The sequence below is a fragment of the Thalassotalea sp. Y01 genome (genome assembly GCF_012932945.1).
Lineage (GTDB): Bacteria > Pseudomonadota > Gammaproteobacteria > Enterobacterales > Alteromonadaceae > Thalassotalea_A.
This window is the reverse complement of the sequence record NZ_JABBXG010000001.1, coordinates 115,343-230,685: the sequence shown is the minus strand read 5'-3', so window position 1 is coordinate 230,685 and position 115,343 is coordinate 115,343. Positions and strand designations below refer to the sequence as shown.

The window sequence follows — 115,343 nt, the reverse complement described above, 5'->3', positions numbered from 1 at the left end:
AAGACACGATATCGCGCGGTTCAACGCCCCATGGAATTGTAGGATCCCATTCACGACCTGCCACACCATCAAGGAAGCTGTTTAAGCCTTCATCCATCCAGGTCCACTGACGTTCATCTGAGTTGACGATCATTGGGAAGTAGTTGTGACCGATTTCGTGGATAACAACACCGATCAAAAAACGTTTTTCGGCAAGAGTATAGGTGCGGCTGCCATCTTCATGCCATTTTGTGCGAGGGCCATTGAAGGTGATCATTGGGTATTCCATGCCACCAACTGGACCATTGACACTGATTGCCGTTGGATAAGGGTAATCAAAGGTGTAGCGTGAGTATACGTCCATAGTGTGGATTACAGATTCAGTCGAATACTTTTTCCATAAATCGCCACCTTCTTTTGGAAAGTAAGACATCGCCATAACCAGTTCTTGATCGTCACCACCTTGATGATAACCTTTGGCATCCCACATAAACTTACGCGATGATGCCCAAGCAAAGTCACGCACATTTTCGGCACTAAAATGCCACGTCTTGGTTTTATCTGTGCCAGCTTTTTCGTTTTCCAGTGCTTCTTCAGCGGTAACGACAAATACTGGACGCTTAGCATTTTCAGCTTGCTTTAAACGGTTTTGTTGTTGCTTAGTAAGCACGCGTGAGGCGTTTTCAAGTTCACCGGTAGAGGCAACAATGTGATCCGCAGGTACGGTCATTTTTACATTGTAGTCACCAAATTCTAAGGTGAACTCGCCACGACCTAAGAATTCTTTGTTATGCCACGCTTCGTAATCTGAGAACGCAGCAACACGAGGGAACCATTGTGCAAGAAGGAAGATATCATTGCCGCCCTTGTTAGCATCATCTGGAAAATGCTCGTAACCAGCGCGTGCTGATACCGCATTTTCTTCGAGAATGTTAAACGCAAATTCAATGTTGAAACTGACGTCATCACCAGCGTTTAATGCTTTTGGTAGGTCAATACGTGCTTGTGCGCCAACAATAGTCACTTTTAATGGCTTACCGCGGCTATCAGTGACCTTAAACGTATCAAAACCATAGGTGTTGTCTGAATACGCATGTTGTTTACGTAGCTCAGCAAAGCTGATCTTCCCTGGTTTGTCATGACTAGGCTTTTCGGTTGCTGGACCACGACGACCTAAACCGCCAAAATCAGCACTTAGCTCAGAGATAGAATCACGTTTAAAACGGTTTTGCTCTAACTGCATCCAAATATATTTTAAGCGATATGGCGAGTTATTGTGATAGGTGACCGTTTGTGTCGCACTTAGGCGACGAGACTTTTCATTTAGAGTGACGTTGATATCGTAATCAACTTTTTGTTGCCAGTATTCTTTACCTGGCTCACCTGCGGCATTTCGGTAATCATTTGGCGTTGGTAAGATTTCTTCCATCTGCCTAAATTTATCTTCGAAATCACCTTTGGTTTGCTTTACGGCCATGCTTGATGCATGACTTGCGAATACTGCACATACATAAATGGCAGCGAGGATATATTTGAACTTCATTAGAGCCCCTGAAATGTAGTTATTTTATTAGCGCTAGGCGCGATATCATATCCATACTATTTACGAGGGCAAGCACTATTCGACAAAATGCAACATTTTGCGATGAATTGTAACTCAGAAATGTTTAACTAACCGTTTGAATACCTACTGTTCTCGTAAACCTTCAAACTTTTTCAGACCGTGATTGATCAACATGAAAACGATTGCTGCAACACCGACCAAATTTATAGCCAAGGCGGCAAATAAATCAGGGGCTTTCATGGCAGTACTCATCAAAGACTCTTGATAATAAAAAAACCATTGATGTTCATCTGGGAATACCACCGTATGCAGATAGTAAAAAATGTCTCGAAAGCCGATAATCGCAAATAATAAAACGATGCCAAGAAGAAAACTGCTACTGGTGATTAAGCGCAACTTAGCGCTAGGTTTTTGGTAAGGTTTGGCGATACAAAGATATTGCAATACCACAAAAAATAATAAAGCAACAAGGCAAATAAGGGTTAATTTATCGACAAGGTTACTAACATCTTGTAAATGCACAACTTCACTGTCGGTATACAGTGCATTGCTTTGTTCATTCACTTGATACTGTATGGCATCAAGTCCTTCGCCACTGTTATTTATCGACTCAACTACTCTGGCAAAAAGCTCTACATGTTGCGCTTTTTCGGTGTTAGCAAAGCCTTGTTTACCAAATTTGTTCTGTGGCGCGTAAGTTGCGATATGTTTGTCAATATTAAGCACGTCATACCATACAGAGTAGGTAAAGTTCAGTTTGCTATTAATAACCCAGCTAAATCCAAGGCAAACAATGATTAGACTGATGCTTTTAGATAACCAAAGCGATGAATAGTAAAGTGAATTTCTTGAGTGTTTAGTCATTGTGGTTTTACATGAATATCTGTGTATATATAGCTAGAATAACAAACAATGAGCATGGTTTTCATTGTAAATGACAACAATAGTTACATATTTATTTTATAAAAGTGTCAGGAAATTTGACAAACTTGAGAAGCAGGCCTAGCTTTTTTAATAGGGCACGGAGTTGGTGGCGTCTGGGAATGTTACCAGTGCAGGGATGGAAAGGGACTGAAAGAAGTGAATAATTATAATGCAAGCGGACTGTTGCTGATTGGGTTTGATCTGGTTTTAACATCAAAGTGTAGCCAAGTCCTGTCACAAATATGTGACATAAATGTTGTGAGTTCTATGGAACGATTAGAAGCTTTAGCAAACGAGCTGGAGCCGCAGGCTATTGTGTATGTGATGGACTACACAACCACAATTCACCTGCACAATATCCAATTTATTAAAACCAGTTTTCCTCGGTCTCTGCTTTATATCGCGACTACTTCGGTATCCATACCATTATTACATCAGGCCATTAATATTGGTGTTACTAATGTCTACATGTTTCCGTTTTCACCCAATGATGAACTAGATTTTGCTGACAATTTAGATTCTAAAACGTCGATTCGATGTTGTACGCAAAGCAAAAAAGAAGATATCAGTAGTATTCGCTTTAGTCGAGACGATCCAGTGTCTTCATTGTTAGATATTGTCGAAAGAGATTTTGTCAAAGGTCCGTCGCTGCAAGATTTATCCGATGATATTCATTTGAGTCCAAGTCGTTTGTGCCACATGTTTAAAGATTACTGCGGGTTAACTTACAGTCATTATTTATTGTGCAGACGCCTTGAAGAAGGAGAGCGATTGCTGAACGACAATAAACAGTCGATAACAACGATTGCGTACAGTTTAGGCTTTGCTAACCCTTCGCATTTTAGCCGTAATTTTAAAGAACATTTTAATCTGACACCAAATGCCTTCGCCCAGGGAGACAGATCGGTAACGTTGAGCAATACTTATATAAGATATCAGCGCCTTCGCGCAGAATTATTGCCAGCGGACAGTTATGCTATACCAGAGAGAAAGCCAGTTAAGAAGCATGCCTCATTTTAAAAATATCAGACGTATTAGTCTTGGCGCACTGTTGTCTTTGTGCGCCATTTTTACGTCAAACGCACAATCCATTGATATAATCATTTCAAACAGCGGTGCCGCATACAATCGTTCTAGCGATGTTAATTGGCTGCCGGAAATTCAGCACCAACAATTTTTAAATACCTTACAGCATGATTACGCTTGGTTTAAAGATGGGCAGGCAACGTTAACGGGCATTGAGTTGCAAAAATTGTTGCTAGATTTAGGTTGGTTGAATGCGAGTGTTACCACTGATGTTGCGTCTAAAAACATCTTGAATGCCGATGCGAATTTAACCTTGGGGATGTTAAAGCTAATCGATTTATCGGCGCATTTGTATGGTACAGAAGTAGATTCTGAGGATCTGTTATTGCAAGCGTTGCAACAAAAGCGTGAAGGGGAGCTATTGTGGTCGATAATCCCTAATTACGATCAAGTGAGCTTACTACGAAACTACATTAGCAAATTTAGACATTTACAACGAAAAAAATGGCCCGCAGTTGATGCAAGCTTTTACCCAAAATTGGGGCAGAGCCACCCTAAAGTTAAAGCAATACGACAGGCTTTAGTTTATTTAGGCGATTTGTCTAAAAAAGCACAAACCAGACAGCGCCAAGATGTGTTTGATTCGGTCGTTATTGCTGCGCTAAAACGATTCCAACAACGCCATTCGTTAGTGGCTGATGGTCGATTAGGCCCGAAGACATTTGAGCAGCTATCTATTACCCCAGAGCAACGCATTAAACAGTTACAAATGAATTTATGGCGCTGGTTCGCTTACCCTAAATCAGAGCCGAATCGCTATATATTAGTTAACATTCCCGGCTATAAGTTATTTATGAAGGACTCTGGCTCTAATGCTTTTGAAATGAAGGTGATCGTGGGTAAAAGTGATAATCCAACCCCAACAATGGTCACTGAAATCAATCGTTTAACGGTTAATCCAACATGGACACCAACTTGGAATATCATCCGCAACGACTTATTGCCTGAATATAAGAAAGATTATTTGTCTTTGAAACGACAGAACTTTCAATTATTAAAAGGAACAGGGAGTTCACCTCAAGCAAAGCAAATTGATAAACCAAATATCGATATTCCTTCAATGCTAAAGGAATATCGCTTGGTTCAATCACCAGGTGACAACAATGCGCTAGGGTATTACCGTTTTAATATTCCTAATGAACACTCGGTGTATTTACATGATACCCCGGCAAAATCGGCGTTTAATTTAAAACATAGAGCACTAAGTCATGGTTGCATACGCTTAGAAAATGCGGCGTTTTTAGCGAACACATTAAGCCAATATGATGAAAACATATCGTCCAAACGAACGCAAATGGCGTTACATTCTGGCAAAACAGCACACTTTAGACTTGAACAGCCCATTCCGGTACTTATTACCTATCAAACGGCGTGGATTAATGAGCAAGGTGAGCTGCAGTTACTGCCAGATATATACAATAAAGACGAGCATCATGTGATCAATATTCCAAGGCTAGTGTTTGCTAATGATAGCGTACCTTCGCTATTGAAAAGCCGATTGAATAGTCCAGAAGGCTCTTAACACGAATAAGAGGCTAATTTAATTCTCACAGCTTAGAATAGGGCTTTAGAGGTGATCATCCCTTTTTTAACAGACCTCAAAAATGGAATAGTTAAGCAACCTTTAATGGCGGAAAACCATTATTAGCTTTGTGTGGCCGTTCATAGTTGTAACGCCACAGCCATTTTCTAGCATAGTCAGATATTTCTTCCAAGCTATCAAATAGTTTTTTACTCAGCCAACCATAACGAACGGTTTTAGTAAATCGCTCAACATAACTGTTTTGCTGAGGATTACCTGGCTGAAGATATTCAATCCGAATATCATTTTTATTAGCCCACCTTACAAACTCATGAGAGATAAACTCTGGGTCATTGTCGCATCGAATGGCAATTGGCTTGCCTCGCCATTCAATAAGTCGATTTAAGCTTCTCAGCACTCTCGCTGTTGGCAATGAATATCCAGGTTCAATCACCAAACCTTCACGCTTATAATCGTCAATAACATTGAACAAGCGAATTGAGCGACCATTACTCAATTGGTCATGCATAAAGTCCATTGACCAAACCTGGTTGGGCTTAATCGGCTCTTTGAGGGGGGCTGGCTTGTGACGATTTAATCGTCGTCTTGGCTTTATTCTGAGATTCAGTGAAAGCTCAGTGTAGATGCGGTATACACGCTTGTGATTCCACTTTTTACCTTTCACATTGCGCATATAGTCAAAACAAAGACCGCAACCCCAATCATTTTCATCATTGGTTAAATCAATGAGCATTTGAGCTATTTCCTAATTTTAATCAGATAACTTAGCTTCGTACCGATAACACGTTTCGCTGATTTGAAACGCCTGACAAGCAAGCTTTATGGTGACGCCTTTGGAGGCAGCAAAGTGTTGCGCCATCTCTTTGCGTTTAGATGGCTTTACCACTTTTTTTGCAAAGCTTCCTGAACAATTTCAGCTTTTAATTTTTCCTCAACGTACATTTTTTTTAAGCGACGATTTTCTTCTTCAAGCTCTTACATTCGAGCCATTAAAGAGGTATCCATACCACCGTATTTGGATCGCCATTTATAGAATGTTGAATTGCTAATATTGTGCTCACGACAAATATCAGGAACAGGTATGGCTTCATCGGCTTGTTTTAAAATAGCCATAATTTGGCTATCGGTAAATCTTGATTTTTTCATTCAGAATCTCCTTCGCGTATTTTACGAGAAAATTCCACTTTTAACGTCAATTATTTTTCGGGGGGATTACCAACTACATAAAACCACCAAATGTAGCAGAGGAGATTGCAGCAATTGACGTCTTAAGCTATGCATTTTCGTAGACCCAATATTTTAAAACGATATAGCTAATCCAAGGCATCGTCGCAGCTATTAAAATTATACTAATTTCATCTGGGATAAGGAATTTTTGGCAGGCTGCAGTAATAACATAAATTATCAAGCAGTTTAACAAAGCATACATAGCGTATTTTTTTAAGGTGACTAAAGAAGGTTTTTTAGAGAAGCTCCATGTTGTGTTTAGTGAATAAGCTATTAAAAAGGAAAGTAAAAATGCGAAAGTGTTTGCGACGAATATGTCTAATAAGAGTAACTTTACGCAAATATAGGCGATGAATACATGTGTGAGTGTATTAGCTACCCCTACACAACAAAATTTAATAAACTCCTTCTTAATCGTTATCATCTCTTTAACTACTATCTTTCGTTGTTGCACATTTTTCAGCTATTAAACTTATGGATAAACCCAAAGGAGGAGCTATAAATTTTAATAGCCAAGTTTCAAATCGAAATATATGAAATAAAAAACTATTCACTAATTTATTGGGGAGAGAAGAGCCTGTAGGGGTGACTCTCCTGAGAACTTTGTCGAATAAACGAGTCAGAACAGCTAAAGGTAACAATAAAAAGTTGAAATACTGTTTGTGAACAACTTTAAATCCAGAGCCTTCAACTTTTTTAACTAAATCATCTATTTTATAACGACGAAAATGATGTAGTTTAATATCGTGTGGACCAAACAATTGCGGAATAGCTGGCACAGTAATAATTAGCTTTCCATTATTCTTTAAGCTGCCATATAAAACTTTTAATGCCTCAGCGTCTTCTTCGATATGTTCTAAAACATCAAAAAGGCAGATTACATCAAATGTATCATTTGAAAACGGATATTCGTAGGGCAAAGATCCTTGTATTATTTTTATATCTGTTATCGTTCTTGCAAGTTTAACCGCCTCTTCATTCATTTCGACCGCAGTAACAGTGCCATATTCTTTTAAAAGTTCTAAATTACCGCCGACACCACAGCCAACTTCAATAATTTGAGAAGGGAACTTCGAAGAGCTTTTGTTTAATAAACTCTGAATAACTAAACGTCTCCCTTTAAACCACCAATGGCTTTGTTGTTGTTTAAACATTTCTCCATAGCAAGATAGTTCCATAGTTAAATCACAACTCCCTTTCTATAATGAAAAGCGGTCTTTTTTTAGCTTCCATATATATTCGACCAATATACTCACCTAAAATCCCAATACCTATTAATTGAACACCACCTAAAAATAAAATAATCACTATCAATGATGAATAACCAGGAACATCTATTCCTGACAATAAGGCCAAAGTGATAATGAATACTCCATAACAAAATGATAATAATGCGATACAAACGCCAATATATGTCCATATTTTTAACGGTAAAGTAGAAAAACTGGTTATTCCCTCTAGAGCTAAATTCCACAGTTTCCAAAATGTAAATTTACTTTCTCCGTTTTCTCGACAGGGGCGAGTGTAATGAATTGTTGAGGATTTAAAGCCTACCCAGGAAAATAATCCTTTCATGAATCGCTGGGTTTCTGGTAGGGAATTAATATGGTCTACAACTACTCGTCCCATTAGACGAAAATCACCTACATTCTCAGGAATCTTATGAGCGGAAAGTTTATTATGCATATAGTAAAAAGCTTTAGCCGTACACCTCTTTAGTAGCGTGTCACTGCTTCGATCTACTCGTTTTGCTAATACTATTTGAGCTCCTCTTTTCCATTCATTTATTAAGTCTATTATCAGCTCTGGAGGATCTTGCATGTCTACATCTATTGGGATGACGGCTTCTCCTTTCGCAAACTTTAACCCCGCAGTTAATGCAGCCTCTTTGCCAAAGTTTCGTGAAAAAGATACTGCACGAATGTTAGGTGTGTGCGCTTTCTCTGCTTCAATAATGTCTAATGTTTTATCTTCAGAACCATCGTCGATAAACAACAATTCATAGTCTACTTTATTCAATAACATAAGGTCTTTAATACATATGATAAACTGTCTAATGCTATGTTGTTCGTTATAAACCGGACATATTATTGATATCATTTATTGATTTCCTTTAGGCAAATATATGTCATAAGTTTTTCCATACATGAAAGATACCTGTTTATTCGTTTTTTCATAATGTTGAAAAATTTCGCGTAGCTTGGGATTGCGCTGTATGAAGTCTTTGTAATCGAATTCATTTGTAAAATAAGATGGCGATTTGGATGATTCTATGAATATTGCTTTGGGTTGGTTGTCATTAATTTCTTCAAAAATTTTAACCATCACCTGCTCACTAATAGCTTCTATTTTTGCCTTCTTTTCATTGGTTAATTTTTCCGGAGTTCTCTGAAGCATATCTATTGCAGGTAGAGGCCAAAGTGCCGGAAACCCAGATGTCCAGATTGCTTTGGTATAATGACTTATAAATGTCGCAGGCCATACATTACTCGAAAAAACATAAACTTCTTGATCTGCAAAATGTTCATCAATGTATTCAACCGTTGTTTGATATTCATGCAAACCTATAGCTTGAAATGATGGAGGTTTACCATCTAATAACTGCATAGCCATGTCTTTCTTGATAACAATTTGATAGCTAGATAGAAAGATTAAAATCAGCGATGCAAACAGAACTAATGTTTTAGAATTCAACACAGACGTTATCTGATTTAAATAGATAATGGTCAATAAACAAAAACTCATTGTTAAAATAACTTTATGAGGAATTAATTGATATGAGTAATGAGATTGTATTAAAAAAACTATTAGACCTATAAGGCTAAGAAAAATAAAAAAACGAATTAATTTTCTATCCTCTTTATTCTCCAGCTTAAACGTCAGAGTAAAAATTATTCCCGTTATTAAAAGGCTTGTTTCTATATCGAAGCGATCTAAAGGGGTTCCATAAGTCCAGTATGTTGCGATAGCAAGAGGCACCATGTTAGTTAGATAGCTTGTTTCGATTAATATTAAATACACATAAAATATCCCTGTAAAAATGGATATGAAACAAGGTATTGGCCAAAATAAATTTTTAATACTTGGATTCTTCAAAAAGCGCCATATTTCAGCACCAAGGAAGAACGCTATAAAATATGGTTTTAGGCATATTGCCACTGTGGCAAATACTATGATTAATCCTTGTTGAGTGCGTGAAGGGGGGGGATTTCCGACAGAATGATTAAAAGAAGATATAAAATAAGGTAGTAGAAAGATGATAGCAAGGTGATCTCTTTGTCCGAAATCATACCCCGCTACACTAAAACAACTCATTATTAACCCAATCAGCAAATAAAATCTTGTATTTTTCGGAAGTTTGGGGTTATCGATAAGATTAAAAGATAACACAATAGCAGGAAGTGTGATAACAAATGTGTATGTTTTCAAAGCAATTATGCTTGGTATGTCAAACGTTTGCTTAAAGAGAACTACAGGCGCAAAAAGATAGAAAATAAAAGGCGGGTTAACTTCAACTATATCGCTGTAAAGCGACTTCTCTTCTAACCAAAATTCGGTGGCTGTGTATAACCATCCAATGTCGTGATTTAAAGGAAATCGGTAACCATAAAATATATAAAAAGTTATGAAGCAAAAAACACTAAAATTTGAGAATAAGTTAATCCTATTTTGCGAGGTATTTAGTATTTCATTCATAGTCATTTTCATTGATTATTTATTGCAATGAGCTGGAAAGTAAACTTCAATGTCTTCTTCGTAGTGTTCGCAGAATTTTTCTTTCATGCCAAGGATGACCTCATTATCTGCGTGGTCATCTATTGAAGACACATGCTTTTGCTCTAAATCAACGACGACAAACTCATCGAACTCTGGTAAGTGCGCCAATTGCCATTTCTGATGATAAATAGATCGGTGAATTTTGGTTAGAAAGTCTGTATATGACTCATTCCTAAGAACCAGGTTACCTTCATCGTTTACAGTGTAATGGTCAATCGATTTGCTTATCACGCTTTTAGCGTCAATTTCACTGGTATTAAGTGTTTTCATTGGTAATGATGATTCGACAAAGACAAAATTACTATCATATGAAGAAGGGTTATTCGAAGGCAGGACAACACCTTGTGTGCCTTCAATCTGTAAATCGAGTTGTGAGCCAATGGTCGGCACAATGTCGAGATTAGAGAATAATCCTTTATACACTTGTGGTTTTGTGACGTTTCGACCATTTTTATACTCCGCATAGGCTAGAAGTATTTCTGATTGAGCCTGATCGAGTACATTAGTGCCGTGGCCATATGATGTCGGACGTACGTGAGCTAGTGCCGTTGTCATTCGGTCTTCTTTTAAATTGAAGCTATCGCCATGATCAGACATCACATACAAAATGGCATTATCCAAATAGCCACTGTGTTTCAATTTTTTCATTAAATCTGAAAATTGAGCATCAACTTGCGGAAGTAATGACTTATACATGAAATGGGCATGGTTGCCATCCCATAACTCTTCCTTGACATTAATGAAGTTTTTAGAAGTATATGGCCAATGCAGCATACAAAAATGGATAGCAAGAAAGTTTGATTGAGTTGGCGATAATTGCTCTAGTGCAGCATCGTTAAATGATTCTGGTGAAAATGTTCTGCCTACCGCTCTATTCATGTGTATATAAGGTAAAAAATAGTAGCCAAGTCTGGTGTTTATAAGGACGTTAACAAGAGGTAAATCAGAGGCGGTATTTATTAAAGTGTCGGCAATACCCATTTTAGGACCAACGACATTATCAAAACCATAACTCTCATCTATTATATTAAATCGTCTCTCATCGAGCGCCCAAATCGTGTTGTAGTCTTCATCTTTCAAGGTATCAAGAAATGGTATGTCTTTACTGACTAATGGGTCTGGAGTTAGGTTAAACCGACCGCCATGAGATATCGGGTATTGACTCTTTAATAGGCTCAACCAAGAAACATAGGTACGCGGGAATACCGTATAGGTTTTATCGTAAATGACTGAGTTATCGAGAAAGTTGTTAAGATTGGGCATCAAGTCATGTTGAAAGTTTCTGTAGGTCAAATGATCGGGTCGCAAGCCGTCGACACCAATGATAATGACATTCGGTTTTTGTTCAACGATATGTTGATTTTCATTAGTAATAAATAAAGGCGGAGAACAGGCTAAAACAACGGCTGTTGTCCATATTAACACGGCTCTTTTAGAGTGATATTTATACAGGTTATAGAGAAATAAAGCGCTAACAGTAGAGATCAAAAAGATATTAAATGCGCTAGAGGATAACCAGGATGTTCTTAGAATTCCCAATAGAGACGTAGGGCTAACGTATGAATTAAACGCAATAACACAAAGGAAGTGAAGCGAACATATATTTAACCACGCTAGGGTTTTATACGAATCATTTTCGATGCGTTTAAAAAATACCTTACATGAAACGGTAATGATATAAGCCCAGACTAGATGCACCACAAGTAACACTAATGTGAAAATACCGACTTCTTGAATTAAGGCCGGATTCAATAGTTTTCTTACTTTTTCATTGGAAAGTAAGGTGAGAATAGAAAATTCAGAAATAGGCTGCAGTGTACTTCTAAAGGCCAAGCAAAAAACCGTAAATAGCAATATAAGGGCTAATGTTCTGAAGTAAGTTCTTTTAATCGTAATCATTTTTATTCTTTTATTTTATTGTCTTGTTCAGGCTCTTTACTCGAATCCGCTTTTAAAATATTGAATTTTTCGAAATCGGAAATGAGTTTGCTTTCTTTGCGGGCAGAAGGCCATTGTCCTGAATTGATATACTTTTGAGCGGCGACGTTAAGGTCCTTGTCTTCTGCAAAAATGCTCTCTTTAAAAGAATAATTTTGATGGCCAAAATAGACGATGGGTGCCCAGAGCATAGCCAATGTAGATGTCAATAGAATCCCTGACCATATGTTTTTTTGTCTCACCGGTTGTCTCCTTCTGTTACATCTATACCACGTTTCGAGTTCGGCATTTCTCAAAATGCCTTGAGAAAATTCGACGTGAGCTATTAGTCATTTAGATTAGTAATCAGGATAAGTTTTTGGCAACGAAGGTAGGTTGATTTGTGCTAACTTCGCAATTTGATGTCAAACAATGCAATCCTGTGTTAAGCGAAAGCTAAAAATGCCTCTAGTCTTAGTCATTGTCACTGTGCATAAAACAGTTACATTTAAACCGCAAGGATTGAGAGGTTGACGTCCTTGCTGAATTAATTTCAGGAGATGAAAAGATGATTAAGTTTAAAGAGTTAATGAAAAACTTCATAGAGGACGAAAGTGGTTTAACAACTGTTGAGTACGCAATTGCAGGTGCACTTGTAGCTGGCTCACTAGTCGTAGCATTTTCACAACTAGGTACCGCCGTAAGTGGCACGATTAACTGTCTAACCAGTGCGGTTGGTGGTGCGTCAGGCGACTGTACTAGTTAAGATCTGAAGTTAAAGGTCTAGAGGGATGCTCGATTACGTAAAGTTAGCCATGATGATAACGATATTTGTTGTCTTTGCTATTTCATTTTATACGGATTTACGTTTTCGACGCATTCCTAATTTATTGTGCCTGGTCGCTCTTATTCTCGGATTGGTCTTGCAACTGTTACATAAAGGCAGTGCTGGATTATTTGAGGGTCTTCTTTGTGTAGGACTCGCATTTGTCATTTTATTTCCCTTCTTCGCGCTTCGAGCATTAGGTGCCGGTGACGTAAAAATGATGATGGCCGTGGCTAGTATGATGAATATCGAATTTTTTTTACTAACCCTAGGTTATGGCATGGTTATTGGTTTTTTTACCAGCATTGCCTTCGCCTTATATAAGCTAGGTTTTAAACGATTAACGGCAATTGTTAGACATTACATACGTTGCCTTTATTTACGACAATTTATTGCAAGTAATGATAATGGATTTATGAAGCTTAAAGTACCTTACGCGCCCGCTTTAGCGGTTGGTTGGGTTATTGCTTGCAGTCAAAATGCTGAAGTCATGATGGTTGTTTCAGCGCTTCGGTATCAAGTAGGGATTTAGGTATGGGATTATTTAATTTTGGCAGGAAGAAAGAGACCAAAGCCGAGGAATCAAAACCTGTGGCAAAACTCGCACCTGCTCAAGCTGAATCTCATAAAAAACAGGGAGATGGGACAAATAGTCAATCATCACCCGATGTATCGCTTATTAATAAAGCGATGAGCATCAATGAACAAACAAATGATGCAATAACAATTCAAAGCAGTACAGAACAGCAAGCAAACCATAGCGATTTAAACAGCCAAGAGCAAAAACTTGCAGCTCTCGCGCCTCGGCCTAAAGATGTTACCGATACCGGCTTATCTGAAAAAGTATTATTAGAGATATTGATAAAAGCTCTATATAACAATGGCGTGTGTACTATTAGACAACTTGCTGATATCACTTGCTTATCGGGTGGCATATTACAAACACTGGTTGAAGTCGCTAAACATAAAAAGCTTGTTGAGAACCATCAAATTCAAAACAACCAGATGCGCTATGGGTTAAGCCACATAGGTGAGATGGTAGCAGAAAAAACTCTCGCCAAAGCAGGCTATCAAGGTCCTGCACCGGTGCCTCTGAAACAATACTCTGAGATAGCCTACAAACAATCGAGCCGACAACAACTGATCACTAAAGAATTGTTGCTAAATGTCTTTTCTCAACTGACATTTTCAGATGATTTATTAGAAAAAGTAGGCCCCTCATTAAACTCTTTTAAACCGGTGCTTATTTATGGCGCACCAGGAACAGGTAAGAGTTATTTTTGTCGTCATTTAAATATGGTCTTTGGTGATGAGGTACTTATTCCGTACGCGATAGAAGTAAACGGCGAGATTATACGAGTTTACGATCCAGAGATTCACAAAAAAGTCGACATGAGCCCAGCTGAGCCAAAGAATGGCGTGTTAAGTCTAAAACAAGGTTTCGACCCAAGATGGGTATTATGTCAAAGACCACTCGTTGTCACAGGTGGTGAATTAGATGCTGAAATGCTTGAAGTAAGATTTGATCAGCAAAACAAAACCTATAAAGCGCCTCTGCAGCTAACAGCTAATAACGGTATTTTGCTATTAGATGATCTTGGTCGCCAACGAATTTCCGCAAAACAATTATTTAACCGTTGGATTGTGCCTTTAGAAGAGCGAAGAGACTTTTTATCGTTGCAGTCTGGCGCGCATTTCGAGATCCCGTTCGAATTGATTATGTTGTTCTCTACTAACTTATCGCCAACCGACTTGGTGGATGACGCTTTTTTACGCCGGTTAGGCTACAAAATAGAATTCGAAGAGTTATCCCTCACTCACTATAAAGTGATATGGGATGAAGAATGCATCAAATTTGACTTGATAAGTGATGAGTCGTCATTTGAATATCTTGTTAACCAACTACACAAAACGCACGGCAAACCGTATTTGCCATGTTACCCAAGAGACTTACTCTCCATCATCAGTGACCAGGTCAAATATCGAGGGCTCAATAACAACGTAAATAACGAGCTTTTAAACTTTGCCTGGACAAGCTATTTCGTTAGCGAATAACGAAAACAAATGGGAGCAAAAATATGAACAAAAATGTACTGATATTTATTCTATTATCACTGGCCTTTGGTGTTGCAGCGGTATTTATTGCGCAAGATTGGCTGGATGCTAACAAACTCGGAAATATAGAAGCCGGTAAGAAAGCGACAGTGGTTGTTACTACACCAATTCCTGTCGGAACGATTATTGAAGCTAAACATATCAAAGTCATGCAGGTATCAGAAAGTTTGGTTCCTGAAAACGCTTTTGCCAAAACCGATGAAGTCATTGGTTTAGTTGTTAAAAGTCAGTTATTTCCTAATGAAGTGGTACGTCAAGAACGTGTTGCTAAGAAGGGGGCCGGTAGTGCTTTAGCAAGCTTGATTGCGCCGAATATGCGTGCCATAACCATTCGAGTTAATGATGTTGTTGGTGTTGCTGGTTTTATTCTACCGGGTAATCGGGTCGATGTATTAATGACATCAACTCGAACAGGTGCTGTGCAAACATCGGTTATTTTAGAAAACATTAAGATTTTGGCGATAGATCAACGCGCTTCATCTGATGAAAACAAACCGAAAATTGTGCGTGCAGTGACCGTTGAAGTGGATTTGATGCAAGCTGAAGTTCTGCTTAGCTCTCGTAATCAGGGTAGCCTGCAATTAGCGTTGCGCAACCCGAATGACGAGTCTAAAAACGTGATACCTGAAGAGGCTCAACCGCAGATAGCAGAAGTTAACGCTGAACCAGAGCCTGAAACAGAAAAGCCAAAAGTAATAGCCTCAGTAGATTCTCGCAGGAAAGTAGAGGTTATTAAGGGAGTTAAGCGAGAAACGGTGCAAACCACCAACTAAACAATTAGGACTATAACAATGAATATAAAACTAATCGTAGTACCGTTTATTATGCTGATCTTAAGCAGTATCGCAGTAGACGACGCATATGCAGGCGGTCCATTTAAAAAAGACGATGACGTGGTCACTGTGCCTATTTTTAAGTCTGATAGCTTAAAAGTGAAAGGTGATATTCAACGGATCTCAATCGGTAATCCACAAATTGCCGATATCCTGATCTTACGAAGTGATGAATTATACGTGCTGGGTAAAGCATTGGGTACCACCAATGTGATGCTCTGGGATGAAAATGATGAATTAATAGATGTCATTAATTTGCAAGTAACCCATGATCTAAACAGTTTAAGAAAAAAATTCCACGATTATTTGCCGAAAGAAGATATTGGTGTCGAAAGCTCACAAGGTCAGCTTGTATTAAGCGGCCAATCATCATCATTAGCAAAAATGGATCAAGCGTATGAACTTGCTAGAGCCTATGCGGAGTCTGCAAAAAGCATAGGTGGCAGAAAAAGTGAAGTTCTCAACATGCTTAGTGTCGGTGGTGGCCATCAGGTGATGTTGGAAGTGACCGTTGCAGAAGTGCAAAGTGAAATCGCGAGAAAGCTTGATTCTAAAATGTTGCTAGCATTCGATGGTTCAGATGGCACTGGCGGTGTTATTTCTGGTGGCGATTTTTGGGACGCATTAGATGTTGGTCCGGCGCTAACTCAAGGTTTTTTTGGGAGCTACCTTGATGGCGATATGTTGTTTCAATTTGCTTTCGATGTCGCTAAACAACACGGTTTAGCGAAAATACTGGCTGAGCCTAATATTACCGCGCTAAGTGGCCAAAAAGCTGAGTTTTTATCCGGTGGAGAATTTCCTATTCCTGTACCAGGCGGCAACAATAATGGCACGACCATTCAATACCGAGATTTTGGTGTTGGCGTAAGTTTTGTACCAACGGTATTAGATTCCGGAAAAATAAATCTTAATTTGAATGTATTGGTCAGTGAGCTGAGCACCGCAGCAGCGGTTTCACTTGCACCTGAAGGCACCAATTCACGCTTTACTATTCCATCTATTGTTAAGCGCTCAACGTCAACAACGGTTGAGTTAGGCGACGGTCAAACCATCGCTATTGGGGGGTTAATCAGTGACACCTTGCGTGAGACGGTAGATAAGATTCCTGGCTTAGGTGATATACCAATTTTGGGGCAATTATTCAAAAGTCAGGAATTTCAAAAATCCCAAACAGAGCTTGTGATTATGGTTACGCCTCGACTGGTTCGTCCATTCAATAAAAAAGGTGTTGTACTACCTACTGAAGGATTTGTACCGGCGAATGATTTAGAATTTTATTTGCTTGGCAAAATGACGCAAAAAGAAGAGCCGGAAAGCTTAGATGTTGCACCAAATGAAATGGACGATAGTAGTGATGACATGCTGCCAGACAATGGTGGCACCCAATCATCTTATGGTCATGAACTACAAACAGAGGGCGGAGAATAATGAAAAAGTTCCTTATATTGTTGTCAACCACGGCCGTTTTTTCGGGCTGTAGCACAATACCTGAGTATCCTATTTCAGGTACTTACGCAAAGATTAATGAAATGCAAATCCTTGATCCAATGGCTCCGGAGAATAACAACGGAATCGTTAATGAGTTAGACGGAAATTATGGCAAAAAAGCGATGGAAAGCTATAAAGAAGCGACATATGTCTCGAAAGAAGGTCGCACCAACACGTCAGCCAAAGGATTAGGTAATAGCAAAAGCAATTAATTGATAATTTAACTATCGCAAAATGGAGGTGAATAATGTTAGGTCGAAGTAAATCGGTTTATAAGCAAAAGGGTAATATCCTAGTGTTGTTCACGTTAGGCATTGTAGCGATTTTGGGTATGGCTGCCTTAGCCCTTGATGGCGGTCATATCATGCTCAATAAAAACAGGCTACAAAATTACGTCGATGCAGCGGCATTGAACGCTGCCAAAACATTGGATACAGGTGGTAGTCATGCCGATGCGCGTGCTGCTGTTGTGCAAATATTGAATGCTAATCTAGCGCATGGCGATGCGTTTGAAATAGATGATGGTATTTCTGCTTTACCGTCGACCACTTCGCCATTAACCAGTAATACCATTAATGCTCAGGTTAGCGTTGATTTTTCAATGCGACCTCAACCATTTACCAGCAGCACAAGTGCTGATGCACGTTATGTATTAGTTCGTGTTAATGATGTTGGATTAAACAGTTATTTTGCAGGCTTGTTTGGCCTCGATAAACAAATTTCGGCATCAGCTATAGCTGGACCCAGTACAGCGATTACATTTTGCTCCAATGACTTGGTTCCTATGATGATTTGCGGTGATGCAACGCAAACCGCGGCAACAAACTTCGGTTTAGGCGTTGCCGAACTGATGGCATTAAAAATCGACTCAGATCCTAATTCACCTGTTGGCCCCGGTAATTTTCAACTAATAGAGCTTGATGGTTTAAGTGGTGCTAATGATTTGCGTTATGCTATGGCAGGAGCCGATTCTAGCGAATATTCCTGTTTTTCCCCCGGCGTTGATAATGAAAGTGTACCCACCCAACCAGGGAATGTTGTAGGTCCGGTAGCTGATGGCTTAAACACGCGTTTTGGCAGTTATCACGGCACGATGAAGGGGGACGAAGGTTCTTATCCACGCGATCAGAATAATTGCGAAGGTAAATTGATAGATTTTGATGATGATGGCAACGTTGTTATGCCAACGGTTACAGACCCTGGTACCGGTGTAACAACGAACGATTATTACACATATCAAAATTACCTGGATGACATAGCGGCGGGAGCGTGTGATACGTCATCTGCAACGATTAGACAAGGCGATTTTATCGATGCCGATAGCAGTGATGTGGTCAAACCGCATCGTCGAGAAATTAGAGTGGTGATTGGCGATTGTGGTGATGGCTCAATCAATGGTGCAAATAATGTCGATTTTTTAGGGTTTGGCTGTTTTTTTCTAACCCAACAAGTCGCCCATACGGGTAATGAATCTTATGTCGTTGGTGAGTTTAATTCGGTGTGCTCCGGAACAGGCATTCCATCTGGCATTGCTCAAGATAATCCTGGCCCGTATACCATCGTCCTTTACCATGTTCCTGGGAGTACCACATCGTGATGCAGTTTTCTGGTTCTCGCATTATTAACAGAAAAAAACAAAGAGGCCTTGCCGCTATCGAATTTACTTTGATTTTGCCATTGCTGTTGTTTTTTACATTTGTTGTCGCCGAATTTTCACGTTTGTTGTATCAATACAACGCGTTAAATCATATCACTCGTGATGCGTTACGGTTTGCTATAAATGATGCAAGGGATGGTTCCACCGGTACTGTTACAACAACTGATATTGCCGCCGAATCAAGAACTATCGCCATGTATGGCGGGGTTAGTTCAGGTGGCGTATTATTACCAAGTTTGGCTGCTGATGACTTTGTCTTTACCGATGCTGTTGGTATCGATGGAGAATACATTACGCTCACGGTTACCTATGAGTGGCAACCACTGATTTTCACGCAACTGCCTTTGTTTGTGTCTGGCAATAGTATTGATATGACCTTTCCTTTGGTTGTGCGCTATACCATGAGGGCGTTATAACATGCGTTTTAGTAAACGACAAAGCGGAATTTATACGGTCGAATTTGCTATTGTCGGCAGTGTTTTCTTGCTGTTGTTTTTCGCGGCAATGGAAATATCTCGATTGATGTTTACTTGGAACGTATTAACGGAGGTGTCGAGACGGGCAGCTAGGGTGGCTACAGTCTGTAACCTATTAACTGATACGACGGATATTAGCACCATACCCGCGTCTACTGCTCCGCCATCAGGTGTAACAAGTTCAGCGGTTGCCGGTATGGAGAGCTTAATTCCAAACCTATCAGCAGCTAATATTCAAATCTTCTATTTAACCGGTGCTGGTACCAATGCGACAACATTGTCTACATTGCAATTGGTTAGAGTTGAAATCGTCAACTATCAACATGACTTATTGATACCTGGACTATTTATCACTTTAAACTCGCCAACTTTCAGTACCACCTTACCGGCTGAAAGTATGGGGGCAACGCGTTGGGGTTATACATCATGCTAAACAAAATAGCACTATTACTAGCTTGCAGGCTTGTCAACTAAGAATTTGAATACTGAGGATGCTATGGAACATAAAGTACGTAAATTATTTGATTGGCAAGAAAACAAAACGGACTCAAGCCAACCAGAAGTGATGAAGGAAAAATCGAAAATGTCTTTACCTGTATTAATCGAATCACTATTTGTTTGTGCTGATCCTAATTTACAAGCGACAACAGAAAGCTTTTTGCAGCAGATAAAAAACTTAAGAGTGACATTTGAAAGCAAATTGAACTTTATTAAAAAAGATTATCAATTAGTTTTTATTACTCATACCGGCGATGATATCGAAACCAAAAGCAATCTTGAACGTGCTGGAAAAGCGGGCTTTCCAATTGTTTTAATCGCCGAAAACCTGTCACAAGATATTATGAAACAAGCGATTTCTCTTAAAGTTCATGATGTTTTATCAATGACTGAATTTGAACGAGAAGCATTCAATACCATTAAAAAAGTCAGCGATGAACTATTTAGTAAAGCTGAGCTCGCACCTATTATTTCTGTCATTAATGGTAAAGCGGGCAGTGGCGCCAGTTTTATCACTAATTGCATGGCGCAAATAATTGCAGAAGATGCTGCGGTTGCGGTAGTCGATGGTGATCTTCAGTTTGGTACATTGGCTGACAGTATGGGCTTTACCCCTGAATATTACTTAGATCAAGCCTTACAAGATGTCGATGAGCTTGACTCTACGGCGATTAAGTCAATGATGTGCCATCGCGATAACTTGAGTTTATTGCCGGTAAAGTCTTTCTCGCAAATTAATGAATTAAGCGACATTAATCATGGGCAATTATCACAACTGATATACAAAATACGTTGCGACTATTCTTATTTGATTACCGACTTATCTAGAGGTTTAGAAGCATTTTCATTCAATATACTCGACGTGTCAGACGCGATTTTCATTGTTGTACAACAAAATATTGTGAGCATTCGAGAAGCCAAAGCACTCGTTAAACAACTAACCGAAAGGCTAGGGATACCAAAGGCAAAAATATCTATTTTACTAAATCGGTACTCAAGCAAGTACAGCAGTATAAGTGATAAAGATGTCGCTGAGGCTACTGGAATTGACGCAGTATATGCGATTGAGAATGATCATCAATTTGCTAATGCATGCACTGATCTCGCGAAAACCGTGAGAGAAGTGTCAAGTTCAAAAGTTATCGAACAAAACTTACGTAATGCTATTGCGCAAGCAACACCAGTTGAATTTATGGAAAAAGACTCATCTGGAAGCTTTTGGTCATTTTTAAAGAGGGATAAATAAATGGAAATGGTCGCAGAAAACTATTTCGAGAGTTTAAGTGCTCAAGATTTAGATATAAAACAAGAACTATACACACAGTTGATCAAAATGATGGACTTGTCGGTGTTAGAAACCATGGATTCAGCTAATGCTGAGGAGCAAATAACCGAAGCGTGTAATCATTTACTCAATGAAACCTCTAGACCATTAAATTTGTCGGTTCGTCAAAAAATCATTAAGTTAATTATTGATGAGATTTTAGGGTTAGGGCCATTAGAGACGTTATTTGCTGATCCAACAATTTCAGATATTTTGGTGAATCGCTTTGATAATATTTATGTCGAAAGGCACGGTAAATTAGAACGTGTTCCGGTGCAATTTTATGATAACTCTCATTTGCTCAATATTATTGATCGTATTGTATCAGGTGTTGGCCGTCGCATAGATGAGTCATCACCAATGGTCGATGCAAGACTTAAAGACGGTTCTCGAGTAAACGCTATCATACCTCCTCTTGCTTTAGATGGTCCATCGCTGTCCATTCGTCGATTTACCGTAGAAAAACTTAGAGCGCACCAGTTGATTGAATACCGTTCAATGAGCGAAGAAATAGGCAAGCTGATTCAGGCTGCAGTGCATGGCAAATTAAACATATTAATTTCCGGTGGTACAGGTAGCGGTAAAACTACGTTGCTTAATATCTTATCTGGCTATATTCCGTCAGACGAACGCATTATTACCATCGAAGACTCAGCTGAATTACAGCTACAACAGCCCCACGTTGTTAGACTAGAAACTCGCGTTGCTAATATTGAAGGTGTAGGTGAAGTGATGCAGCGTGATTTGGTGAAAAACTGTTTACGTATGCGTCCAGACCGTATTGTTATCGGTGAGGTACGTGGTGCAGAAGCTATTGATATGCTCGCTGCAATGAATACCGGTCATGAAGGGTCGCTAACTACATTGCATGCAAACAGTCCTCGGGATGCATTAAGTCGTTTGGAGAATATGGTTTGTATGGGCGGTATTGATATGCCGGTTCACAATATTAGAGCGCAAATTGCTTCCGCCATAGATTTAGTGGTGCAGTTGCAACGACAGGAAGATGGTAAACGGCGTATAACCAGCGTGTCTGAGATTAATGGTATGGAAGGTGATGTCATTACCATGTCTGAAATATTTACCTTCCAACGTCGAGGAAAGACTGAATCAGGCGACATTATTGGTGAGTTTAAAGCGACCGGCGTTGTACCTAACTTCCATAAACAGATATTGCTGAAAGGCATAGATTTACCGCATTCTGTTTTTGGTGTTGATATCGAAACTATTAATTTTTAGGAGGCAGGTATGAGTACTGAATTAACATTCCTGTTGCTGATATTTGGTGCTGTGATTTTTATGTCGCAGACGTTATTAGTATCCGTTTACAGCCCGCAACGGGCAAAAACAAAAATTCTGAAAACGAAACTGAAAGATCTTTCAGATTCAGCGGATGCGCAACTTGATTTAATCAAAGCCAAGCGCCTAGAAAAATTATCACCGATGTTACGCTATGTCGAAAGCGAGACGTTTGTTGGCGATATAACCTCTAAATTAGAAATGGGCGGCTCAAAGTTATTTGGCCATCAGTATATCTTAATTGTAATAACGATCATCGCCTTGGTCTCACCTTTAGTATGGTTGTTTACTCGGGACTGGATCTTTTTATTGGTGGTTGCTGCAATCATCAGTTTTGCGTCTATGGTCAAGCTCAATCGCGATATTACCAAGCGTTTTGAAAAAATCGAAGAGCAATTCCCTGAAGCTTTAGATGTGTTAAAGCGTGGATTGCAAGCTGGTTACGCATTTTCGGAAGCTTTAAAGCTCGTTTGTGAAGAATCACGCGGTGAACTCGCTTATGAATTTAACTTGATGTTCCATCAAATTAATTTTGGTAATGATGTTAAAACGGCATTATACAATTTCGTTGGCCGAGTACCTATTACATCTGCTATGGCGTTTGCTAGCGCCGTAAGTATTCAAAAAGAAACCGGTGGTAACCTTGCTGAAAAAATAGAAACCTTATCTCGTGTTATCAGACAACGATTTGGTTTTAAACGTAAGGTTAAAACTATGTCAGCGGAAGGGCGATTATCAGCTTGGATACTTGTTCTGACGCCGTTTTTACTTTTTGCTATGTTGCATATAGTCTCGCCTGGCTATTTAACACAGTTAGTCGCTTCAGAAGAAGGCATCGATTTACTTAAATTTGGTCTTGTCAGCATGATGATAGGCATTTGGTGGATCAGCAAACTAATACAGATAGAGCTTTAATATGGATTATTTACTGTCTTTAATTCGCGAATATACCGATGACCCGACTACGGTTCAAGCTATCTTCTATGCCGTAACAGGATTAGCCGGTGTGACTCTCGCTGCGGCTATAAGCCTGTTTGTTTCTGGTGTTTATTCACCAATTAAAATTCAACTTGAAAGGCTAAAAACCGGAGATAAACAAAACTTCAATAAGCAGGAAGGATTTTCTAAGTCTTTAGAACAGGGGTTGGACAAATCATCTTGGTTACCTTCAAGAATGGGCGGCGATAGCGAAAGTAAAAAATTGCTAATCCACGCCGGTTACCATAACGAAAGCGCACTAAAAATTTATAATGCGATTAAGTTATTTTTACTGCTAATTGCCGGCGCAGCAGCACTCGCGGCATTGCAATATTTACCCAATATGTCTTCAACTATGTCGTTTTATGTGGTGGCGATGATTGTTGGTTTTGGTTATATCGCACCAGGTTTAGTGCTCACTCACTTAGCCAATAAACGTATGAATGGGTTGCGCAAGTTTTTTCCTGATGCATTGGATTTGCTTGTCGTTTGTTGTGAATCAGGCCTAGGCTTACTTGAAGCCTTTCAAAGGGTCAGTAAAGAGATGGAGTTCTCACACTTCGAATTATCGCATGAGCTCGCCTTAGTGTGCCGTAAAGTGCGCGTAGGTTATTCGATGCAAGATGCGTTACATGAGTTCTCTGAACGTACGGGTTTAGAAGATATTCGCGGTCTTAATTCAGTTATCGTTCAAAGTTTGCGTTTGGGTACCGGAATTGCCGATACATTGCGTGTTTATGCCGATGAATACCGTGATAAGCGTTTGCAGGCTGCAGAAGAAAAAGCGGCCAAGCTTGGTACTAAGATGCTGTTCCCTATGTTATTTTGTATTTGGCCATCGTTTTTCATTGTTGCCGTAGGACCTGCTATATTGAAAGTAATGAGCGTTTGGGATAAAGCGTTTTAAACCGCATAACTGGAGTGCGTATGCATATAAAAATACTAAGAATAATGCTGGTTTCAATGGTGGCCTTGTTTCTTTCGGCGTGTCAAACCACGAAAGAGCAGCCGACATCAATGCAGCAATATGCGAGACAAGATTTATTTGGTGAAGGGAAAACGAATACCCATTTAACCACTGAAACCTTTGAGAAAGCATTTGAATTTGCTCTAAACTCTGAACGCTCAGGGGATACAGACCAAGCATTATATTACTATATTCAGTGCTTAGAATATCAGCCTGATAATGCAGACGTTCTCTATCGCATTGCTCGTATCCACGACAAACAAGGTAATCATAAGATCGCGGTTAGAGCGTATCGAGAAGCATTACTTAATGACAACAGTATGGTTTATGCTCATCAAGCGTTGGGTATTATTGAAGTAGAAAATGGTAATTTTGACTTAGGCAAAACACACCTTTTACAAGCGATTTTTCAAGATCAGAAACGCTTAGAAGGCTTAGGTGCGATTAAGGAAATGAACTATTTTGTGCCAGATACTGAATCCCCAGTCGATGCATACAATGTATCCGGAGTGATAGAGGATATGGATCGAAACTTCGAACTCGCACGTACCTATTATCATCTGGCTCTTAAAATTAACGCTAAATCAGCGAATATTTTGTCCAATATTGGTTACTCCTATTACCTTACGGGAGATTTAGCTTTGGCTGAAAAGTATTTTAAAAAAGCAATAAACAGTAATAATCAGTTTAAGCGAGGTTGGACAAATTTGGGGCTAGTATATGCTCGCAAAGGACAATATAATCGAGCCATTAAAACCTTCAAACAAGTCATGCCGGAGCACGATGCTTACAATGATTTAGGCTATTTTGTCCTTCTAGAGGGGCGTATAGATGAAGCGGAATATTTCTTTAAAAAAGCAATAGATTTATCACCACGTTATTTCGAAAAAGCCAATATAAATTTAGAAAAGGTTGAGATGAAAAAACGTGACATGCAATTACAGCAAGAACAGTCGTTGTCGTTAACTCAAGATAAGGTATCCGAATCTGTTTCATTGAGTACAGAAATAGACAATCAAGTTGCAGCAAGCGTTGATACGACTGTTATAGAAACGAGTCAATAAATGACTCTATAGAGAAAACCTTGATAGCAGAGAAGCAAAGTAATCCATCAATTCGCGAGTTAGATAGCAATAATTATGGCTCGATAAATGCCCGAGTGTTATCTGACAGCATCACGTTAATCGACGTTAGCCACGATAGATTTGAGGCATCATTGTCGTTGCATGGTGGTCAAATTTTAAGTTGGCAGCCTAACGGCCAGAAAGAGGTTTTTTGGCTGAGCAAAAAAGCGAAATATGACCAGGAAGAGGCAATAAGAGGTGGGGTTCCACTGTGTTGGCCTTGGTTTGGCGCGTTAGAAGGTGGCGGTAATCATGGCTTTGCCAGAACATCACAGTGGTCGTTAGCAGAATATCAAATCAATCAAGATGACGTTGTGCTTACATTAGTGCTAGAGGGCGAGCAAAGCCAGAATATTTGGCCATTTAAATATCAACTAACTCAACGTATTGTGATCTCAAATTCATTGCAGCAAACGTTAAATGTCACCAATACCAGTGATAAAGCATTTCGTTTTAATGGTGCTTTGCACAGTTATTTTCGTGTCAGTGACCCTAAATACGTTGCGGTGCCTGTTTTAAATAATCATTACTATGATGACAAAATAAGTTCTCACTTAAAATGCACACCAAGCGATGTGTTTAACTGTGTTGGCCCAATTGATAGAATTTATCATTGCAATTCTTCTGCGACAATTTTTGATAAACACTGGAAACGTGCTATCGAAATTAAAAAATCCAATTGCCCACAATGGGTCTTATGGAACCCAGGCAAAGCCACGGCATCAGCCATGGCGGATGTGCACCAAGGTGGAGAGAATGAGTTTGTTTGTCTAGAAGCGTCAAACACCAATTGGCTTACCGTCGAAGCTGGAAAGTCTATTGAACTTAGCCAAGAGATTCAGGTTTATAATGTTTAAATAACACTAGATATTAGTGCTATCCCACTCGTAAATTATCGAGCAGTATTTGCTGGGTAAATGAGGTTTTTAAATAAAAACCTCTAGGCAGAGTCATAAATGGTTTCCCGTGCTTATCAAATGCTTGAGTTTTTGCTTTGGAATTTGCCGCTTTGGGTCTAAGTTGCATAACTTGCCCATAGCTGCCATTTATTTTCTCTACTTCTCCCATAGCAATCATATCGGTTAGTTCTTGCCAATCGTCTTTTAATAATTGTTCTTGTTCTTGGCTCGCTTGCCATAAAAAAGGCGTGCAAACGATGCGCTCAGCAATAGGGATATGGCGCTCGGAAATAATCGGTACCCATAATACTTTGTTGAGCTTGTTGCGAATATGACTGGTTTCCCAAATTTCACCTGTGATACCTGTAAGTGGGGCGACACAAACGAAGGTTGTTTCTAAAGGTTTTCCTTGGTCATTAATAGGCAAGGTTTTTAATTCGATACCTAATTCTGGGAAGTCAGGTAATGGTCTTGAGCCGGCATGTGCGCCTAAAACTTTTTCGAGCAGTAAGCCAATCCAACCTTTTTCTCTATTGAGACTTTCAGGGACGGCAACCTTATGCTGCTCGGCTAAATCACCTAATGAAAACCCAGCGATGCTTTGCGCAGTTTTCATAAGTTGATGTTCGCTACTTGGGATCCTAGTCATGACTCATTTTGATTAAACTATTTTCGCTTATTATGTCGTGAATTAGTTAAAATAGAAATTATTTCTCCGTTTATTTGCTCCAAGCTGAAGTTTGTGGAACAATCAATTTAACAACGTAGAATTGAACGGGAGTTCACGTGATTGATGCCGAAGGCTTTAGAGCCAACGTCGGCATAGTAATTACAAATGGTAAAGGCCAGGTGTTTTGGGCCAGACGCTATAATCAGCATTCATGGCAGTTTCCGCAAGGTGGTGTCGATGAAGGTGAATCAGCTGAACAAACCATGTTTCGTGAATTATATGAAGAAGTTGGCTTAAAGCCACACCAAGTAGAAGTCATAGCAACGTCTAAGCATTGGTTAAAATATCGATTACCGAAACGCTTGATCAGACACGACAGCAACCCTGTATGTATTGGTCAAAAGCAAAAATGGTTTTTATTAAAGCTCACATGCGCTGATGAAGATGTTGACTTGTTGCATTCCTCTCATCCCGAATTTGATGACTGGCGATGGGTAAGTTACTGGTATCCAGTGCGACAAGTTGTATCATTTAAGCGCGATGTCTATCGTCGAGTGATGAAAGAGTTTTCGCCAATAGCGTTACCGAAAGGGCAGTACGAAAATAGTGATTTTAGATCGAGTAAGCCAAGAAAAGGCCATAATCAACGAAGAAACCACCGCCGTCGTAAAGCAAAAAGTTAGTCTAAAGTAGTTACTTTGCCGCAATAAAGAAAAACCACGCCTGTCGTGGTTTTTTTGTATCTGTAGGATGACTTTACTAGCACTCGTTGGTAAGTCTATGATTTTAAATAACAAGCAAATTAGTTTATACTTACGGTCTAACTATTATAATCCCCTGTCGTTGGGGCGCTGTTGTATCAGCGTCAATCATTTCTTTAAGAGAGAATATGTTAACCACACTGCGTCGCATTGTTTTGGCTTTTACCCAGGAACCCGAGTTAAATAAAGCTCTGGGCAATATGGTAGCCGATGTCAAGCAGGCGCTAAAAACCGACTGTTGTTCCATCTATCTTGCCGATTATCAGCAACAACATTTCCTGTTAATGGCATCCGATGGTTTGGCGCAAGCGTCACTGGGACACACAACTATAGGGTTTTCTGAGGGCCTTGTTGGTTTAGTCGGGCAACGTGAGGAACCTATTAATATTGCGAACGCGCAATTTCATCCTCGTTTTAAGCATGCACCTGAAGTTAAAGAAGAAGATTTAAATGCGTTTATGGGTACGCCGATTATTCACCAACGCAAAGTGTTAGGTATTATTTCTGTTCAGCAACGTCAATCACGACAATTTAACGAAAATGAAGAAGCGTTTTTAGTGACGCTCGCTGCACAACTTGCCGTTGTTATCGCCAACATCGAAAGCAAAGAAATACTCAGCCGAAGTAAACATCAGCAAAATCGCCAATTTATTCAAGGTGTGCCAGCGTCACCCGGCTTAGCCATTGGTAATCTATATGTTAGCTACCCCAAAGCTCAGTTAAGTGGCATCAGTTTGCGCAAAAGCGACAACAAGGAACAGCAATTATCTTTGTTTAATGTTGCTGTACGACAAACTCATGACGATTTAATGAATATGAGTGAGCGTATGCAAGGGGCGATCCCCGAAGATACTTTAGATATCTTTGAGATGTATCGTCACATGCTAGAAAGCGCAAGTTTAGGCGAAGAAATAACTGATAAAATTGCTCAAGGTTGGTCTGCAGAAAGTGCCTTAAAACTGGTCATAGAACAATACGTGGTGAAATTTGAAGCGGTGGACGACGCCTATATTCGAGAAAGAGCCACCGATATTAAAGACTTGGGCAACCGAGTGTTGTATCACTTGCAGCAGGAAACCTCATCAAGGGTACATTTTCCCGAGCAGATGATCTTAGTGGCAGAAGAAGTCACTGTCTCCTTGTTAGCTGAGTATCAAGATAAAAGCTTGAAAGCCATCGTTTCCTTACAAGGTTCAACCAGCTCGCACGCAGTTATATTGGCAAGAGCTCTAGGCTTTCCTGCTATTGTTGCTGTGGGTAATATTCCGTTGAGTTTGTTTTCTGACAAACAGGCGGTTATTGATGGCTACTCGGGAGAGATCTATTTATCCCCGGATGAGGCAATATTAAATGAATATCGCCATTTAGTTAAAGAAGAGCAGGAACTGCAGCAAATCGTTGCGCAAGTGGTTAATTTACCGGCGGTAACCCAAGACGGTCGTTCAATCGAGTTATTACTGAACGCGGGCTTAAGCACTGAGTTTAATGAGTCGATGAAAAATGGTGCGGTTGGTATTGGTCTATATCGTACTGAAATTCCATTTATGGAACGTAACTGTTTTCCATCCGAACAAGAACAAATTTGTTGGTACAAAACAGTATTAGAGTCGTTTCAACGTCAACCTGTGGTGATGCGAACCTTGGATATTGGCGGTGACAAAGCTTTGTCATACTTTCCAATTGAAGAAGATAATCCGTTTTTGGGATGGCGTGGGATTCGCATAACCCTAGATCACCCTGAGATATTTTTGGTGCAAGTTCGTGCCATGCTAGCAGCCAATATTGGTCAGGGCAATTTGGAAATTATGTTGCCAATGGTGTCCAGTTTAAATGAAGTGGATGATGCTATGCGATTGATTAATCAAGCTTATTATGAGATTTCCAATGAAACAACACAGACGGTAGCAAAACCGAAAATTGGTATCATGATTGAAGTTCCGTCGGTGATTTTTCAGCTCAAGGAGCTCGCAGAGAAAGTCGATTTTTTTAGTGTAGGCAGTAATGATTTAACCCAGTATTTACTGGCGGTTGATCGAAACAATGCTCGGGTCTCTGTGTTATACGATACCTATCATCCAGCCGTGCTAAGAGCCCTAAACCATATTGCCGAACAAGCTCAACTGAGTTTGATAGAGCTTAGTTTATGTGGCGAGCTGGCAAGTGACCCTGGCGGTGCTTTGTTATTAATGGCCATGGGATATGATAAACTGAGCATGAGCTCTCATAATATCCCTAAAATAAAGTGGGCCATTCGTAACGTCAGTTACGAGCAATCACAACAAATATTAACTCAATGCCTCATGTACAATACGCCCGATGAGGTTCATAACTACCTAAATGATCAGTTGGAATTACTGGGCTTAGGTGGTTTCGTTCGCGCTGGTAAATAGACTTATACGGTGCTATTACGTATCAGCCAAGAAAGCCAATAATATAGACCGGATTTTGGCTTTACTGTCGATTTAGGTCTTCACAAAAATTAAAAGACAAAATGTTTCTTTCGGTATTTTTAGTATGCATGTTAATAGGCACGCTAGTAGGGTTTCTTGCTGGCTTGCTTGGCATTGGTGGTGGCTTGGTTATTGTACCGGCATTAGTCATGCTGTTACCGAAATTTGGTGTTGCCAAAGAAATTGTCATGCCAATTGCATTAGCCAGCTCTTTGGCGTCGATTGTCGTTACCTCATCGATGGCCGCATTCAATCATCATAAACTCGGTAATATTCCATGGCGACTCACTAAGAAGCTAATGATTTTTGTCGCAATTGGTGCGGTGATTGGTGCAAACCTGGCGGACTTGTTACCGGCAAAAACCTTAACTTGGTTATTTGCTAGTTTTGTCATCGTGCTGGCGACGTATATGTTGTTATCGATAAGGCAAACAGTGCAACGTGACCTGCCTTCTAAAAGAGTGTTAAAAGCGGTTTCAGCATTCACAGGTGTGATTTCAAGCTTAATGGGCATCAGTGGTGGCGCCGTTTTAATCCCTTTTTTGACCTATTGCGGCATGAATTTATTGCATGCGATAGGTATTTCCACTGCATGTGGCATGATAGTGTCGCTTTTTGGCACAATGGCGTTTATGATAGCAGGTCTTGGAAATCCTAATTTACCTGACTGGAGCTTAGGATATATCTATTGGCCTGCGGTACTTGGGATTGCGTCAACGTCGACAATACTTGCTCGATATGGAGTGAAACTTGCCAACCGCTTGCCAGTGAAAACAATAAAAAAAGTTTTTGCCGCGTTCTTGATATTAGTGGCAATAAAAATGATGTTTTAAAACGGACTGTCTATGACATTTGCAGCTATTCAATTTCCACAAATAGATCCCATTATTTTTTCCGTCGGTCCTGTTGCTTTGCGCTGGTATGGATTGATGTACCTGATTGGTTTTATTTTTGCCATGGTTTACGCCAATAAAGCAGCCGATAAATCCAATGGTGTGTGGAGCCGAGACCAGGTCAGTGACCTATTATTTTATGGCTTTCTTGGCGTCATTGTCGGCGGTCGAGTTGGCTATGTATTGTTTTATAATTTTGACTATTTCTTAAGTGACCCGCTGTATTTATTCAAAATATGGACCGGCGGCATGTCATTCCATGGCGGCTTACTAGGCGTATTAACGGCTATATTATTGTTCGCCCGTAAAGAAAAAAAATCCTTCTTACAAGTTGGTGATTTTGTCGCGCCATTGGTGCCATTCGGCCTAGGGGCAGGGCGTGTCGGTAACTTTATTAACGCCGAGCTTTGGGGCCGAGAAACTGACGTCAGTTGGGCAATGGTTTTCCCAAGCGATCCATTAGGGCTTGCTCGCCACCCATCGCAATTGTATGAATTTTTTCTCGAAGGCGTGGTATTGTTCTTTATGGTTTACTTTGTCAATAAACATACAAAAGCGACCGGTGTTGCAGGCGGTACATTTCTAGCCGGTTATGGCGCATTTCGATTTATCGTTGAATTCTTTAGAGAGCCAGATGCTCATTTAGGCTTTATTTTTAGCTTTATTTCTATGGGACAGATATTGTCCTTACCTATGGTGATTGGTGGTTTGGCATTGATCATCTGGGGCTTAAATCAACACTCAAACGAGACTAGTAACAAGCAAACCAAGGGAGCGCACTAATGAGACAGTATTTAGATCTTTGTCAACGCATTATCGACGAAGGTGTTTGGGTAGATAACAAGCGTACCGGCAAGCGCTGTCTTACGGTTATCAATGCTGACTTGCAATACGATGTGGCCAATAATCATTTTCCATTGATCACAACACGTAAAAGCTTTTACAAAGCAGCCATTGCGGAATTGCTTGGTTATATCAAAGGTTATGATAATGCCGCTGATTTTCGTGCTCTTGGCGCTCGTACTTGGGACGCCAATGCCAATGAAAACAGCGTATGGCTGAACAACCCATACCGTAAAGGAGAGGATGATATGGGGCGCGTCTACGGCGTACAAGGTCGCTCTTGGCAAAAGCCAGACGGCGGCACCGTAGATCAGTTAAAGAAAGTTGTCGATAATTTGAAAAATGGTAACGATGACCGTGGCGAAATTATCTCTTTCTATAACCCTGGCGAATTTCATATGGGCTGTTTACGCCCTTGTATGCACACCCATAATTTCTCCTTATTAGGTGATACATTGCATTTGACGAGCTTTCAGCGTTCATGTGATGTACCACTTGGGCTTAACTTTAACCAAATTCAAGTGTTTACTTTTTTAGCCTTGATGGCGCAAATTACCGGTCATAAAGCGGGTACCGCTTTTCATAAAATTGTCAATGCGCATATTTATGAAGATCAGCTAGATTTAATGGAAAATGTTCAGCTAAAACGTGAACCATTAGCCGCACCTAAATTAGAGATTAATCCAGATATTAAAACCCTAGAAGATGTCGAAAAGTGGGTCACAGCGGATGACTTTAAAGTTGTTGGTTATGAGCATCATGATCCAATTCAATATCCCTTTTCGGTATAGCGTTTAGATATAGCTTTCTGTTCGCTTAAATCACTTAATAAAAACTTAAAAAAAAGGAGAACAGGTAAACTGTTCTCCTTTTTTATCTATTAACTAGTTGGTCAGGGCTAGTTGAAGATGTGTTGAGTTCGCTGTTGTCGCTCAGCGAACTATGACTGATTAACTAAGCTTAAGCTCTGCGTCTTGCAAATCGTAACCCTAATAGACCGCTTGCTAGTATAAGCAGTGAAGTTGGCTCAGGCACTTCTGATGGAGGATTTGTTCCATCACAATTACTTGGTAGGCCTTTAGTCGCGCTTACTTCATCTTCGTCACACATGCGAGCGTAGAATGATATATGTGATACGTCCATCATTTGTTGGCCGTCTCCATCTTTTGAGAATGGAGTATCCCAAGTGAAAATGTAATCACCAGACTCTTCATCAAACGCGGCGCCAAAATCAAGCCAGTAGCCAACGTAAACATCAGGCGTTGCACCGCCACCACCTTTTAATACAACCATGATGTCGTAGCCATCCATAGGATCAAAGGTAAATGTACCTGATTGACCTTTACCTGAGCTGCTCTCATCTTTATATAAAAACTCCCAGTCAGTATAGCCAAACATTTCATCAATATTGACTTGCAGTGGATTTAGCTTGTCATTGTTGGTTGAACCCATGTCACAGGCGTGGTTTTGATCAACACCTACATACAATTCATCACACGGAGACATGTATTCTGCATTCGCTCCAAACGAGGAGACTGCAAGAATTAACACGGCACCTATTAGACTTTTTCCTTTCCACATAACCTTGCCTCTTTGGTTTTATTGTTAACTGAATAATTGAGTTGAATCTAGCAATATGCATACCGACATTTTTTTTACTATGTATTTCAATGCTTTATTGTGGTTTTTTGGTTGCTGGATCGGTGGGAGCTTGATTCGAGTGTAAAAAAGCCTGTCAGTATTAGAACTCCAGCTAAAGCCATCTTATTGAAAGGTAACAACTTTACCTTAAAGTCATGGTTTTAAGCCTGAATTTATCAATATTCTGACGGTTCTGTTGATGTTACAGGCTATGTTTATAAAGGCATGGAGGGGATGATAGAACAATACCTAGTATAGAAACCTGCAAACCAAAAAGAGAACAGTTTTGCTGTTCTCTTTTTAATTCGCCGTTCAGGTTTAGACCTGAACGGCTTTAGCGTTTAATTTAAAGTTTTTAAACTCTTTTTCTCGCGAAACGTAAACCCAGTAATCCGCTAGCTAAAATCAGTAACGAGGTAGGCTCTGGTACTTCTGACGGCGGGTTGGTACCGTCACAGTTGCTTGGCAGGCCATCGGTGGTCGATGCTTCGTCACACAAGCGAGCGTAAAAACTAACGTGTGAAACATCTTGAATTGGTCCATTAGGGCCAACAAATGGTGAATCCCAAGTGAAAATGTAGCTGTCAGATTCTGCATCATACGCTGATTCAAAATCTAACCAGTAGCCAACATAGACATCTGGGTTGGCTGCTGCCCCACCTTTCAATACAACCATGATGTCGTAGCCATCCATAGGGTCAAAGGTAAACGTACCTGATTGCCCTTGACCAGTGCTACTTTCATCTTTAGAGAGGAATTCCCAATCATCATAACCGAACATCATGTCTACATTGACTTGAATCGGATTGAGTTTGTCATTGTTGATGGTTCCCATGTCACAGGCATAACTTTGCTCAACACCGATATACATTTCATCACAAGGCTCCATGTAACTGGCCTTGGTGGCGAATGAGGAGAGCATGAGCAGCAATATAGCACCAATCAGATTCTTTCCTTTATACATAAGATTTCCTCTTGAATTTTGTCTTAAGCCGTTAATTTATAGAACTCGCTCTAAAGGCTGCAATATCCATTCCGAAATAATTTTTACTCACCTTATTAGTGACTTGACGTCGACACAGGTACGAAAACAAAAGACAAAGTAGTGATTTGTAAAAAATACTGACACCAGTTTAGGCCAGATGGAAACAGGGATGGCGGACTTTTTTACAGCTTTTAAGGCGCTTTTGGGAAGCTTTTAAGGAGGCATTTTTAAGGCAAAAAAATACCGCCTAAAGGCGGTATTTCTAAAAAAACTTTAGCAAAAACTCAATTAAAGAGCTTTGATTTTTGCATTTAAACGACTCTTAACACGAGACGCTTTGTTTTTGTGGATTAAACCTTTACTTGCGTAACGGTCTAAAATTGGTGTAGCAGCTACCATTTCTTGTGTAGCAACTTCTTTGTTACCAGCTTCAATTGCAGCGATAACTTTCTTCACGTAAGTACGCATCATTGAGCGACGTGAAGCATTGTGTTGGCGACGCTTCTCTGATTGGACAGCGCGCTTCTTAGCAGACTTAGAGTTAGCCAAGGTGAACTCCTAAAATTTAAATAATATAGCCATAATTTAAGGCTGCGAAATATGCCTGTTTTTTCCGCCAATGTCAAACGTTTTAACTAAATAAAATCGATTAACTGATGATTAGGATGAAATAGCGGTTTTAACCCAGCCCGTCAAAGGATATGATACTAACATAATTGGCCCTTGAACCGAAACTTTACCGGTCTTGGTAACCAAATTAGTAATAAAAATAACAAAGGAGCAGCAATTTTGGCTAAGCGTTTGCTTAAATCTGGCCTAGTAGTCAGTTTTATGACCCTCATATCAAGAGTGCTGGGTTTGGTCAGAGATATCGTTATTGCTGACAAAATCGGTACCAGTGCAGGTGCCGACGTATTCTTTTTTGCAAACAAAATTCCAAACTTCTTACGTCGATTATTTGCTGAAGGCGCATTTGCACAAGCTTTTGTGCCGGTATTGTCTGAATATCAGCACCAAGATCAAGTCAATGGCACACACGAAAGCAGAGAGCTGATAGCCAAAGTCAGCGGTACATTAGGCATCATTGTCTCGGTTGTCACCTTGTTTGGCATGATAGCCTCGCCTGTGGTGGTTGGCTTATTTGGTTTTGGCTGGTTTCTCGATTGGCTTAATGATGGCCCTAACGCCGCCAAGTTTGACTTAGCATCAAGTTTGTTAACCATTACCTTTCCTTATTTATGGTTTATTGCCTTAACCGCGCTGGCAGGTTCCGTGCTTAATACCTTGGGTAAATTCGCCGCAGCGGCGTTTACGCCTGTGCTACTCAATGTGTGCATTATATTGGCGGCGATATTTCTCTCCAGTCAATTTGAAGAGCCCGCTTATGCCTTAGCCTGGGGAGTATTTCTTGGTGGTTTTAGTCAATTTTTGTTTCAGCTGCCGTTTTTGTATCGCGCAGGTGTGTTAGTTAAACCGTCATGGGGGTGGCGCCATCCTGGTGTTCGCAAAATTCGCAAGCTTATTGTCCCTGCTTTGTTTGGCGTATCAGTCACACAAATTAATTTATTACTTGATACCTTGATTGCCAGTTTCCTTATTACCGGTTCGATCAGTTGGCTTTACTATGCAGACCGTTTATTAGAGTTTCCGCTTGGTCTGTTCGGTATTGCCATTGCTACCATCATTTTACCGAGTTTATCGAGATTACATGCCAGCAAAGATTCTGGCCAATTTGCCGATACCATTGGCTGGGCATTAAAGGTGGTGAGTTTATTAGGCTGGCCAGCGATGGCGGGTTTGGTTGTATTAGCGCAACCAGTGATTATGGTGCTATTTATGCGCGGTGAGTTCTCGCAGCAAGACGTGTTGCATGTATCTTATGCGTTATTCGCCTACATGAGCGGTTTGATAAGCTTTATGTTCATCAAAATCCTCGCTCCAGGGTATTACGCGCGCCAAGATACCAAGACTCCTGTGATAATAGGTGTTAAAGCGATGGCGGCTAATATGGCGTTCAATTTAATGCTGGCACCGGTATTTGGCTATGTCGGGCTAGCGATTGCGACGGCTTTATCCGCAACATTGAATGCAACCTTGTTATATAGAGGCTTAGCGGCGAAAGGTATTTATCATATCGACCGAGCAACGATAACCATCATCGTCAAATTAGTCATCAGTGCAGCCATTATGGCGTTGGCGCTTATGTGGTTATCGCCGGAACTTGCCCTATGGATTGATATGGCATTGTGGCAAAAGGTCAGCAACTTAATTGGCCTTATCCTGTGCGGCGCAGTTATCTATTTTGCAGCCGCGGCCATGCTGGGTCTTAGGCCGCGCCATTTTATTGGTAAATAATATGGCAATGATTCGAATTACTGCGAAGTAACAAGCATATAGACAATAATTTGTTGTCAAATTAGCCCAAAGAGCCACTTTACTGATGCCGCTTTTTCGTTAAACGAAAAAAAAACTCTAAAAATTTTGCAAACTTGCGTTTAGGTGCTGATTATTGCGCCACACTGATATATAATTCGCCGGTTATTACTGGCGTATTTATATTGTCTTTTAAAAGGCAGTATCTTCGCTATCACTGAGGTACAGGTTTTTACGTTAATGCAACTGGTTAGAGGCATCCACAATATTCGAGACGCGCACAATGGCTGCGTGCTAACTATTGGTAACTTTGATGGTGTGCATTTAGGACATCAGCGAGTTGTTGAAGCGCTGGTTGAAAAAGCCCAACAGTCGAATTTGATCCCCGCCGTAATGGTGTTTGAACCACAACCTCAAGAATTATTTAACCCGCAAATGGCACCGGCAAGGTTAAGCCGTTTGCGCGATAAATATTCGTTGTTGGCGGAACTTGGCGTGAAGCGCTTAATTTGTGTTAATTTCAATCACAAGTTTGCAGCACAGTCAGCAGAACAGTTCGTCGAAGATTTATTGGTACGCAAACTTGGTGTAAAACACCTAATCATCGGTGATGATTTTCGGTTTGGTAAGAACCGCTTAGGTGATTTTGCCATGTTGCAACGAGAAGGTACTAAATACGGTTTTGACGTAACCGATACCGCCAGTTTTAAAGTACATCAATGTCGTATTTCCAGCACCGAAATACGCAAAGCGTTACAACAAAACGACTTAGCAGAAGCACAAGTGATGCTAGGGCGAAAGTACAGTATCCGTGGCCGCGTGGTTCACGGTGATAAACAAGGCCGAAATTTAGGGTTTCCAACCGCAAATGTCTTGTTAAAGCGCTGCGTATCACCGGTCAGTGGTGTTTATGTGGTGCAGACCAATATAGCTGGTCAGTCGTATAATGGTGTCGCTAATATAGGTTCGAGACCAACAGTAAGAGGCATCCGACAACAGTTGGAAGTCCATATTTTTGATTTTAAAGGTAATTTGTACGGTAAACAGATAGAAGTTGTGTTACTGAAAAAGTTACGAGAAGAGCAACGATTTGCCTCTCTAACGGATTTGACCGCACAAATTGCCATAGATGCAGAACAAGCACGCCAATTTTGCCAACAGCAAGGTTAATCTTGGCATTACATGCAAGCGAATAGTTAATAGCTACGGATAATTATTTCAATGAGTGATTACAAACATACCTTAAATTTACCCGATACCGAGTTTCCGATGCGCGGTAATTTACCGCAACGTGAACCAAAAATGCTGCAAGCATGGGCGGAACAAGATCTATACGGTCAAATTCGAGCCGCCAAAAAAGGTAAAAAGTCATTTATTCTTCATGACGGCCCTCCGTATGCTAACGGTAATATTCACTTAGGGCATGCCGTAAACAAAATTCTTAAAGACGTTATTGTTAAAGCGAAAACCTTGTCTGATTTTGACTCACCATACGTTCCTGGCTGGGATTGTCATGGTCTACCAATTGAATTGGTTGTTGAGAAAAAGTGGGGCAAGCCAGGTAAAAAACTTAATTCGGCGGAGTTTCGTCAAAAATGTCGCGACTATGCGATGACCCAAGTAAATGGTCAACGTGAAGACTTTAAACGTCTAGGTATATTTGGTGATTGGGATAACCCATACCTGACCATGGACTTTAAAACTGAAGCCAATATCATTCGCGCATTGGGTAAAATTACTGAAAACGGTCATTTGCATCAAGGTTTTAAACCGGTGCACTGGTGTACAGATTGTGGTTCAGCACTAGCCGAAGCGGAAGTTGAATACAAAGACAAAGTATCACCGGCTATTGACGTTAAATTCAACGCCGACGACAGCGTGGCGGACTTATTTGATCACCCAGAAGATCATCGTGGTGAAGGCCAAATTGGTATTGTAATTTGGACAACGACGCCGTGGACGCTACCAGCAAATCGCGCGGTGTCTGTACACCCTGAATTGCAATACACCTTGGTACAAGTAGAAACAGAGCAAGGCCCATTGCGTCTCATTTTGGCCACAGATCTTGTTAAAGACTGCATGGACCGTTTTGGCGTAGAAAAATATCACGCATTAGGTTTTTGTAAAGGTAGTGCGCTTGAAAACGTTCGAGTTCAACACCCATTTTATGATTTCACTGTACCAGTGATTTTAGGCGACCACGTTACCACTGATTCCGGTACAGGTTGTGTACATACCGCACCGGGTCATGGTGTAGATGATTTTAACGTTGGTCGTAAATATGACCTAGAAGTGGCTAACCCTGTTGGTGCTAATGGTGTGTATTTACCGGATACCGAGTTATTTGGTGGTCAGCACGTATTCAAAGCTAATAATAATGTCGTTGAAACCCTAAAAGAAAAGGGCGCTTTGCTGCATCATCATGCTTATGAGCATTCTTACCCACATTGCTGGCGCCATAAAACGCCAATTATCTTCCGTGCGACACCACAATGGTTTATCAGCATGGATCAAAATAATTTGCGTAGTGATTCATTAAAAGAAATTAGCAAAACCAAATGGATCCCAGACTGGGGCGAAAGCCGAATCGAAAAAATGGTTGAAGGTCGACCAGATTGGTGTATTTCACGCCAACGTACTTGGGGGGTGCCAATTGCTTTGTTCGTTCATAAAGACACCGGTGCATTGCACCCTGATTCAATCGCCTTGATTGAAGAAGTCGCGAAAAAAGTTGAACAAGGCGGCATTCAAGCGTGGTTTGATATGGAACCAGCCGAATTACTCGGCGAAGGTTCGGATGAGTATGTAAAAGTACCTGATACCTTGGATGTTTGGTTCGATTCAGGTGTTTCGCACTACTCAGTTGTTTCGGCTCGTGAAGAGTTCGACAAGCGTGCTGATCTGTATCTAGAAGGTAGCGATCAACACCGTGGTTGGTTTATGTCATCAATGATGTCATCGGTGGCAATGACTGGTCAGGCACCATACAGTGAAGTGCTAACTCACGGTTTTACCGTCGATGTTAACGGTCATAAGATGTCTAAATCGCTTGGTAATGTTGTCACGCCAAGTGAAATTACCAATAAAATGGGAGCAGATATTTTACGTCTTTGGGTCGCGTCAGTGAACTATACCCAAGAAATCACCGTGTCGAATGAAATTTTTAAGCGTCAAGCTGACGCGTATCGCCGTATTCGTAACACGTCGCGTTTCTTATTAGCCAATATGAATGGTTTTGAGCCAAATCAGCATATGGTTGCCGTTGAAGATATGGTTGCCTTGGATCGTTGGGTTGTCGCTAAAGCAGCAAGCTTGCAACAAGAGATTGTTGACGCTTATGACAACTATGAGTTCCATGCGGTTGTGCAAAAGTTAATGAATTTTTGTACCACAGAGCTGGGTGGTTTTTATCTGGACATTATCAAAGATAGACAATATACCGCTAAAGAAGACTCGCATGCGCGTCGTTCGTGTCAATCGGCATTATTCTTAATTGCAGAAGCAATGGTTCGTTGGATGGCACCAATCACCTCGTTCACTGCACAAGAGATTTGGTCGGCATTGCCAGGTGAGCGTGATGAGTATGTATTTACCGGTGTTTGGTTCGATGGTTTACAAGAGCAAGCACAAGACGCTGAACTAAACGATGCATTCTGGACACAAGTATTGGCTGTTCGTACCGAGGTCAACAAAGCGTTAGAGCAAGCGCGTCGCGACGAAGTTGTTGGGGCGACCTTACAAGCGGACGTAACCTTATACGCATCGCAAGAGTTGGCGGCTAAATTACAAAAACTTGAGACAGAGTTACGTTTTGTGTTGATTACCTCTGCCGCAAACGTGGTTGTTGGTGAAGCGCCAGAAGGTGCCTTTGTGAGCGAAGTTGCTGGTTTGTCAGTTGTTGTCAAAGCATCAAGTGGCAGCAAATGTGAGCGTTGTTGGCACTATACCGACGATGTTGGTAGCAATGAACAACACGCTGATTTGTGTGGTCGTTGTATCACCAACATTGAAGGTGAAGGCGAAACACGTCAATTTGCCTAAGACATGGCAATAGAGAAGTAGGCTTATGTCAAACGTATTTAAAGAAACAGGATTGCGCTGGCTTTGGTTGGCGCTGATAATGCTGATTGTTGATCAAGCATCGAAGCAATTGGTTGTCGCAACCATGGATTACCGTCAAAGTATCGCGGTAATGCCATTGTTCAACTTAACCTATGTACACAACCCAGGCGCTGCATTTAGCTTTTTGGCTGATCAAGGCGGCTGGCAGCGTTGGTTTTTTACGGCGATAGCCGCCGTGATGAGCATATTGCTGATTTTCTGGATGAGTAAAACACCCAAACACCAAAAGATGATCGCCATTGCGTTTGCGTTGATCTTAAGTGGTGCGCTAGGTAACCTTATCGATCGCGTTATGTACGGTTACGTTATCGACTTTCTCGATTTCTATATCGGCAATAGGCATTGGCCGGCATTTAATATTGCCGATTCGGCGATTTTTGTCGGTGCCGCATTGATGATCATTGATGCTTTTAAAAATGACGATAAGTCAAAATCCGAGTCCAAGACTCAATCTCAAGAGTAGTAATAATGAGTGATAAAATCGTTGCTGAAAATTCAAGTTTATTGATGCACATTACCATGAAGTTATCAGATGGTTCTGCAGCCGATAGCACCAAGGTTAATAATAAACCTGCCCGAGTAAATTTGGGAGACAGCAGTATCTCTCCAGCGTTCGAACAACAATTGTTGGGGCTTCAAGCTGGTGATTCTAAAGAATTCACCTTGGCGGCAATAGATGCTTTTGGTGAAGTGAACCCTGAGAATATTCATTACGTTGATAGACAAAAGTTTACCGCTGAGACACTGCCTGAAGTTGGTGCTATTATGACCTTTACCGCTCCTGGTGGTGAAATTCCAGGTGTGATTCGCGAAGTCAATGATTTAGCGGTAACCGTCGACTTTAATCATCCGTTGGCTGGGCAAGAAATAACCTTTGCTGTTGATGTAGTCGAAGTATTATAAGAAAAGGACAAGTTATGGAAATCATTCTGGCAAATCCTCGTGGCTTTTGCGCCGGTGTGGATAGAGCAATCAGTATTGTTGATCGTGCGCTGGATATATTCGGTGCGCCAATTTATGTAAGACATGAAGTGGTTCACAATAAATTTGTGGTTAATGGCCTTAAAGATCGTGGTGCCATTTTCGTTGATGAATTGCACGAAGTCCCAGATGATAATACCGTTATCTTTTCCGCTCATGGCGTGTCTAAAAAAGTACGCCAAGAAGCCAAAGACCGTGGCTTGAAAGTGTTTGATGCAACTTGTCCTTTGGTGACTAAAGTGCATATGGAAGTGACCCGCGCGTCGCGTAAAAATCACGAATGTGTGCTTATAGGTCATGCGGGTCACCCAGAAGTGGAAGGCACTATGGGGCAATATGAGTCGCAATCCGGTGGTATCTACCTAGTCGAATCGGTTGCCGATGTCGACAGCCTACAAGTGAAAAATGCTGATGTACTGTTTTACTGCTCGCAAACCACGCTGTCTGTCGATGACACAGCTGAAGTTGTTGATGCGCTAAGAGCAAAATTCCCTCACATCGAAGGCCCAAGAAAAGACGATATTTGTTATGCAACACAAAACCGTCAAGATGCGGTTCGCTCGATTGCCGCTAAAGTAGAATTACTATTGGTTGTTGGTGCGAAAAACAGCTCTAATTCAAACCGATTGCGAGAACTAGCAGAGAAAATGGGTACCACCGCTTACTTGATTGATGGAGCATCGGATATCAACGAAGAATGGCTAACCCAAGCTGATTCAATTGGTGTTACCGCAGGTGCCTCGGCGCCTGAAATTTTGGTTGCGCAAGTTGTGCAACAACTAAAAGCAATGGGCGGTAAAGTGGTTACGGAAAACCCTGGTCGTGAAGAAACCACAGTATTTGCGGTACCAGCCGAGCTAAGATAATGAGCTTTGTAAATAAGTCTCGAAAGCCCGCGATTGCGGGCTTTTTTGTATCTAAGAGATTGCCAATATCAGTTAAGTTAAGATTTTGGTTTGAGTTTAAATTGGCACTTTTTCTGGCGTGCTAAGAGTGCCATTTTTTATCTATAATGTGTGTTACTGATAATCTTATTGCTTAAAATATTGTCGCAACGGCGCGACATAAGCGCTTTGTTATGTGCTTTACTTTACGCTGTACTTGGCGCTTTATTTTACGCTGTACTTTATGCTCTACCTTACACGTCTAATAGACGTTCTATCTTAAAGCTAAAACGATTATCTTGTTTTAAATTAGGCAGGAAGCCTATCCACACTAAATGAAAAGGATTTTCATATGATACCTAGCAACAGGATATCAACACGCTTGCCATCTTATGCGATAAACGGCGTTACCTTAATCGAGTTGATTGTGGCAATCAGTATCATTGCCATTTTATCGACTGTCGCCTTACCAAGTATTAAGCCGCTTATTTTACAAAAGCGTATGATGATTGAAGTTAATAAATGGCAGCAAGGGTTTGCCTTTGCGCGTCAAGCAGCGATTCGCTCGGCAAACGTTGTCACGTTATGCCCATCTAGCGATGGATTGCGCTGCACTGATAACTGGCAGCAAGGGGCTATGGTATTTGCTGACCTTGATGGTGATAAGAGCAAATCAACTGATGAGACCGTGCTTTACCGAATTGGTGCTAGCAAGAAGGGCTTCATAGCAACTTGGCGATCTTTTCAAAATCGCAACTACATACAATTTCAACATAACGGTTTTACCTGGTATCAAAATGGCACACTCAGATTATGTATCGAGGGTGAAAATCAACGCTATAATCGAGCGCTTATCGTCACCAGAGCAGGGCGAGTTCGAGCATCGCAAGATAACGATGGTGATGGCTTACATGATGATGCATCTGGCGAGTCGATACAGTGTCATTAATTCTCATTAACTTTGATTTGGATAATCTAAACGTCACTAGCGTTGCTTAACACGTTATAGGCAGGCATTGTTATGCTCGCCTGACTGAGTAAAGGCTTGCAGAAATTGCTGATGGTCGATACGGAACGTAAAGCACTCGCTATCTTTTTGCTGTGTGTCATGCGCGGTTGCGGTGATCATAAAGCGTTCTGTTATGCCTGTATGATGTGATGTGGTGGCAATCGTTAAACGATAGTTTTGTTGCTGTGACAGTGTTGTATCTGGCCACTGTTGATGAGCTAAAGACACGAGGTTGTCGCTGTATGTTAAATACTTAGTGAAGTGCTGTTGTTGAGCGATGGCCAAAGCTAATAAGCTGGCTTTCGCATCTTCGCGGTTAACCTTCAATAACCATTGCTGATAATTAGTTATCGCAACGGTTGATAGAATGACGATAATTACTAAAGTCATCATCAGTTCAATCAAGGTAACCCCTCTAGGTTTCATACTTTTTGTCATAAGTGTTTTTCATAGATATTTTCATAGGTTTTTCCATTCGCTTTGTTCATGCACTTTTATTTATAGCTTTCATTGCTGCCGGTTAGCGCTCTGTGAACTGTTAACGTCAATACGAACAAGATGCTGTTGTCGGTACGGTGCAGAGTCTTGGGAACTCGTTCGCGTAAACAGGTGAAAGACATGATAATTAGCCGACAAAGTTAACGAGGCATTAGCGGGCATTTGCCCTAAATAAGCAATTTTATACATACTGTGGTTGCCTAATTGTTTTGCGTCTTGCCAGTTAATGTCACTAAGTTTCAAACGGGTGTCGTATCCATGGTAGTAGTCATGGCTGAGAGTTAAATCATCACCTCGAGTTATTTTGTCGCGCAGTTCTTTTTTCGCTAGTGATATCGTCTGATGGCGATAATTTTTGCTTAACTGATGCATCTGAAAAAGAGTTATCTGTGATGACTGATTTAATACTTGCTTAAAAATCGCATTGGCGATGAGCATAATGATGATCAATATTATCAGCACGCTAAACAGCAGAGCTCCGTTTTGCTTATGTTTTAAGTTCATTGCTTGCCTTTGCCTTATCTATAACAGTCTGCATTGTGTCTTGTCTTATTATTTATTGCCTTAATGATTCCATTATTGGCTAATGAAAAAGCTTTGCCGAAACTGACGGCGGTGATAGTTATCGCTTACTTGATAATTAATATCACCAAGGCGATAGATATTATTGTCAATATGTTGGCTATCCGGGCACTTGCTTCGTACCAATAAATCGACCGTAACATGCATCACATTACGCCAGTTCGCGACGTTATTTGGCGACACGATTTGGTCGACAATATTATCGTCATTGTTATCTAAGCCAAGGGTGATTTGCATGTGCTCAACACCGGTAAGTAATTCTTCTTTTATTGGAAAACCGCGATGAGATGTTTGCCAATATAGGGCGGGTACAGGTTGCTCGTTACATTGAATTTGACTGTTGCCGATATAAAAACTGTGACTAAAAGTTTGATGTTGACTGGCATTACTTAGCTGATTGGTTGTATCTGAACGATCTCGACCAAAGTAAAGCCTTGACTGAGCAATATTGGTTTTAAGGTAAAGTTGATTCGGGTCAAATGCCGTGGCTAGCTCATGCTTTATGCCACGTAACGTCAATATGTCACCTCTGAGGTAGTCATCTTCAGCTACACATAAATAGTCACTGGGCGCGTCATTGGTGGCAAACACACTTTGTTGGATAGCTCTAGCCCAATCTTGTGAATCAGCATGGCAGCTATTGGTAACTGTCGAGATAAAGGCGCTACCTGAGAGTTGGCTCATCTCAACTAGTGATTGCCAATAGCTAACTTCTTTTAAATCTTGCTCAAGTAAGGTGAAGCTAAAACGTGCAGTGTCATTTATGACACCAAGGGTTGACTGATAGTTAAATTGTTTGTTGACTGATGCCAATGTTGCCATGGTTATCGACAATATAAATATACCAAGCGCCATAGATATCATTAACTCGACTAAGCTAAAGCCCTTAATATTCATAATCTAGGCTCAGGCAGTAGTAATTGTTGGTTTTACTAGGGCACTCTGCATATTTTTCGATTTGGCCGAGTTCAGACCAGTATAGGCTAGCTGTGGCTTTATTCGAGGTCACGTTAAGCTTGCTTGCGCCATTTGGCAATTGATGCAATTGTTGCTGCCAGTTGGCAAGTTGATACTTAGCGACTATGTCAGGCTCACAGTGACTAATGTTGCAATCTACTAACGAGCCGGCAGCGGCCACTGAAGAGCTGAGAGAAGCTGCAGATGTTAACTGATGAGCGTAGTTATTTATCGCATCGTCATTGCTGCTGAGAAGGCTAATTAGGTCGTTTAATAGATATTGTGCCTGTATTTGCCGGGTATTATTGTGGCTTGCGCTGGTCGCATGCAAGACAACATTTGCTAAATAGAGCATAACGAATGTCAGCAGTAGCATGGCCACTAACACCTCAAGCAAAGTACTGCCTTGGTTTTTGTTTCTGTTCTCGTATTTGCTGAAATTTCGTCTCTTAAAAAACGTAGTCTGGCTTGTTGGTTGCATTTATTAACATCCATGTTGATAACATACGTTATAAGCATAGCGTTATTTTTACAGCGTATCGCTAGGATTAACGTGCCATAGCAGCTAGAGTAAAGTGTTTTCTGGACAAATATTAATCACTTAGCAAGACTAAAATGTTGTTATTATCTAGTAGTAATTTAAATTTAATGTTAGATTAGTGAATAGGAAGTAAAAGGCTTTGTCGATCAGGATGCGTCACAAAGCGACACACTAATTTTAACAAAAAAGCTGTTTTATAGGATATTCAAGCGATACAAGGGAAGCGCTTCTGCAGGATGTTAGCTGCAGTTGGGGTATTGGATAATGAAAAGAATAAAAGGCATAACTCTATTAGAAATCTTAATCACTATACTCATCCTGAGTATATTGGTGAGTGCGGCCGGCCCTAGTTTTGTAGACTCCTTTAAAAAAGGTAAGTTGGTTAGCGCCGCTGAACAGATGTATTCTTTCCTGCAACAAGCTCGTTCTGAGTCTATCGCGCGCTCCGAAGAAGTTCACTTTACCGTTGGCAATATGACCTCCGCATCATGGTCTTATGGTATGAAAGTAGGAGCATCTTGTGATCCTAGTAAAACATCGAACACCGATCCACTTGCCTGTGTATTAACCATAGATGATGGTGACGGCTCCTATAGCGCCGCTAATGATGATGTGCTGTTTCGAGTTGACGGCAGTGAGCATGATGAACTTAGCATTAGAATGTACTACCAAAGTGGTACCGTCACCACGAGTCTGGTCTTTGATCCCACTAGAGGCACTGTTGACGCAGGCCGAAATTTTATGTTTTTTGATGCTTCAAATAACTCAATCGTGGTGCGTGTTAACAGGTTGGGTGTTGTCAAAATTTGTTCTGATGATTATGCGGAGTACAGTGCATGCGACCTTTAATGAAGCATAACGGCTTTACCTTAGTTGAGTTATTGCTTTCCATGGTATTTGGCTTAATTGTCCTTGCTGGTGTTACGACCATATATGTTTCAGTAGTTGGCAGTAGTGGAAGTACCTTGAAAGAGTCGAAGCTCAGCACACAATTGATGACTATCATGAGTGTGATGACCAATGATATACGCCGCGCGGGTTATTGGGGCACATTTACAGAAACACCTTCATCTAATCCATTTAGTGTCCCTAATGATAGCGCTTTAGCTGTGTTTAATTCAATTTCAGCCAATACCGTAATTGCTGAAAATAGCAATGTTGATGGTGAGTGTATCGTATTTGCTTATGATGCTGATAATGACGGTGAGCTTGATTCAGACAGCGAATTTTTTGGTTACCGCCTCAATGGCAGCGTCATCGAAATGCGCACACCTGGTACAGTAGCAAACGCTGATAGCTGTAGTGAAAGTGATGGTGATTGGCAAGAAATAAGTGATGCAGAGTTATACCGTGTTACCCGTCTTAGTTTTAACCCGCAAAATTCAGAGTGTGTAAATACACGTGAACCTGATGAAATAGATAACGATGGTGCCAATGGCATCGACGATACTGCGGAAATAGATTGCTACGCGCAAATACCAACGGTTGGCAGCGGCGATACCACGGTTGAGACTAGAGAAATCATCATCACCCTCGCAGCAATACTAAATTCAGACAGTGAAGTGACATATACGATTCAACAATCAGTTAAAGTTCGCAATGACATGGTGAGGATTCGATAATGAAACAATTAACGCTTCGCCGTAAACAGCAAGGTTTGGCCGTACTTGCTATTTCCATCATTTTATTGATTCTAATCACTTTAATCAGTTTGTATTTAGCTCGCAGTGTTATCTTTGAACAACAGCTGGTTAATAATGATATGCGCTCGAAACGAGCATTTGAAGCCGCAGAAGGCGGTCTGGCTTTAGCACTTGAATATTATGCTGATGGCTTAGATCAAGATGACGATGGCAATATTGATCCGGTATTCGATTCTGACGGAGATGGCATCGGTGACTCTGCTACTGGTACCATTGGTACATCGCCTGTACAAATTAGTGTCAATGAAATTAGTGCCTCAGATGTGATATCAATCGAAGTGATCTCACAAGGTTGGAGTGAAGATGAGTCTGCCTCCAGAACCATCACTGTCACCTTGCAAGCATTAGACCCTATTCCAAATATGCCAGACAACCCACTCAGTACCCGTGGTAATTTAGATATAAACGGTTCTGCATCAGTACATAATCCAGAAGGACATAGTTCGATTTGGAGTGGTGGTGATATTGATATTGGTTCGAATAACGCCACCGCAACGTTTATTGCCGACCCAAGTGATGTGAATTATCCCGCTTGTATGGATGTGCCTCGCGCCTGTAGCGAAATTCAAACATCAAATAAAGAAACCGTTGGTTTGGATATTCTTGAGCATGACTCTGATTTGGCCAACTTGACGCCTGAAGAAATGTTTGAAAACTTTTTCGGCATGTCACCCCTTCAATATAAAGAACGTGTCGCGACCGTGGTTATTGATCCGGCCTCACCAGGGGATGCAAAAGGCTGTGATGCCAATACTTATGCTGATTGCGTTGAAGGTGCTCGAAATGAAGTGATTTGGTATGAAGGCGATCTCAATATCAATGGCGGTACCGTAGGCTGTAAATCTGTTGTTTCAGGGGGCAATGTGTGCCCAAGTTCTGATGAAGCGCCAAGCATTCTTATCGTTAATGGTGATGTCTCTATGTCCGGTACTCCGCACTTTTACGGTGTGGTTTTTATCATGGATACTACTGAAGTGTCGGCAAATGCGACGTTTCATGGTGCCGTTGTCACCGGCGGTGGCTTTAATACCACCAGTGGTAGTTTAGATATTCATTACAATACGGACCTATTAAAAAACACTAGGTTGAATACAATTCCGACTGTTGCAGCAGGAAGTTGGAGAGATTTTTAGGGAGTTATTATGAATAAATATCGTAATTTCGGATTTGGTCTTATCGAAGTTCTTGTTGCGTTAGCAATTATGGCTGTTGGCCTTTTGGCGGTAGCGTCATTTCAAACCTCACTTATTGGTGGTAGTGCTGAAAACAAAGCTAAAGCGGAAGCCATGGCGATTGCCCAACAACGCCTCGAACAAATGCGTAATATCAGTAATGATGCATTTACTGCGGCTGAATTTGAAACCTTATATACGGCAACTGATGGTTACAGTAATGACACAAAAGTAGTAGGTTCAAACACCTCGTTTTTACGTCAAGAAAACATCACTGATAATGCTAAAGCCAAAGAAATTTCGGTTATGGTCAGCTGGGAAACCAGTGACGGTGTATCGGAATCTGTCGAATTAGTCACAAGTCTCGGTTTTGAGTCACCGGTTATCAGTGGCGAAATAGATAACAGTGACGATGATGAATTTTATGTGCGTTCAGCAACCGGTAGAGCCGAGCTAGGCGAAGGTCAGGTTACCGATGACGATAGAAGTCGAATGGTCATGAATGATGATTTAACTGGCTTGGTTAACCGAGAAGACGGTGATCTACGTTTAACATCCGGTGACGACATAGTATTAACGCTAAAAGATGCCTGTCAGATTGATGATGAAGTCATCGATTACGATGTTGGCGAGTGTACTGGTTTTGTTGAAATTTCTGGGCATGTTTATATTGATACGGCAACACAAAATCAATTATCCATCGGTGAGGTATACGTCAAAGCTTCTGATGCTGCGTTTTGTCAACGTTACTACGTTGATGATACTGGTCAAACTGTGCAAGTAACGGCGGACAGCACAGAAGCATTAACTACTGCTAATGGTGATTACAGTTACTATCAATATACTTGTTATCTTGGCGGTGGTTGGCATGGCAATATTGGTATTATTCTTGGTAGCGGTATTAGCCAATCTGACAAGGTTTGTGTTGGTGATCCTACATCAGCAGATGCATTCGATAGACCGCAAATCGCTACCCGTCGTGTATATCGAGGTATGGCGTTTGAGATTGACGACACTAAAACCACTCAAGATGATGACGGTGATGACGTATATTCTCCTATTGTCGATGATAATGGTGATACCATTTATTATTCAGTGGGCGTAAAAGATGCCTTGATATTGCCAAACCCAGATGCAGAGCCGGCCGAGGCGCCACATGATTTCGTTGTTAATAAAATGCAACCAGGTGATAGTGATGGTGAGTTGTGCGTCAATGACGGTATTATGGTGCGTACGGATGCTAACGTCGATGGTATTACTGGCGGCTTATTTGTTGGCAATCCAGACGATTTTTACTGTTTAAATAATATGGGCTCGGCTTATATTGATGATACCAAACTCGAAGCGTTTGGTTATTCAGTAAATAGTAATTGCCCGTTTGATCCAAGTGACCCACCATCACAGAAACATCAGATTACTGGTAGCATTAAAATTGGTGTAGTTGGTGATGATGTCCCGCCATTTACGGTAAATACCTCTGATGGACCATTAAATTGTACTGCTGATGCACCGGTATTTGCTGGCTTAATTGAAAGTATATTTAACATCTATACCATTGATTATCGTTGTGATGTTTACGATTGGGCTGAAGCAAGCGATTTAGAAAATGGTTGGTCGGGTTATATTCAGGTAAACCCTGATTTATCGCAGATGACCTGTTCCGATTTAAGGCAATATCATGATGTGATCAAAGCCGATCACACAGCGACAGAGCAATTTGTTTGTAAAATGGGCCAAGTATTTAACGTTGTTGGTGACATTACACAAGGCTCTGGCGGTAAGTCTTTAGCAGGTGTGACGATTAGCGACGCTAATGGCGTTTGTTTAATTAATGCCGAGAAAACAGAGTTTGAATGTTCGTCTGATACTATAGATGACGGTGATACATGGACAGGTAGCATTTATTTTCAAAGTGACAGTAACTTGGATGTCTGTTTGTCAGTAAATGATATTGAACTGGTCGGTAAATATACCAAAGTCGACGGTGTTCCGTTAAGCCACATAGAATTTACCGCGGTGTCACCAGGTACGTTCAGCGTAAGCGCAACATTGCAAAATATTAGAAATGGCGACAGCTGTCCTTAGGAGTAAATAATGAGAGCTAAAGGTTTTACATTAATTGAATTAATGATTGTTGTTGCCATTGTCGGCATTATTGCCGGCATTGCTTACCCGTCTTTTGCTGATTCGATGATGAAGTCAAGACGTACTGATGCGAAGACCGCTATGTATGAAATAGCGATTCAACAAAAGAAACTTCGCGGTAATTGCGCAACTTACGGTTCGAGTTTTGGCTCTGTGAATAACTGTACAGCTAAAACGGTAAGAGGCAGTGCGACAACCGACAATGGCTATTATCAATTATCATTGGGCAGTGTAACTGGCAACGCATATGTTATTACTGCAACAGCTCAAGGGGTACAAACCAAAGACACGGGTTGTACTTCAATGACGTTAACATTTAGCGCCTCTAATCCTAAAGGGTTAAAAGCACCAAGCGCTTGTTGGTAAAGCATAGTCAATCGATACCTAGATGTATCTAAAAGTAAAAGGCCAGAAATGAATTCTGGCCTTTTTTGTTGCTGATTAAAACAGTAGGTTATTTGTGCTTGAACCACTTTCAACGCTGTGCTGATAAGTCTATAGGTGAATTCATGTATCGTCTTGAGATACGCTTAACTGCCAGCATAGGGTAAAGTCAATATGTTAGAGTCATTCACGTTAAAAGTGTACTATGCTGCTGTCTGAGAGCTCTTGCGAAACTGAATGCAAAACTAGTGGTTAATCTTTATCTATGGGCCAAGTAAAGCTGACTTTAGCACCATTTAAGCTATTTGATTGGGTGAATTGGATATCGCCTTGATACCAAGCGGCAATCATCTTAACAATCGAAAGCCCTAGGCCATAGCCATCGACTTTTGGATTGCCTTGATAAAACGGTTTATCAAGCTGTTGGGTTTGTTCAAAGCCGCCACCATCGTCGCTGACACTGATGGTAAATTGATCGTTGACCTGGCTAAAGCGTATCTCAACTTGTTCATTGGCGTGTTTTAAGGCGTTGGTGATCAGGTTTTGCATTAAGCGTTTAAAAGTTTTGGTTTCGACCGGAGCGGTGACATTATTGTCCATGTCGACAACGATATTAATGCGTGACGCTTTTTGTAATTTATTGACTAAATCTTCGATTGGAGCGTAGACATTTTGCTTAACTAAAACAATGTCTTTCGAGTCGAATTCCAGCTTGGTAATTTGCAAAAACTCTTCAGTGAGATCTTCAATTTCTTGCAAGTCTTCTTCAATAGATAGCAATTCATCAAGGCTAGGCTCGTGCTTTAAGCTGGCTATCGAAAACCCAGTACGAGCCAGAGGTGTACGTATTTCATGACCAACCATACGTGATAGATTTTTTTGTAAATCGATTAATTGCTCAATGCGTTCAGCCATTTGATTGATGGTATTGGCAGCAGGGTAGGCAATTGAAGTAGGCTTTAAATGCAAGTGTTGCCATTTGGCATTTTTGGAGAACGCCATAACTGAGGTCGATAATTTACGTAAATCGACAAAAGCAGGTCGAAACCAAAATAAGATGATTAAACCACAGCCAGCATAAAATAATGTTGTCACTAACTGGTGACTGCCTTGGCCCTGATCGTCGTCAACAATCGGCCCTAAAATTAATACCGCATTATTGTGTAGTTTGTAGTAATAGGCATTATCTTGTTCATCATCAACACGAATGATTTCACCGCTTTTTAACGGCTCAAGCATATCCGTTGGCAATGAAATGGTGTTTAACGGCACCATGGTAAAGATATCGCCTTTACGTTCAATAGACGAGTGATAAAAATCATCGACGGATATCACCGTCTCACTTGGTTCAACGGACTCCCATACTAATTGGAGACTTAGCGCCAAAATAATCAGCGACGCCACCAAAAATAGCGTGAGACGCAGAAACTGCTTGTTCATTTAATTGTTAATCTTCCTGATTAGTAAGCACGTAACCTTTACCCCATAAGGTATTAATTTGGTAAGGGTTACCATTTATGGTGTTAAACTTTTTACGCAGTTTACTTACATAGACATCAACACTTCGATCAAAGCCATCATATTCACGATTCATGACGATCTTGCTGATCACATCCCTGGTCACTTTATAATTAAAATTGCGTGCAAATAGGTAGAGTATTTTAAACTCTTGTTGGGTTAGGTTGAGTAGTGTATCAGCCACTTTAACTTGCTGTGTTGCTGGAGTTAAGTGCAGCTCAGGTAGGGTGATAGGTGTCTCATCGTCACTTTGCGTTGAAGAAGGCGATTCATCTTTTGCTTTAAACAGTTTTAATTTGCGAATGGCGGTTCGAACACGGGCTAGCAATACATCTGGCACAAAAGGTTTGACGATAAAATCATCTGCGCCCATTTCTAAGCCCTCAATTTGACAATCTGAGTCAGTAAAAGCAGTGATAAAGATAAATGCACCATCGAACTTATCGCGCCATTGGTTGCATATATCAAAACCAGACATGTCCGGCAGGTCGATATCACACAATATCACATCAAAAGCATTAACTTTTGCATCAACACCCAACAAAGAGCCACCGTTAAGCCATTCAACTTCATAATCATGTTGCTCTAAAAATCGCTTTATCTTTAGACCAAGTTTGTGATCATCTTCTATCAGAAGTATTTTTTGTAATTCATATTCTTGCATTATAACAATCGCCAAGGAAGTTTGCGGCGTTTCGCCGATGTTTTACCTAAGTATAATAGACTGAATTTGAAGGTCGAAAGCTCCGTTAAGGTGGCCATTTCTACCAATTTAAAATTCAATGTTTCTGCCGTCTCTACCGGGTAAACAAATGAGCCTTGTTTACTATTTTGCTGACAGTGGACGATGTTATTATTTTTAAGAATGCAGATGTTTTGTGCGTCGGGTAATTGCCATTGTAGGGTGAGTTCGGTGTTACAACTCTCTCCTTTATTTTTAACAATGCATTTGTTTGGCATAACGCTAAACACAGTCTTATCTGCCTGAGCAAGGCTCGGCATAGACATTAACAAAGCTAATAAGGCAAGTACTTTGACGCTGTATTTCATAGTATTACAGGGTTTACCAATTCGTTAACCAACTTATTCCAATGAAACCGCTCTGTAATTCCTTTTTATCGGTCGCTTGCGAGCTAATGATTTTGCTCGACAAACGTTCATACTTGAAATTCGCCACCAAATATAAACCATCCGATAGCTCATAGGCGGCATCAATTCGAGAATAATAATTGATATTGTCACCATCTAATGGCGAACCGTAGTAATACTCTAATACTTGATCCGATTTGTAGAGTGCGCCAACTTCTGCGGATAATTTAAAATCTGTACCTTTGTTAAACAGCACTCGCTGCCAAGACACTTCCGCTTCTTCGCCATGGTGAACATTGGAAATATCGGAGAACACACCAAAGGTGATGATGTTTTTATCGTAATAATGCTTAACTTCAACGCCACCTAAATAACTTAAATGGGCATTGGTCGAAGGGTGGTTAAATGGCGGTAGCATCGGGTCAACAAAACCAACAATGTCGTTATCCATGTGATAATACAAGCCATCAAAGTTATGTCTTGTCACCAGATCAACGATGGTGGTGGAAGTCTCATCGGCGTCGATGTAAAGGTTTAAACCCATCTTGGTATTTTCTATAAAAAACAAATCTTTATAGTAAAAAGTCCAAGTTGGAAGAAAATAAAACTCTACATCTTCTTTGAAATTTAATGGCGATTCAAAGTGATATTTACCAGCGGAAAATTTGATCGCGAAAAATGTGTCATCAGCGCCTTGTGATGACTGTTCGGTTGCTTGCGGTTTTTGTTGCTCTGCAAATGCTGAAAATGCCATAACAGAGCAAAAAGCACTAACTAGTGCTGCTTTTATGATACGGGCTGTCATATGATTGTTTAATTGTCTTCATCCCAAATGGAAATCATCAATATGCATATCAAGTAAGCAAAACTTGCTCACCAGGGCATATTGATATCGAACTATTTCACTTTAATAGTTTGCTATTAACATCGCTGTAAAAAAGTGTTAACAATCATCGTTTTTACGCGCTGTAAACTGCCCGCATGCTAGCAAAGGTGGATAACAAATGCGACACAAAGTTACATATCGGTTACAGTCTAGCGCTTACTAGTTATTTGTTTTCAAGGGATAAATCGGCTGGTTGATCCCAAAGTTTGACCTTGTATTCACCTTTCTCTAGCCATTGCTCTAAATCTTCGCTAGAAAGCGGTCGACTGATGTAATACCCCTGCACCGTTTCACACTTTTTGTCTCGTAGCCAGTCTAGTGTTAGTTTATCTTCAACGCCTTCTGCAACAACTTTTAAACCAAGCTGATGTGATAATTGAATGGTTGATTCGACAATCAATTGATCTTGTGGTTGATGTATTAGATGTTCAATAAAGGCGCGATCAATTTTCAGCTCTTGAACGGGTAAGTTTTTCAACTGTGCTAAAGACGAGTAACCGGTGCCGTAATCATCGATTGACAAATTAATGCCATGGGTGCGCAGCATGATGATGTTATCAACCGCTTTTGAGCTGTGATCAACAAAGGCATCTTCGGTGATTTCAAAACTCAACGCATCGGTCAACGAGCCGTCATTCGCTAAGGTATCGATTAAGTATTGACAGAACTCATCGTCGAGCAAGTTCTCTGGGGAAATGTTTATGGCAATATTTAATGCTAGGCCTTTGCTGCGCCAGTAAATGTATTGCTCAATCGCTTCGTTAAGGACCCACTTACTTAACGCCGTCATTTGCCCGGTCTGATCGGCAATATGAATAAAGCTATCTGGTGTAATAAGACCATTAACTGGGTGGTTCCAGCGTAATAAAGCTTCGACTTCTTCGATATTATTGGTCGCCAGATTTAATTTCGGCTGAAAGAATAATAAAAATTCATCATTCTCTATGGCACCGCGTAAGCGATTGACTAGCTGCAATCTATCAAGTGTATTTAGGTCTATTTGACGGTCATAGATTTGATATTTTAAGTTCTTACGTTTGGCGATTTGCATCGCTGAGTCGGCTTCTTTTAATACCTGATTTGCCTGTGACCAACCATCACTGATGGTAATACCGATATTAACCTGCAAATGAATAGAGATATTTTGATAAATAAAGCTTGGCTCGATAACACGGTTGATATGACTTACCGTGGTTTTGATGTCTTTTTCGGTTTGATGATCAAAACGAATTAAAAAGCCATTACCTGATACGTGGAACAAAGGTTTTTCCAGTTTGCCAAGGCGATAGGCAATTTCAAGAATAACTTCATCGCCGACATCGTGACCTAAGGTATCGTTGATTTCTGATATGCGGCGTACGTTTATTTGGCATAGCAGGTAAGGTTCTTTTATATCATGCATTTCACGATAAAATTGACTACGATTTGGTAGCCCTGACAGTAAGTCACTAAATGCTTGGCGAGTAATCTCGTTTTCACGCTCTTCAATTGCTTGTTGCATCACGCTAAATTGCGCAGCCAATTGATTTAATTCATCGGTACTGCCAATACGCGCAGTAGAGTTATAGTTACCTTGGGCAATTTGTTTTGCCAAATCGACAAACGAGCGCACAGGGCGTGATACGCCATTAGCGATAAAATACGCACCAAATAAAGAGGCTGCTAACGTTAACGCGATAAGCAGGAAGATATTAAAGCTGTCTTGTTTTATTGCCGCGATTAGATTCGAACGGGATTGAAAGAAGGTCGCATTAACGGCGACGTTATTAATCTCACCCAAGCGCAAATGTTTACCGATCAGAGAGCCTTCATGCATCGCCTGCAACGGTGAGTCACCTTCAATAATAAATTTGTCCTGACGCATCGCATCATTTTGCGCGATCCATTGCCAGTTTTCTTGTTCTTGCAGCGCAAAGCCCACATAAAAACTGCTTAAACCTGCCAGCTCGTTCGCCAATGCTTTGTTGATTTCGTACCCCAATGCAATGTGACCGACGATTTCAAATTTTTCTAAGACTGGAGTAATCACCATTTGGTAAATTTGCTTATTGTTGGCGTAATACACTTCTACCGGGTGATCTTTGAGCCAATCGGTTTGGACAAATGGTTCATTTATCTTATTACCATTTTCAACACGCTTTATTTCTTTATTACTGTCTTTTACCTGCAAATGTCCAATGATCACCGCGTCGACATCGATAGCCAGAGCAATATCGGCATCAATGCGCTTTCGGTGATTATTTAATGGCAACGACAGATTTCGATGTGCGCTAGAAAATTGCTCAACCAAGACTCTGTCGGTTGCTGATATTTCAGTAAAGGCAGATAAGTAATAGCTTCGACTTTGTAGTTTTTCTTTTAATAAATGTTCTGCGTTAGACAACACGCTCGCTAGCTGATGCTCGGCACGCTGTTTATTGGAGTAATAAGACGTAACAAAGGAAACAGTTTGTACTGCAATAAGCAGAAGAATGAAAAGTCCAAAGATGCGACTGCGCAAACTGGAAAACAAAGGAGCCATAGATTTTTTCCTATTACTGTGATGATCCATTTTATGTCACAGTATTTATTGTTGTTATATAGGTGTTGCTATCTTGTTAAGATGACAAAAATTACTTTGAAAAGCAAGCAAATAACCAGTCCTTGGAGGCCTTTGTTTAGCTGCAAATCGATAAATACCACTACGTACATGTCAGATAAATGCTACTGCTCTATTTATATACAAATGTGCAATCTGTTGCGCTTGTTTATATAAGCCAGTAATTAAGGCACAAAAGCAAATTTTTTATTAGAAAATCGCAAAGCAAAACGTTAATTGCCTCGTTTTAAAGCAAAAAAAGTGGAGTTTTTAATAAAACCAACTAGGATTTTTATTATTGACACAACAACTTACCAACAAAGGTCGTGACCAAGCCATACACGACTTTTAATGATTACCGATACCTAGAGCCCCTCTAGATATCACAAACCCTGTGTAGTAATTGACGTCAAATTAACGCTAAGGAACAATGATGAAAAATACAATTGCAACGCTGCTAATCGCTTTATTGATAAGCGGTTGTGCCGCAACCTGGGATAACATGTCTGAAGAGACTATTGGCGAATGGAAAGCAAATGGTGTCGATGTAGAAACTGCAAATTATTTAACTGAAAACCGTGTAACACCTGAACAATATGCTGAATGGAAAGCGGTAAAAATTACCGACCCAGAAATGATTGTTGAGTGGTCTGAAGCCAAGTTTAGTGCATCAGAAGCACGAGCATGGATGGATGGCGGTTTTGAACTTGATGACGCTATTGATAATCGCTCTGAAGGTTTAAGTCCTACGGCTGAAAAGCAATAACGGTTGTTATCTCGCTCTATAGTCATTGAGCGTATAGGCACAAAAAAAGACGCCCTTAGGCGTCTTTTTTTATTTGGTATTTAATCGCTTGAGAATGCCAGTTTTTAGCCATGTTTATTATGACAATAGCTCTGACTGGAACAATGTGCGTTTTCATACTAAATTGATAGTTAAGTAATTAAAAACGCTAGTTAAATGTTTATTCACAATATAACAATAATAGGAATTTTATTTGGAACAGGTTAATTCAAAAGGAATTGTTGTATTTGGCCACCCAAGGTCAGGTACCACGCTTACCAGGAGATTATTAAATAGACATTCTAACATAGCGAGTCCTCCTGAAACGCATTTATTCAGAGCATGCGGTAAATTCCTTGATTATGAACAGACATCAACAGGGCTAGATATAGGGGTATTGTCGGGTCTTAAATTTGCTGGTCTAGAGGAACATATTGTTCTTAATCGACTACGTGATTTAGCATTTTCTTGTTTGGATGATTTCGCACAGAGTCAAGGAAAGCAACGTTGGTTAGAGAAGACCGCATTCGATGCTTTTCATATGAAAAACATCGTAAAACTATTGGAAAATAAAGTACTTTTTATTGGAATAGTGAGGCATCCTCTTGATGTCGCAATGAGCTGTAACGAATTCTGTCAATCTCTTGGTTATTTCCCTAAAGAGCTACACAAATACATCATTGAAAACCCTAATCACATAGCAGCATTTACAAAATCATGGGCAGATGTAAATGCTGATTTATTGTGGCTGCAAAGTGAATTCGCTGATAACTGTAAAATATTTCGTTATGAAGACTTAGTTTCGGCTCCCAAAGATACACTTTCAGATATGCTTGCCTTTGTTGGTGAGTCTTATGAAAGCCATATTCTTGATTCAGAATTAGACTCTGAAAAAATAATTGGTTTTAGTGACCATAAAAGTTATCAATCTAAACACATTCAAAATAATCGTACGGAAAAATGGCGAAACCTTCCAAAACATCAAGTATATCAAGTTGCATCTGTCGTTAACCCTTTACTCAATCATTTTGGCTATCCTCTTCTTAGTGAAAATAAAAAAGTAACATTAGAGCAAGCGAGAATGGATTATTCTCAAGGGTTGCAGATTGTCAGTAATATTCAACAAGCAGGGGAAGAGGATTCCTATCATGCAGATAATTTAGTTATCGAGAATAAAGGTGCACCTTTTGATTGCCCTAAAATTTCGATTTACGGTGATATAACTAACAAACGGGTCAATGACTACTATGAAAAGCAATCTCAAGTTAATGAAAAGTTAGCTACACAACTTTTAAATCGTCAACGATTACCTGATCTAAGTTTGCTAATTGCACTGCAAGTTTTATTAAAGAGAATAGGTGATGATAATAAAGTTGAACTTGATGTATGCAGCTTAGAGCAAGGGAAAACCCATCATTATAACATTCCAGATATACATGATGATGAAGTGACGTTAGCTGAAATAGAAAAGGAGTACTTATCTATTGCAACTAATAATAAGGTAGCCGTTAACGACACTTTCAATTTTAAAAATGATGTTGTGACTTGCTTTTTTGAACATTCGACTTTATTTAACGAAGCCATTGATGATTATAGAGCTTTTTATCAACGCAATCTTGGTACCCCGAATTTTATAAAAGCTATTTGCTTATTTGTTTTGGTTGATAAGAAAAGCGAGACAATTGATTTATATTGGCTATTTAATAAGGCTGCTTGGCTCAATAGTGATAAATGTATTCGCGCCATAGAGCATTTTAACATTATTTTGAATCAATTCCTGACCGAACCAAATCAAACTATCGCAAAGCTACCAATATTAACAACCACTGAAAAGAACCTAATCGATTCATTTTATGATTTTAAAGATGAGCCTGAACCGGTTATATCAAAGGTTTGGAGTCAAGTGGTCAATAACCCTTTTGACACTGCCATTGTTTTTGAAGAGTCTGAATTAACTTATTTGGAACTGGGGCTGCAGGTATCTATTTTATCCAAACAATTACAGCTTGAGGGGGTTACTCATGGATCCGTGGTAGCTGTTTGCATAGAGCGCTCAACCAATATGATTATTGCGTTATTAGCAATTATGCACGCTGGAGGAACCTATGTTCCACTCGATCCAGAACACCCTAAGTCAAGAATCCTTCAGATTATTGAGGATGCTAATATTGATTTAGTCGTTTCAGATAATCATTTTATAAGTGAACTAACCAACAAAGTAAAAATAAAAAATTTCCTAGTACAGGATGCTATGTGGGAGCAACAAGAGGATATTAGAGAGCCTTCAGGTGTTGCAGAATTGGCGTACATTATTTTTACATCAGGCTCCACTGGTCGCCCGAAAGGTGTCGAAGTATATCAAAAAGGACTTACTTGTTTTCTTACTGCCATGTCTCAAAAACCAGGAATGGATCAAAGCGATCGCATGCTTTCTGTTACAACGGTTGCCTTTGATATTGCCGCATTAGAAATATTTCTTCCTCTCACGTTAGGGGCTACGCTATACATGGCTAGTCGCGATGATACAAAAAACGGTTTAGCATTAGAACACCTTTTAACGCAGAACAAGATCACCGTTTTTCAAGCGACACCTGCGACGTATCAGCTTTTATTAGCAAACAATTGGCAAGGGAATAAATCACTAAAACTGTTATGCGGTGGTGAAGCAATGCCTTCTGACTTAGCTGAAAAGCTGATAACAAGGTGCGACTCACTTTGGAATATGTATGGTCCAACAGAAACAACGATCTGGTCCACCGTAAAACAAGTCTCAAAAGTTGAAAGCCCAGTTCCTATAGGTACGCCTATTCGAGGCACTAAAACTTACGTATTGAATAATGCATTATCTAAAGTACCTATTGGAGTTATAGGTGAGTTATATATAGCTGGGGACGGCGTAGCAGCCGGTTATCATAACAAGCCAGATTTGACAGGTGAAAAATTTGTCGATGACCCATACGCTAAATCTAAAGCAGCGAAAATGTACCGTACAGGGGATTTCGCCAAGTATACAGAAAATGGCGAATTAGTTTTTCTGGGAAGGCAAGACAGTCAAGTTAAAATTCGTGGATTTCGAATAGAACTAGAGGATATTGAAAACGCTATAAGGGCTCTAGATGGTGTAAGTAATTGTGTTGTAGATGTTTATACTCGCAGTAATAGTTCAAAACAATTAGTGGCTTATATAATATCAGACGGAAACCATAAGCATTATGAAGAAGGCGAGTTGACTGAATTATTGAATCCAGTACTACCAAACTACATGATACCAAGTTACATAGTTTATTTAGGTGAGCTCCCTTTAACACCAAACAAAAAAGTAGACAGAAAGTCGCTACCACACCCAGAGGTGAAGAAAAAACAAAGTCCTAGCGATTCAAGTTTTGGTGATACAGAAAGTCAAAACAAGGTAGAAACAACATCAAAGGTTGTGGATGTCGAGTTAAGATCGCAAATATTAAAAGTTTATCAAAAAACTTTAAATATAAAGGATATACAAGCTAGTGATAGTTTTGCCAGCTTAGGCGGAGACTCATTATCATATGTGCAAACCAGTATTGAATTAGAGAGTGCTCTAGGTAAGATTCCCGAAGGGTGGGAAAAACTGACCATTAATGCGTTAGCATCAAAAAAAGAGCTGATAACTTCAAAACTTGCAGAAATCGACACTACTGTTTTTATGAGAGCTCTAGCGATGCTCTCTGTTATTTTTGTACATTCATTTAGTGATATCGGGCTGCGTAATAATACTGCGGGCTTATTTATGATCTCAGGTCTATTATTTGCAAAGTTTCAATTTGATTTAGTTCAAAAGAGGAAATCCGTAAAACCAATTCTTATGTCCGCTTGGAAAATATTTTTACCTGCAACAGTCATTACTTTATTACTGTTCGTCAAAGTAGGTGAATTTAGGTTAGATATAATTCTTTTGTATAGTAACTATACGGAACCAGTGAATGGTTTTTTCGTATATTATTGGTTCATACAAGTGTTGATTCATATACTTCTTTTGTATGCTTTTTTATTTTCAATTAATCCCATATTTAAATTTGCGTCAGCTGAACCATATAAGTTTGGTGTTGCAATGCTTGCTGTTTCGGCATTGCTCATTCCTATAACGGCGTTAACGCCCGAATTATTTCATTTACATCGCTCAACACACGTTAACCTTTGGTTCTTCGCCGCAGGATGGCTTATTTATTTCTCTAAATCAGAAGATAAACGCGTGTATTTAGTTTATACAATATTATTTTTAGCAATCATTCACTATGTACTATTAGAGTCTAAGCCACGGGAAACTATTGCATCGCCATTACTTGTATTCTTATTCGCGGCTATTCTACTGTTTGTCGAGAAAATAAAAGTCACTCATTCAATTAAAAAAATAGTCTATGTAGTCGCTTCATCATCACTTTTCATTTATTTAACACATATGATCGTGTTAGTAACTGTTCCTCAAATGCTGCCGTTTAATCTCGCCACAAATAAAATCATTTCTATATTTATTTGTTTAGTTTGGGGCGCGATAGTGTGGAAATGTTGGGAGCATATAACTGAATCAATCAATAAAGTTATGAATGAGCGAAGAATAAGAAAAGTACTAAAGTAATTGTCAGCTTAAAATTTTCAACTGTTTTTCCAAACAAAAAAAGACGCCCTTAGGCGTCTTTTTTTGTTTGGAGTTGGTGGAGCGGGGGAGATTTGAACTCCCGTCCGAAAAACCTACATCCTCGGTACTACATGCTTAGTCGCTCATTTATTTAACCAGTCAGACGCCAAGCGACAAGCTTCGTTCTGGTGAGTCTGATACTGTTTCGCGGTTCACCGTCAGACGCAGTTCCCTCGCTAGCCAATTTTTCATGACCATCGCATCTCAAGCCAATAGGCGAAGCTTCGAGAGGATGGCTAGCATTATGCTGCTAGTGCGAACGTTTCGTCGTTTGCAACTATAGTTTTGCGGCTTTTTACCAGGCCAACCGCCCCTGGGCATGCACCTTGGGTTTCGTGAATCCCGTCGAATCCTAGATCCGCCCCAAAGTGAAACGCTAAACGCGCTTTACATTGTATATTGTACTGTTAATTATGGCTGAAAACAACGCGGTTAAATAGCGAACAGTAATTGTTGATAAACTAGGCTTGATTATCATAAAGCGGTAAAGCACTTTAAATATTACGTTAATTCGTTATACTGGTTGTACCAGTGATGAGTGATAATAACAAATAGAGGCGATAATGGCTCTTCCTAAAATATTGAGTGTATATGAAAAGTGGACCAAATTTTCATTTGGTAACCGACTTTTTTCATGGTTTTTTGCGCGTTGGGCACCTTACTTTAAAACCATAAAACCTTTGGTTAAAGAGTTAAGAAAAGGTTACTGTGAGGTGCTTATACCTAAGCGTAAAGCAGTAGAAAACCACATTGGTACTGTGCATGCGATTGCAATTTGTAACGGCATGGAAATGGCTATGGGAGCGGTCAGTGAAGCGAGTATTCCTGATAACCTTCGTTGGATCCCTAAATCAATGACGGTCGATTATACCGCCAAGGCCGGTACTGACATTCGTTGTATTGCCAATATTGAAAACAAAGAGTGGCAAGTGGGGGATTTTGGTATCCCGGTTGAAGCATTTGATGACAACGATGTGATGGTGGCGAAAGCGGTAATAACGGTATGGGTTAGTGAGAAAAAGCCTAAAAAAGCCTAAAATATACCAACGAGCGTAAGCAAGTCTGATGTTCGATTAATAAAAAAGCCTGCATGCGCAGGCTTTTTTATGTGTTATTGATTTTTGTGCTTCATGATTCGGCCTTGATCAACCTTCCATTCCCGGTCTTTGATGTCAGCTCGTTTGTCATGTGATTTTTTACCTTTACCTAAGCAAAATTCCAGCTTAACCCAATTGCGCTTCCAGTACATCGCAGTCGCAATGAGAGAGAAACCTTGACGATCTACTGCGCCTATTAAGCGATCAAGTTCTCGACGATTTAACAATAGCTTTCGATCACGTCTTGGATCACATACCACGTGGCTAGATGCCGACAATAAAGGTTGGATTTCAGCACCAAGCAAATACGCTTCGCGATTTTTAATGAAAACGTAACAGTCTGATATATTTACTTTTCCATCCCGAATAGATTTGATTTCCCAGCCTTGAAGTTCCATGCCAGCTTCAAATTTATCGGATAGATTGTATTCATGCCTCGCCTTTTTATTCAAAGCGATGGTATTACTTGCTTGTTTGTTTGATTTTTTCTTTGCCATAACGGCGACTATTATACGGATAAAGGCGATTAATGGTACTGATTAAAACATTTTTTGCGAAATTTTCCAGATGTGATTTCGCTAATCCTTTGATATCATGTCGAATGTAACATAGGAGAAGAAATGCCAGCGATTAATCGTAGTGCACTGGTTATGCGTAGTGCCGCTGATATGTATAAGTTAATAAATGATGTTTGTAAGTATCCAGAGTTTTTACCTGGTTGTACTGATGCCAAAATTGTCAGCCATAATGAGGACTCAATGACCGCCTCATTGAAGGTCTCCAAAGGTGGTGTGCAAAAATGGTTCACGACCGAAAACACCTTGCAAGAAAATCAAAAAGTCAGCATGCATTTAAAAGATGGCCCCTTTAAATATTTAACAGGGCATTGGTTGCTAACACCATTAAGTGACGATGCTTGTAAAATCGAATTGAAACTTGACTATGAATTTTCCAGTAAGCTCATCGAGATGGCATTTGGCCGAATATTCGATAGCTTAACCAATTCTATGGTGAGTGCATTTACTCAAAGAGCGAAACAGGTTTACTGATGATCGAACAAATTTCAATAGAGCTGGTTTATGCTCTGCCTACCGAACAAACCTTGATCTCACTATTGATTGATGAAAACTCAACCGTAGAGCAGGCGATTATGGAATCGGGTATATGTCAGCAATTTCCAGAGATTGATTTGAACGTCAATAAAGTTGGCATATGGAACAAAGCGGTTAAGCTTCAGCAAACCGTGCATGATGGTGATCGTATTGAGATATATAGACCGCTTATCGCCGATCCAAAAGAAGTGCGTAAACGACGAGCGGAAAAGGCCAAACAAGAAGGTCGCGCCGACAAAGTAACGGGTGGACGAGTCAACCCGTTACGTGGCGCTGCGAGTAAAGAATAGATTACCCGAGTTAGATTACCAAAGTTAGACTACCAGAGAATGAACCGTGCCATGCGTGATGCTCGGCATTCTTCATCGCTATAACCTGGTTCGTCATTATCAAAAACGTTTTCAATCATCGCAAAATAATACTGCATTTTGTCTTGCATTTGCATCGCTAGAGCAAACACGTTATTTGCAGATTTTGCTTTGGATTTATGTAGTAGTACTGGTTCATTGCTATGTGCTTGTACTAATTGAACCAATGGCTTGTTTATCAAGGATGCATAGGCACCGAGATCATCGCGTGAAATTGAAATAGGCGTGATTGTGGCACGCATTTCCTTGTTAAACAGAAATTTATCCCCGGACACAGCATATGACTTCAAGCTTAGTAAGCTGAAAAAAGTGATTAACGACCACAGTAGAGTTAGCTTTACTGATTTCACTGTTCTTCCTCCCTCTTTACGTACCATATCAAATTTGCGTCTTTATTAACCTATGTTAACTGATTGTTAAATGCCAGTGCAAGGCGGTAAACAACCGGTTTTACAAGATAAGTGACCATAAAATACTCATTTCGCTTTCAGTTGCCTGTCAAAAAACGATAAACCAGTCTATTTGACCATGTTTTTAGTGTGACTACTCGGTAGGGCTTGTAAATAGTGATTTTGACCATTTGAAGTGATTTTCAAAAAGATAAGAATCATAGGTAAATGAATAACTAATCAACAATAACCTTACTTTTATAGTGGTAAAGATATGAATTGCGTCAGCTTATTTTACGTAACGGCTTATAAAATGTAGTTTTCTATACTGACCGCTTCTTAAGTTGCTGAATAATTTAGGTAAATTAATCTTGGCAAGGTGTTTGCAGATATCTGTTCGTTACTATAATAACGATTGCAATATTGAGGTGAATAATATGAAAAAGTTTCTGTATGCTACTTTGGCTAGTCTAGGATTGATGATTTCTTCAACCGCATCTGCCGACGTAATCAATTTTATGGATCTTGCCGATAACGAGCCTGGTGAAGGCTCTGTCGGTGAATCTTGGGTGTATGAAGGTGACGGTTTTACGCTAACAATCACAGCGATGCTAGGCGATCAAATGGCATTTCCATACCTTGATGAATCGAACAATAGAGGCCCCGGCGGATTAGGCGTGTGCCCAGAAGATTTGGATGAATGTGGTTCTGATGACAACATTACCATTGACGAATCATTGATGTTGACCTTCGAAGTAGACGAAGGTGTAACCGTTAGTCTGACTCAGTTGTGGTTCAATAATAACCATGATGAAGGTTTAGATGCCGATGACATGATTAGTGTCGACTTTTCTAGTATCGGTGGTATGGTTGGTGAATTTAGCCCTGTCGCAGACGGCGAAGCTATTGACGGTGTTAAAGGCACTTACGCGTGGGTAGCAGATGCTGGCGAGTATGTATTTGGTAGTGGCGATTATGTCTCACTTGCTTACTTTAATCAGGAATTTTACTTGTCCGCGATGGAAATTGATGTGACACGTCCTCCTGCTGAAGTTCCAGAGCCTGCAAACTTAGTGCTAATGTCACTTGGTCTAATCGGTCTGATCGCGACGCGCCGACGTCGTATTTAGAAAAATATATCTATTGTAGTAACAGAAAGCGTCGCATTAGCGGCGCTTTTTTACATCTGTTCATTGATGAATAAAGCCTGCAAGCCTATTGCTAAAAGTGTTGCCAAAAATAGCGTCAGTTTTTTTTACGATTTTTCTATGACGAATAAAAAAATATCGATGGAAATATATCAACCTCATGATTTGTATTGGTTTATACATATTGGTGAGCAATTTGCATAAGTTAAAGCGGTGATTCTTTTGTGTCTTTACAGAGGTTAAATATGAAAAAATTAATTTACGCGTTTCTAGCATGCTTAGGCTTGACGATCTCTTCGACTGCGTCAGCGGGTTTTCTTAATTTTATGGAGTTAGGTGAAACTGAGGGTGGTTCTTTGGAGTTAGTTTATGTAATGGATGGATACACTCTGACCATTACAGGTTTTGATGATCTTGATGATGACGATGACGTTTATGCGTACCTTGATGCGCCAAACAATACTGGACCTGGTGGTTTAGGTGTTTGTGCTGACGTTGACGCCGCTATGCAATGTGATCCATCGAGCAATGATAATGTCACTGAAGGTGAGTACTTAGTATTTACTTTTAGTGGTCTTGCAGAAGGTACTAAAGTTGGTTTGCAACAACTTTGGTTTAATAACTATCATGATGGTAATTTGGGTGAAGGCGACTTAATTAATGTAGACTTTTCAGGTATAGGTGGTCCGTCTGTTGACTTTGAACCTGTAATGGATGGTACGGAACTGGATCCAGGTAATTGGGCATGGGTTAACGAAGACCCAAGTATGTTTTTATTTGGTGAAGGTGATAGCTTTACAATTTCTTATGTTAATCAAACATTCTATGTTTCAGGTTTCGCTGCATCTAGTTTAGATGTTCCTGCTGAAGTGCCTGAGCCTTCGAACTTAGTGTTATTAGCACTTGGTCTAGTAGGATTAGCAGCAACTCGCAGACGCCGCAGTTAATAAAGACGCTGTTGAAAGTGACAATTAATAACCTCGAAACGCCGCTTTTAGCGGCGTTTTTTTTATGCGTTTAGCGCAGATATGAGCTTGATTAGTTATCTACTTTTTATTTGATTCAATGTATCTAAGCCGCTGATACTTAGCGATATATTAGCCATGGAAACGGATAAGTGACTAAAAAATAACTGTTTTTATTGCCTTCCTCATTTAAGAAAATACGTCAGAATTATTTACGGTTATTCGTGTATTCAGGTTTTATAACGACCTGGTTTTGAATAGGTAGCTGATATAAAAGGTATTTATATTTTAGGAATGGAGTTTGCATGCTAGTGCCAGTTGTAAAATTTATGCAACATTCGAGGTGAATATGAAAAAACTCTTTTACGCATTCCTGACAAGTATAGGTTTGATACTATCATCGACCGCTTCGGCAGGGGTAATAAACTTTATGGAATTGGCTGATACTGAGCCTGGAGAAAACTCCTATAATCCTCTCATCATAGAAGGTGAGGGCTATAAAATTACCATAACCGCGATGCTTGATGGCGCCATGGCTTATCCATATTTAGATGAGACCAATAACCGTGGACCAGGTGGTTTGGGGGTTTGCCCTATCGAAACGGATCAATGTGGTGACGATGATAACATGACTGTCGGTGAATCCTTAATGTTCACCTTTGAAGTTGATGATGGATATACGGTCACTTTAAATCAAATTTGGTTTAACAATAATCACGACGATGGTTTCGATGACACTGATGCTATCACATTGGACTTCTCTGGTGTTGGTGGTATGTCGGGAGAGTTTAACCCTGTGAAAGATGGTACTGTCGTTGAAGGTATAAAAGGGACCTATGCGTTTATCGCAGACCCTGGTAAATACATGTTTGGAAACGGCAGCTATTTCGGTGTCTCTTATTTCAATGAGAAACTTTACGTGTCAGCCATTGCTTTAGATGTTACTGGCCCACCAACCGAGGTACCTGAGCCTTCGAATTTAGTGCTAATGGCATTGGGATTGATGGGGCTTGCGATACGTCGTCGCCAAAACTAATTAAGATATGTTTATTGTGCATTGAGTGCACTATATTTCCAGCCTATAAAGCGTCGCGTTGCGGCGCTTTTTCTTTATGAGGCATGATGTAATTAATTAACCATGCCCACAAAGTTTGTGCCGTGTGGGCTTTATTTGATCTTCTCTTATCGAAACCTCTTTCTTTAAAAATGTCGGGTTTATTTATGTTTTCGATATTTATCTAAACACAATTTTAAAGAGCTTAGCGCAAAGTATTGATTCTAAAATGCTTACTTTTATTGGTTTAGAAGTTGCGTTGTAACTAGTGCTGTATGATTTTAAGCAATGAGCGAGGTGACTTTGAAAAACTTTTCTATGCTTTTATAGTTAGCTTAGGCTTGCTTCTCTCCTGCTTTTGCCGGTGTCATAAATTTCATGGAAATGGCCGACGTAACAATAAGTGACGGATCTCAAGAAAACCCATGGGTTATCATAAGAGAAGGGTATACGGTTACAATCATACCCATGGGCGCTGGAGAGCATACTCTTATTTAGATGAATCAGATGATAATAGAGGACTTGGTGGTTTAGGTGTCTTTCTTGAGATGACCGATGAATCTACGAGTCAGGACAGTTTGGGTGCCGAAGAGTCATTAATGATTACCTTTAACCTAGAAGGTGGGCAAATCGGCTTAGAGTAATTCCAGTTTAACAATAACCACGACGATCGTTTTCAAGTTGGTAATAAAATTGGCATCGATTCCTCAGATATTGGTGGTATGTCGGGTGAATTCGACCCCAAGAAAGACGGTACCCCTGTTGACGGCGTTATCGGCACTTATGCTTGGGTTGATGACGCAGGTAAGTACATGTTTGGTGATGGCGATTCATTTGTTATTAGCTACATTGACGAGTCGTTTTTTTATCAGCCATGGCCCTAAATACCGATGGCGTGGTAAATCCAGCATCCGTACCAAAGTGTCCCAATATATTATTGATAGCATTCGGCTTTGCGGGTATTGTGGCGACACGCAGACGTCGTAAGTAACTTTATTTCTAATTATAAAAAACGCTGCAGGCGCTGCGTTTTTTGTGAGCAAAATTTAATGAAAGGGTCTTTAATCGAATTTCATTAACAATTCTCGGCAGCTTTTACCACTTGCTGTCTAAACCAAATATGGCTGGGTTCGTGGTGCAATAAAGGTGACCAAATCATTTTTAACTCAATATCCGGTATTGCAAAAGGCGGTGGCAGTATCGCATAGCCCGTATCTAAACGATGAATATGAGCTGCTTTACTTGGTAATGTGGCAATTAACTGATCATCGTGGGCCAGTTGCATCGCAACATGGTAATTGCGAGTAAACACCTTAATATCGCGTTGCTTACCTATTTGCGCTAGCGCTTCATCTACCCAACCGAGCTTTTGAATGTCTTTTGGGTTCATACCCAAACCTACACCGAACCCTGTTTTTGAAACCCACACATGTTTACTTTGCATATAAGACTGCAAATTAAAATTTTCTAAAATAGGGTTACTAGCACGGGTGAGGCAGGAGAAACTGTCTTTCCAGAGAACCTTTTGATGAAAGGACAAAGGCAACTCATTAAACAAGTTAATTGCCATATCAATTTTACCATCTTCAACGTCGTGGAAGGTCACATCACTTGGGGTCATAATGTCGATGGTTATATTGGGCGCTACTGCATTTAAGTGTTCTAACAGTTTTGGCAATAGAGTTGATGCGGCATAGTCACTGGCCATTAAGCGGTATACACGCTGAGACTGCTCGGGAATAAAGTCTGCGTCAACTTGTTGTAAGGCTTCTTTCGTATCCAACAGGATTTTGCGAATTTTTGGAGCGAGAAAGTTAGCCCGCTCGGTGGCTACCATACCTTCTGATGTGCGCACCAAGACGGGATCATTTAACAATGTTCGGAGCCGCTTTAAACTATTACTCATTGCCGGTTGGGTTATGCCAAGATGGCCTGCCGCTTTAGTGACGTTTTTCTCTCGTAGCAAAACATCAAATGCGATCAGTAAGTTAAGATCTATATCATTTATATTCATAGTACTTATTTAACTATAAATACTATGAATAATAAAGGGGCCTACATCAGAAATTATATTGTCGGCATCAGCAGAGTGGATTAGATACTGTAAACCAGAGTCAGTGACGTTTCTGTACGAGTCTTTTCGATGTCGCCATCGACGTTAGTATTGTGGTCAACAGTAAAAGCAAACTTTAAAGCCAATGATTCGATCAGCTTGGTGGTTACTGAGCTGACCGATTTTAGTTTACTATTTTCACCTGTTTTGGTGGCAATCTCGGCACTTAAGGTTTGCTTGAATTCCATGGTCTGATAGATACGGCGTTCATAGGTTGCCGCGGTACGAACAATGGTCGACGTCTCAGTACGGTTGTTATGGTCATCGGTTTCAGCAATCTCATCGACTTTGAAACCCGGACCAATTTCCGCATCAAAATAGGCAATATCGGTTTCATACCAGCGACGACCCCAACCGGCAGCGACTGCGGCTTGGTAATCAAAACCATTAAATCTGTCAGCCTCATAAGAGCCATAGCCAAACAGATAGTTACGACCACCTTCTTCTAAGGTGTAGTTACTTTGTAAGGAGGTTAGCCATTTTTGGTCGGTTGTTTCGTATCGCTTTTTACCGGTTACATCATCTTCGACTTCCGACTTACGGCCGAATACGTCTAAAATCCAATTGGTTCTAAGCTTGCCCACTTCATGATTTAAATCAGAACGCGCTTTGGCAATAAAGTAGTCATTATCACTGGTGTTAAAAAACGCGCCAACTTCGACAGAGCCGGTTAGTTTAGATGGCGTTAAATCACACTCAGGAAATCCAATAAACTCTTCTGGTGGCACTTCATCTGTAAAGTGATAACACTCAGGCTGGTCTTTTTTATTTAGCGCATCAACTATCGCGTCAATGGCTTCGGCATTACTCGATTGCTCTGCAGCTAGCAGCGGCGAGAACAATGCAAGCAAAGAAATGGGGATTTTTTTGTTCATGTTAAGCGCTTAAGATTGTTATTTTTTTCAGAAAATGTGGTTATGCGATTTACCGCATCTGGGATTATACATCGCTTGGTACTGAGCTTTGTTTTTCTTAATCCTGCAGCGATTATATAGAATTACAGCGTCGAATAGAACACGACAAAGCAGTATTTTTTGCAACAAAAAAGGGAGCTCAGCTCCCTTTTTTCTTTATAGGTGACTATTTGTTTATTTTACAACAGCTTTAAGTTCACCGTTTTCGTAACGACCAAACATAGTTTCAAGCGAAATTGGCTTAATTTTGCTTGCGTTACCTGCGGTATCAAATGCTTCATAACGAGCCTTACAGATCTCGTACATTGCATCGGTACTGGCTTTTAAATATTTACGAGGGTCAAATTCCGATTGATTTTGCGCCATAAAACGACGGATAGCACCGGTTGAAGCAAGACGTAAGTCGGTATCAATATTGACCTTGCGTACACCGTTTTTGATGCCCTCTTGAATTTGCTCTACAGGAACACCGTAGGTTTCAGGAATATTACCACCAAACTCATTGATCACCGCTAACCATTCTTGCGGTACGGACGATGAACCGTGCATAACCAAATGGGTATTTGGGATACGCTCATGAATCGCCTTAATACGATCAATCGCTAAAATATCGCCAGTCGGTGGACGAGTAAATTTATAGGCACCATGTGAGGTACCACAGGCAATAGCCAATGCATCGACATTGGTTTTGTTAACAAAGTCAGCCGCTTCTTCTGGATCCGTTAACAGTTGATCGTGACTTAAAACGCCTTCTGCACCAACGCCGTCTTCCTCACCAGCCATACCAGTTTCAAGCGAACCTAGGCAACCTAGCTCACCTTCAACCGATACACCACACGCGTGGGCCATCGCCACCGCTTGACGGGTAACATCTACATTGTATTCATAACTCGATGGTGTTTTACCGTCTTCCATTAAAGAGCCGTCCATCATTACTGATGAGAAACCTAACTGAATAGAGCGCTGACAAATGGCCGGTGATGTACCGTGATCTTGGTGCATCACAACCGGAATATTTGGAAACTCTTCAACAGCTGCTTGAATCAAATGACGCAAAAATGGGGCGCCAGCATACTTACGAGCACCTGCAGATGCTTGCAATATGACCGGGCTGTCGGTATCAGATGCCGCTAACATGATGGCACGAACCTGCTCGAGATTATTCACATTAAATGCTGGGATACCGTAGCTATGTTCTGCTGCATGATCCAGCATTTGACGCATTGAAATTAAAGCCATTATCAACACTCCTTATTTGTGTGATAGGTGCATGTCACAATTTTACTTGCCATGCGATTATTATAGTTCAAGTTGTAATATCGATTTTTATAATGAGGGCCAGCATTACTGGCCCTTTAGATTTAAGCGTTTGCTGCTCGTTCTTCAAGCATAGCAACCGCTGGAAGTTTTTTGCCTTCGAGGAATTCAAGGAAGGCGCCGCCACCGGTAGAAATGTAAGACACTTTGTCAGCGATGTTATATTTATCTACAGCTGCTAAGGTGTCACCACCCCCGGCGATAGAAAAAGCGCTTGAGTTGGCAATGGCTTGAGCGATTGCTTTTGTGCCTTCGCCAAATTGATCAAATTCAAACACACCGACTGGGCCGTTCCAAACGATGGTTCCGGCATTTTCAAGAATATCCGCCAGTGCACTGGCTGAATCAGGACCAATATCAAAAATCATATCGTCCGCTTCAACGTCGGCAACGGCTTTTAAATTCGCTTCAGCGCTCTCTGAAAACTCTTTACCAACAACAACATCAGTTGGTACCGGAATGTCGCCGTTATTGGCTTTAGCATTGGCGGTTAAGCGGTTTGCCTCATCAAGTAAATCTGCTTCGTACAGTGATTTACCGACGCCATGACCTGCAGCGGCAATAAAGGTATTAGCAATACCACCACCAACCACTAATTGATCTACGACGGTTGCTAAAGACTCTAATACGGTCAGTTTGGTTGACACCTTTGAGCCACCAACAATCGCAACAAGAGGGCGCTTAGGGTTATCTAACGCTTTACCAAGCGCGTCGAGCTCACCTGCAAGTAATGGACCTGCGCACGCGACAGGCGCAAATTGACCTACGCCATGTGTACTGGCTTGTGCTCTGTGTGCGGTACCAAAAGCATCCATGACATACACATCACAAAGTGCCGCCATTTTTTTGGCTAAGCCTTCATCATTTTTCTTTTCGCCCACATTAAAGCGAACGTTTTCGAAAATAACTAATTCGCCGTCTGCAACGTCGATACCGTCGAGGTAATCAGCGGCAAGTCGAACCGGCATAGCAAGAGCTTTGCTTAAGTAGTCAGCGACTACTTGCATTGAAAACTGGCTATCAAACTCACCTTCAACAGGACGACCTAGGTGTGACATAACCATCACTTTAGCGTTTTGGGCTAAGGCGTTTTTAATGGTTGGTAATGCGGCTTTCAAACGAGCATCAGAGGTAATGACGCCATCTTTAATTGGCACATTCAGATCTTCACGGATCAGAACGCGTTTACTGGTTAAATCCAAATCAGTCATTTTGATCACTGACATAGTTAGACTCCGTTTGCGTATTTAGTTAGATTCAGTTAACTGTTGTTATTGTTTGCAGTAGTGCATGCACCATGCGGTATCGAGCATGCGGTTTGCAAACCCCCACTCGTTGTCACACCAAACCAAAAGTTTGACTAGGCGCCTATGACTGACGCGGGTCGAATTTCCATCAACAATCGATGAGTGTGGATCATGATTAAAATCACTTGATACCAGAGGTTCTTTGGTAAAACCCAAAATACCCTGCAATGGCCCGTCTAGCGCATTGCTGATCGCATCATTGACGCTATCGATATCGACGTCGGTATTTAAGGTGACACTCAGATCCATTGCCGTAACATTAATTGTAGGTACTCGTACCGCAATTGCCTCAAAGCGGCCGGAAAATTTCGGTAAAATTCGCTCAATTCCTGCGGCTAATTTGGTATCCACAGGGATAATCGATTGGCTAGCAGCACGTGATAGACGTAAATCATCATGATAGGCATCGATAACTTGCTGATCATGCATCGATGAATGAATGGTGGTAATGGTGCCACTTTCCACACCAAAGGCTTGATCGAGCACCTGTATCACCGGAACAATACAGTTGGTGGTACAAGAACCATTAGAGACGATAACGTCTGACTCGATTAGTTGTTGCTGATTAATGCCATAGATGATGGTCTTATCAACATCGTTTTGTGCCGGTTGCGAGAACAATACTTTTTTCGCGCCACGCTCAAGGTGAATTGCGGCGTGGGCTCTATCTTTATATATACCGGTACATTCTAAAACGATATCAACATCGTATTTATCCCACGGTAGCTTTTTGCTGTCTTGTTCATGAAGTAGGGCAATTTCGTCGCCAGCAACATATAGGTGCTCGTTTTCATAGCGAACATCAAACGCAAAACGGCCATGATTGGTATCGTATTTTAATAGATGAGCAATGCCTTCTGGCTTGGCTAGTTCATTGATAGCGACCACAGTAAACTGGTCGTTTCGACCTGTTTCATAGAGTGATCTGAGAATGCTTCGGCCAATTCGACCAAAGCCATTTATTGCAATTTTTATTGTCATTGGTTAATCGGCCGGGTGAGAGCCCGGCCGGTATCCGTTAGTCCAGTAATTCGCGAGCGGTATTTACTACGTTTTCAACGGTAAAACCGAACATTTCAAAAAGCTCGTTAGCAGGCGCTGACTCACCAAAAGTTGTCATGCCGATGATGCGGCCATCAAAGCCAACATACTTGTACCAGTAATCAGCGATTCCGGCTTCAACAGCAACTCGTGCGGTTACATCACTTGGCAATACCGACTCACGATATTCGGCGCTTTGTTCATCGAATGCGTCAGTACAAGGCATTGACACAACGCGCACGTTGTAACTTGTTAATTGTTCGCTGGCTGCCATTGCAAGTTCAACTTCAGAACCGGTTGCGATAAAGATTAGATCCGGCTTTTCGCCACAATCCTTAAGAATATAGCCACCGCGCTCGATATTTGCCAATTGCTCGGCATCACGCTGTTGCTGCTGCAGGCCTTGACGAGTGAAGGTCAAGGTTGTTGGACCTTCAGTGCGTTCGATCGCGCGCTTCCAAGCAACCGCCGATTCAACCGCATCACATGGACGCCAGTTGTATAGATTCGGTGTCACGCGCAATGACGCAAGCTGCTCAACTGGTTGGTGGGTCGGGCCGTCTTCCCCTAAACCAATAGAGTCATGGGTATAGACAAAGATATTACGTTGTTTCATCAGTGCCGCCATACGTACTGCATTGCGAGCATATTCCATGAACATTAAGAAGGTCGCACCGTAAGGTACAAATCCACCGTGCAAAGAAATACCGTTCATAATGGCTGACATACCAAATTCACGTACACCGTAAAATAGGTAGTTGCCCGATGGGTCTTCAGCACTAATACCTTTAGAGCCTGACCACAATGTCAGGTTTGAACCGGCTAAATCTGCTGAACCACCAATAAATTCTGGTAATACAGGACCGTATGCTTCAAGACAATTTTGACTTGCTTTACGGGTCGCAACATTATCTGGATTTGCCTGCAAGGTTGCTATGTAGTCTTGGGTATGTCGCTGCCAATTTTCAGGTAGTTCACCTTTTGTGCGGCGCGCAAACTCTTTTGCCAGTTCTGGATGAGCTTGTTGGTAGCTCGCAAATAGCTGATTCCAAGTCGCTTCGTTATCCGCGCCTTGTGACGATGCATCCCATGCAGATTTGATATCGTCAGGAACCATAAATGGGGCGTGCTGCCAGCCTAAGAATTCACGTGCCGCTTGAATTTCGTCTTCGCCAAGTGGGGCACCGTGACAATCGTGGCTGCCACTTTTATTTGGTGAACCATAACCAATAACGGTTTTGCTGCAAATAAGGGTCGGTTTGCCTGTTTCTTGTTTAGCAGCTTGGATCGCCGCTTCAATTTGTTCAGGATCGTGGCCATCTACATTACGAACCACGTGCCAGCCGTAGGCTTCAAAACGCGCAGGCGTATCATCAGAAAACCAACCTTCAACATGGCCATCAATTGAAATGCCATTGTCATCCCAAAAAGCGATTAATTTGCCGAGGCCTAATGTGCCGGCTAATGAACAGGCTTCATGAGAAATACCTTCCATCAAACAGCCGTCACCTAAAAATACCCAGGTATGATGATCAACAACATCAAAACCAGGTCGATTAAATTGTGCTGCTAAGGTTTTTTCAGCAATAGCAAAACCAACTGCGTTGGTGATACCTTGACCTAGTGGTCCTGTCGTCGTTTCGACACCTGCCGTGTAACCATACTCAGGATGACCTGGCGTTTTTGAGTGTAATTGACGGAAACTTTGTAAATCCTCAATGCTCACATCATAGCCGGTAAGATGCAGAAGCGAATAAATCAACATGGAACCGTGACCGTTTGACAACACAAATCGATCTCGATCGGCCCAGTTTGGGTTTGTTGGGTTGTGCTTGAGGTGATCACACCACAATACTTGAGCGATATCAGCCATACCCATAGGCGCGCCTGGGTGACCTGATTTAGCTTTTTGCACTGCATCCATACTTAACGCGCGAATGGCGTTGGCTTGTTGTTGACGTGACGGCATTTTTGCTCCGTTGTTATTAGGCTCTGATTAAAAACAGCGCGTATTTTCGCTTACAAAGCATTCTCGATCAATGATAAATGTAAGCTTTTTGCAATTAGTTTTACTCGTTCAAATCTTTGTTCACACTATATTTTCTCTGTTTTTGCCTGTAACTGAAGGGCGATCAATCATTTAGGAATAACAAATAATCAAAATAATAAGTGAAAGTTGGTGTGAAAACTTTTATTTTGTTGTGTTTTTTAAGCATCGAGCAATCAAAATAACGGCCTGTGAAGCCATTTTTTACCCGCTGAAGAGGTTGTTTTTTGTAATATACTGTAATCGGTCTGTAATTTTGTGAAAAACAACCGCAAAACAAAAGGTTATGGCGTCATGAAAGTTTTATGGTCGACTTTCAGTTTTTTGCTTGCAGAATTGTACAAAAAAATAGTTAAAAAAGCCTCTTGTCTTACTTCTTTAAAGTGTATAAAGTGGTCTTGTTTTTAAAATAATAACAACTCTTTCAGGGCCTGCGTCATGAACAGATCGTCTATGAGGGAAGTGAAATTAAGTACTGTTTTTATAGCGGTTTTAATTTTGGGTGTTTCAGCGGGATTTTCCAGCTCGAACGCATCTCATGACACGGAAGTTAACGAAATTATATCTGAACAATAATAAAAAATAATTATTGTTAATTTTCTTAAACCTCGCTTTTGCGAGGTTTTTTATTTGTCCTGAAAAAATTTAATATGTGGCGTCCCTGAGACGATTCGAACGTCCGACCTAGCGCTTAGGAGGCGCTTGCTCTATCCAGCTGAGCTACAGGGACTAAACTCGTTTTGCACACCAGTGTCTATTGCCTTATGTGTAGCAAATTATCCGATTATTCCACAAATGTAAACGGCAATATTGAGCTAGGTGGCAACAGCTTGCCGTTCGCTTTGCCGCCTATGTCAGGCAATCTATCCATTGTCATTCGATAAATGATCCTTTACAGGCTGCGATACGCCCAAAGTGTTGTCATCTGATCGTTTTATCGACAGATATCGATCAACATGCATCAAGTCTAATTATTTGCTTTTTGGCACAATTTTTGAATAAATAGTTAGAGTGAATTGATATTTGCAGCCATAGGTATTGCTTAATAAGTGATTTATAAGTAAATAATCAATTAGAAAAGTAGACAATGCGAACAACAAAACCTTATAGGTTAACTTGAGGGTTAACGTTTAATTCACTCTGATACACAAAAAACAATAATAGCGTATTAGCACCTGCACAAAATGACTTTAATGGTAATGCCATTTTGATCAGGCAGGATTTTGGAAATATTGGTGCAAGATAAAAAAACTGACCAGCAAGCAGGAAGCTCGCAAGTGATTTCAGACTCATCTCTACAAAATTTGGTCACCAAACAAGCGACAGTGCAGTTGCATGAGTTTTTTGCGCATATTATTCCTGAGCCCATCGATTCCGATCTCGAAACCAACCTCAAAGCTGACGAAGAGTTTTCCCAATTATTGGCCAGTTCCATCAGTTTAAGTATTGATGAATATCATGACAAATTACTCGGTAAGTCAGAATTAAACACCTCGAATATGGCGTTGCAGGCCAGTAGTCTGATTGGTCGCAATGTATTAGTGCAAAATGGCCGTATTTACCTGGAAGACAATCAACACGCAGAAGCCTTCCTTGAGCTTGAGCGAGATTGTGTGCATATCTTGGTTTATGTCGAGAATGAGCAGGGTGAAATCGTTAAGCTATTGCCATTAGGTGATTGTGGGCCAGGCCAGTTGGCATTTTCGTGGGATGGCTCCACGCGAACGGGTGATCTCGCCGCAGAAGGTGATTACCGTTTTATTGTTTCCTGCTTATGCGATGGCAAGGTTATAGAGTTGATACCCTTCACCAATAATAAGGTTATTCGCGTCAGCGTTGATAAGGCGCACCAAGACTTGCGCTTGTACTTAGAGAATGATGATACCTTGATGTTGAGCGAGGTATCCCAAATTGTTAAACAAGATGGTAACTTTTAGAATATTTGAGGGTAAAGCTGATTTATCCTATGATGGCACAGATGCCAGAAAAAACAGAGCGTTAACACCATGGTGATATTAAGGCTCAAATCAATAATAACAACTAAATATGGCAAAACAGAGGTATTACTATGAGCTTTACTGATGACGACAATGATTTTGCGTCGACAGTGGACAAAGCAGATCAAGCTGGACAAGGAAAGCTACTAAGCGAAGCCTATCCAGGTGAATTGGATTTGCTGCGCTTACAGTCAAATCAACTTAATCAGTTATTTGATGTTATGCCTGCTGGTGTGGTTATCATTGATGGTGATGGTATTGTTGTTAAAGCCAATGATGTAGCATTTGAATTGCTTGGTGAACATTTATTAAAGCGCGCCTGGATTGATGTCATTCAACAAGCATTTAAGCCACGCGCTGATGATGGCCACGAAGTGTCCTTAAAAGATGGTCGCAGGGTTAAACTCGACATCTCCTCGTTTGGTTCACAAGCCGGGCAACTTATTTTAATAACCGACTTGACTGAGACCCGCCTTCTACAAGATAAACTCAGTCAAATGCAACGCTTATCAGCGCTGGGTCGAATGGTGTCTACCTTAGCTCATCAAGTGCGCACTCCGTTGTCTGCCGCGATGTTGTATTGCTCTAATCTTGGTAGCCAAAACCTTGATAATGAAAAGCGTCAAAGATTTCAAGAAAAATTGACCTCACGTTTGCAAGATCTCGAGCAACAAGTAAATGACATGTTGTTGTACGCCAAAAGTGGTGGCAAACAAGTGGTCGCGGTTCTCGATGTGGCTGATTTACTTGATGAGTCATTAGCGGGTGTCGAGGCACAGGTCAGTGAAGCGTCTGCACAGCTGAACTTTGATTATCAGGTCAATACACCTATTCAAATCATAGGTAACCAAAGTGCGCTTGCTGGAGCGATTCAAAACCTAATTCATAATGCATTGCAAGTTATTGATTCTAATGCTGTTATCGATGTAGTGGTAAAAAGTAGCGATAACGTGGTACAGATCAGCGTCAAGGATAATGGCAAGGGCGTCAATGAAGAAGATGCAGAAAAAATCTTCGAACCGTTTTATACATCGAAAGTACAAGGCACAGGTTTAGGGCTTGCGGTTGTAAAATCGGTAGCAAAAGCCCATCATGGTGATGTAACATTAACAAGTACCTTGGGCGAAGGCGCGGAATTTTGCATTTCAATTCCTTTGTTTATGACAAACAAAGACTGATCCAATCCTAGCTGATTAAGGCTAACCGTCGCCCCGAATGTACCGACATTATTGACAACATAAAAACAATAACAAGGGGCACATATGACCAGTAAGCTGGTTCTGGTTGTGGAAGACGATCCAGGTTTGCGCGAAGCCGTCGTTGACACCATGTCATTATCTGAATATCAATGCATAGAAGCGGACAGTGCTGAGCAAGCATTGGTGATCCTCAATCAACGTAAAGTGGATATGGTGGTTACCGATGTGCAAATGGGCGCGATGAGTGGCCTGACCCTGTTAAAAAACATCAAAGCAAATTGGCCGCAGTTACCTGTTTTGATAATGACCGCGTACGCAACCATTGATGATGCCGTGCAAGCGATGAAAGATGGCGCGTGTAATTACATCGCCAAACCATTTGCACCACAAGTTCTTTTAAATATGATTGACCAATATATGCCGTTGGAAAATGTAGAGGTTAATCGTCCGATCGCCGAAGACATCAGCAGCCAAAAATTATTGCAGCTCGCTGAAAAAGTCGCACAAACAGATGCTTCCGTTATGATCCTCGGTCCAAGTGGCTCAGGTAAAGAAGTGCTTTCACGTTATATACATGATAATTCACCGCGAAAAGAGCAACCGTTTATAGCGATAAACTGTGCGGCTATTCCTGAGAATATGTTGGAAGCAACGTTATTTGGTTATGAAAAAGGTGCGTTTACCGGCGCACTAAATGCGTGTCCTGGCAAATTTGAACAAGCACAAGGTGGCACCATCTTATTGGATGAAATCACCGAAATGGACCTTGGCCTACAAGCGAAAATTTTGCGCGTTATTCAAGAGCGCGAAGTCGAGCGCTTAGGTTCACGAAAGATCATTAATCTCGATGTCCGTGTATTGGCAACATCCAATCGCCAGTTAAAACAAGTTGTCGCGCAAGGGCGTTTTCGAGAAGATTTATATTATCGCTTAAATGTTTTTCCTTTGACTTGGCTACCGTTAAGCCAGCGAAAGGGCGACATCATCCCATTGACCGAAGCCATTGTCCGTAAGTATTGTGCTGGCGAAACCGTTAGTGTTGATGCTGGTGCTCGACAAAAACTGTTGAGCTACAGTTGGCCTGGTAACGTTCGTGAACTGGATAACGTTATTCAACGAGCCTTGATATTAAAATCATCGGCAGAAATCTGCGCGCAAGACCTATTGATTGACGAACACGACATCATTGCAAGCTCAGATGCGACGGATGATGTGGCCAGCAATGAAGACAATCTTGGCGCCGAATTGAAACAACAAGAGTTTCAAATAATCCTTGATGCCCTAAAAGCATGCGATGGATCGCGCAAAGAGGTCGCCGAACGATTGGGCATTAGTGCTCGCACATTGCGATATAAACTAGCCAAAATGCGTGAAAGTGGTATAGAGTTACCTGCATAGAGTTAACAGTGTATTAACATTGTAAGATGTCATCACAAATCAGGCATCACGCGTAAAAGATAAAATAGATAAAGCCTAAGGCGTATCCAGGTAGGAATAAAAACAAATGAAGTTTACATCACTAAGCATCATGCTCGTTGTGCTTAGCATCTTTATGACCGGGTGTTCGACCACTTCCGAAGACAGCGATCCGCGAGATCCGCTGGAATCCATTAACCGTCCGATATGGACCTTTAACTGGGAATACGCAGACAAATACGTATTCAAACCCGTATCCGAAGCCTACGCCGAATATGTACCGTCTCCTGTGAGAACCGGTGTACTTAATGTGGCGTTAAATTTAAATGAACCATTTACCGCGATAAACAATGTGTTGCAGGGTAAATTTCAACGTGCCGGGGTTGCTACTGGCCGTTTTGTGCTAAACACCACGGTTGGCTTGTTTGGTTGGTTTGACTTAGCCAAACACGCTGGCTTGATGCGCGAAGAAGAAGAGTTTGGTGAAGTGCTTGGTTATTATGGTGTTGGTGATGGCCCTTATCTAATGTTGCCTGTGCTTGGACCAAGCTCTGTACGAGACGAAGTAGGTGATTTGGTTGATGGCTATTATTGGCCGTTGGCGATAATCGATTTTTGGCCAAACGTGGCAAGGCGCTTGATCATCGCCCTAGATGCGCGCAGTAAGCTTGCCGAACAAGAGACTTTGTTAGAAGAGTCGTTAGACCCTTATGAGTTTGTGAAAAACGCTTACTTTCAGAATATACGTTACCGATTATATGATGGTAATCCACCGATTGAAGTGGATGAAGAACAAGAAGAAGAGTTGGATGACTTGTTAGAAGAGCTCTAACTCAAGCCATAAATTAGCCCATAAATAGAAATAAAAAAAGAGCGCACTGTTGATAACATGCGCTCTTTTTTTAGTTATTCAGTTGAGTTATTCACTTTAGTTTCAAACTGGCTATGGTGATTTTCTAACTAGTCATTTCTAATTAGCCGTTTTCGAACAAGCCAATGGCAAGTGAATACGAAAACAGAACCCGCTAAGAATTAATCGTCTTGTAATTGCTGGCGGCGCTTAAATTGCGCCACAGCCTCATCAATATATTTGCCCAGAAACATTAACGAGACCGGTCGTAAAATAACAAAGTAGCACACCAATACCAATAGCAAAGGTAGCACAAACATCCATGAATCGACCCGCGCTAATAATAAAAACGGTGGGATCAAAATCAACAGTTTTAAAATGTTCAAGGTGACCTTAGCAGGTGCTGGCATTTTGTTATTGGCGAGCTCAATAATTTGCTGTTTTTCGGCAAAATTAAAGTCTTGTAATTGCTCAAATTGATTACTGGAAAAATAGAATTTCATAATGATTCGACTAAACTAACGTAGGCGGTATTGTAGCAAAGGCTAGGTAACAGGCAAACCTAAATACCAGCAAAAATATACAATACAGACTAATCGGTGCCATCTGTATAGCAAATGTAATAAATCAATTTTTAGGCCATTTTTAAGTACCTAAATCTATTGTGTTTTGCTACAATTGCGCCAATTTTCGTAACAGGTTAATAAAAATGAACGTAATTGAAGGAACTTTTGTAGCCACAGGCAAGAAATTTGCCATTGTTGTTTCTCGCTTTAACAGCTTTGTTGTTGAAAGTTTGTTAGAAGGTGCTGTTGATGCGCTAAAGCGTCACGGTAACGTTGCCGATAGTGACATCACAGTGGTTCGCGTTCCTGGTGCATATGAGTTACCAGTTGCCGCTAAGAAGTTGGCACAAAAAGGTGAGTATGACGCCGTTATCGCTATTGGTGCGGTTATTCGCGGTGGCACACCACACTTTGATTTTGTTGCTGGCGAATGTAATAAAGGCTTAGCACAAGTGGCAATGGAGTTTGATATTCCGGTGGCATTCGGTGTGATTACCGTTGATAGCATTGAGCAAGCAATTGAACGTTCAGGTACCAAAGCAGGTAACAAAGGCGCAGAAGCTGCCCTAAGTGCACTTGAAATGGTAAATGTTTTAGAACAATTATAGGTGACCCCGTTGGCTAAACCATCTCCTAGAAGAAAAGCACGTGAAATTGCCGTACAAGCGATCTATTCGTGGCAATTAACTGGTAACGATATCGGCGAAATTGAATCAAACTTTATTGCCGATAACACAAAACGTCGCTTTGAAATCGACTTTTTCTCCAAGTTGGTGCGTGGCGTTGCTGCAAACGTCAGTGAACTTGATGATGCAATTCGACCGCATGTTGACCGTCCGTTGGATGAAGTTGATCAGGTAGAAAAAGCCATTTTACGTGTTGGCATATACGAACTTCGTGATTGCAAAGACGTACCATATCGTGTGGTGATCAATGAGGCTATCGAGCTGGCTAAATCTTTTGCCGCTGATGACAGTCATAAATTTGTCAATGGTGTGTTAGATAAAGTCGTCACGGCATTCCGTCCAAACGAGTAAGGTTTCTACTTTTCTATGAAAGAGTTTGAACTGATAAAACAGTTCTTCACGGCGCAGCCTGTCAATCGCAAAGATGTGGCAATGGGCATCGGTGATGACTGTGCGCTTATAGAAGCCAGTGGTGATAGCTTAATTGCCGTTACCACGGATACCTTAGTTGCTGGTGTGCATTTCCCTTTGGATACCAGTGCAAGAGCGATTGGCCACAAAGCCGTTGCGGTTAATCTTAGTGATTTGGCCGCTATGGGCGCCGTACCAAGCTGGATTTCAGTTGCGATTACCTTACCTGAAGTAGATGAAAAATGGCTTGCCGAATTTACCCAAGGTATGTTCGAGCTAACAGAATACTATAATGTCCAGCTTATTGGTGGTGATACCACCCAAGGACCATTAAGCATTACCATTACCGCTCAAGGCACCGTTGCTAGAAATACAGCGTTGTGTCGCAGTGGCGCAAAAAATGGCGATTATGTGTTTGTCACCAATACCATCGGCGATGCAGGCTTAGCGTTAGCTGCTATCAATGGTTTGGTGGAATTGTCAGAACAAGACTTTGCTAAAGTCAAAGAGAAGTTAGACTTTCCTCGTCCGCAAGTGCTAGTCGCACAAATGATCCGTGAATTCGCTACCGCAGCGATTGATGTTTCAGATGGCTTGCTTGCCGATCTAGAACACCTTTGCAAAGCGTCTAATTTAGGTATCGATATCGATTTGGCCAATGTGCCATTATCTGATGTGATGCTAAGCAACTTAAGCAAAAAGCAGGCGATTACCATGGCATTAACCAGTGGTGATGATTACCAATTGATATTCACCGTGCCTGCGACCAATAAAGTTGGTGTTGAAACTGCTATGGCGCATGCGAATGTTGACTATCGCTGCTTAGGCCAACTGAATCCATCACAACAGATAAACCTGTTGTTAGATGGTGAAAACTTTGCGGTACCGAACAATGGTTTTCAGCACTTTAGTTAATGGCGTTGTAACATCATGAGCAATAAAAATGCCAGTCAGCTTTTTAATTTAAGCAACCCCGTGCACTTCTTAGCATTGGGGTTTGGTACTGGATTGGCGCCAAAAGCACCAGGCACCTTTGGCACCTTAGCGGCTCTGCCTTTTATTTTTATTCTTGCTCAGTTTGCCTTACCGGTTTATATCGCCGCGGCCATTATTATGTCATTGGTTGGCATCTGGATTTGTGGTAAAGCGTCTGCAGACGCACAAGTACATGACCATGGCGCCATTGTCTGGGATGAGGTTGCCGGTTATACGATTACCATGATCGCGATTCCACTCAATTGGCAGACTCTGTTGGTTGGTTTTATTATTTTCCGTATCTTTGACATCCTCAAACCTTGGCCTATTTCTATCGCCGATAAAAAAGTACATGGCGGCTTAGGTATTATGCTTGATGATATTATTGCCGGTGTTTTGTCCTTGGCACTGATGCACCTGATATTTTAACTTCGATACAATACCAATCTTCAGAATCTATAAACGTGGCGTTCCTTCTGCTGCGTAGCCGCATGTTTAACATTTATTAACATTAATCTGCCCCCCCTTTCTTTAGATTAGCTTGATAGTCTGGCGCTTAATGCCGTTGCTGCAAAGCACCAATAAAAACAAATACAAGTTAAATATATTCAGGGGAAATTATGAGTAAGGTTCATAAAAAGCTTCTCACGCGCTTATCAACAGTGGCTCTTGCTGTTTCATTATCCGCATGTGGCGGAGGTGGCGGTGGTTCAAGTTCTGACGACGATAAGAAACAGCCACCACCAGCACAGAATAATGCCCCTGTAATTTCAGGCGCGCCGCAATTATCAGTTAGTGAATTGCAATCATATTCTACGCAGGTAAGTGCGACGGATGCCGATAGCACCGATACTTTGACTTTTTCCGCGACAAACTTACCTGCATGGTTATCGCTTAACACTGCCACTGGAGAGATTTCGGGCACGCCTGGGTTAGATGATGCCGGGACGTATGAAAATATTGTTATAACAGTGTCCGATGGTACCGATAGTGATGCGCTTGAGGCCTTTACGATTATGGTCGACGATACCTATGTGGTCTCCGGACCTGTTGTTGATGGATATGTTTCTGGCGCTGTTGTTTATCTTGATAGTAATTTAAATGGCGAGCAAGATGAAACCGAACCGTTTGCCATTTCCGATGCCTCAGGCATATATGAATTGCATATCCATGGTGACGATAGAGCCATGTTAAGCATGGCCCCATTACGTGCTTATTTAGGTGCTGAGGCTGACGATATCAGCCGTGATAATGATGACTTCGCAGCCATGCCGGTAACCTTATCAACCATACCATTTACGGCCTTAAATTATGATAAAGCCATTACCCATGTTATCTCACCGTACACAAGCATTCTGACGACACAGTTGCAATCAGAGCTTAACCAGTTGCATTCAGGAAGTATAAGTTTTCAGACCTTTAGAGATGCCGTTGCGGTTGAAAAAAATGAGTTATCGAACATCTATGGCATTAATTCCGCTGGAATGTTTGGAGACTTTTTAAGTGCCACTGCGCCAATTAGTGCGGATGAAAAAACTCGACTTGCTGCTCGAGCTGAACAACTCGTGACGCAATGGCAATATGAGCTAAGTGATAGCCACGATTTAGACAATGACGGTATTGTTAATAGCCTGGATAATGATATTGATGGCGACGGCGTAAACAATGAACTTGACGCATTTCCAACTGACCCAACTGAGTGGTCAGATATGGATATGGATTTTATTGGTGATAATGCCGACAACGATCGCGATGGTGATGGTATCGAAAATAATGAAGATGCCTTTCCTGACGATGTTAACGAATGGATAGACAGTGATAGCGATGGTTATGGTGACAATAGTGATGCCTTTCCGTCAGATTCTGACGAGTGGCTTGATAGCGATAGCGATGGCTATGGTGACAATTCAGATGCGTTCCCGTCTGATCCTTCAGAGTGGCTCGATACCGACGGTGATGGTACCGGTGATAACAGCGATGATGACATTGATGGTGATGGCCTGTTAAATGATGTTGATCCAAATGAAAGTGTTTATGATAAAAAAATCTCGGAATTGACCTTTACCGATTCTGCGATAGAAAGTTGTTTAGCTAATTCTCAAAACGATTATGCCTATAAAGTAAACTCTTTCACCTGTGAAAATGCAACCATCACAAATCTGCAAGACATAACTTTGCTATCTAACCTGCAATATTTAAATCTGCCAGGTAGCGATGTAACTGACTGGGCGGCAATTAGCCAACTAAGTGGCTTGTTGCAAATTGAAGTAAGCGGTTCAAATTTTACTGATACAAATTTGTTAGCTGCTCTGAGCAAATTACAAAAATTGGTTATTAACGATACGTCAGTTACCGATATTAACCCATTACTTTCTATACCATCTTTATTGGCTGTGGAAGTACACGGCACAGAGCTAACCGATGCCCAATATATCAGTTTGATTGACACTGGTATTGCCATTCATTCACTACCAATCGAAGTTGAGCAGACCGCGGGCTTTTACGCCTACAGCGATTATTATATTGAGCTGATGTCTAACCTTAAAGGTAAGTTCTATAAACAAAGTGGCAATGTCCAGTTCAATTGGAAAAGTGTCGGTGATGGCGTCATTGAAATTTCTGATTACTTGGGCAAATCAAATCTGATTGTTGTCAGTGGAACTGCAGAAGAGGGTGTCGCAATAAAATATAAGAAGACAGAACAAGGAGTTGAGTTTAGTAAGCATCCAATATCTGTCTATCATCGTGCAAAACTTGATTATACCTATGCGCCTTTGCCTAACGTTATGCCAAGTAACTATGATATTTGTGTCGGTATTGAAGATACCAATCAAATTGGTTGTAGTAAGTATGAGATTGCTGGTGAACTTGAAATCCTTACCTTCGATGTAAATGGTGACGATGTTGAATTGCCAATGGATGCCGTTGTGCAAGCTGGCGGTATTATCGCTCAAGTGAGCTATGGCAACTGTGCACTTTATAACAACAGTGTTCATTGTGATGGTGGTGAATTTGAAGCTAACCCTGAAGTAACAAACCCTGAAATCCTCGCTGTAGGTCTAACTCATTACTGCGTTGCGCAGGCAGACCAACAAGTGAAATGTTTTGGTGACGAGGGTATGACGGTGGCAGATACTGTTCCTACTTTTAGCGATGTTACTCAACTAGTCTCTGGTGACCAATTCAGTTGTGCAGTGGATGCTGGCGCGGTGAAATGTTGGGGCGATGATTTATACGATGTGTTAGATGTGCCTCAATTAGGTACAGTAACGCAACTATATTCCAACAATACACTGGTGTGTGCTGTCGATGAAAATGCCACTACATGTTGGGGACAGGAAGAGCAAAAACTGCATGAAGTGCCGAGCTTGCAAGCGGCTACAGAAAGTCTAATTGTTCATAACGATTCTGTTTGTTCTTTAGGAAACGGTAGCGTTGACTGTTGGGGACAGGATGCGGTTGAAGAATGGAATGAAGAGCTACAACAGGTGGTCATCATTGAGTGGATTGATAGAGTCAATGTACCAGTATTCAATGATACTGTAATCGATCTTATTGACGGCATCGGCCGTGAATACTGCGCTCTGTTGAGTGCTGGTGCGCTAAGCTGTTTTGAAGACATGGTAGGTGACGCTTATGCACCAACAACTCCTTTAATGGAAAATATTGAATGGGCGGTAAGTGGTCCAAACGCTATCTGTGTTGGTAATAATTCTGGTCTTGAATGTATATTGAAAGAGCCTGGTGGTAGTGGCACTTACCAAGATGAAGTGTACGTACTGGAACCATTTACTTTTAATTAAGCTTTGCTCTGGAGCATGTAACACAGTTTTAAACTGTCTTAATGACTAACTTAAAACCCTGATAATTTGGTTTGTCGGGGTTTTCTTTTGTTTGCGCCTAGATTAAAGCCCTGCAATTACCTTTCTCATTTGTTAATGACCTCACTAAAGCTATGGTTGAAAAATATTCGTTACGTATTTTTATTGTACATAAGTACTGATTTGTTGCGGCGTTAGTTAATAAGTTTTCTTTAGTTAAGATTCTGTTTTATATGGTTTTTCATTGATTTGTTGATGGATTGTGAATGGGTTTAACACTTTTTAACAAACATCGTTAGTTCACTGTTTTACATTGGGTTTGCGCAAGTGTTTTTAAGGTTAATTAAAGGTTTGCAAGATGTTAACTAATAACAATAAGACGCTTAGAAGCACGAAGAATACCAGTTGAGAAAACTATTTGCTCATTCAGCGAAAATTAAAAGGATTATAGGCAAGGCAAGGCAAGGCAAGGCATTGATTGAAGAGAATGGTTATTCCCTTGTCAAAAGCAATAACGACGCATATAAGCCTTTTAAATTCGCCCTTGGGAGCTTGTCAGGAAAGTAATAACCTCACAAATTGTTTTGATGGAGAATGACTACATCGGCATCAATTTGCTTTGTTCTAACTTCCCTGACACAGCTCTGAACTGTGCAAATAATTATTTCAATTGGTATAGAAACTAGTCTAATGGGAAGAGAAATGTCCAATAAAATTAAATTTAATAAATCATTGATCGCGACAATGGTTGCTACCAGCATGCTTGCTGCTTGTGGTGGTGACGATGTTGAAGTTCAAGACACCAGAACTGAAATCGTAGAAATTCCTACGCCTACGCCAACACCAGCTGATCCAGTTATGGCATCTGCATACGTGTCTGTGATTGACGGTAACACAATGGCGGCACTATCAGGTGCAAGCGTTGAATTTCATATCGATGGTAAGGTGATTGCTGCTGTCGCTACAGACTCAGGTTATTCAATTGATAACTTGCCAACTAATTCAGATTTTATTGTTGCTGTTACTGTTGAAGGTAAAGCGACTGCCTATGCACAAGGTACTACCAACGCTGGCGCACTAAATATTGATCCTATCTCTGTTTATGACTCTGTACCTACTTCGGTAAGTGTTGTTGACATGATGGGTGCTCCAGTAACAGGTTTATCACTATACGTTAATGGTGCAGACACTGCTGGTATCGATTCAATGGCTAGCCCGCAAATGGAAGTTGATAGCGAATTCTTATCAAGTATTCCTAATGTGTTCGCAAGTGAAAGCAACGGTGTATACACCTTTATGCTTCCTGCAAATGGCGAGTCTTTTGACGTAGAAGTTGCGGGTGCATTTGCTAGTGCTGGTGTTGACTACGTAGTTGTTGGTGGCGCAATGTCTGTTGCTGCCGGTCAAAGCCCAATGGTTTACGTAGACGACGCAAACCAAGCAACTCTATTTACTGTAAGCTTCGGTCTGGAATATGCAGATGGTTCTATGGTTACTGAAGGCCCAGCACATCTATACCTTAACGATGGTGCACTTATGGCTTCTTGGGATGCTGACTCACAAATGTACTGGGTAACTGACCTGACGTTTGACCAAGTGATGAACCCTATTGCTCTTGATATGGTTGAAATCGATGGCGTAATGTTTGCCGCGACTGACGTTGCATCTGCAGGTCTACCATCATTTGATCAAGCTGCATCATCTGCAAATATCACTCTTGCGATGAACACTGATACCGAAAATGGTGAAGCACTACCTATTGAATATAAAATTGTTTCATCATCAGTTGTTGCTGGTACTGAAGCGAAATTTACTGTGATCTTTAACCAGCCGGTAGAGATTTTGGGTGACCGCATTTCTGCTTACTCAGAATTCCTAAGAATGCGTGGTGAATTAGATAATTACTCTTTCCGTCAATCAAGCCGTGAGCACGGTTACTACTTCTTTAATGAAGACGGCACACTTTGTGAAGATCCATGGGAGCAAGGTTTATGTCCAACTGAAACCGTTAATGGCGATACTCAAGCGGTTGATTCAACAGCTGTTACAGGTGTTGATTTAGACGGCAATAACATCGTCGAAGGTGTTATCAAGTATAAAGCTGACGATTATGCTGACACAAGCGTTTGGTCAGAAGTGACTGTAGGCGCGCCTATGGTTGGTACAGATGGTAAAATCCTAGCCGGTACAAATGGCTGGATTCACGGTTTCTACCGTGATTCAGGTAGCAATACCACTCACGACCTAGTTGCTGCAGGCGAAGATGGTGCTGAATTTAGCTGGAACGAAGACATGACCGTTCTAACTATCACCTTAAACGCTGAAAGCTATGATGCAGAAGCGGAAACGCCAGTATTGCCTACAGGTCACGTAGATGCATTACCTCGTGGTTACTTCAACGCTACCGACCTACAACATGGTGAGCCTCTGCAACTATCGTTCGTTGCAACTCCTGCTGAAGGCAGTGCCACAGCAATTGACGTAATGATCGACGAAATGGTTCCTGCGGCTATGGCAACAAAAGCGACGGCCGACAACTTGGTTGTTGCTACCGGTGCTGGTATTGACGTTTCAGCAACAACCTACACTAACGAAGGTTACCAGTGGACACAGTATGCAGGTCAAGAAAACTGGTTAGAATCAGATGACAACTGGGTTGAACTTCCTGGTCTGAATGGTCAAATGGCAGCCGCTGGTGATGCATACTGGCAATGGCAACAAACCCCAGATGGTCAATGTACATTCTCACATCCATATTGGGATAATGGTACATGGCAATGTATCTACCCAGGTGAAGGCTTTGATTACTTCCCTGCTAAAACGAAAGTTGTAGATATGGCAACCTGGCCATCATACATTGTTGATGATTTTGAAGTGGTTAGCAAAATGCTTTATGCAGATGGTGAAACATCTTTCCGTGCAGCGTATTTGATATCACCAGAGCCATTAACGGGCAACGTAACCATCGTTAAATCTCACAACGTATACTGGGATGCAACAGCTAATGAAGGCTTAGGTGGTGCAGGTACAGGTGAGCGTGAAATCAATGAAATTGTTGGTATCAACCTTGAGCAAGACGCTTCATACAGCAATGCTGCGGAAGAAATGTTCTATGTAATGCATACGTGGGATAACACCTTAATCTATAACGTCAGCAACAAGTCTGACGTTGAAGGTTCTGCTTACGGTATGCCTGTACGTACTGGTTTCCCAGCAGACGTTATGGAAGGTAAGAACTACTTCTACAAGATCACCAGTTCATTAACTTCACTTCGCCCGACTGATACTCGTGGTACGGTTACTCACATCACTGTGGATCTTAACCTAACGACTGCTTCAGGCGAATCTATTCGTGTTGAAAACGTAATGATGCCAGTTAAGTAATTAACACTTAGCTGAGTCAAAATAAAAAACAGTAGCTTCGGCTACTGTTTTTTTTCGTCTGATTTTCGTCTGAATGTTGTTGATAACATGCCATTAGCGCCAACTTTAACAAAAGTTAACATAATGCCTCGATGCTATTGTGATATGGATAGGAGTGTTATTGATAAGCTGTAATACACACCATGAAATACAACGTTTGCTATATAAATTCTCATCTATCAACCATCATATCCATTGGTTTTATTTGCACACTTTCGGCATGTGGAGGCGGGGGATCTTCATCAACAGACGAAAAACCAATTTTATCATTTAGTACTAACTCAGTGCCGACAGAAATAACCTATGAGTTAGATGAGTACCAATACACTCCTCAACTAAGCGTTGAAAGCAATCAAGTAAGTTTTAGCATTGCCAATAAACCTGAATGGCTTGTCTTTGATAGTGATAATGGTCGTTTAACAGGGACACCTTCGCAAACGGATTCTGGCTCTTATGAAGGCATTACACTAACGGCTTATTATGATGCTCAAACAGCGTCTCAGACATTTTCTATCGATGTTTATGACAGTTTATCCATATCGGGTTCATTACAGGGATTTGAACACCTAAATGTCGACGATTTGAGCACATTTATTGATAGTAACAATAATGGTGTTTTTGATCCGCAAGAGCCAGTGAGCGAAATTAACAATGGCTTATTTGAATGGCGACTTAAGCAACCTTCTTTAGCTCAATTACGCTATGTGCAGCCGGTAATCATGTTCTCTGGTGACCAAGTATCTTATCTGCAATCCAAACAATTGGCAGACCTTGCTGGCGAATTGCCAAGTTTACCTATTGCCATCGAAAACAGTGACATCAACCTAGAGCATCTAGTACTTACACCATTGCATGTTGTGATGGCAGCGAAGACCGAATCCTATAGGCAAAAGCTGTATGTTGAAGAAATCGACATCGCCATATTTGAGCAGCAAGCGCAAGCAATAGGTCAATATTGGGGCTCATTATATTCGCTGCCATTGCAAAATTTGTTGACGAAATTTGAACAATACTCGGCTAGCTTGTCTCTGCAGCAAAAAGGTATCTATGAACGAATTACAGAGCAGTTTCTAACAAATTCTTTGTTACTGCAAAGTGCACAAATTGATTCGGATAACGACGGTGTGGTCAACAGTGAAGATAATGATGTTGATAATGACGGTTTCATCAATATTGTCGATACATTTCCGGTAAACGCATTAGAGCATGCTGACAATGATTTTGATGGTTTAGGGGATGCAGCGGATGACGATGATGATAATGATCAGGTCATCGATGTTGAAGATGCGTTTCCATTCGACGTTAATGAATTTCAGGATAACGACTCGGATGGTATTGGCGACGTAAAAGACACTGATGATGATAATGATGGCATTAATGATGAGCAAGACCATTTCCCGCTCGATCGCAATGAATATCTGGATACAGATTTAGATGGTATAGGAAATAATGCCGACGCCGATGACGATGGTGATGGTGTTTTAGACATTAATGACGACTTCCCGTTAGATAAAAGCAGATGGCAGAGTGACGATGCCGATCTTGATGGCTGGCCTGTAGGGCAAGACCCTGACGATTCTGATAATCGCGTACCAGAATTATTATTTGTTGACTCTGATCATGACGGCTTTGCCGACAATGGTGGTTTGGCACCTGACATGGATGACGACAATGATGGCGTTCAGGATATTTATGATGACTTTCCTCTAGATAAAACGGAATACATCGACACGGATGGCGATGGTATTGGTAATAACAAAGACGATGACGATGATAACGACTTAGTCGCCGATATTCATGATGCGTTTCCATTAGATGCCAGTGAAAGCAAGGATAATGATGGGGATGGTATCGGTGATAACGCCGATAAGGATGATGATAACGATGGCATACCTGACGAAGAAGATGACATTGATGATATACACTTTGACGCTGATGCATTAAATAGCGGTCTTATTTTTTCCGAATCGACGAACTTGTTAGGTTTATCGCATAAGTGGGCTATCGATAGTGTAGAGGCAGTAAACGCCACTCAAACAGTCGCTTACAATGTCGCTGGTGGCTTAGCTAGTGCTGATTATGATCAAGATGGTGATATTGACATATTCGTTGTAGGTGGTAATGAACAATCCAGTAAATTGTATCAAAAGCAAAATGACGGCAGCTACAAAGATGTCGCTGCTAGTGCGGGTGTGCAATTGACCGGCTTATACTCTGGACCTGCGTTTGCAGATATTGATGGCGATGGCGATCTTGACCTGTTTGTGGCTGCTTTACCGGGCTTCGAAAACACACTGTTTATCAATGAAGGCAATGGCAAATTTCATCGCAGAGAAGCAGGCCTGGTAAGCGAAAAGAGTTTTAATATTTCGTCATCGTTTGGTGACTTTGATGGTGACGGCTATCTTGATTTGTTGTTAACCCACTATGGCGAGACCTTGCAATCAAGTCCGCAGTTACTTTGGAAAAACCAAGGTGATAAACAGTTCATGTCTGTTGATGATGAACTAAACGTTACTGAAGTAGTTAGCAATCAGCAGCGTTCTGAACAAAGTGAAGACTATATGTTTACCGCCAGCTTTGCCGATATTAATCAAGATGGTTGGCAAGATATTGTTATCGCCGCAGACCACAGTACCAGCGCGGCATTAATGAATCAGCAGGGTAAACATTTTAACAATGGCAGCAGCGATTTAAATATCCGCATCGATGATCTCCAAGGTATGGGGAGCAGTTTGGCTGACATCGATAATGACGGCGATTTAGATTGGTTTATTACCAGCATCACTCAATTTGACGCCGACAATGGCAGTCTCTCTTTTAGTGGCAATAAATTGCTTGAAAATAATGGTGATGGCAGTTTTAGAGACATCTCATATGCCAGTAACAGTTTCAATGGTGGATGGGCGTGGGCGAGTTGCGCAGCCGACTTTAATAATGATGGCTGGATTGATTTATTAAACGTAAATGGCTGGCTGATCGAATCCGACTCTACAAATCAATATGAAAGTCATCTCGATGATACCATCGCCTTATTTATCAACAATCAGCAAGGAAAATTTAGCCGCACCAACATTAATGTCGGGCTAACTCATAAAGGTCAGGGGCGCGCCGTATTGTGCACTGATTTTGATGGTGACGGTGATACGGACATCCTGTTAACAGACCATACGGTAGGAAAAAATGCTCTTGTTTATTATGAAAACCAAAATGGTAATCAGTTAGGTAATTACATCACAATTGTTTTGTCATCGGCAGGTAAAAACAGCCAAGGAGTAGGAGCTATGGTCGAAATTCAAACCCGTAATGGCAAACAATATCGCCATATAAACCTCAACAGCAATTTTACCTCTCAATCACCGGCCAGAGCCATGTTTGGTGTAGGGCAAAATAGACAAATCGACCATATCCAAGTGACATGGCCTGACGGTTCAATTCAACACGTTGAAAATATGCCCGTCAATCAATCCATTTTAATTAAAAAATCAGACAGTAATCTGTAAGCAGTTGATTATGAATTCTAATAAAATAACTAAAACGACCCTAAGCATGGCCATTGCCCTTGCTTTAAGCGCCTGTGGCGGATCCAATGACTCGGCTGAAACCGACATCGTAAAAAAGCAACCAGTGGATAAAAGCCACAGTGTTGCCCGGCAATGGAATGAGGTTTTACTTGAGGGCATACGCAATGATTTTGCCCGACCAACGGTACATGCTCGTAATTTGTTCCATGTCTCAGCGGCTATGTATGATGCTTGGGCCATATTTAACGACAACGACACTTACTTAACCGCTAAATCGTTGAATAATATTGACTGCCCAATTGATGTCGATTTGCAAGTTGACGATATAAAGGCAGCGCAACAAATAGCTATCAGCTATGCTGCCTATCGTATTATTAAGCATCGTTTTGAACTCTCACCAGATGCCGAGGATACGTTTTCTTTAGCCGATGGTTTGATGCAAGAATTAGGCTTGGATAGCGATTATATTACCACTGAAGTAAGTACAAGTGATGCGGCAGCACTGGGGAATTATATTGCCGAATGCTATATTGCATACGGTTTTAATGACGGCGCAAAAGAAGACATTCTATACAGTAATATTGCTTATCAGGTAAGTAATGAACCACTTAACCCTGAGCTACCGGGTAATCCTAATATTAGCGATCTAAACCGATGGCAGTCGCTTGATCTTGGTACTTATATCGATCAGTCAGGCAATGAAGTGGTCGGTGCCATTGAGTTTTTGAGTCCGGAATGGGGGCAAGTGACACCATTTGCCTTATCGTCAGGTGATTTAACCATAAAGCAGCGCGATGGCTTTGATTATTACATTTATCATGACCCTGGCATGCCGCCTTTGATTGCCAATGAGCTTGCCGATGAATATGAGTGGGGTTTTTCTTTGGTAAGCGAATGGTCGGCGCAACTGGATCCTGATGATGGCGTAATGATAGATATTTCACCTGCTTCGCAGGGCAATATCAGTATGCAGCAATACCCAATTAGCTTTAGCGAACATAGAGAATTCTATTTACCACAGGGTGGAGATATTGGCACAGGGTATGAACTTAACCCAGTAATGGGAGACCCTTATGAACCGCAAATGGTGCCAAGAGGCGACTATGCCAGAGTGCTAGCCGAGTTTTGGGCAGATGGGCCTGATTCCGAGACACCACCGGGTCATTGGTTTGTTATTCTTAATACCGTCTTTGATCACCAAAAATTCGAACCTAAATTTGCCGGGCAGGGGGAATTATTGGATAACCTCGAATGGGACGTTAAAGCCTATTTTACCCTCGGCGGAGCCATGCATGATTCGGCAATTAGTGCCTGGGGGATTAAGGGCTGGTATGACTATATCCGGCCTATCTCTGCCATTCGAGCCATGGCGGATTTAGGTCAACGCAGTGACGAGAGCAAGCCAAACTATCATCCGCAAGGGTTGCGCTTACAACAAGGGCTTGTTGAGTTGGTAGAAGAAGGCGATGAACTCGCTGGCGCTAATAATGAACACGTTGGCAAAATAAAAGTCTATGCTTGGCAAGGGCCGGCAGCAATATCAGATCCAGCAATTGATGTGGCAGGTGTCGATTGGATTTTGGCCGAAAATTGGTGGCCTTATCAGCGACCTTCGTTCGTAACCCCGCCATTTGCAGGATACGTATCTGGTCACTCGACTTATTCTCGCGCAGCGGCCGAAGTATTAACAGAATTAACCGGCAGTGAGTATTTTCCTGGAGGTATGAGTAGCTTTGAGATAAATGCTAATGATTTTTTGGTATTTGAAGAAGGCCCAAGTATCAATATGACGTTGCAATGGGCAACCTATCAGGATGCATCAGATCAATGCAGTTTATCTCGTATCTGGGGCGGTATTCATCCACCTGCTGATGATATTCCCGGTCGACTGATTGGTTACCAAATTGGTAAAGATGCGTTCCAGCATGCACTAAGTTATTTTAAATAAATGTATTGTTCAGGAATAAAAAAACCACCGTAAGGTGGTTTTTTTATTGGCTTGTTCTACCGATGATTAATCACGAACATATTTCACTTTAAGTAAACTGTCTTTATCAACCGATTGAATTTGCCCTAGACGACTGAAAAATGCATAGGCAGAGTCACCCGTTGCTTTAAGGTTATTAATGGTAGAGCTGAAGTATATATCCGCATAGAAGGTGGATGGAAATACTTGAGTATTCATTGCAGGACCCGCGCAACGCTCTTCAACTAAAGAATAAAGTTCTTTGATGTTAGGTACGCGCCAATCGCTTTGACCACTTGCACTGTAGCTCTCTGCACTTTTGTGTGCTTGTAGCCAGCTCACTTCCTCTTGTTCACCAAGGCATCGACCTTGTTCTTCGCTCCAGGCTTGACCCAGATCGCAACGCGCCCAGGTTAATCCAGTTTTGTTATCTAAAACGCTTGCACCGTCTTCGCTGATGCTAAATCTGGCGTTATCTGCAGTACCTTTAACGTTATAAACACAGTGTTGAGTGTTGCTACCTACACCACGAACGGTTTCAACTTGTGCGATGGCTGACATGGCAAACGTTGAACCAGCAAGTGCAACCGCCAAAATAGTTGGATTAAGTTTCATCTTATATTACTCCTGAGTTGCTTTGCGCACTAAGCGGGTGTTAAGGCGAGCATCGCCAGTATATGAAGCATTAAAGTGAAGTGCTTCACCCGTGTTAAAGTCAACAACGATAACCTTACGGGTTTGGTAATCCTGATTTCCTACATCACCCGCAAGAGAGCCACCTTCACCGGTACGAGTACTGGAGAAGTAAGCTTTGTTTACCGCGTTCTTGAATAAGGTAGAAATAGCAGGCTTGCCTTTATTGGTGCCGCTGTAATCAACGATGGATAACAATTCGGTGCCATCTGGCATGCGCCAGTCGTTGTAGCCACAATAGCCTTCTTCATTGGTTTGTGCGACAAACTCTTCTGTGGTTAAGCAGTTTAAGTAATTTGGATCACAAAATTGAGCACGTTTGTCTGCATCTTTTCCTGGATAACCAGCATTGGTAGCAGGGTTACTGTCATAGTAATCAAAGGTTTCAAATTTAAAGTGAATGCCTTGCTGTTCCGTTTTAACTTCCCACATCAAGCCAGTAACGTTATCAAGTAAACAGCTGTATTCGGTAGCGTCATCACTTAATTCTGTGCCATCGGCAGCAATTTTTGTGAAACTAAAGCCTGCAATACCATCGCTCGCATCGTTTGCTGTTGCATCACGACCATAGTTAGCATCTTGATTTAATGGCGTATATCGATCTGATTCAATCTCAGCACACACTTGATCGTTTAAATGACCTTCACTTACATTATCGCCAAATCCGTAATTACCACAGCTAGTCACGCCACTATCGTTTAGTGTCATAGCGTCATAACTAAACGTTTCTGTTACGTAGACGTCAATGCTGTTCGAATTTGATTTGCCGCCTGAATCGGTTGCGGTTAAGGCAAATTGCAACTTAATAAAGCCACTGTCTACCACAGGTGCATTAAAGGTTGCATGGGCTGCCGTTGTATCAAGAATGCTGACCGTCTCACCGCCAATTTGCATCCATTGGTAGGTCATTTCAGAAGCGAAATCCTGACCGTCAATAACCTGGCTGTAAAGAGTTACTGTTTGGTTTGATGATACAACTAAGTCCGCCATATCTTCGACATTTGGTTGCGTATTTTCTGGTGCGCTTGCCGGAGAAATGGTGATATCAACACTAGACTCTTCAACGAAACGTTCGGTGCTGGCAATGACCTTGATGGTAATCGTGGTCAGTTGTTCAACAGCCGGAAGTTTAATGTTTAATGTTTCTTTACCTAGCTCTTCAGCAACTAATTCGATGCCTTCAGGCAATACCCACTCAAAACTCATGCTATCAGTAAGGTATGCGGTTGCGTTTGCGCCAAAGTATTTAGGGTTAGCTGACAGGCTGATTTTTCCATAGGCTTGGGTATCGAATGCGGCGCCCAAGTTTACGGTCAAACGGGTTGTATCACTGGCTAAAAAGATTGAGCCGATAAGCTCCAATTCGTCTGTCTCTTCTTGCAATAGATAGCCAATAATCGAATTAACGACAGAATCCATTGAGGTTGCTTGCATGTGCTGCTGCAATTGTTCGAAGTCAATATTTGATTGATTTTCATCGACTTGTTCAACAAATGGGTCTTGAGCCAATGAAATGTTCAAACCTTTCTCTAACTCAATGATGGCGTTCTCTTCGCTAATAGTGACCATTTCACCGATCTGCGCTCGTGCCTCAATATAACGATTTACCAAATAGGTTAAAGGCGTGACTTGGCAAGCATTGCGCTCTTCGGCATGACAAACCGCGTTAATATCATTTTGCCAGTTCGGCTCCAGGATGATATTACCGTTTTCGTCTTTTTTCGGAATAGGTTGGTCGAACTCGTCTTTTTTTACGCTACCATCTTCATTTTTCTCGTATTGTGGCGTGTACGTTAAGTGGCTTGACTGGACGATGTAGCCATTATTAAGAGAACTGTTAACGGCTACCGAGAAACTGCCATCCTGTTCTGGAATACCAGAACCTATCAAGGTACCTGCCAGATCGTATACTTCCACCTTATAAGGTGGTTCATCATTATTTTCACTATCGATTATTGATGCAGTTTGGTATTGCTCGCGAGTTTCCGAAGCCGGGCGTGAGAAAAACTGACCCGATACAACAGGATTAACTCTAACGGATAAGTTATCACTGCTGGTTGCGCCTTCGTTGTCAGTCACAGTTACACTCACTGAGTATTCGGTGGAGTTAGTTAGGGCTGGGGTTGTAAAAACTGCCGTGGCTTGATCATTTACGGTGAAAACAAGCTCATCACTGGTGCTGCTCCATTGATAGCTGCTAATTTCACCGTCAACGTCATCGGCATCAACCGTAATGGTGGCGCTCGTTTGTTCGTTAACGCTGATGCTTGTTAGATTGCTTAGCAATGGCGCAGTATTGATTGCTTCAATGCTAAAACTAACCGTATCTTTAGCGGTGGCACCATCATCATCGGTAACCGTCAGTTCAAATTCTACAGTCGGTGCCGGCTCCAATGCGCTTACCGCTGGCGTGGTGAACTGAATGTCTTGTGAGCTTGTACCATATAGAATGCTCATCGCCGGGCCTGACATTTGCACCCAGCTGTAATTGCTTATTGAGCCATCGGAATCACTGGCACTCGCGGTTAGGACGATTTCTTGTTGTTCTTGTACAGAACCTGGAGAGTTGATGCTAACAGTTGGCGCTGCGTTTTGTGGTGGTGGGTTCACTTTTTTTTCGGTATCGCTACCGCCGCCACCGCCACCACAGGCGGTAAGTACTAGCAGACTGGAAAAGGTAATTCCTAAATGCTTCATTTAATATTCCTCTTATTTATTCTTATTTGGCTGTTGTTATTGTTGATTCGCCAATAATCGACAATCCAATGTAAACCAATCACCAAACACGCGCTTTTGGGGGCTTTGTTCAGACTTACTCATTCTTCTCTTGGTATGGTGTGCTTTTGTGCTTGAAAGGCTTTTAAATCAATGCGTTGTTGGCTGTTGCTGGGATTTTGTTCAGGTCTTTTAGTTGATTTTTTGTTTAACATTTTTTAACAAAATGATGATGTGTCGACATAAAAAAGTAACGTTGGCAACTCTGAATTAACTTGCTTAACACTTTTTAACATACTTCACGCATTTCATTATTGATAATCGGGACGCTAATTTATAAGCCTTAAAAGGCGAAAAATACACCACCCTAGGGCGATAGCGCAGTCTATCGTACCGATAAAAAAATTATGATAAGGGGATAGTCTTGAAGTTAAATCGCATACTTGCTGCCATTTGTGCCGCAGGTTATTCCGTTGGTGTCGGCGCGTCTGTTTCGAGCTCGGTTAACGATTCCGAGTTAAAACCGGTGAGCAATCAAGTCATTGTTACGCAACAAATGTTACGTAGTAATGAGTCCATTAATAGCCATGGAAAAATCAATCAAATTATCGATAACGCAAAGCAAAATAAATTCGTTGTCGATGCACATGCAGTTGGTGAGCAAACCTTTGTGGTTATGCTTAAGCAACCATCGAGCAGCCATTTTGAATCTCAACTAAACACTGGAACAGGCAAAGGAAAGTTTGCTAACAGTGTAAGCGCTGCAAATCTTTCGCATTCATTTTTATCGCGCAGCGAATATGAAACGCACATTCTCGAAAGCCAAAGGCAACTACTAAGTCAAATCAATCGACAAGGTCATTCGTTAAAGATTCGTCATCAATTTAGTAAAGCACTAAACGGCTTCACCATTCGTGCCGATAAAGAGCTGGCTGAGTACATATCATCTTTACCTGATGTGGCGATGGTTATGCAACTAGGAGAGTCTAGATTACAGTCGTATAGCACAGGCAAAGATATTGGTGCGGACCAAATTTGGGATGGTTTGTCGGACTATAGTAGCGAAGAATTTCGTGGTCAGGGCATGGTCATTGGTGTGCTCGATACCGGTATTAACTCTGACCATCCATCATTTTCTGATAACGCTTACGACCAACAGACAGCGTTGGTGTCTGAATTCCCAGTAACCGATAAAGTAGGCCTATGTGCTGAACAAGGTGACGCAGATGAACGTTGCAATAACAAACTTATTGGTATTCGTTCTTATCAACACATAAAAGATGTCACACTGGGTAATGGCGATATTCCAGGCCTTACCATGTATAACGGAGCAGCCGAAGAGTTTGTTTATCGCGATGGTGAAGACTATAACGGTCATGGCTCGCATGTTGCCAGTTTAATTGCTGGTAACCAATTGACCGATGTTGCTTTACATTATCCCTCATACAAACAATGGCAAGCGGATGGCGTACCGTTAAATATCTCCAAGCATGATGTATCAGGTATTGCTCCAGATGCACAAATCATTTCCTATCAGGTATGTGATCCAATTGGTAATGATGTAAGTTGCCCGGATGAGGTGGTATTACAGGCGATTGAAGATGCCATAAACGACGACGTTGATGTCATTAACTTTTCTATTGCTAAAGCTGCTGGTGCTAATCAAAATCCATATCAGGATGCTGTTGAACTGGCGTTTTTAAATGCTCACAAAGAAGGCATTGTTGTTGTAACTGCCGTTGGTAATGGTGATAACTATGCCCGAGGCTTGGGCGATCATGCGTCACCTTGGCTGATGAGTGTTGGTGCTGCAGACAAAAGTGATTCATATGTTGTCGGCACGGCGGTAACTGAAGTTGGCGGTGGTGATCCGGAAACGATCCCGAAACGCCTTGACTTTGCCGGCTTGGTGGCGATTACCGAATATAGCGCCAATACCGGCTATACTGGACAATCTTTCGCCGGCAACCCTGTTGTTGCGGAAGCAAAAATTGATACCACTTTGTACTCTATTGAGGAAAAGCTGAATCTATCATCGTGTATTGATGTTCCGGAAAATGTATTCGCCAGTAATGAAATCCTTGTCTGTTTGGCGAATGAGTTTGCTAACACGGATTTACTTCCAGGCTTGAACCATTATCAGGCTTATCAGCACATGGCTGAGCAAGCAGAGCGAGCTGGCGCTGGCGGTCTACTCATTGTACCAAGCGAATATGCGACACCAAATCTGACGGTAAATTACAATAACCCAGACTTTCCTGTCAGCTTTATGCGCTCAACACCGCAAGATGATTCCAATATCTTTTACGATTGGGTTTTGACGTCGAACAACCTGGACCGATTGGTTGAAGCAACCATCAATCCGCTAAGCGAATTTAAATACCCAACCATCATGGGCATGATGTACACCAATAATTCGGCTGCAGGTCCTGGCGAAGGTATTAACGGTGAGTATCTGCTGCCGAGCGTGGTTGCACCTGCGGTAAATGTTTTGGCTGCCTCGGCTGATGAACGTCCGTTCAATGAACTGGGTAATACCTCAGACTGGTTGCCTCGTTCGGGCAGTTCTACCGCTGCGGCTGTGGTTTCTGGTGCTGCTGCATTGGTTAAACAGGCTCATCCTGAATGGTCTCCATCAGAGGTGATATCTGCATTAACCCTAACCGCGAAACCAGCCATTCATATTGGTAACAGTAATTTATTTGGTTTACCTGATGCCTATACCATGGGGGCAGGTGTTATCAATGTTGAACGTGCCATAAATACTGGCTTGGTAATGCATGAAAGTGTCGAAAATTACCTGGCGGCAGATCCGAATTTACATAATGTATCTGATTTGAATATGCCTGCGGTAATCGAACGCGCTTGTTATGGTCAGTGTTCATTAACTCGTACCTTTAAAGCGACTCGTGATGGCAGCTGGCGTTCAGAAATCTTTATGGATTATGCATCGGCAACTGCGGCGGTGACACCAGCAAGTTTCAGTCTGAAAAAAGGCGAAACCATTGAAATCATGGTTGAGTTTACGGTAGTTGATGAGTCTGCACGCTTTGGTTGGGATTTCGACCGTTGGGATACTCAATATGAAGAAGGTGCAAGCGACATCATCAATAACGAAGGCAACTTGACGGGTGGTGACCTGGTATTCTTCTCAGAAGATAAAGAAATCCCGGAAGTGCACTTGCCGTTAGCGGTAGAAACCAAGCTTGATATCGTTAACGATATGCATCGTGTCGATATACCGCTAAACCAAGGTTCAAAAGTTTTACCTTTATTTACCACGGATGATGTAAGCACACCATTGTTTACTGCCTATCAGCCAGTGCTTTCCGCACCGGTTGAAACAGACATCCTACCAACTCATGTACTTGATGATATGAGTTGTTATTTATATCACTCACAATTTTGTGAATTTGCTTTATTTGATGTTGAAGATCACATCGCCAATAAAACGGCACATGTTGAGTGGCTGCGCGTTGAAGAGGGCAGCAAACGCTTATTCGCAGAAGCACAATCTGTTGGTATTCGAAACCTTACTGAAAATCGTCGTCGTAACTCGGTGAAAGTGGCGGTTGGTCGAGATTTGAATAAGAACGGAATGGTCGATTTTAGAGAAGAGATTTTATGTATCTCTGATTTCGCGCCACCTATGTCATCAAACGACTATACGCCGGGTTCTAATAACTTCTGTAGTATTACTGATCCTGGTGCTGGCGATTATTGGGTGATGTATCAGTGGGGCAGTGGTTTTAGTCGCGAGTATGCTGAATTCTACAAAGAGCAGTTAACAACCACCATTAAAACCCATACGGGTGTTGTTACTGGACAGCAGGCCGATAATGTATTCCTAACCGCCAATACAAGCACTAAGGAAGTCACCGTACATTGGGATGCGGACTTAGCCCCTGGTGAAACCGTATTTACCGCCTTTAATGCGGTAGATAACAGTAAAACCGTTAGCTTAAATTTGACCCGTTCAGATGATGTCGCTGTGTTAACAACCAATGCTCGAGCAGAGGATATTGTTGCCGGTGCTGAAATTGATATGGAAATTCAGTTCAAGGAAAACCTTTCTGATCAGAATCAATCAATTAACTTGACGACGCTACTACCTGAAGGCGTTGAATTGGTTGGCAGTATTATTCCTGAAACCAATAGTCATTTGCAGTTAGCGGTGCAAAATGCCAATGACAGTTTCCGTGTATTTGGAAATATTGCCAGTGCCAAGGGGCTTGCTCGTGAGTATGTCATCACCACCAGTGATAACGACGATATGTGTCGCACACCTGATCTGGAAGGGCAAACTCATGGCAAGTATCTCGATCTTGGTTTAACACCTATTACCGGTAGTGCAATGCGCTTTGATGAAAGCAGCGAAGAGCATTATTTACTGTCACCGATGGCTGAAATGATTATCTCTAATCCGCGCCGATTGCGTGAAGATGGTGAACCAGAAACGGATATCGAATGGGCCAAGCGTGTGCATAAAGATCAGTGGGGACCATTCAACTGGATGGCGACAATGGATGCAAACGGTCAACAATACATCGACCGTGAGCATATTGTTATTGATTTGCGAGAAGTGTTTGCCGATTCAGACGTAACCACACCTTGGGTATCTTTCTTTGGTAACAGTGATTATGCCCGTGGTCGTTTCATGTACATGTTTGGTAACGGTTTTATTGACTTCCAAAACTTCGCCGGGCCTAACCCTTTAGGTACGGGTACACCGAATTTCAGTGCAGGCATTAATTTTGATTATCACGGCGGTTTAAATGGTGGCAACCTTGCCAATACCATCACTCCTTTATGGCGTGCGGCTGGTTTCAATGAGCAATTTATTACCCCGTTTATCCCTTATCCAAAACAAGGTGAGGAATTATCAGGTATTTCGGTTGGCCATGTAGGCAGCAAGTTGGTTGTCGATTATAAAAATGCGCAAACTGGCTGGAAACAAACCTGTTTACACTCTGAGCTTATTGAACTGGAAGACGGCAGCAACGCTACTCAGTGTTTATTAAATACTGGCGAGTATGATTACATTAGCAACACACAAGGCAAGCGTATTCACCCAAGCCTGATGGAATTTTACGGTAACGATCGTTACAACTTCCAAATTTTCATGGAGACAGGTGAAGCGAAGAACCGCGCTGGTGATTATGAAGTGATCATTGCCTATGGTGATATCAAACGCATTATTTTCGAAGACGAAAATCTTAGCTATGGCGACACCTTGCTTGACGATGCTCTATATAGCGCCAACATTGGCTTGCTAGGACATGAAGGTTATAAAAACAGTTATGGAGGTGTTTACCACGGTGCTGAATACTATAACTCATCAAAAGCAGCCGATCGTTCAGAAATCTTTAATGCGGTAAAACGCGATAAGGTGGTTTGTTTCGATTATGCCGGTCCAAGTGCAAAATCAGGTAAAGTTCGTTTTAAAGTACGTTTACCAAATGATGCCGTTGCCGGGCAAACATTCCAGTTTGACTTAACCAATACAGGCTCGAATACAGCATTTAGTAACAGTGCACAATTGGTTGTTGCACCGTCGTTAGGCTTGTCACAATTATCTGATTTGACCATCAATGAAGATAGCCCAACACGACTGGTTACAGCAGCACTTTCTGATGCCGATGTGAGTGCCTTTGTTGAATCAAGCGATCGCTTTATTGACGCTGAGGCAAAGGTTGTCGGTTCGCAACTACAAATCAGTATTAGCAGCGACGCTGATTATTTCACCACATCTCCTGCGACTATCTCTGTACAACTGGTATCTAACAGCAACAGTAATGATGTTGTTCATGCCAGCTTTGAGGTTAATGTTACCGCGATAAATGACGCGCCAGAACTGCATTACGAACAAGACAGTTTTAGCATCATGAGCAACGAGTTTGTCGAACTGATTGCTTTTGCTATCGATAAAGATGGCGATGAGCTGACCTACACCTGGTCAGGTGAGCACATCGATGAATCTCAAATCAATAATGCTTCTTTGAATTTATCTAACTTGCCTGAAGGTGAATACATGTATCAATTGCATGTCACCGATGGTCAGGTTGATGTCACTAAATCGTTCTCGGTTAGCGTGACACAAGCCGAAGAAGACGCGTCAACTGAACGCAAAGAACCAAGCGGCGGCGCCATGCTTTGGTTATCACTTTTCACCCTTCTTAGCATCTTTAGAAAACGATTGTTGAAGATGAAGTAACACTTGCCAGAGCCCGGTTTTCGGGCTCTGTGTACACGCTATTTACTAAGAAGAAATATGGAAAAGATTATGTTGAAGAAAAAATTACCATTAACGCTGGCGATAAGTTCAGCCATGACGGTGTTTGCAGTTGGTGCTATCTCTCACGATTTCAAACAGTCAGTGACGAGCAGCCAACAACACGCTGGCGTAGCAAAGCCTTATCAAATGGCTAGTCAGTTTGACAGCCAGCAACGAGCGACAGTTCAGTGGTTCGATAACAGAGAAAAACAAAACCAATTAAATTTTGTCGCAGACAAAAAACAACAAATTGAACAAGCCGCTGCGACACATTTTGCCAGAGTCGCAAGCGAACATGGCTTCATTAATAACGGCGCCAGTCAGGCTAAAGTGAGCACGGTTCATGCGGGTGAACACGGTCCAATCATTATGCGCTATCAGCAACAGGTCAACGGTGTTGATGTGTTTAGCTCGCAGATTAATGTTGTTATGGATCAGAACCTTAACGCGATAGCCAGCACAGGTACGTTTGCGCCAGTTGTTGGCGAAGCTGCGTCATTGTCAGCGCTTCCGGGCGATGCGGCAAAGTCTTCTGTGGTTGCTGCATTCCGTGATGCGGGTGTTGATGTTAACCATGCAGGTTTAACGTCATTGGGTCGTCGCGGAAAATTTGATGAATTTGAAATTAACAATCAAGCGGATTTGGTAGACGGCAAAAGCTGGGGACTTGGTAAGTCTGCAGCGCAATTTATTTATTACCCGATGGCCAAAGGTGTCGAGCCTGCCTTTATGATCAACCTGCAACGTGTGGTTGAGAATGAAACCCGTAGTGAAATGATGGGATACATTGTTTCCGCGGTTAACCAACGCATCTTGCATAAAGGCAAACTTGAAGCTGACCATAGCTTCCGTTATCGCTTATATGCAGAAACGGAATCACCATTTAAACCGTTTGATTCACCAACGACTATTGAAGTATCTCCATACCCAATCGGCTTGGACCCACATAGTTACGGTGATTACCAACAGCATTTACGTGACAGCAATTTGGTGTCTATTGACCATGCTGGTGTCAGTACCCAAGACCCTTGGTTGCCTGCTGGATCGCAACTGGCGCAAGGCAACAACGTATGGGCATTTGTTGATAAAGTTCCGCCAGAAGGCTTTGATCCAGTCGAAGACTTGGAAAACGAGCGTATTGAAAACGGTGACTATTACCTGATGACGTCATCAGCAGGTACCTTCAGTTATCCATATAACTATCGTGCACCTGCCAGTGAAGACAGCAACGTAAAAGCGGCGATGACGTCAATGTTTTACGTAAACAACTTCCTGCATGATTGGTTCTATGATTCTGGTTTTGACGAAAAAGCCGGTAATGCCCAATACGACAACTATGGTCGTGGTGGCTTGCAGCGCGATCCGCTAGAAGCACGCGTCGACTTTAACTCTGCTAATAACGCATCAATGGCGACACCACCAGATGGTCAAGTACCTATTATGCGTATGTACCCATGGGGTATGTATGAACTAGGTTTTGAAATTCGTGGCATGCTTGATGAGTTTTACACTGAAGACGATGCCACTGATGACAACGGTGAAAAATTCTTCTGGGTTCCTCGCTTTGGTCGTTCAGTGTTTGGTCCGTCAACCTTCACCATTGAAGATGATAAAGATACAGCCGATATCATTGAAAATGAATTGGTTATTGCCTATGACGGCGAAGGTGTCGATGGTCAGGATTTATGTGAGCCAGCGATAAACCCAGAACAATTGCGTGGCAAAACAGCGGTTATTCGTCGTGGTAATTGTAACTTCTTCCAAAAGGCATTTTATGCGCAAGCTGCAGGTGCCACAGCCTATTTGATGACCAACCATGTAAAGGAAGGTGAAGTAAACGCGGCTGGCAATGCTGGCGGTACCATCAATATGGCATTAGGGCCAAATGACGATGGATCAGATATGGAAATTCCAGGCGTATTCTTGTCTTACGAACATGCCGAACCGGTTTACCTGTCTATTGATGCAGGTGAGACTGTTCGTATTGATGTCGAAGTAGAAACGGACCAAAACCATTCAGCATTTGATACCAGTATCGTTGCGCATGAGTGGGGCCACTACCTGACAAACCGTTTGATTCACAATGCTTGGGGCTTGATGCAATGGCAGGGCGCTTCACTTGGTGAAGGTTGGTCTGACTTTATTGCTTTGATGCTGATGCTGCGTGAAGACGATCGCAACTTGGTAGGAAACGAGCAATTTGCTGGTCACATCCCGATGTCGACATTTGTCGGCCGTAACTTGATTGGTAATGCTTCTTTTGCCGAAGGTATTCGACGTTTTCCTTATACCACGGATATGAACGTTAATGGATTGACTTTGGGTCATATCGCCTTCAGTGCAGAATTACCTGATCATGAGCAAGGTTCATTCCATGCTGAGCATCCAGTACCGAACAATGAAGTACACAACGCCGGTGAAGTCTGGACTGCGGCTTTGTGGGAAGTTTACATTGCTTTGCATAATGAACGTAGTGACCTGAATTTCGACATGGTTGAAAAACGCATGAAGGAATACTTGGTTGCCAGTTTGAAGATAACACCTTATTGGCCAACGTTTACCGAAGCTCGTGATGCGTTGTTAGCGGTTACCGCAGCAACTGATTTGCGTGATTTCGACATCATGCTCAAAGCGTTTGCTAAACGCGGTTTTGGTTTGGATGCGGTGTCGCCAGATCGTACTGACTTCTTATTCGATAATGTTCGTGAAGGCTTTGCCACACAATTCCCATCGTTTGTTGTCGATAACGTTACTGCCGATTATCAATACCTTGGTAATTCAGGCTTCTATTGTGATATCGATGAGTCTTTAGATGTTAATGAAACCATGCAGATTTCCTTACATCTGAAAAATTTGAGTAATATGCCACTAACCGGTATTTACGCCGTTATCGATACCATTTCTGACGTAACACTTGCTGTGGATGGTGTTGAGTTAGTCGATGGCCGCTTACCTCTGGCATTTCATGCCAATCAATATGGCGAAATAATCGAGTTTCCATTCGAAGTGACGTTACATAGTGCCGATCCATTGTCGACCGTGCGTTTTGACATCAGTTTTGAAAGTGATAATCCAGAGGCAATTATTCCGCCAATTGGTACCGCCTGGACCAGTTCTCAAACCGACATCATTAGAAATCAAAACGAGTTAACTCGCTTTGACGATAATACCGCTACTTATGCAGACTGGAAGACAACGGCTGAGAATGTTTCACCGGCAGCTTATGGTAACGCTGTGTTCCCTTGGGTATTGGATAATGGCTTTGGTGCCAATACCTTAGGTATTCGCCAAGGACAAATGTTCTGGGGTGCGGCAAGTCCAACCCGTGTATTAACAACGCTTGAATCGCCAGAAGTAACGGTTAATGACAGCGGTGATTTTGCCTTTGAATTTTTCCATGTTTATGAGTTTGAAGTTGCGGAATATCGTGTAGCTGGCGCTCCAGAAGATGCACCTTGGACATTGGAGTATTGGGATGGCGGTGTTATTGAATTGAGCGTTGATGGCGGTGAATGGCAAGACATTACTGAATTCAATGCCATTATGTCTGATCCATATGACGCGGTAATTCACGGTACATTCGAGCGCAAAATAGCGGAAAGCCAAAATCCACTTGGTTATCGCATGGGTTATGCCGGTCAATTACCAGGCGGCGAAGATGTGCGTATTGTCATCCCTGAGGGAATATTAAATGGCAAAAACGTTCGTGTTCGTTTCGCTATCGGTACTGACGAACAAGCGCCTACTGCCGGTTGGTTCATAGATGATTTCGCTTTCGAAAACACCACTGCTCCTGCTTTTTCGGCAGCCTTAGCTGAACAGCAAGAAGCTTGCGGTAATCGCGTGCCGATGATCAACGTAGAGAATCGTCAAAGCTTTGTTGAACGCACTAACGGTCAACAAGCGAGCATAAACCTAACAGCCAATGTTAGCGATGTTGATGGCGACGATTTTCAAGTGAGCTGGCAGCAAATTTCTGGTCCAGATGTGGAACTGAACAATGCAAACAGTACTCAGGTTAGCTTTATTGCTCCTGTGATCAATCGCAATGAAGAATTACGCTTTGAAGTAACCGCCACAGACACGCATAACAACTCCCGAAGTAAGGAAGTCATTGTGAGCTTGTTGGATGTGAATATAGCTCCTACGGTCGAAAGCATTAATTTAACTGTCACTGAGGGCGATCATGTCCGAGTTGAAGCGGTTGCTGAAGATGGTGATATGGATGCTTTACTCTACAGTTGGCAGCAAATTGGCGGCGACACGGTACAAATGCAGGGTGCTCGTACACAAGTGCTTAGCTTTAATGCTCCTAATGTTGATGACACACAAACATTTGAATTTTCAATCACCGTAACCGATGGCAGTGATAGTGCCACTGCCTCAGCCATGGTTACGGTTGAACCAAGAGAGTCGAATGTATCTTCTGGTGGCAGTTTCGGCTGGCTTACCATTTTCCTTTTACCTTTAGTAGCGCGCTTGCGCGCCACTAAAGTGCAATTTTAGTCGTTAACTTGCGGAAATATAAAGAGAATAAAAATGCAAAATAAAGTTACCGCGCCATTTAAGCGCACGCTGATTGCCGCAACGTTATTAACTGTATTCGCATCCGGTCATGCTATGGCCGATGCGACCACAGGTCATATTTCAGGGCAAACGATTACTTATAACGATGCCCCTGTTGAAGGCGTTGAAATAACCATTATTAATGTTAACACCGGTTACAGTAAAACCATTACATCTGATGAAGATGGTAAATATAGATTCCCATTGTTACCCGCTGGCACCTATAACATCATTGCTTATAAAGATGGTTATGTAGTGACAGAACAAAACAATGTAGAGGTTAATATTGGTGGTAAAACACTTATCAATATTGGTATGAATCAGGAAGGTGTCGAGCGCATTGAAGTTCGCGCGACCACAATCGCCAGTATTGACACCACCAATACTGAATCGGGTTTGGTTATTTCCAAAGATGAACTGGAACTTCTTCCTGTACCTCGTGATATGAGTTCAGTAGCCTTACTTGCACCTGGTACCAATAAAGGTGACGCAGCCTTTGGTAATTTGGTGTCGTTCCCCGGTGCTTCTGTTGCTGAAAACGCTTACTACATTGATGGCATTAATATTACCGATGTACGAACAGGTCTAGGTTTTAGTCAGCTTCCTTGGGAAATGTTCCAAGACTTTCAGGTTAAGACCGGTGCTTTCTCAGCAGAATACGGTCGCGCTGTAGGTATCATCAGTGCCACCACCAAAAGTGGTACCAACGAATTTCAAGGCGGTATTAATGCTCGTTACATTCCTGATGAGTTACGTGAAAACCGCCCTGATGTTAAGCGTACCGATATTGGTGCTGAACTTTATGGTACGGAATATTTTTCAATTAATCATGGCCGCACCTATGAAAAAGTTGATTTAGATATCTGGGCTAGCGGACCAATCATCAAAGATACCTTGTTCTTCTATGCGATCTATAACCCATTATTTGAAACTCGTGAAAACGCCAGTTTATGGCGATATACCGAAACAGATAGTGATGATGCGATTTGGGCAACGAAATTTAACTGGAATATCAGTGAAGACCACCGTTTAGACTTTACCTATTTTAACGATGAACGAGAATACGAAGTTAGCTCCAAGCCTTATGACTTAACCAACAAGGTGATTGGCAGCTATTACTTTAAACCTAGCATTAATGCTGAAGACGCCAACCATGGTCGTGTCGTGACACCTATCGTCGGGAACAACTTTGGTTCTTATGAGCAAATAGAGGGTGGTGAAAACTATTCTTTGAAGTACACAGGTTACTATCTTGATGGTGATCTGACCATGTCTGCAATGCTAGGCCATAATGAATCTCAAACATCGAATCGTTCTTTAGTGAATGAAGGCCAAACTCGAATTGTTGATAGCAAGACAGGTATCATTTTACACGGTCCATCGGTTGGTAATTTTGGTACGTCTCGTAATGAGCGTGATCAGTTCCGTATCGATTTCGATTATTTCTGGGGCGATCACGAGTTCAGATTTGGTGTTGACGTTGAAAATCTGGAAGCTTACGAAAACCGTGATGCTTACGGCTCTGGAACCTATACCATGTCTGTTGGTACAGACAATCTGATCGATTATTTGGAAGGAACTACTGATGTTATTTATCAGCAGGATAGCCATATCATTCAATCGGTTGATTTAAATAACAACGGTACTTATGAAACCGAAAACTTTGCGGTTTATATTCAAGATGAATGGCAAGTGAGTGATAACGTGGTATTGAACCTGGGTTTGCGTTATGACGAATTTACCAATAAAAACATCAATGGTGATGAC

The 115,343-nt window shown here is 41.4% G+C and carries 90 protein-coding genes, 1 tRNA gene, 1 other RNA gene and 1 pseudogene (2 of these 93 running past the window's edge); 59 read left to right on the top strand and 34 right to left on the bottom strand.

Annotation, left to right across the window (positions count from 1 at the left end):
- Window positions 1–1,522 carry the 5' portion of a M1 family metallopeptidase gene (locus tag HII16_RS00895; protein ID WP_169126603.1) on the bottom strand. The gene continues 935 nt to the left of window position 1, outside the view, so the window shows 1,522 of its 2,457 coding nt (coding positions 1–1,522); its start codon is at window positions 1,520–1,522; its stop codon lies off the left edge, out of view.
- A gap of 144 nt (window positions 1,523–1,666) precedes the next feature.
- Window positions 1,667–2,407, bottom strand: coding sequence for a DUF1461 domain-containing protein (locus HII16_RS00890; protein ID WP_169126601.1), 741 nt, complete (start codon window positions 2,405–2,407; stop codon window positions 1,667–1,669).
- 327 nt (window positions 2,408–2,734) lie between these two features.
- Here HII16_RS00890 and HII16_RS00885 point away from each other — a divergent pair, with 327 nt between their 5' ends.
- A complete protein-coding gene (locus HII16_RS00885) occupies window positions 2,735–3,487 on the top strand; it encodes an AraC family transcriptional regulator (protein WP_169126599.1) in 753 nt (250 codons plus the stop codon).
- Window positions 3,474–5,075 carry a L,D-transpeptidase family protein gene (locus HII16_RS00880; protein ID WP_169126597.1) on the top strand — a complete coding sequence of 534 codons (1,602 nt, stop codon included), beginning with the start codon at window positions 3,474–3,476 and terminating at the stop codon, window positions 5,073–5,075. The genes HII16_RS00885 and HII16_RS00880 overlap by 14 nt, the downstream gene beginning before the upstream one ends.
- A 91-nt stretch (window positions 5,076–5,166) precedes the next feature.
- Here HII16_RS00880 and HII16_RS00875 read toward each other — a convergent pair.
- From HII16_RS00875 to HII16_RS00845, 6 genes and pseudogenes are all read right to left on the bottom strand, one after another.
- Window positions 5,167–6,242 (bottom strand): annotated as a pseudogene (locus HII16_RS00875) (IS3 family transposase).
- 509 nt (window positions 6,243–6,751) lie between these two features.
- Window positions 6,752–7,501, bottom strand: a complete 750-nt coding sequence (locus tag HII16_RS00865) for a class I SAM-dependent methyltransferase (RefSeq protein WP_169126593.1) — start codon at window positions 7,499–7,501, stop codon at window positions 6,752–6,754.
- A 7-nt stretch (window positions 7,502–7,508) separates the two neighbouring features.
- Window positions 7,509–8,423 (bottom strand): glycosyltransferase family 2 protein, encoded by a 915-nt coding sequence (locus HII16_RS00860; protein ID WP_169126591.1) that lies wholly within the window; start codon window positions 8,421–8,423, stop codon window positions 7,509–7,511.
- Window positions 8,424–10,019, bottom strand: a complete 1,596-nt coding sequence (locus HII16_RS00855) for a hypothetical protein (protein ID WP_169126590.1) — start codon at window positions 10,017–10,019, stop codon at window positions 8,424–8,426.
- A gap of 15 nt (window positions 10,020–10,034) precedes the next feature.
- Entirely contained in the window at window positions 10,035–11,852 is a 1,818-nt protein-coding gene (locus HII16_RS00850; protein ID WP_169126589.1) for a sulfatase-like hydrolase/transferase, read from the bottom strand.
- Between the two features lie 149 nt (window positions 11,853–12,001).
- The gene (locus HII16_RS00845) at window positions 12,002–12,280 is read right to left on the bottom strand and encodes a hypothetical protein (RefSeq protein ID WP_169126588.1); all 279 of its coding nucleotides are present in this window, start codon (window positions 12,278–12,280) and stop codon (window positions 12,002–12,004) included.
- Window positions 12,281–12,606: 326 nt separating this feature from the next.
- Between HII16_RS00845 and HII16_RS00840 the strand changes: the two genes are divergently transcribed.
- From HII16_RS00840 to HII16_RS00770, 15 genes are all read left to right on the top strand, one after another.
- The gene (locus HII16_RS00840; RefSeq protein WP_248289463.1) at window positions 12,607–12,783 is read left to right on the top strand and encodes a Flp family type IVb pilin; all 177 of its coding nucleotides are present in this window, start codon (window positions 12,607–12,609) and stop codon (window positions 12,781–12,783) included.
- Between the two features lie 25 nt (window positions 12,784–12,808).
- Window positions 12,809–13,375, top strand: coding sequence for an A24 family peptidase (locus tag HII16_RS00835; protein WP_169126586.1), 567 nt, complete (start codon window positions 12,809–12,811; stop codon window positions 13,373–13,375).
- Window positions 13,376–13,377: 2 nt separating this feature from the next.
- The gene (locus HII16_RS00830; protein ID WP_248289462.1) at window positions 13,378–14,898 is read left to right on the top strand and encodes an AAA family ATPase; all 1,521 of its coding nucleotides are present in this window, start codon (window positions 13,378–13,380) and stop codon (window positions 14,896–14,898) included.
- 23 nt (window positions 14,899–14,921) lie between these two features.
- Window positions 14,922–15,731: a Flp pilus assembly protein CpaB gene (cpaB, locus tag HII16_RS00825; protein WP_169126585.1), complete on the top strand. Its 810-nt coding sequence runs from the start codon at window positions 14,922–14,924 to the stop codon at window positions 15,729–15,731.
- An 18-nt stretch (window positions 15,732–15,749) separates the two neighbouring features.
- Entirely contained in the window at window positions 15,750–17,222 is a 1,473-nt protein-coding gene (locus tag HII16_RS00820; protein WP_169126584.1) for a type II and III secretion system protein family protein, read from the top strand.
- Window positions 17,222–17,494 carry a hypothetical protein gene (locus tag HII16_RS00815; protein WP_169126583.1) on the top strand — a complete coding sequence of 91 codons (273 nt, stop codon included), beginning with the start codon at window positions 17,222–17,224 and terminating at the stop codon, window positions 17,492–17,494. The genes HII16_RS00820 and HII16_RS00815 overlap by 1 nt, the downstream gene beginning before the upstream one ends.
- Before the next feature lie 35 nt (window positions 17,495–17,529).
- Window positions 17,530–18,879 (top strand): TadE/TadG family type IV pilus assembly protein, encoded by a 1,350-nt coding sequence (locus tag HII16_RS00810; RefSeq protein ID WP_169126580.1) that lies wholly within the window; start codon window positions 17,530–17,532, stop codon window positions 18,877–18,879.
- Entirely contained in the window at window positions 18,879–19,355 is a 477-nt protein-coding gene (locus HII16_RS00805; protein ID WP_248289479.1) for a TadE family protein, read from the top strand. The genes HII16_RS00810 and HII16_RS00805 overlap by 1 nt, the downstream gene beginning before the upstream one ends.
- A gap of 1 nt (window position 19,356) precedes the next feature.
- Window positions 19,357–19,848 (top strand): TadE/TadG family type IV pilus assembly protein, encoded by a 492-nt coding sequence (locus HII16_RS00800; RefSeq protein ID WP_169126576.1) that lies wholly within the window; start codon window positions 19,357–19,359, stop codon window positions 19,846–19,848.
- A 63-nt stretch (window positions 19,849–19,911) separates the two neighbouring features.
- A complete protein-coding gene (locus HII16_RS00795; protein ID WP_169126574.1) occupies window positions 19,912–21,159 on the top strand; it encodes an AAA family ATPase in 1,248 nt (415 codons plus the stop codon).
- Complete coding sequence (locus tag HII16_RS00790) at window positions 21,160–22,476, top strand: CpaF family protein (RefSeq protein ID WP_211183354.1); 1,317 nt, start codon at window positions 21,160–21,162, stop codon at window positions 22,474–22,476.
- A gap of 9 nt (window positions 22,477–22,485) precedes the next feature.
- Window positions 22,486–23,451, top strand: a complete 966-nt coding sequence (locus HII16_RS00785; RefSeq protein WP_169126572.1) for a type II secretion system F family protein — start codon at window positions 22,486–22,488, stop codon at window positions 23,449–23,451.
- A 1-nt stretch (window position 23,452) separates the two neighbouring features.
- A complete protein-coding gene (locus HII16_RS00780) occupies window positions 23,453–24,421 on the top strand; it encodes a type II secretion system F family protein (RefSeq protein WP_169126570.1) in 969 nt (322 codons plus the stop codon).
- Between the two features lie 20 nt (window positions 24,422–24,441).
- The gene (locus HII16_RS00775) at window positions 24,442–25,545 is read left to right on the top strand and encodes a tetratricopeptide repeat protein (protein ID WP_169126568.1); all 1,104 of its coding nucleotides are present in this window, start codon (window positions 24,442–24,444) and stop codon (window positions 25,543–25,545) included.
- Between the two features lie 20 nt (window positions 25,546–25,565).
- Window positions 25,566–26,462 carry a D-hexose-6-phosphate mutarotase gene (locus tag HII16_RS00770; protein ID WP_169126566.1) on the top strand — a complete coding sequence of 299 codons (897 nt, stop codon included), beginning with the start codon at window positions 25,566–25,568 and terminating at the stop codon, window positions 26,460–26,462.
- 19 nt (window positions 26,463–26,481) lie between these two features.
- Here the strand turns inward: HII16_RS00770 and mutH are convergent, their stop codons facing one another.
- Window positions 26,482–27,153 carry a DNA mismatch repair endonuclease MutH gene (gene mutH / locus HII16_RS00765; RefSeq protein ID WP_169126564.1) on the bottom strand — a complete coding sequence of 224 codons (672 nt, stop codon included), beginning with the start codon at window positions 27,151–27,153 and terminating at the stop codon, window positions 26,482–26,484.
- Between the two features lie 137 nt (window positions 27,154–27,290).
- Between mutH and rppH the strand changes: the two genes are divergently transcribed.
- From rppH to HII16_RS00740, 5 genes are all read left to right on the top strand, one after another.
- Window positions 27,291–27,857 carry an RNA pyrophosphohydrolase gene (gene rppH / locus HII16_RS00760; RefSeq protein ID WP_135437692.1) on the top strand — a complete coding sequence of 189 codons (567 nt, stop codon included), beginning with the start codon at window positions 27,291–27,293 and terminating at the stop codon, window positions 27,855–27,857.
- 206 nt (window positions 27,858–28,063) lie between these two features.
- Window positions 28,064–30,325, top strand: a complete 2,262-nt coding sequence (ptsP, locus tag HII16_RS00755) for a phosphoenolpyruvate--protein phosphotransferase (protein ID WP_169126562.1) — start codon at window positions 28,064–28,066, stop codon at window positions 30,323–30,325.
- A 128-nt stretch (window positions 30,326–30,453) separates the two neighbouring features.
- The gene (locus HII16_RS00750; protein ID WP_248289461.1) at window positions 30,454–31,218 is read left to right on the top strand and encodes a sulfite exporter TauE/SafE family protein; all 765 of its coding nucleotides are present in this window, start codon (window positions 30,454–30,456) and stop codon (window positions 31,216–31,218) included.
- Window positions 31,219–31,230: 12 nt separating this feature from the next.
- Window positions 31,231–32,061 (top strand): prolipoprotein diacylglyceryl transferase, encoded by an 831-nt coding sequence (gene lgt, locus HII16_RS00745; protein ID WP_169126560.1) that lies wholly within the window; start codon window positions 31,231–31,233, stop codon window positions 32,059–32,061.
- Window positions 32,061–32,912, top strand: coding sequence for a thymidylate synthase (locus tag HII16_RS00740; protein WP_169126558.1), 852 nt, complete (start codon window positions 32,061–32,063; stop codon window positions 32,910–32,912). The genes lgt and HII16_RS00740 overlap by 1 nt, the downstream gene beginning before the upstream one ends.
- A gap of 169 nt (window positions 32,913–33,081) precedes the next feature.
- Here the strand turns inward: HII16_RS00740 and HII16_RS00735 are convergent, their stop codons facing one another.
- The 3 genes from HII16_RS00735 to rpsT form a co-directional block, all read right to left on the bottom strand.
- Window positions 33,082–33,702 carry a PEP-CTERM sorting domain-containing protein gene (locus tag HII16_RS00735; RefSeq protein WP_169126556.1) on the bottom strand — a complete coding sequence of 207 codons (621 nt, stop codon included), beginning with the start codon at window positions 33,700–33,702 and terminating at the stop codon, window positions 33,082–33,084.
- 415 nt (window positions 33,703–34,117) lie between these two features.
- The gene (locus HII16_RS00730) at window positions 34,118–34,726 is read right to left on the bottom strand and encodes a PEP-CTERM sorting domain-containing protein (protein ID WP_169126554.1); all 609 of its coding nucleotides are present in this window, start codon (window positions 34,724–34,726) and stop codon (window positions 34,118–34,120) included.
- Between the two features lie 309 nt (window positions 34,727–35,035).
- Window positions 35,036–35,296, bottom strand: coding sequence for a 30S ribosomal protein S20 (rpsT, locus tag HII16_RS00725; protein WP_135437685.1), 261 nt, complete (start codon window positions 35,294–35,296; stop codon window positions 35,036–35,038).
- A 240-nt stretch (window positions 35,297–35,536) separates the two neighbouring features.
- Here rpsT and murJ point away from each other — a divergent pair, with 240 nt between their 5' ends.
- From murJ to HII16_RS00690, 7 genes are all read left to right on the top strand, one after another.
- Window positions 35,537–37,102, top strand: a complete 1,566-nt coding sequence (murJ, locus tag HII16_RS00720; protein WP_169126552.1) for a murein biosynthesis integral membrane protein MurJ — start codon at window positions 35,537–35,539, stop codon at window positions 37,100–37,102.
- Between the two features lie 258 nt (window positions 37,103–37,360).
- Complete coding sequence (gene ribF, locus HII16_RS00715; protein WP_169126550.1) at window positions 37,361–38,290, top strand: bifunctional riboflavin kinase/FAD synthetase; 930 nt, start codon at window positions 37,361–37,363, stop codon at window positions 38,288–38,290.
- A gap of 51 nt (window positions 38,291–38,341) precedes the next feature.
- Entirely contained in the window at window positions 38,342–41,161 is a 2,820-nt protein-coding gene (gene ileS, locus HII16_RS00710) for an isoleucine--tRNA ligase (protein ID WP_169126548.1), read from the top strand.
- Window positions 41,162–41,186: 25 nt separating this feature from the next.
- The gene (lspA, locus tag HII16_RS00705; protein WP_169126546.1) at window positions 41,187–41,705 is read left to right on the top strand and encodes a signal peptidase II; all 519 of its coding nucleotides are present in this window, start codon (window positions 41,187–41,189) and stop codon (window positions 41,703–41,705) included.
- Window positions 41,706–41,710: 5 nt separating this feature from the next.
- On the top strand, window positions 41,711–42,145 hold the full coding sequence (fkpB, locus tag HII16_RS00700) for an FKBP-type peptidyl-prolyl cis-trans isomerase (RefSeq protein WP_135437680.1): 435 nt from the start codon (window positions 41,711–41,713) through the stop codon (window positions 42,143–42,145).
- A gap of 14 nt (window positions 42,146–42,159) precedes the next feature.
- Entirely contained in the window at window positions 42,160–43,089 is a 930-nt protein-coding gene (ispH, locus tag HII16_RS00695; RefSeq protein WP_169126544.1) for a 4-hydroxy-3-methylbut-2-enyl diphosphate reductase, read from the top strand.
- A 370-nt stretch (window positions 43,090–43,459) separates the two neighbouring features.
- Window positions 43,460–44,056, top strand: a complete 597-nt coding sequence (locus tag HII16_RS00690) for a GspH/FimT family pseudopilin (protein ID WP_169127250.1) — start codon at window positions 43,460–43,462, stop codon at window positions 44,054–44,056.
- Window positions 44,057–44,110: 54 nt separating this feature from the next.
- Here the strand turns inward: HII16_RS00690 and HII16_RS00685 are convergent, their stop codons facing one another.
- The 4 genes from HII16_RS00685 to pilV all read right to left on the bottom strand — a co-directional run bounded on the left by HII16_RS00685 (window position 44,111) and on the right by pilV (window position 46,634).
- A complete protein-coding gene (locus tag HII16_RS00685) occupies window positions 44,111–44,554 on the bottom strand; it encodes a type IV pilin protein (RefSeq protein ID WP_169126542.1) in 444 nt (147 codons plus the stop codon).
- A 69-nt stretch (window positions 44,555–44,623) separates the two neighbouring features.
- A complete protein-coding gene (locus HII16_RS00680) occupies window positions 44,624–45,118 on the bottom strand; it encodes a hypothetical protein (protein ID WP_169126540.1) in 495 nt (164 codons plus the stop codon).
- Between the two features lie 72 nt (window positions 45,119–45,190).
- Complete coding sequence (locus tag HII16_RS00675; RefSeq protein ID WP_169126538.1) at window positions 45,191–46,093, bottom strand: PilW family protein; 903 nt, start codon at window positions 46,091–46,093, stop codon at window positions 45,191–45,193.
- Window positions 46,083–46,634 carry a type IV pilus modification protein PilV gene (gene pilV / locus HII16_RS00670; protein ID WP_282434711.1) on the bottom strand — a complete coding sequence of 184 codons (552 nt, stop codon included), beginning with the start codon at window positions 46,632–46,634 and terminating at the stop codon, window positions 46,083–46,085. Before pilV ends, HII16_RS00675 begins: the two co-directional genes overlap by 11 nt.
- A gap of 390 nt (window positions 46,635–47,024) precedes the next feature.
- Between pilV and HII16_RS00665 the strand changes: the two genes are divergently transcribed.
- The 5 genes from HII16_RS00665 to HII16_RS00645 are packed head-to-tail and all read left to right on the top strand — an operon-like array spanning window position 47,025 to window position 52,080.
- Window positions 47,025–47,543: a GspH/FimT family protein gene (locus tag HII16_RS00665; protein ID WP_348981370.1), complete on the top strand. Its 519-nt coding sequence runs from the start codon at window positions 47,025–47,027 to the stop codon at window positions 47,541–47,543.
- Window positions 47,543–48,316 (top strand): hypothetical protein, encoded by a 774-nt coding sequence (locus HII16_RS00660; RefSeq protein WP_169126532.1) that lies wholly within the window; start codon window positions 47,543–47,545, stop codon window positions 48,314–48,316. The genes HII16_RS00665 and HII16_RS00660 overlap by 1 nt, the downstream gene beginning before the upstream one ends.
- On the top strand, window positions 48,316–49,530 hold the full coding sequence (locus HII16_RS00655) for a PilX N-terminal domain-containing pilus assembly protein (RefSeq protein WP_169126530.1): 1,215 nt from the start codon (window positions 48,316–48,318) through the stop codon (window positions 49,528–49,530). The genes HII16_RS00660 and HII16_RS00655 overlap by 1 nt, the downstream gene beginning before the upstream one ends.
- Window positions 49,531–49,539: 9 nt before the next feature.
- Complete coding sequence (locus HII16_RS00650; protein WP_169126528.1) at window positions 49,540–51,654, top strand: prepilin-type N-terminal cleavage/methylation domain-containing protein; 2,115 nt, start codon at window positions 49,540–49,542, stop codon at window positions 51,652–51,654.
- A gap of 9 nt (window positions 51,655–51,663) precedes the next feature.
- Window positions 51,664–52,080 carry a type IV pilin protein gene (locus HII16_RS00645; protein ID WP_169127249.1) on the top strand — a complete coding sequence of 139 codons (417 nt, stop codon included), beginning with the start codon at window positions 51,664–51,666 and terminating at the stop codon, window positions 52,078–52,080.
- A 270-nt stretch (window positions 52,081–52,350) separates the two neighbouring features.
- Here HII16_RS00645 and HII16_RS00640 read toward each other — a convergent pair whose 3' ends face one another.
- The 5 genes from HII16_RS00640 to HII16_RS00620 all read right to left on the bottom strand — a co-directional run bounded on the left by HII16_RS00640 (window position 52,351) and on the right by HII16_RS00620 (window position 58,112).
- Window positions 52,351–53,538 (bottom strand): ATP-binding protein, encoded by a 1,188-nt coding sequence (locus HII16_RS00640; protein ID WP_169126526.1) that lies wholly within the window; start codon window positions 53,536–53,538, stop codon window positions 52,351–52,353.
- A 7-nt stretch (window positions 53,539–53,545) separates the two neighbouring features.
- Window positions 53,546–54,280, bottom strand: coding sequence for a response regulator transcription factor (locus HII16_RS00635; protein WP_135437668.1), 735 nt, complete (start codon window positions 54,278–54,280; stop codon window positions 53,546–53,548).
- A complete protein-coding gene (locus HII16_RS00630; protein WP_169126524.1) occupies window positions 54,280–54,666 on the bottom strand; it encodes a DUF3019 domain-containing protein in 387 nt (128 codons plus the stop codon). Before HII16_RS00630 ends, HII16_RS00635 begins: the two co-directional genes overlap by 1 nt.
- A 13-nt stretch (window positions 54,667–54,679) precedes the next feature.
- Complete coding sequence (locus tag HII16_RS00625) at window positions 54,680–55,510, bottom strand: MipA/OmpV family protein (RefSeq protein ID WP_169126522.1); 831 nt, start codon at window positions 55,508–55,510, stop codon at window positions 54,680–54,682.
- Between the two features lie 244 nt (window positions 55,511–55,754).
- On the bottom strand, window positions 55,755–58,112 hold the full coding sequence (locus HII16_RS00620; RefSeq protein ID WP_169126520.1) for a GGDEF domain-containing phosphodiesterase: 2,358 nt from the start codon (window positions 58,110–58,112) through the stop codon (window positions 55,755–55,757).
- A 490-nt stretch (window positions 58,113–58,602) separates the two neighbouring features.
- Between HII16_RS00620 and HII16_RS00615 the strand changes: the two genes are divergently transcribed.
- Together HII16_RS00615 and HII16_RS00610 are read left to right on the top strand one after the other, a co-directional pair.
- The gene (locus tag HII16_RS00615; protein ID WP_169126518.1) at window positions 58,603–58,935 is read left to right on the top strand and encodes a hypothetical protein; all 333 of its coding nucleotides are present in this window, start codon (window positions 58,603–58,605) and stop codon (window positions 58,933–58,935) included.
- 232 nt (window positions 58,936–59,167) lie between these two features.
- Window positions 59,168–63,562 (top strand): amino acid adenylation domain-containing protein, encoded by a 4,395-nt coding sequence (locus tag HII16_RS00610; RefSeq protein WP_169126516.1) that lies wholly within the window; start codon window positions 59,168–59,170, stop codon window positions 63,560–63,562.
- A gap of 74 nt (window positions 63,563–63,636) precedes the next feature.
- Here the strand turns inward: HII16_RS00610 and ssrA are convergent.
- Window positions 63,637–63,987: a transfer-messenger RNA gene (ssrA, locus tag HII16_RS00605) on the bottom strand.
- A 198-nt stretch (window positions 63,988–64,185) separates the two neighbouring features.
- Between ssrA and HII16_RS00600 the strand changes: the two genes are divergently transcribed.
- Entirely contained in the window at window positions 64,186–64,659 is a 474-nt protein-coding gene (locus HII16_RS00600) for a hotdog fold domain-containing protein (RefSeq protein ID WP_169126514.1), read from the top strand.
- A 74-nt stretch (window positions 64,660–64,733) separates the two neighbouring features.
- Here the strand turns inward: HII16_RS00600 and smpB are convergent, their stop codons facing one another.
- On the bottom strand, window positions 64,734–65,216 hold the full coding sequence (gene smpB, locus HII16_RS00595; protein ID WP_135437662.1) for an SsrA-binding protein SmpB: 483 nt from the start codon (window positions 65,214–65,216) through the stop codon (window positions 64,734–64,736).
- 123 nt (window positions 65,217–65,339) lie between these two features.
- On the opposite strand from smpB, the gene HII16_RS00590 reads away from it, so the two are divergent.
- Window positions 65,340–65,768, top strand: a complete 429-nt coding sequence (locus tag HII16_RS00590) for a type II toxin-antitoxin system RatA family toxin (protein ID WP_135437661.1) — start codon at window positions 65,340–65,342, stop codon at window positions 65,766–65,768.
- Window positions 65,768–66,121 (top strand): RnfH family protein, encoded by a 354-nt coding sequence (locus tag HII16_RS00585; protein ID WP_169126512.1) that lies wholly within the window; start codon window positions 65,768–65,770, stop codon window positions 66,119–66,121. Before HII16_RS00590 ends, HII16_RS00585 begins: the two co-directional genes overlap by 1 nt.
- A gap of 29 nt (window positions 66,122–66,150) precedes the next feature.
- On the opposite strand, the gene HII16_RS00580 is transcribed toward HII16_RS00585, so the two are convergent.
- Window positions 66,151–66,549 (bottom strand): hypothetical protein, encoded by a 399-nt coding sequence (locus tag HII16_RS00580; protein ID WP_169126510.1) that lies wholly within the window; start codon window positions 66,547–66,549, stop codon window positions 66,151–66,153.
- A 476-nt stretch (window positions 66,550–67,025) separates the two neighbouring features.
- Here HII16_RS00580 and HII16_RS00575 point away from each other — a divergent pair, with 476 nt between their 5' ends.
- From HII16_RS00575 to HII16_RS00555, 5 genes are all read left to right on the top strand, one after another.
- Window positions 67,026–67,718, top strand: a complete 693-nt coding sequence (locus HII16_RS00575; protein ID WP_169126508.1) for a PEP-CTERM sorting domain-containing protein — start codon at window positions 67,026–67,028, stop codon at window positions 67,716–67,718.
- A 263-nt stretch (window positions 67,719–67,981) separates the two neighbouring features.
- Window positions 67,982–68,683, top strand: coding sequence for a PEP-CTERM sorting domain-containing protein (locus tag HII16_RS00570; RefSeq protein ID WP_169126506.1), 702 nt, complete (start codon window positions 67,982–67,984; stop codon window positions 68,681–68,683).
- A 448-nt stretch (window positions 68,684–69,131) separates the two neighbouring features.
- Complete coding sequence (locus HII16_RS00565) at window positions 69,132–69,737, top strand: PEP-CTERM sorting domain-containing protein (RefSeq protein ID WP_169126505.1); 606 nt, start codon at window positions 69,132–69,134, stop codon at window positions 69,735–69,737.
- Between the two features lie 443 nt (window positions 69,738–70,180).
- The gene (locus HII16_RS00560) at window positions 70,181–70,399 is read left to right on the top strand and encodes a hypothetical protein (RefSeq protein ID WP_169126504.1); all 219 of its coding nucleotides are present in this window, start codon (window positions 70,181–70,183) and stop codon (window positions 70,397–70,399) included.
- A gap of 78 nt (window positions 70,400–70,477) precedes the next feature.
- The gene (locus tag HII16_RS00555) at window positions 70,478–70,639 is read left to right on the top strand and encodes a hypothetical protein (protein WP_169126503.1); all 162 of its coding nucleotides are present in this window, start codon (window positions 70,478–70,480) and stop codon (window positions 70,637–70,639) included.
- A 191-nt stretch (window positions 70,640–70,830) separates the two neighbouring features.
- On the opposite strand, the gene HII16_RS00550 is transcribed toward HII16_RS00555, so the two are convergent.
- The 7 genes from HII16_RS00550 to HII16_RS00520 form a co-directional block, all read right to left on the bottom strand.
- Window positions 70,831–71,769, bottom strand: coding sequence for a LysR family transcriptional regulator (locus tag HII16_RS00550; protein WP_169126502.1), 939 nt, complete (start codon window positions 71,767–71,769; stop codon window positions 70,831–70,833).
- Between the two features lie 80 nt (window positions 71,770–71,849).
- Window positions 71,850–72,743 (bottom strand): DUF481 domain-containing protein, encoded by an 894-nt coding sequence (locus HII16_RS00545; protein WP_169126501.1) that lies wholly within the window; start codon window positions 72,741–72,743, stop codon window positions 71,850–71,852.
- A 213-nt stretch (window positions 72,744–72,956) separates the two neighbouring features.
- On the bottom strand, window positions 72,957–74,021 hold the full coding sequence (gene fba / locus HII16_RS00540) for a class II fructose-bisphosphate aldolase (RefSeq protein ID WP_169126500.1): 1,065 nt from the start codon (window positions 74,019–74,021) through the stop codon (window positions 72,957–72,959).
- A 122-nt stretch (window positions 74,022–74,143) separates the two neighbouring features.
- Window positions 74,144–75,325 carry a phosphoglycerate kinase gene (locus HII16_RS00535; protein WP_169126499.1) on the bottom strand — a complete coding sequence of 394 codons (1,182 nt, stop codon included), beginning with the start codon at window positions 75,323–75,325 and terminating at the stop codon, window positions 74,144–74,146.
- Between the two features lie 45 nt (window positions 75,326–75,370).
- Window positions 75,371–76,387, bottom strand: coding sequence for an erythrose-4-phosphate dehydrogenase (epd, locus tag HII16_RS00530; RefSeq protein WP_169126497.1), 1,017 nt, complete (start codon window positions 76,385–76,387; stop codon window positions 75,371–75,373).
- A gap of 37 nt (window positions 76,388–76,424) precedes the next feature.
- The gene (tkt, locus tag HII16_RS00525; protein ID WP_169126495.1) at window positions 76,425–78,416 is read right to left on the bottom strand and encodes a transketolase; all 1,992 of its coding nucleotides are present in this window, start codon (window positions 78,414–78,416) and stop codon (window positions 76,425–76,427) included.
- Between the two features lie 731 nt (window positions 78,417–79,147).
- Window positions 79,148–79,224, bottom strand: a tRNA-Arg gene (locus HII16_RS00520).
- Window positions 79,225–79,729: 505 nt separating this feature from the next.
- On the opposite strand from HII16_RS00520, the gene HII16_RS17100 reads away from it, so the two are divergent.
- The 4 genes from HII16_RS17100 (at window position 79,730) to HII16_RS00500 (ending at window position 83,938) form a co-directional block, all read left to right on the top strand.
- A complete protein-coding gene (locus HII16_RS17100; protein ID WP_169126492.1) occupies window positions 79,730–80,431 on the top strand; it encodes a FlgD immunoglobulin-like domain containing protein in 702 nt (233 codons plus the stop codon).
- Window positions 80,432–80,562: 131 nt separating this feature from the next.
- Window positions 80,563–81,669 carry a HAMP domain-containing sensor histidine kinase gene (locus tag HII16_RS00510; RefSeq protein ID WP_169126490.1) on the top strand — a complete coding sequence of 369 codons (1,107 nt, stop codon included), beginning with the start codon at window positions 80,563–80,565 and terminating at the stop codon, window positions 81,667–81,669.
- 84 nt (window positions 81,670–81,753) lie between these two features.
- On the top strand, window positions 81,754–83,088 hold the full coding sequence (locus tag HII16_RS00505) for a sigma-54 dependent transcriptional regulator (RefSeq protein WP_169126488.1): 1,335 nt from the start codon (window positions 81,754–81,756) through the stop codon (window positions 83,086–83,088).
- A gap of 106 nt (window positions 83,089–83,194) precedes the next feature.
- Entirely contained in the window at window positions 83,195–83,938 is a 744-nt protein-coding gene (locus HII16_RS00500) for a VacJ family lipoprotein (RefSeq protein WP_135437648.1), read from the top strand.
- A 200-nt stretch (window positions 83,939–84,138) separates the two neighbouring features.
- On the opposite strand, the gene HII16_RS00495 is transcribed toward HII16_RS00500, so the two are convergent.
- The gene (locus HII16_RS00495; protein ID WP_135437647.1) at window positions 84,139–84,459 is read right to left on the bottom strand and encodes a DUF6170 family protein; all 321 of its coding nucleotides are present in this window, start codon (window positions 84,457–84,459) and stop codon (window positions 84,139–84,141) included.
- Window positions 84,460–84,665: 206 nt separating this feature from the next.
- Here HII16_RS00495 and ribE point away from each other — a divergent pair, with 206 nt between their 5' ends.
- The 8 genes from ribE to HII16_RS00455 all read left to right on the top strand — a co-directional run bounded on the left by ribE (window position 84,666) and on the right by HII16_RS00455 (window position 99,310).
- Window positions 84,666–85,130, top strand: a complete 465-nt coding sequence (gene ribE / locus HII16_RS00490; RefSeq protein WP_135437646.1) for a 6,7-dimethyl-8-ribityllumazine synthase — start codon at window positions 84,666–84,668, stop codon at window positions 85,128–85,130.
- A 9-nt stretch (window positions 85,131–85,139) separates the two neighbouring features.
- On the top strand, window positions 85,140–85,559 hold the full coding sequence (nusB, locus tag HII16_RS00485) for a transcription antitermination factor NusB (RefSeq protein WP_169126486.1): 420 nt from the start codon (window positions 85,140–85,142) through the stop codon (window positions 85,557–85,559).
- A 15-nt stretch (window positions 85,560–85,574) separates the two neighbouring features.
- On the top strand, window positions 85,575–86,534 hold the full coding sequence (gene thiL / locus HII16_RS00480; protein ID WP_169126484.1) for a thiamine-phosphate kinase: 960 nt from the start codon (window positions 85,575–85,577) through the stop codon (window positions 86,532–86,534).
- A 15-nt stretch (window positions 86,535–86,549) separates the two neighbouring features.
- Window positions 86,550–87,023 carry a phosphatidylglycerophosphatase A gene (locus tag HII16_RS00475; RefSeq protein WP_169126482.1) on the top strand — a complete coding sequence of 158 codons (474 nt, stop codon included), beginning with the start codon at window positions 86,550–86,552 and terminating at the stop codon, window positions 87,021–87,023.
- Window positions 87,024–87,214: 191 nt separating this feature from the next.
- Window positions 87,215–90,397 (top strand): putative Ig domain-containing protein, encoded by a 3,183-nt coding sequence (locus HII16_RS00470; protein WP_169126479.1) that lies wholly within the window; start codon window positions 87,215–87,217, stop codon window positions 90,395–90,397.
- A gap of 720 nt (window positions 90,398–91,117) precedes the next feature.
- The gene (locus tag HII16_RS00465; RefSeq protein WP_169126477.1) at window positions 91,118–93,799 is read left to right on the top strand and encodes a hypothetical protein; all 2,682 of its coding nucleotides are present in this window, start codon (window positions 91,118–91,120) and stop codon (window positions 93,797–93,799) included.
- Window positions 93,800–94,122: 323 nt separating this feature from the next.
- Window positions 94,123–97,341 (top strand): FG-GAP-like repeat-containing protein, encoded by a 3,219-nt coding sequence (locus HII16_RS00460; protein WP_169126475.1) that lies wholly within the window; start codon window positions 94,123–94,125, stop codon window positions 97,339–97,341.
- A gap of 10 nt (window positions 97,342–97,351) precedes the next feature.
- Complete coding sequence (locus HII16_RS00455) at window positions 97,352–99,310, top strand: vanadium-dependent haloperoxidase (protein ID WP_169126473.1); 1,959 nt, start codon at window positions 97,352–97,354, stop codon at window positions 99,308–99,310.
- A 66-nt stretch (window positions 99,311–99,376) separates the two neighbouring features.
- On the opposite strand, the gene HII16_RS00450 is transcribed toward HII16_RS00455, so the two are convergent.
- Both HII16_RS00450 and HII16_RS00445 read right to left on the bottom strand, forming a co-directional pair.
- Window positions 99,377–99,943 (bottom strand): DUF1566 domain-containing protein, encoded by a 567-nt coding sequence (locus HII16_RS00450; RefSeq protein WP_169126471.1) that lies wholly within the window; start codon window positions 99,941–99,943, stop codon window positions 99,377–99,379.
- Window positions 99,944–99,949: 6 nt separating this feature from the next.
- The gene (locus HII16_RS00445) at window positions 99,950–102,718 is read right to left on the bottom strand and encodes a DUF1566 domain-containing protein (protein ID WP_169126469.1); all 2,769 of its coding nucleotides are present in this window, start codon (window positions 102,716–102,718) and stop codon (window positions 99,950–99,952) included.
- A gap of 442 nt (window positions 102,719–103,160) precedes the next feature.
- Between HII16_RS00445 and HII16_RS00440 the strand changes: the two genes are divergently transcribed.
- The 3 genes from HII16_RS00440 to HII16_RS00430 all read left to right on the top strand — a co-directional run.
- Entirely contained in the window at window positions 103,161–108,950 is a 5,790-nt protein-coding gene (locus HII16_RS00440; RefSeq protein WP_169126467.1) for a S8 family serine peptidase, read from the top strand.
- Between the two features lie 69 nt (window positions 108,951–109,019).
- Window positions 109,020–113,516, top strand: a complete 4,497-nt coding sequence (locus HII16_RS00435) for a M36 family metallopeptidase (RefSeq protein WP_169126465.1) — start codon at window positions 109,020–109,022, stop codon at window positions 113,514–113,516.
- 33 nt (window positions 113,517–113,549) lie between these two features.
- A protein-coding gene (locus HII16_RS00430) for a TonB-dependent receptor (RefSeq protein WP_169126455.1) crosses the window boundary here: on the top strand, window positions 113,550–115,343 show its 5' portion. 1,365 nt of this gene lie beyond the right edge of the window; 1,794 of the gene's 3,159 nt are visible here — the first part of the coding sequence; it begins with the start codon at window positions 113,550–113,552; the stop codon falls past the right edge of the window.

What these genes read in the sequence shown, in the direction of transcription:
- HII16_RS00890 (WP_169126601.1), bottom strand. Translation starts at nt 2,407, where the DNA reads ATGACTAAACACTCAAGAAATTCACTTTACTATTCATCGCTTTGGTTA.
- HII16_RS00885 (WP_169126599.1), top strand. Translation starts at nt 2,735, where the DNA reads ATGGAACGATTAGAAGCTTTAGCAAACGAGCTGGAGCCGCAGGCTATT.
- HII16_RS00880 (WP_169126597.1), top strand. Translation starts at nt 3,474, where the DNA reads ATGCCTCATTTTAAAAATATCAGACGTATTAGTCTTGGCGCACTGTTG.
- HII16_RS00865 (WP_169126593.1), bottom strand. Translation starts at nt 7,501, where the DNA reads ATGGAACTATCTTGCTATGGAGAAATGTTTAAACAACAACAAAGCCAT.
- HII16_RS00860 (WP_169126591.1), bottom strand. Translation starts at nt 8,423, where the DNA reads ATGATATCAATAATATGTCCGGTTTATAACGAACAACATAGCATTAGA.
- HII16_RS00855 (WP_169126590.1), bottom strand. Translation starts at nt 10,019, where the DNA reads ATGAATGAAATACTAAATACCTCGCAAAATAGGATTAACTTATTCTCA.
- HII16_RS00840 (WP_248289463.1), top strand. Translation starts at nt 12,607, where the DNA reads ATGAAAAACTTCATAGAGGACGAAAGTGGTTTAACAACTGTTGAGTAC.
- HII16_RS00835 (WP_169126586.1), top strand. Translation starts at nt 12,809, where the DNA reads ATGCTCGATTACGTAAAGTTAGCCATGATGATAACGATATTTGTTGTC.
- HII16_RS00830 (WP_248289462.1), top strand. Translation starts at nt 13,378, where the DNA reads ATGGGATTATTTAATTTTGGCAGGAAGAAAGAGACCAAAGCCGAGGAA.
- cpaB (WP_169126585.1), top strand. Translation starts at nt 14,922, where the DNA reads ATGAACAAAAATGTACTGATATTTATTCTATTATCACTGGCCTTTGGT.
- HII16_RS00820 (WP_169126584.1), top strand. Translation starts at nt 15,750, where the DNA reads ATGAATATAAAACTAATCGTAGTACCGTTTATTATGCTGATCTTAAGC.
- HII16_RS00815 (WP_169126583.1), top strand. Translation starts at nt 17,222, where the DNA reads ATGAAAAAGTTCCTTATATTGTTGTCAACCACGGCCGTTTTTTCGGGC.
- HII16_RS00810 (WP_169126580.1), top strand. Translation starts at nt 17,530, where the DNA reads ATGTTAGGTCGAAGTAAATCGGTTTATAAGCAAAAGGGTAATATCCTA.
- HII16_RS00805 (WP_248289479.1), top strand. Translation starts at nt 18,879, where the DNA reads ATGCAGTTTTCTGGTTCTCGCATTATTAACAGAAAAAAACAAAGAGGC.
- HII16_RS00800 (WP_169126576.1), top strand. Translation starts at nt 19,357, where the DNA reads ATGCGTTTTAGTAAACGACAAAGCGGAATTTATACGGTCGAATTTGCT.
- HII16_RS00795 (WP_169126574.1), top strand. Translation starts at nt 19,912, where the DNA reads ATGGAACATAAAGTACGTAAATTATTTGATTGGCAAGAAAACAAAACG.
- HII16_RS00790 (WP_211183354.1), top strand. Translation starts at nt 21,160, where the DNA reads ATGGAAATGGTCGCAGAAAACTATTTCGAGAGTTTAAGTGCTCAAGAT.
- HII16_RS00785 (WP_169126572.1), top strand. Translation starts at nt 22,486, where the DNA reads ATGAGTACTGAATTAACATTCCTGTTGCTGATATTTGGTGCTGTGATT.
- HII16_RS00780 (WP_169126570.1), top strand. Translation starts at nt 23,453, where the DNA reads ATGGATTATTTACTGTCTTTAATTCGCGAATATACCGATGACCCGACT.
- HII16_RS00775 (WP_169126568.1), top strand. Translation starts at nt 24,442, where the DNA reads ATGCATATAAAAATACTAAGAATAATGCTGGTTTCAATGGTGGCCTTG.
- mutH (WP_169126564.1), bottom strand. Translation starts at nt 27,153, where the DNA reads ATGACTAGGATCCCAAGTAGCGAACATCAACTTATGAAAACTGCGCAA.
- ptsP (WP_169126562.1), top strand. Translation starts at nt 28,064, where the DNA reads ATGTTAACCACACTGCGTCGCATTGTTTTGGCTTTTACCCAGGAACCC.
- HII16_RS00750 (WP_248289461.1), top strand. Translation starts at nt 30,454, where the DNA reads ATGTTAATAGGCACGCTAGTAGGGTTTCTTGCTGGCTTGCTTGGCATT.
- lgt (WP_169126560.1), top strand. Translation starts at nt 31,231, where the DNA reads ATGACATTTGCAGCTATTCAATTTCCACAAATAGATCCCATTATTTTT.
- HII16_RS00740 (WP_169126558.1), top strand. Translation starts at nt 32,061, where the DNA reads ATGAGACAGTATTTAGATCTTTGTCAACGCATTATCGACGAAGGTGTT.
- HII16_RS00735 (WP_169126556.1), bottom strand. Translation starts at nt 33,702, where the DNA reads ATGTGGAAAGGAAAAAGTCTAATAGGTGCCGTGTTAATTCTTGCAGTC.
- HII16_RS00730 (WP_169126554.1), bottom strand. Translation starts at nt 34,726, where the DNA reads ATGTATAAAGGAAAGAATCTGATTGGTGCTATATTGCTGCTCATGCTC.
- ribF (WP_169126550.1), top strand. Translation starts at nt 37,361, where the DNA reads ATGCAACTGGTTAGAGGCATCCACAATATTCGAGACGCGCACAATGGC.
- ileS (WP_169126548.1), top strand. Translation starts at nt 38,342, where the DNA reads ATGAGTGATTACAAACATACCTTAAATTTACCCGATACCGAGTTTCCG.
- lspA (WP_169126546.1), top strand. Translation starts at nt 41,187, where the DNA reads ATGTCAAACGTATTTAAAGAAACAGGATTGCGCTGGCTTTGGTTGGCG.
- fkpB (WP_135437680.1), top strand. Translation starts at nt 41,711, where the DNA reads ATGAGTGATAAAATCGTTGCTGAAAATTCAAGTTTATTGATGCACATT.
- ispH (WP_169126544.1), top strand. Translation starts at nt 42,160, where the DNA reads ATGGAAATCATTCTGGCAAATCCTCGTGGCTTTTGCGCCGGTGTGGAT.
- HII16_RS00690 (WP_169127250.1), top strand. Translation starts at nt 43,460, where the DNA reads ATGATACCTAGCAACAGGATATCAACACGCTTGCCATCTTATGCGATA.
- HII16_RS00685 (WP_169126542.1), bottom strand. Translation starts at nt 44,554, where the DNA reads ATGACAAAAAGTATGAAACCTAGAGGGGTTACCTTGATTGAACTGATG.
- HII16_RS00680 (WP_169126540.1), bottom strand. Translation starts at nt 45,118, where the DNA reads ATGAACTTAAAACATAAGCAAAACGGAGCTCTGCTGTTTAGCGTGCTG.
- HII16_RS00675 (WP_169126538.1), bottom strand. Translation starts at nt 46,093, where the DNA reads ATGAATATTAAGGGCTTTAGCTTAGTCGAGTTAATGATATCTATGGCG.
- pilV (WP_282434711.1), bottom strand. Translation starts at nt 46,634, where the DNA reads ATGCAACCAACAAGCCAGACTACGTTTTTTAAGAGACGAAATTTCAGC.
- HII16_RS00660 (WP_169126532.1), top strand. Translation starts at nt 47,543, where the DNA reads ATGAAGCATAACGGCTTTACCTTAGTTGAGTTATTGCTTTCCATGGTA.
- HII16_RS00655 (WP_169126530.1), top strand. Translation starts at nt 48,316, where the DNA reads ATGAAACAATTAACGCTTCGCCGTAAACAGCAAGGTTTGGCCGTACTT.
- HII16_RS00650 (WP_169126528.1), top strand. Translation starts at nt 49,540, where the DNA reads ATGAATAAATATCGTAATTTCGGATTTGGTCTTATCGAAGTTCTTGTT.
- HII16_RS00645 (WP_169127249.1), top strand. Translation starts at nt 51,664, where the DNA reads ATGAGAGCTAAAGGTTTTACATTAATTGAATTAATGATTGTTGTTGCC.
- HII16_RS00640 (WP_169126526.1), bottom strand. Translation starts at nt 53,538, where the DNA reads ATGAACAAGCAGTTTCTGCGTCTCACGCTATTTTTGGTGGCGTCGCTG.
- HII16_RS00635 (WP_135437668.1), bottom strand. Translation starts at nt 54,280, where the DNA reads ATGCAAGAATATGAATTACAAAAAATACTTCTGATAGAAGATGATCAC.
- HII16_RS00630 (WP_169126524.1), bottom strand. Translation starts at nt 54,666, where the DNA reads ATGAAATACAGCGTCAAAGTACTTGCCTTATTAGCTTTGTTAATGTCT.
- HII16_RS00625 (WP_169126522.1), bottom strand. Translation starts at nt 55,510, where the DNA reads ATGACAGCCCGTATCATAAAAGCAGCACTAGTTAGTGCTTTTTGCTCT.
- HII16_RS00620 (WP_169126520.1), bottom strand. Translation starts at nt 58,112, where the DNA reads ATGGCTCCTTTGTTTTCCAGTTTGCGCAGTCGCATCTTTGGACTTTTC.
- HII16_RS00615 (WP_169126518.1), top strand. Translation starts at nt 58,603, where the DNA reads ATGAAAAATACAATTGCAACGCTGCTAATCGCTTTATTGATAAGCGGT.
- HII16_RS00600 (WP_169126514.1), top strand. Translation starts at nt 64,186, where the DNA reads ATGGCTCTTCCTAAAATATTGAGTGTATATGAAAAGTGGACCAAATTT.
- smpB (WP_135437662.1), bottom strand. Translation starts at nt 65,216, where the DNA reads ATGGCAAAGAAAAAATCAAACAAACAAGCAAGTAATACCATCGCTTTG.
- HII16_RS00590 (WP_135437661.1), top strand. Translation starts at nt 65,340, where the DNA reads ATGCCAGCGATTAATCGTAGTGCACTGGTTATGCGTAGTGCCGCTGAT.
- HII16_RS00585 (WP_169126512.1), top strand. Translation starts at nt 65,768, where the DNA reads ATGATCGAACAAATTTCAATAGAGCTGGTTTATGCTCTGCCTACCGAA.
- HII16_RS00575 (WP_169126508.1), top strand. Translation starts at nt 67,026, where the DNA reads ATGAAAAAGTTTCTGTATGCTACTTTGGCTAGTCTAGGATTGATGATT.
- HII16_RS00570 (WP_169126506.1), top strand. Translation starts at nt 67,982, where the DNA reads ATGAAAAAATTAATTTACGCGTTTCTAGCATGCTTAGGCTTGACGATC.
- HII16_RS00565 (WP_169126505.1), top strand. Translation starts at nt 69,132, where the DNA reads ATGGAATTGGCTGATACTGAGCCTGGAGAAAACTCCTATAATCCTCTC.
- HII16_RS00560 (WP_169126504.1), top strand. Translation starts at nt 70,181, where the DNA reads ATGGGTTATCATAAGAGAAGGGTATACGGTTACAATCATACCCATGGG.
- HII16_RS00555 (WP_169126503.1), top strand. Translation starts at nt 70,478, where the DNA reads ATGTCGGGTGAATTCGACCCCAAGAAAGACGGTACCCCTGTTGACGGC.
- HII16_RS00550 (WP_169126502.1), bottom strand. Translation starts at nt 71,769, where the DNA reads ATGAATATAAATGATATAGATCTTAACTTACTGATCGCATTTGATGTT.
- HII16_RS00545 (WP_169126501.1), bottom strand. Translation starts at nt 72,743, where the DNA reads ATGAACAAAAAAATCCCCATTTCTTTGCTTGCATTGTTCTCGCCGCTG.
- fba (WP_169126500.1), bottom strand. Translation starts at nt 74,021, where the DNA reads ATGGCTTTAATTTCAATGCGTCAAATGCTGGATCATGCAGCAGAACAT.
- HII16_RS00535 (WP_169126499.1), bottom strand. Translation starts at nt 75,325, where the DNA reads ATGTCAGTGATCAAAATGACTGATTTGGATTTAACCAGTAAACGCGTT.
- epd (WP_169126497.1), bottom strand. Translation starts at nt 76,387, where the DNA reads ATGACAATAAAAATTGCAATAAATGGCTTTGGTCGAATTGGCCGAAGC.
- tkt (WP_169126495.1), bottom strand. Translation starts at nt 78,416, where the DNA reads ATGCCGTCACGTCAACAACAAGCCAACGCCATTCGCGCGTTAAGTATG.
- HII16_RS00510 (WP_169126490.1), top strand. Translation starts at nt 80,563, where the DNA reads ATGAGCTTTACTGATGACGACAATGATTTTGCGTCGACAGTGGACAAA.
- HII16_RS00505 (WP_169126488.1), top strand. Translation starts at nt 81,754, where the DNA reads ATGACCAGTAAGCTGGTTCTGGTTGTGGAAGACGATCCAGGTTTGCGC.
- HII16_RS00500 (WP_135437648.1), top strand. Translation starts at nt 83,195, where the DNA reads ATGAAGTTTACATCACTAAGCATCATGCTCGTTGTGCTTAGCATCTTT.
- HII16_RS00495 (WP_135437647.1), bottom strand. Translation starts at nt 84,459, where the DNA reads ATGAAATTCTATTTTTCCAGTAATCAATTTGAGCAATTACAAGACTTT.
- ribE (WP_135437646.1), top strand. Translation starts at nt 84,666, where the DNA reads ATGAACGTAATTGAAGGAACTTTTGTAGCCACAGGCAAGAAATTTGCC.
- thiL (WP_169126484.1), top strand. Translation starts at nt 85,575, where the DNA reads ATGAAAGAGTTTGAACTGATAAAACAGTTCTTCACGGCGCAGCCTGTC.
- HII16_RS00475 (WP_169126482.1), top strand. Translation starts at nt 86,550, where the DNA reads ATGAGCAATAAAAATGCCAGTCAGCTTTTTAATTTAAGCAACCCCGTG.
- HII16_RS00470 (WP_169126479.1), top strand. Translation starts at nt 87,215, where the DNA reads ATGAGTAAGGTTCATAAAAAGCTTCTCACGCGCTTATCAACAGTGGCT.
- HII16_RS00465 (WP_169126477.1), top strand. Translation starts at nt 91,118, where the DNA reads ATGTCCAATAAAATTAAATTTAATAAATCATTGATCGCGACAATGGTT.
- HII16_RS00455 (WP_169126473.1), top strand. Translation starts at nt 97,352, where the DNA reads ATGAATTCTAATAAAATAACTAAAACGACCCTAAGCATGGCCATTGCC.
- HII16_RS00450 (WP_169126471.1), bottom strand. Translation starts at nt 99,943, where the DNA reads ATGAAACTTAATCCAACTATTTTGGCGGTTGCACTTGCTGGTTCAACG.
- HII16_RS00445 (WP_169126469.1), bottom strand. Translation starts at nt 102,718, where the DNA reads ATGAAGCATTTAGGAATTACCTTTTCCAGTCTGCTAGTACTTACCGCC.
- HII16_RS00435 (WP_169126465.1), top strand. Translation starts at nt 109,020, where the DNA reads ATGTTGAAGAAAAAATTACCATTAACGCTGGCGATAAGTTCAGCCATG.